This is a genomic window from Paenibacillus sp. JT22N15 (genome assembly GCF_059383755.1).
Map to the genome: position 1 here is coordinate 230,251 of NZ_JBXENV010000008.1, position 115,343 is coordinate 345,593.

Consider the following 115,343-nt stretch of genomic DNA (forward strand, 5'->3'; position numbering starts at 1 on the left):
GCAGCGTGTGCTGGCGGCAATGGGACTTGCCGGAAGCCCGTCTTTGCTTATTGCCGATGAGCCGACGAAAGGGCTTGATGCTTTAATCCGCGTCCAGGTGACGGAAATGCTGGCCAATATGGCGAGGCGCACAGGTGCGGCGCTGCTGCTCATTACGCATGATCTGGATGCAGCGCGGGTGATTTGCGATGAAGTGGGCGTCATGTATGCCGGTCAAATCATTGAGCAGGGACCAGCGAAGGAGCTGTTTGCACAGCCGATGCACCCTTATACGCGCGGATTAATCGCATCTATGCCCAGCAGAGGAATGATACCGATAGCTGGAACAGCGCCAAGTTTGACGGATAAGCCTGTTGGCTGCAAGTTTTATGAGCGCTGCAGTTTTGCGATGCCGCGCTGCAAAGCTGAGCAGCCTGACTTGTACAAGGCAGCTCACACCGTCATAACGAATAAGGCAGTTGACCAAGTAAGCGGCATGGCTGAGGGTCAGCAAGCGGCAGCCCCGCATACAACCGCCCTGCATACAGCCGTCCCGCAAGCAGTCTCCCAGCACAAAGCGAGGTGCTTCCTTTATGCTTGAAATCATTGAACTGCACAAACGGTATCGCAGCAGCTGGCTAACAGGCAAAGGTCATCAGGCGGTGGAGCCAACAACCTTTCATATCGCTGAAGGCGAGTCGCTTGGGCTAGTTGGGGAGAGCGGCAGCGGAAAATCAACGCTTGCGCGGCTGCTGTTAAAGCTGATTTCGGCTGATGGCGGCCGTATTATATATAGAGGAACCGATATAAGCGGGTATTCCATGAAGCAGATGAGGCCGCTGCGCCGTGAGCTGCAAATCATGTTTCAGCATCCGCACTCCGCGCTTAATCCCCGGCGGACGCTGCTGGAAAGCCTGCTTGAGCCAGTACTGCTGCATCGACTTATGAATAAGGCAGCAGCCAGGGAGAAGGCACTTGAACTAATGGAGGTTGTCGGGCTGCGGGCAGAGGTGCTGACGCGGTATCCCCATCAGGTAAGCGGCGGGCAAATTCAGCGAATCGTCATTGCCCGGGCCTTGATGCTGGAGCCGAAGTTTCTCGTGCTGGACGAGCCGACGTCGATGCTTGACGTTTCAGTGCAGGCGCAGGTTACCCAGCTGCTCCAGCGCATTCGCAAGGAATATGGGCTGACTTATTTGTTTATTTCGCATGATTTGGCGCTGGTGCGGCATATGTGCGATCGAATTGCGGTTATGAAAGAGGGATGTATCGTTGAGCTTGATGAGAGCGAGTGTATAATGCAGCGCCCGCAGCATCCTTATACGCAGCAGCTGGTGAATGCTTTTCAAGCTTTCTCGCAGTGACGACCATAGCCCTCATGCTAGTCAATCGTTCAACTTATATAGATTTTGCAAAAGGAAAGGAACGTGTGTGGGATGAAGGAATGGTACAACGAAGCTGGCTTGACGCCCGCAGCCTACTGGACGCTCGCTTGGGAGCAGGCAGCCCAAAGCGATTCCCGCGTCGGCAATGATGCCGAGGAAGAAAGCTACTGGCAGCAGCATGCGCCTGTTTATGATGAACGCAATCCGCTTGCGCCGTATACGGCGGAGCTAATGGGCACCGTTATAGCAAGCTTGCGGAGCGAGGATGAACTCCTTGAAGTAGGCCCAGGAACGGGCGGATTTACGCAGCTGCTTGCTCCATATGTGGGCAAGCTTACTGTCGTGGAGCCTTCGGCGGCGATGTATGAAATACTGGCAAGAAGCTGGGAGCAGTCTGGTTTGGCGCAAGCTGTGCCGGAGGCGATACATGCGAAGTGGGAAGAGTCGTCGGGGCTGGCTTGTGATGTGCTGTTCAGCGCCAATGCCTTTTACCGGATACGCGATATGAAGGAGAGCCTTGCCCAGATGAATCTTACTGCGAGGAGGCGCGTCTATCTCGTGCAGTCGATCGGGCTGCCTTTTGCCCATCCGCTGCGGGCTATGTATGGCGGAAAGCAGCTGGAACGCAGCCGCGCACAGGTGATTTGCGATGTTTTGCAGGAAATGGAAATCGCCCATCAAATGGACACGTTCGCTGTGCAGCGCAAAAGCGGGGCGATTCATGATGTTGCCCTGATTTCCTGGGATACGTAGCGCACCAGACATTGCATACTATACCATAGAGTACAAGTTGAAAAAGCAGCAGCATGTGAGCGAATATCGCTAGCATCTGCTGCTTTTTTTAAAATATAAGAGATTATAAGTTTCACCCTTATAATGGAATGGGCTTATATTTCACAGCGAAACGGTAGCTTTGCCGCCAGAGGACGGCGACAGCCGTTTACGCTTGAAATATAGGAAAGGATATGATTTTCTCATCCTTTCTCTATATTTCTACGCGAAACGTAGCTTTGCCGCCAGAGGACGGCGATAGCCGTTTACGCTTGTACGAAAGCATCTATTCCGTTTTACACCGGGGTACTTGTCGATTTCTTGCAACTCAGAGTATAGTAATAACTTATAATGCATGTGCAGGCTCCTCAAGTGCTGCGCAAGGAGGGAGCCTGCTATTGAAGCTGCAACGGCTGTACGACCAATACGTCAGAAATAATCTGTTTATGAAAATGATTTTGCTGTTTGTTTTGATTACGACGGGGACGATTGTCACCTTCGCTTATTTTATGTATGATTTTATGTCGCAATCGATCGTCCGCAATGAGCTGGAAAACCAGAAAAAAGCGATGGACAGCGTAAACAGCTATATGACCCGCAAATATGATTCTGTCCAGTCCATGATGGTGGATGTATACCGCAATGAGCCGCTGTCGCTGAATTTATCTTATTTTTTGCAAAATCCCTTCGATGACTATATGAAATTCAGGCTCGACCAAAATATCGATGAGACAAGTACGAGTTTGCCGAAAGGGCTCGACTATTTTGATAATAAGCTGGAGGACGACCCGGATATTGAAAATTTGCTGCTGTACAGCTCCAATCGGCAGTTTTTATATGTGTATAAGAAAAATCATGTCACGAGGCTGATTTCGTCCAACGCCTCGCGCTCCTATATTCCCGATGCGATGGCACAGGAAGACACCCGTGTGTCCGTTCCAAATATTTGGGTGCGGCGCGCCATTGAGCAAAGTGATCCCGAGCTGTATGCCTTTCGGCTCCCGATTAATGACAAGCAGACGCTGAAGGGGCTAGGCCAATTGCTCGTCTACTATAAATCGGATCAAATTAGGCAGGCGCTGAAAAATTATGAGGGCCAGCTTAAAGGCTACATTGTTGTGCTGAACCCGGCTGGGGAAGTGCTGTTTGATTCCTCGGATACCTACTATGGAAAAATATATCCCTATATGGATAAGCTGGACACGCTCTATGGAACGGCGATGCTGGAGCAGGAGTCTTATGTCACGACGCTGACGCAAAATCAGGCGGGCTTTATCGTCGTCGGTGTAGCGCCGAAGGCAGAGGTCGCTGCAGCGGCCCACGGGCTGAAGCAGATGATTATGCTGATCAGCGCGCTTTGCATTGCCGTCGTACTGCTGGTGCCGACGCTAGCCGTCGTCAATTTTGCCAAACGGACGAATAAAATTATTCGCTTCATGCGCAAGGTGGAAAGCGGCGAGCTGACCGCGCGCATCCAGGATGACCGGGGCGATGAGCTGGGGCAAATTTCGCGCAGCTTCAATGATATGCTCGATGAGCTGAGCCGCCATATCGACACGGTGTACAAGGCGGAAATCAAGCAAAAGCATACGGAGCTTGCGGCTTTGCAGGCGCGGGTCAATCCGCATTTTCTATATAATACGCTGGAGGTTATTCGCATGCGGGCCGTCTCGCAAGGGGCGAAGGATGTAGGAGAGATGATTTACAGCTTGTCGGTGCTGTTCAAGAGCTTTGTGCAGCCGAAGGGGAGCAACACCTTAAAGGATGAGCTGGAAACGGCGCGCCTTTATTTGGAGCTGTTTCGCATTCGCTATAAGGACAGGCTTTCCTTTGCCATCAGCTGCGAGGAGGGGCTCGGCGACAGACAGGTGATGCGGATGGCGCTCCAGCCGCTTATTGAAAATTATGTCGTACATGGCCTGCGGCCGCGCAGCATGGACAATGAAGTTCAATTGGATGTGCGGCGCAAGGAGGAGCGGATTTGGGTGACGATTGCCGATAACGGCAGCGGCATCAGCAGCAAGCGCCTGGAGGAAATCAGGCAAAGGCTGGCGCTGCCAGAGGAAGCCGGAGGCGGCTCTTTCGGGCTTAGAAGCGTGCATGAGCGGCTGCAATTGCTCTACGGAAGCGAATACGGGCTCGATATCGACAGCAAAGAAGGAGAGGGGACGACGGTCACGCTGTCCTTTCCCTATGACAAGGAGGCAGAGCATGTATAGAGTATTCATTGTGGATGATGAACCGTTCATTATTGATGGACTATATGACATCATTGACTGGTCGGCCTTTGGCCTGGAAATCGTCGGCAGCGCGGAAAATGGCCAGGAGGCACTGGCGGCTTTAATGGATCTGCCCGCAGACATCTTGCTGACAGATATTTCGATGCCGACGATGGATGGCCTCGCTCTCATTCGGGAAGCGCGTAAATTTCGCCCGGATCTTAAAGTTATTATATTAAGCGGTTATAACGAATTCGATTATATAAAAGAGGGTCTCAAGCTTGGCGTTGAGAACTATTTGCTCAAGCCAATTAATCTCGACGAGCTGCAGGAAACGCTCGCGGGCACGATTGACAAGCTGAATGCAAGCAAGGCGGATCGGTTGTTCAGCGAATACGATATTCGTATATTGCGCGATAATATATTGTACCGCTGGTTGACGGGACGCATTGCGCCCAGTGAGCTGCAGGAGAGAATGGAGTTATTGCAGCTCAGTCTCGACCGGCCCTATGTGGTAACCGCTGTAGTACGGACGGAGGAGACAGGCTCGCCAGCCTATGAAGCGGCTGAGCGATTGGCTGTGCAAGACCCATCGATGCTGCCGTTTGTCGATATCGATGGCGATCTGGTCATCGTATTTATGCTCGATGAGCCAGAGGCGGGCAAGCGCGAGGCGATAGAGAAGCTGCGCGGCATGCAGCCGAAGCTGGCGCAAAGCGCCATGCGCCTCTCCATCGGCAGCGCTGAACCGATGGGGGAAGAAGCACCGCGCAGCTATGCGAATGCGAAGAAAGCGCAGGAATATTTTCTGCTATATGATGACCCTGAAATATTGGATTACGATTTGCTTGTGCAGGCAGGACCGCCAGGGACGGTGAATGAGGCCGCTGCACCGCTCGATTGGCCAACCTTTGCGAAGCTGATTAAGGCAAGGGATGTAGAGAAGCTGCATGAAGCCATTGAGGCCGAATTCGAACGCTGCCACGTTAGGGAGGGCATTACCCCTGCTTTTATGCAAAGCATGGCAATTGAGCTGATGATCCGCTTCAAGATGGAGCTCAAGGAAATCAAGCAAGCCGATCAGCCGGAGCTTTATGAGGCGGGCTTCACGAAAATTATGCAGCTTCCTTCGATTGACGGACTGATGGCGGTTGTGAAGGAAGCGGCGACTTTGACGGTGGAATCGCTGCTGAAGGATGTGAAAAGCCCGGTCATTCAACTGGTGCTGAGCGAGGTGCATGAGCATTACGCCCAGCCGTTGTCGCTTAAGCTGCTGAGCCAGCAATATAATATTCATCCGGTTTACCTCGGACATCTGTTCCAGAAGGAGACGAATGAAACGTTCACCGAATATATTAATAAATACCGTATTGGCAAAGCCCAGCAGCTGCTGAAGGAGACGCAGCTCAAGGTGCAGGAAATTGCAGCAACCGTCGGTTATTGGGAGACAGGCTATTTCTACAAACAATTTAAGAAATACGTCGGAATTTCCCCGACGGAATACAAAGGACTACTCTAATCGCTGGATGGAGTAGTTTTTTTCTTTAATTTGTACATCATACCTTTAGTTTGTGGTCTATATGAAAATAGCCGCATCCGTTAATTTAAAACATAGAGTACAGAACATAGATTGGGGAGGAAACAAAATGAGTAACAAGAGAAAAAGATTTATGCCGCTGCTTGCCTTGCTGATGGTTGCATCGCTTGTGCTTGGCGCTTGCGGAAGTAAAAATGAAAGCAGCGGTGAAGAGGGAACAGCTGAAAAACCGGTTGAACTTATCTGGTACACCATTGGTACGCCGCAAAAAGATGTAGATAAAGTTATGGCCGAGGTGAGCAAATACACGGCTGAGAAAATTGGCGTTACAATTAAAATGAACATGGTGGACTGGGGCGATTACGCTCAGAAGCTGCAAGTCATGACAGCGTCCGGCGATCCGGTTGACATTATGTTCACAGCGTCATGGGCATTCGATTATGTGCAAAATGCGAGAAAAGGCGCATTCCTGCAAATCGACGATTTGCTGAAGGAAAAAGGCCAAGGCATCGTTAGCGCATTGGACCCAGCTTTCCTAGAAGGCTCGAAGGTGGATGGCCACAATTATGGCATCCCTGCCAATAAAGAATTGCCAGCACAGGAAGTATGGCGCTTCAATAAACAGCTGCTCGACAAGTACAAGCTGGACATGTCTGGCGTGTATACGCTGGAAAGCCTGGAGCCGCTGCTGAAAACGATTAAAGAAAATGAACCAGACGTATACGCGCTTGCGGTAGATAAGAACCAAATGCCGTATGTGAAATACGACTACATTATTGAGAAGCTGCCAATGGCGGTTGCCCTGGACACGACAGATTACAAAATCGTAAACGTGCTCGACACGCCAGAGATGAAGCAAATTCTCGGCACGATGCACAAATATTACAAAGCAGGCTACATCCCGACGGAAGCTGCAACGATGGATTCCATGACGGATGCGCAAACGACGGGCAAATGGTTTGCAGACCGTGCCACTTCGCAGCCGTTCGCGGACAATCTGTGGTCGGCGAGCTACGGCTACCCGGTAGTATCGACACCAGCGAGCGATGCGCTCATTTACAACTGGTCGGTTATGGGCTCGATGCAAGCTATTTCGGCTAACTCGGCTTACCCAGAAAAAGCGATGGAGTTTCTAAACCTGCTTAATACGGACCCTGTCCTGCGCAATATGATCGATTCCGGTATTGAAGGCGTGCATTACAAAAAAGTGAGCGACACCGTCATGGACAATCTGGACGAGTCGAAAAACTACGATATGCCAACCTTCTCGCTCGGCAATCTGATGATTACGTATTTGAATACGACAGATCCGACGAACAAATGGGAAGAGTTCAAGAAATTTAATGATGCGGGTACAGTAGCCCCGCTGCTTGGCTTCAACTTTGATACATCAAAGGTGACAACCGAAATTGCTTCCGTACAAAACGTAAAAGAAGAGTACTGGGCAGCTCTAATGACTGGTACGGTTGACCCTGAAGTATATTTGCCGCGTGCCAATGAGAAGTTTAAAGCGGCAGGCCTGGATAAAATTATTGAGGAAGCGCAGCGCCAGCTTGATGAGTGGAGAGCCGCGAACGGCAAGTAAAGCGGAAGGCGTGGGGCGAATGGATCGTATTCGCTTCATGCCTTCTCTCATTAATCCGACTGCGAAGAGGTGAAGAAAGTGGGAGCTATAGGACGTTTTTTCAAGGATATGAACAAAAATACCGCTATGCTGCTAATGGTGCTTCCAGCTACAGCCTGGTTTATTCTATTTTCCTACCTGCCGATGGCGGGCATGATTATTGCCTTCAAGGAATACCGCTACAGCCGTAACGGCTTTCTGTCCAGCATTATCGAGAGCAAATGGGTAGGCTTTCAAAACTTCAAGTTTTTGTTTAGTACGAATGACGCCTATATCATTACCCGCAATACGGTGCTGTACAATGTCGTGTTTATTGTACTGGGCCTTGTCATTGCGGTAGCGATGGCGATTATGCTTGCCGAAATTACGAACAAGCGGCTCGCCAAGCTTTATCAAACGGGCATGTTTTTGCCTTATTTTCTATCGTGGGTAATCGTGGGCTACTTCGTCTACAGCTTTCTGAGCTTGGACAGAGGGGTGTTCAACCAAATCGCCGAGATGCTGGGCATGGACCCGGTAAACTGGTATTCGAGCCCGGGTTATTGGCCGGTTATGATTGTCGTCGTCTTCCTATGGAAATCGGTCGGCTATAACAGCGTCATCTATTTGGCAGCCATTATGGGAATCGACAAATCGCTTTATGAAGCGGCGATGATTGACGGCGCCAACAAATGGCAGCAAATTCGCAATGTGACGCTTCCGATGCTGATGCCGCTTATGACCATTCTGACGCTGCTGGCGATCGGGAAAATTTTCTATGCCGATTTTGGCCTCTTTTTCCAAGTGCCGCGCGATTCGGGTACGCTCTACAGCGTGACGAACGTTATCGACACTTATGTTTACCGCGGGCTTAAGTCGACGGGAGAAATTGGCATGACGACGGCTGCAGGCTTGTACCAGTCGATTATCGGCTTCATTCTTGTTATTACATCCAATGGCATTGTACGCAAGTTTAATAAAGACAACGCATTGTTTTAGGATGGACGTCAGCAACCTTGCTTAACCAATTTTCTAGGAACAGAAGTCCAAAACAAAAGGGGGAAACGGCTGTGTCTGTTGGAACGATTAAGAGCCGTGATTTTCATAAGCTCTCGCCAGCGTGGAATTTTATTTTTCATGCCGTGGCTGGCATTTTTGCCTTGTTATGCGTATTTCCTTTCCTGTTCGTGACGATTATTTCCTTCACGGATGAGGCGACGCTGGCAAGCAATGGCTATCAGATTATTCCGGAGAAATGGAGTGTGGAAGCTTACCGCTATTTATTCAAGGCAGGCGACCAACTTCTCCGCTCCTATGGCGTGACGATTACGATTACAATTGTAGGCACGATTATCGGTGTCGTATGCTCGGCATTGTTTGCCTATGCGATATCACGGCGCAACTTTAAGTATCGCAACTTTTTCGCCTTCTTTGCCTTCTTCACAATGCTGTTTAATGGCGGCCTTGTACCTACTTATATCGTCATGACGCAGCTGCTGGGGCTGAAGGATTCCTTGTGGGCACTCATTTTGCCGCTTGCGGTCAATGCCTTTTATATTATGATTTTGCGGACATTTTTCTCGACGATGGTGCCGGATGCGATTATTGAATCAGGCAAAATCGACGGCGCTGGCGAGTTCGGCATCTTCTTCCGCCTTGTTCTGCCATTATCGCTGCCAGGTCTTGCGACCATTGGCCTGTTCTGTACACTAGGCTATTGGAATGACTGGTTTAATGCGCTCCTGTACATTGATTCGCCAAATTTGGTGCCGCTGCAATCGATGCTGATGCGGATTGAGAACAGCATGCAGTTTATTATGAAAAACTCACAAAACGCATCGCTAAGCGTAGGCGTTCTGCAATCGATGCCGCAGGATACGTCGCGGATGGCGATGGTTGTGCTAGCAACCGGACCGATCGTATTCGCTTATCCGTTTTTTCAACGTTATTTCATTCAAGGTTTGACGGTAGGCGCTGTTAAGGAATAAATAATAGTCAAAGGAGCTACACCCACCATGGAACAATTCAGATTGCCAAAAATCCCGCTGCCAGAGCTTGATCTGCCGCAAGCGGTTCAGCAGGTATTGGAAGAAGCAGAGCAGAAGCTGGCGCACCGCCCGAAGCTGCTTCAGCTGTTCAAAAACTGCTTTCCTAACACACTGGAAACGACGACGAAAAAAATGGATGATGGCACAACCTTCATCATTACGGGAGATATTCCCGCGATGTGGCTGCGCGACTCGGTCGAGCAGGTCATTCATTATGTGCCGCTGGCGAAAAATGATGTTGAACTGCAGCGTATCATTAGCGGCTTGATCAAGCGCCATATGGCCAATATTCAGATTGATCCCTATGCGAATGCCTTTAATGAGTCGGCCAATGACTGGCATTGGAATACGACGGATGAGACGGACATGTCGCCTTGGGTATGGGAGCGCAAGTTCGAGCTGGATTCGATCTGCTTCTCGATGCGCCTAGCTTATGCGTACTGGAAAGAGACAGAGCAGACCGATATTTTTGACTCCGGCTTTAAGGCAGCGATGCGCCGTATTGTGGAGCTTTGGAAAACCGAGCAGCGCCACTTCGAGCTTTCCCCTTACCGTTTTGTAAGGGACAATGGCATTCCTACCGATTCGCTGCGCAATAGCGGAATGGGCATGCCGGTCAATTATACCGGAATGATCTGGTCGGGCTTCCGCCCAAGCGACGACGCTTGCGACTTCCACTACAACATTCCGGCGAACATGTTCGCGGTTGTGACGCTGCGGCAGATGAGAGAGATGGCCGAGTGGGTATTCCGCGATATGGCTTTTGTGAAGGAGCTCAAGCAGCTTGAAGATGATGTCGAGCATGGCATTCAGCTGTATGGCATTTACCGTCACCCGGAGTTTGGCCCTATTTATGCTTATGAAACGGACGGCTTCGGCAACTATTGCTTGATGGATGACGCTGGAACGCCGGGCTTGCTCTCGATTACTTATTTGGGCTACACGACCGCTGATGATCCGATTTACCAAAACACGCGCAAATTCGCGCTGAGCAAAGAAAATCCTTTTTATTATGAAGGAAAAATCGCCAAAGGCATCGGAAGCCCGCATACGCCGCCAGGCTATATTTGGCATATGGCGCTTTCGATGCAGGGCATTACTGCTGATAACGACGAGGAAAAGCTGGCCATGATCGCCATGCTGGAAGCGACTGATGCCGATACCGGCTTTATGCATGAAGGCTTCCATTCGGACGATCCAGCCATCTTCACGCGGAAATGGTTCGCTTGGTCTAACAGCTTGTTCTCGCAGCTCGTTTATCGGGCGATGAAGGATGGACTGCTATGAGCAAGCACCATGCCATCATTTTTTATGATCCGTCCTTTCCGATAGCCTCGGAACCTTCTGCCCAATTAGATGGTCTGCTCGCAGGAGCAGGCCGCGTTGTCCGGGCAGACGAGCTTGCGGATGCGCTTGGTACTGCGAAAGAAGGCTGCTTCATTAATATGCATGCCCCTTATTTTCCAAAACAAGCATGGAGCGCGATTATCGGCTATTTGCGGCGCGGCGGCAGCTTGATCAGCTTGGGCGGCGCGCCGTTCAAGCGCCCCGTTCGCCGCAGCGAGGCAGGCGAGTGGCAGGTAGAGTCGGAGCAGACAGCCTATCACCGCGAGCTTCATATTCATGAAATGCTGCCAGTGGCCGCTGCTCCGATAGCTGCGCTTGCAGCAGCGGAGGATCTTCCGCTGCTCGCAGGCAAGGAAGCGCTGTTTAGCGTGACGCCAACTTGGAATCTGGTGCCGCATGTAACGAAAAGCAGCGATTTGCCGCATCAAATGGGCTCTGCCGGGCCAATGGACGCGCATATTTATCCGCTGCTGAAAGGCATTTCCGCCACAGGGCGCGAGGTAGCAGCGCCTGTCGTGCTGTGGGAGAACACGAAGGGAGCTTTCGCAGGCGCACGCTGGCTGTTCATTAACCAGCCGCTGACGAATGCGTTCTGGCTGGAAGGCGGAGCAGTCGAGCTTGGACGCTGGGCCGCTTTTTGCGCCGCTGGCGTAACGGAGCTGTGGCTGAAGCCGAACTATGCTTCTTTCGAGCCGGGCGAACGAGCGATGCTGACGCTGCAGGTGCAGCAGCTTCGCCGCGAGCTTGAGTGTGGTGAGGTTTCGGCATATGAGGAGACAAAGCTCCAGTCAGCTGAAAATGAGGCTGCTCTAGGGCGGCGAACGGCTAGAGTTGGCCAGAATGACTTGTACCCAGCCGCGGAGTGGGATTTTGCTATAACGGTCGAGCATGAAAACTCGCAGCAGAAATGGGCATACCGCTTGCAGCAGAAGGCGGGCAAGCAGCAGCAGATTTTAAGGCTGCCCGTGCCGCTTGAGCTGCAAAGCGGCTACTATAGGGTTGTATGCCGAGCAGAATCGACTTTGGGCGAGGTGCGGATTTTGCGCCAAGGCTTCTGGGGCTTTGACCAGAAGCTGCTCGCTCAGGGAAGCCCGGTGACGAGCGGACGGGATTATTTTCAGAAGGATGGGCGTCCGCTGCCTGTAGTCGGCATGACGTATATGACGTCGGACGTGGCGCGGAAATTTCTGTTTCTGCCGAATGCTTCGGTATGGGACCGCGACATGGCGCAAATGCGCAAAGCGGGCATCAACTGGATTCGCACGGGCATTTGGACCGCGTACCGCAATGTGATGCAGGTGGATGGCCATGCGTCAGAAGAGGCACTGCGTTCAATTGATGCTTTTCTGCTGACGGCAAAACGTCATGACTTGCAGGTAACCTTTACCTTCTTCTCCTTTACGCCGGAAACGTGGGAAGGGTTAAACCCTTATCTCGATCCGCGCAGCGTCGAGGCGCAGAAGCGCTTCGTGCGCGCTATCGTTTCCCGCCACAAGCAGACGATGAATGTCGACTGGGATTTGATCAATGAGCCATCGATGTTTGATCCGCCGCGCATTTTCTCGAATGGACCTCGTTCAGCGCGCGACCCTTTTGAACAGAAGGCTTATACCGCTTGGCTGAAAAAGCGTCATGGATCGCTTGCACGGCTCCAAGAGCAGTGGAATATGTCCCCGGAGCAGCTGCCTAGCTATGAAGCGGCTGTGCCGCCGGAGCCGGAAGAAATCAACTTCGATGTGCAGGACATGCACCAAGGGAAAAATGGCACGCGCTGGCTCGATTATGTGCTGTTCTCGATGGACATGCACAATCGCTGGGCGAAGCAATTGTATGAGGCGATCAAAGACGAATGTCCGAACCATATGGTAACGGTCGGCCAGGATGAGGCGCTTGGCGCACAGCGTCCTTCGCCCTTTTTCTACGAGGAAGCCGCTGATTATACGACAGTTCACTCCTGGTGGCTCAACGACAATCTCGTGTGGGACAGCTTGTTTGCAAAAACAGCGAACAAACCGAATGTGGTGCAGGAAACCGGCATTATGTATGTGGAGACGCCAGATGGCAGAGCGAAGCGTTCGGAAGCTGAGCTTCACAGCCTGCTGGAGCGCAAATATGCGTATGCTTTTGCGACAGGCGGCGCTGGGGCCGTACAGTGGATTTGGAATACGAACTTCTATATGGACAATGCCAATGAATCGCATATCGGCGCGCTGCGGGCGGATGGAACGGAAAAGCCGGAAGCGGATGTATCGTATGATTTTGGCAGCTTTATGGAGCAAATTCGAGATTTATTCGTGGATCGCCAGCTGGAGGATACGGCGGTATTGTTCCCGTATTCCAACGACTTCTCCAATCGGAAGCTGGCGTTTGATGCGACAACGCGCGCGACGCGGGTCCTTGCTTATGAGCTGAATACGCCATTCCGCGGCGCTTCGGAATATCATCTGCAGGAGCTGGAGGCGAATCCGCCGAAGCTGCTCATTGTGCCGAGTGCGCATAACTTGGAGAATGCCGCATTTGGTCGCCTTATTGCACTTGTAGAGCGAGCGGGCGTTACGTTATTATGGATGGGACCAATAAGCTTGGACGCTTACTGGAAAGCGAGCGATCGCTGCTCTGGGCTGCTTGGCAGGGCGGAGCTGCGCAATGTGCAGCGCGAGGAACAGCTGCGTATTGGCGAAGCCACTTTTCCTGTTTCATATGGCAATCGCCGGATAGCCGAAGTATGGAAAGAGGTTCCGATTAGCAGTGCTGCTTCGAGTGAAGCGGCTGCCGGTGATGCTTCCACTGTTCATCGAGCAGCAAATGATGGCGACCAACTGGTTGAGCTGGCCGTAGGCAAGGGACGCTTGTTATGGAGTCCGCTGCCGCTGGAGCTGAACGAGCGAACGGAGCCGATTAAGGAGCTGTATCGTTATGCGCTTGACTCGGCAGGCTGCGAGCAGGAGCTGAATTGGCTGCAAGGCGGCCAGCTGCCTGGCGTTTATGGGCGCAAGCTTACATTTAAGAGCGGCGCGCTATTCGTATTCGTATCCGAATCCGGATTCGATGCGAGGATTGAAGTGCAAGACCCGGCGACGGAGGGGCGGTACGCTTTTTCACTGGAAAAGGAACGCTCTGTGCTGTTCGCAACGGATGCAAGCGGTAAGCTGCTCGCCGTCTATCGCCCGCATCAAGTAGAGGTAGCGGTTTCGCTGCCCGATCAACATGAAGAAAGAAGAGGTGCGCAGTAATGGCTTCTAAAAGAAAGGCCCACATTATTTCCCACACACATTGGGATCGCGAATGGTATTTGCCGTATGAGAAGCATCATGTGCTCCTCGTTAAACTGATGGATACGCTGCTTCATACGCTGGATACGGACCCCGATTTCAAAAGCTTTTATTTGGACGGCCAGACGATCATTCTCGAAGATTATTTGCAGGTACGCCCGGAAAATCGGGAGCGCCTTGAAAAATATATTAAAGAAGGACGTATTCCAATCGGCCCTTGGTACATTTTGCAGGATGCCTTCCTGACGAGCAGCGAAGCGAATTTGCGCAATTTGCAGCTCGGCCATCAGGATGCGAGCCGTTACGGCATCATTGCGAAGGTCGGCTATTTCCCGGATACCTTCGGCAACATCGGCCAGGCTCCGCAAATTTTGCGTCAAGCAGGCATTGATAATGCGGTATTTGGCAGAGGCGTGAAGCCGACAGGCTTTAACAATACAGTAGCGGATACGGGCTATGAGTCCTCGTTCTCCGAGCTGCAATGGGAAGGTCCTGACGGCTCGCGCGTGTTGGGCATTCTTTTTGCCAACTGGTATTGCAACGGCATGGAGGTTCCGGTAGACGAGAAAGAGGCGAAAATCTATTGGGACAAAAAGCTGGAGGAAGCCGAGAAGTATGCGGCTACTGGCGAGCTGCTGTTCATGAACGGCTGTGATCATCAGCCTATTCAGCAGGATCTGTCTGCGGCGCTGGCGACAGCAAGAAAGCTGTACCCGGATACGGATTTTATCCACTCCAACTTTGAAGATTATTTAGCAGCGGTAAACAGCGGACTTGACCGCGAGCTTTCGGTCGTGAAGGGCGAGCTGCGCAGCCAACGTACAGATGGCTGGTCTACGCTTGTGAACACGGCTTCGGCTCGCGTTTATTTGAAGCAAATGAATCAGCTTGGCCAAGCGATGCTCGAAAAGGTAGCGGAGCCGCTTGCGACCATTGCGCACAAGCTTGGACAGGAATACCCGCATCATCTGTTTACGTATGCGTGGAAAACGCTAATGCAAAACCATCCGCATGACAGCATTTGCGGCTGCAGTGTGGATGAGGTTCACCGCGAGATGGTTACTCGTTTTGACAAGAGCCGCCATGTTGCTGAGACGATTGTTGAAGGTAGCACGCGGGCAATTGCCGAAGCGGTGGATACATCGGTATTCGCTTCTTATGGCGAAGCTGCGCTGCCGTTCGTTGTTTATAATACGACAGGCTGGGATCGCAGCGGTGTTGTTGAAATTGAGCTTGATGTTGAACGTCTGTATTTCCGTGAAGGCTTGCCGCTTCCAGAGGTTAACCGCCGGATGAATGCCGTAGATATTTCAGGCAGAGTTCTTGTAGACCATAACGGCGCAGCAGTTGCTTGCTTTGTGCAGGATTTGGGGCTGCAATTTGGCTACGATTTGCCGGATGACAAATTCCGCCAGCCTTATATGTGCCGCCGAGTTAAGCTGACGTTTGATGCGGAGAACGTGCCGGCGCTTGGACTGTCGTCTTACGCATGGGTTCGCAATGGCGCTGGAGCTGATGCAGCGCCAGCGAGCGAAGCGACTGCGGTTGCAGCGGCTCAGAGTGCGGATTCGGCCGTGCTGGAAAATGAATGGCTGCATGTCGCCATCGGTGAAGATGGTTCGTTCGATTTGACGGACAAGCAGAGCGGTCAAGTGTATCGCGGTCTTGGCGTCTATGAGAACACAGGCGATATCGGCAATGAATATATGTACAAGCAGCCGGATGGCGAGCAGGCGATTACGACGCAAGGCGTGAAAGCAGCGATTCGTCTGGTGGAGCAAAGTGCTTACCGTACAGCTTATGAAATTGTACATGAATGGGCGGTTCCGGCTTCTGCCGATGAAACGTTTGAAATTGAGAAGCAGGAAGCTGTTTATTACCCTGAGCGCAAAGCACAGCGTGTTGCGGACATGGTACCGTTGACGATTAAGACGGTTATTGCGCTTTCCAGCAGCTCCAGAAGCCTAGACTTACAAGCTTCGTTCAATAATCAGGCGAAGGATCATCGCGTGCGCGTATTGTTCCCGACGGATGTAGAGACAGCGGTTCATCATGTGGACTCGATTTTTGAAGTAGCTGTGCGTGACAATGAGCCTTCGGCAGAATGGGAAAATCCGAGCAATACGCAGCATCAGCAAGCTTTTGTTGATGTGAGCGGCGAGCAGGGCGGACTTGTTGTAGCGAACCTTGGCTTGAACGAATACGAAGTGCTGCGCGATGGCCGCAATACGATTGCAGTTACGCTGCTTCGTTCGGTATCCGAGCTTGGCGACTGGGGCGTATTCCCTACACCAGAAGCACAGTGCCTAGGCGAGCAAAGCTTCCGTTTGTCGATCATTCCGCATAACGGCGATGGCGCTTCATCAGGTGCTTATGCGCAGGCGTACCAGTTCCAAGTGCCTTGGACGGTAAGCCAGACAGCGGTTCATGCAGGCGTACTTGCACCAGTTGGCGGATTGCTTGCTTGGGAAGGCGAAGGCGTGGCATTCTCCTCGCTGAAAGTAAGCCAGCAGTCCGGCGATGCTGTGCTGCGCTGGTTTAATATGAAGCAGCAGGCGGCAGAGCTGAGCTTGTCGGATACGGGCTTTGGCGGCGGCAATGCTGATGCGTTCAAGCAGCTTTATAAGAGCGATGTGCTGGAGCGCGTAGGGGAAGCGATTGAAGTGAGCGCAGAGCAGGGGGCAGCCTTGGCGGTTGGTCCTTGTGAGATTGTGACGGTTGGGTTTAAGCTGTAACAAATCAGACATTAGGATTCAAAAAGATTAGAAGGAAGGCCCTTATTGCCTGTAGTGTTGAGGCATAAGGGCCTTTTTGTGCTGTTTTGAGAAAACTATTAGTTTGGATGAGTTTTTTCGTGAAAAATGAGATTGGTGAAAAGGAGTGAGCGAGAACTAAGCGTGTTATTAAGCAATATTTTTTGTAATACGACATAAAACGACAAACAATTGAAGAATTGTGACTTATAATCTAGGTATAAAGAGTAAATTTTGTCGTTAGTTGTAACATATGGGGTGTAGTTAGGCCGAATTCACTACTATTAACTTTAACAGGTTGAGAAGGAGGAGGCAGTCGGGCTGATTACCTCCTAATAACTATAAATTATTTGGAGGTTTAATATGGTGGCAACTTACTTGGCAAATCAAGAACTAATAAAAGAAAGTATGATAAGAGATATTACTAATGGCACAAAATTAATCGCATTAAAAGGTGAATCGGGCACTGGTAAAACTTTTTTAATGAATGATATATCTCAAAATTGGATAAATTCAGATTCGAATGATTATTTGTGGCTTAGAGGTGATTTAACATTCCAGCAAACCAGAGAATATTTTCCATTCTATGACTGCTTTAGGGAAAATAAAAAGATAATAAACAATTACCGCGGTAGTGTGAAAAGTACAATTTCGAAAGCAGCAAAGGCATCTCCTTTTGGTACTGGAGATTTAGCAGAGCATCTCTTCGATTCATTTTTTAATCAGAATGAAAATCAACTAAGGGCAATGAATTATGATTTGGATGAGGTAGAACTAGGTATATTGAATAAACTACAATATATTATTGGTGATAAAAGCCAATTAATATTTATAGATAATATTAATTGGTGGGATAATCAATCTTTAAGGTTATTGGAGCTTATTATAAAGAAACGAGATTTAAGCATAAGCTTTTTGTCTAATGTTGTTTTTATAGTAAGTATAAGTGAGGAGAAGAGCGATCAGGAAAATAGAATTATGAGTTTATTAAGAGAAATGGAAGCATCTATTTATTTGATAAATAGAATTAATAGAGATGACTTTGTTCTGGCTTTAAAATGTATGGGATTAACGAAGCAATTAGAGCCTGAGGTATTGGACTTATTGTTCAACGTCACTTTTGGTGATCTAAATCTTATTAAACAAAATACAATTTATATCAATGAAAATAATATTCCTAATATTAGCGAACATCAATCATGGCTACACCATGGTCATTTAGAATTTCTTATTGAAGAGAGAATGAAGAATTATGGGGATAACGGTCAGTTAATAACTGAAATTTTAAAGTATGCTTCAATTATCGGGCTATCTTTCTCTTTTCTCGAATTGGAAAATGCAACTACAAAGAAAAAATTTGAAATTGTAAGCCTAATTAAACAAGCAAATAGTTTGTCTCTTGTAGAACTTGAAAAAACAAAGGTTAGATTTATTCATGAGATTATAAGGTTATTATTTAAGAGTAAGACAGAAACGAGTAAAACAGAATACTACAGTGCTTGTGCTGAAGGCTTAAAGGTATTGAGGCCTGGTGACTATATGACCCGGTATAATCTCTATCTCCAAGCAGCTTTGACAGAGGATGCAGCTCCTTTATTTATTCTGGACTATTTTAGAAAATTACGTAGAAAAGAGAGTATTGATCAAGATACAAAAAGACAAGCCGATTTGTTCGCAGATTTAATTAATTCTAGAGAATATTTTGATGCAATGATTAAAGCTTATGACCTGTATCATGCTCAATCGTACAGAGATTGTATTAAAATACTTTCGACACTGTTTCCTCTGAAAAATAAATTATTTCAAGCAGAAAAAGACTATTTATTGGCATTATGCTTAAATAAAAATATTCATACTGATGATAAATATAAAGCTATTTCTTGTTTAGAAGAATATATAGATATGGACTACTTAGGGAATGAAGGGGAAGTTTGGTCTAGGCTCATGTCCATTTTAATGGTTGCATACATTCATATTAATAATATTGTAGGAGCTAGTAAACTTGAAAAGCAACTCATCTTTGAATTGGACAAAAGAGCTGAATATGATACAGATGCTCAGGATAAAATATATATATTATACAGGAAGTCAGGAGTCTGTCATGAAACGGACGTAGCAATGACTCTTACAGAGAAAAGTGTAAGTTATTTTGGGCCGGCGGACTCATCCGGAATACCACTAAATCCGCTTGAATATTATTATTCATTGAGCAACCATATTGGTAATTGTATATTGGCAGGGCACTTTGAGTCTGGATTCGAATATGCAGTCGAATTGTCGGATTTTATGAGAAAATTTAAAGAAGTTATGACTTTTCCTAGACCAGAAGTGGCTTTAAATAACTATATCATAAGTGGATATTTAGTGGGGAAAATCCCTATTTCTATTGCTTTAAATACAATGAAAAAGCTAGTGGCATCTGACAATCCAAGTTATACAGATAATATTTTGATTAGTATGAATTATGCTATTCTGACTGCAATAGACCATAAAATTGATGAGGCTAATCAATTATTGGAAAGTCTTTTAAAGAGACTTAATACGCATTCTAATATAGAGAATTATCACTATTATTGTATTAACTCTAATCTAATGGTTACTCAATATCTACTAGGAAACAAACAAAGTGCAATGAACATTTTGGATGAGAATCATAAGGAACTTCCGGTTATTGGAGACCGGAAGTTATACAGTAGAAGGGATTCTATGTTGAGAAATATTTTTGAAAAGGAAATAAGAACTAACTACGCTGATTGGTTAAATGTTTTGAATAATGAGGTTCAAGAACTCGCAGTTGAAGATAAAAGGTGGAACTTTTATGGTAAAGGATATCTGTTTTCCGATGTTCAATTTTGGTCTGAATCTTAATTGTTTTACAACAATTTATTTTTATATAAGTTTACGCCGATAAGACATGCCATCATTTCTTCATAAGAGTATCCTAAATATTTGAAAATATAATAATAAGAGCTGTGGTCGACAATATGAGGGCTAGTAGCAATATCAGTTACCCAATATTTGTCTTGAGAGTCAATTCTATAATCAATTCTTCCAAATCCTTCGATTCCAAGAAGAGTTGCAACTTTTTCTGTAGTCCTTTGTAAGTCCAACGAAAGAAACTTACTATGAGTTGATAAATCATAAAAATTATATTTTTCTTGTCCTCTAATTTCATACGATAGTATTTCGTCGCCTAAGTTTTTGTTGTTGTTAATTTCAATACCTATTGGTTGTAAGGAAGTCGGGTTTCCTACATTGAAAAAAGGAACTTCTGCCTCATAACCTGATATAAATTGTTGAACAATAATGTCTTGATTAAAAGCAAGACTCATTTCGTGGATAGTGGATTCACTAGATTGGCTATAAGTTATAATATTATTTTTATCAAGTCCGATACTTGCAGATTCATTATTTAATTTAATAATTACTTTGCTATATTCATTAGGTTGTTGATCTCCTAACCACCCGCTTCTTGCATCATATAACCAGCTTTGTGGCGTCGAGATCTTATGATGAGCAAGTAAACAACCTGAATGGTATTTATTCCTGCATAGGCTAACTACATATGGGTTTGAATTCATGTACAATAATCCGTATAAATTACAGAAGGCCGGAACTAACGATTTTCTTCCTATTTTATTACCTTTTTGTGCTGTACTCATGACTAGGCTATATTTTCTAGTAGTTGAATATTTTTTATTGGATATATCCCGCATAAAATCTTCTTCATCATGATAGATTGTTGAACTAAACCCTATATTAAGGAGTGCCTTATTAATCTCTTCAAGTTCTAGAATACTTAAATACTCGGTCATTACTGGAAAAGCAGTATAATCATCATAGTTTTGAGTACTCCCTTTTATATTTGCAACTATTATAATATTCATCTTTTTTGCGTACGTCCTTGCAATTTCGATATAATTTCTGATCTTTTCCACAACAAAACCTCCAAATAATTTATAGTTATTAGGAGGTTTTTTCTCAGATTTCAAGGCTGTTTCTTGGGTTATATTTAGTTAGCACTTGTTTTTTTCGTTCGATGGAAACTTCGGTGTAGATTTCGGTGGTGCTGACGCTGGAATGGCCGAGTATTTCTTGGACGGAACGCAAATCGGCGCCGTTATTGAGCAAGTGAGTAGCAAACGTATGACGCAAGTAATGCGGTGTTGCTTTTTCATTGATTTTCGCTATATCCCTGTACTTATAAAAAATATCCTCAATCGCATAGATGGATAAAGCATTGCCGTATTTGTTAATGAAAAAAGCTTTTGCTTTAGGTTCCAGCTGTGACCGAAGCGATAGCCAGCGCTCCAGCTTATGAATCACCTCATGGCTTGCTATGTAGAGCAGGCGTTCTTTTCGGCCTTTGCCGTAAATCAGCAGCGTTTGCTCTTGAAGATTAAGATCCTCAAGCTGAATGCCAACTAGCTCCCCAATGCGTATTCCTGTGGCAAATAGGAGCTCTATAATGGCGGAATTGCGGCTGCTCATAATTTTGCGATAATTAGTGCGTGGATTTAGCATTTCTTTCTCTGTCGTTTGTAGTAAGGTAGTCACATCTGCTATCGTTAAAGTTTTGGGAATCCGCTTTGAAAGCTTGAAGCTGGATCTGCCAATGGCACTAGGTAATTCAAAGACAACACCTTGTGTAGTCAAATATTTGATAAAAGCTTTTATGGTAAAATGCTTACGTTTAATGCTCGTTTCTTTCATTTGCTTAGCCTGCAACGATTGGAAATACGAATTGACATGCTGGGGCTCGATATCGCCTTGAGCGGAATCGCTAATCCATTTAATGAGGTCGCTTAGATCATAATAATAGGCCTTTATCGTTTTGTCGGTTAAATTGCGTTCCATCTTAATTTGCTGCAAATAAGATTGTGCATAGGCAGATAGATCGGTGACGTTCAAAGTTGCATTCCTCCGCTAGTTGTCGATTTTGCTATTGTAACACCCCGCATAGCCTTCTGTCGTTTAGCCATAGGAATGTATCGCTCAAATCGGAAATTTAGCAGAGCAAGTAAAATAAATTCCTCCTGAAAAAAAGGTATCTCCCCAGAAGCTTTCTCTAGGGAAATGCCTTTTTGTATATTCGTTTAATGCTTGTATAGCTTGACGATCCAAGGTGAACGAAAAAGAGAATATCTCTGGCTAGGGGGCAGCATGGGTAGGAGGCGCTATTGTTTTTGGCGGACGCTAGTGGACTCTCATTAATATCATTGCACATAAGAATCGTTATCAGTAGTATATAGGGAGAAGTCGAAAAATCATCGACGTAACAGCAACGGGTGGTGACGGAGTGAAATTAAACGAACATATGTTAATTTGGACGTCTGCTTCAGTTAAGCTGATGGATGTCAGACATATAAATATAACCAGTGACGGTGAGCTTAGGTCATATCTGCTGCCTGCCAACGGGTTTCTTTTTGCTATTCGCGGTTCAGCACAAATTACGCTTGATGATGTGGATTATGCCGTGAGCGGCATGTTTGTGCTGCATGGCGGCAAAGGAATGTGCCTGAACATACAGCCAAAGGAAGGGCGGTTCGAATATTATCTTATATTGTACAAAGCCTGGTTTCCGCCACAGGCAAACCCTGAAATTCGCAGTATCATGACCGCAGGAAATCCTTTGCAGATTCAATATGGTTATGCTCCTTTGTATCCATTGTCGTTGTATGAGAAGCTGGAGCGAACGGCCCAAGAGTGGCTGACGCCCGGTGATCTTGAGCTGCTGCATGCAAGGACATTGTTTTATCAATTCGTATATGAGCTTGTAAGCCAACTGCGCGAACAGGATGTTCGAATCATTCGGGCAGACCCGGCTGAGCAATTGCTAAAATATTTGCATGACCATTATACTGAGCCGTTGACGATGGAATTGCTGGCATCGATGCTGGATTGCAGTCCCAGCCATTTATCGCGAATGTTCAAGCAGCGCACGGCATGCAGCCCCATTGAATATATGATTCGCTTGCGGATTACCAGAGCCAAAAGCCTGCTTAAAAGTACAGAAGCAACGCTGCAAGAAATAGCCTTAAACATCGGCTATACGGATGTGTATTATTTTAGCCGCATCTTCAAAAAACAAACCGGACAATCTCCTGTTCACTATCGTCAAACCTATCTTGATTTGAATACTAAGCAGCATAATCCATCCCTCATGCTTAAATCATCCATTGTTCCTCATAAGCTTAAACGGTATATTAATAAGCGCAGTGATAACCATTATCAATATACAAACAAGGGAGCTTTTGAATTGATCAGAAACAGAAAACAATCAACCGCCTTAACTTTGCTGCTTAGTTTTACTCTACTTCTAAGCGCATGCTCAGGGTCAGTGAACAGTACCAACTCTGTTGCAAATTCTGGTTCAGCCTCGAGCGCAGCAGTTAGTGGTAACAATGGACAGGTGGACACAAATCAGAACTCGACAGCTTCAGCAACGGTAACGTACACAGGTGCAGATGGCGAGGTCAAGATCCCCCGAAACCCGCAAAGAATAGTTGTTTTGACCCATGCCTACGTTGGATATTTCATGGCGCTTGGCATTAATCCGGTTGGAGCACCAACAATGACGATGGGAAATCCTTATTATAAAGGACAGATCGACGATGTAGAGGATATTGGATCTCCGGCTGCTTTTGATGTTGAGAAGATTATCACCTTAAATCCAGATCTTATCATTGCCATTAAAGGTACAGATAAACTGGAAGACATGAGTAAAATCGCGCCAGTCGTAACGATAGAATACGGTAAGAAAAACTATAAAGAGCAATTGCTTGAATTCGGTAAATTAACGAATCGTATCGATAAAGCCCAACAATGGGTCGATGCTTGGGAACAAAAAATTGCCGAATATAAACCACAGGTTATAAAGGCAGTCGGTGACCAAACCGTATCTGTCCTCAGCCAGTATGATAAAAGTGTGTATGTCTATGGTGAAGGCTATGGCAGGGGAACAGAAATTTTATATGATGAATTCGGGCTGCAGGCCCCTCCAGCATTCGATCTAAAGCTTGGTTGGGCGGAAATATCGCTTGAGAAGCTGTCTGAGTTTGCTGGCGACTATATCTTTACATCACCGGATGCGACCGGAACCGCTGATACAAGCCCTATGTATGATAGTGATTTGTGGAAGGGGCTTCCTGCAATTAAAAATAATCGGGTGTTTTATCTCGACAAAGATTCTGCAGCCTTTAACGATCCTATCACACTGGAAGCCATGCTGCCGATTATTGTCGATAGCCTGACTGCTGCTGCTGGGGAAAACAACTGAACACAAGTGAACGGAGCAGCTCAAAAGTAATTAAGCGTTTCAGCTTAATCGATTGCCAATGGATGGCGGTAAAAATAATTAACAGATGATGACCCTTTCATTTCGAAAAAAAGAAGGTATCTTCCCCAAAGCTTGCGCTAGGGGGAGATACCTTCTTTCCCATTTTACAGCGGTCATTTTAAAATGGCTACCCAGCTGTTGTCCTGCCCCCAGAGCGGCTATCCGCCCGCTCTTTAATAAGGTCAGCTGTAAGCTGGCCCGACAACGTAACCATCGGCACACCGCCGCCGGGATGAGTGGAGCCGCCGACGAAATACAAATTGTCCAGCAGCTCGCTTTTGCTCGGAATTTTGAAGCCGCCGTTCAGCTTACGGTCGGTGACAACGCCGTAGATTGAACCACCGTTGGCGCCATAAAGCTGCTCCAAATCATTAGGCGTAAAGTTGTATTCGAACGTAATGTGCGAGCGCAGGTCATCCAGTCCCATTCGCTCCAGCTTATCCAGCACAAGCTCGCGGTACGTCTCTTTGTAAATCTCCCAATCCTCGCCTGGCTTAAGCGGGGGAACATGGGTGAGCACGAATAAATTTTGCTGTCCCTCAGGCGCCTGTGTCGAGTCGGAAATGCTGGACACCCCAATATAGACGGTCGGATCAGGCGAAGGGATGCCGGAGACGAACACATCCTGGAACTCCCGCTCTGGATTGCGCGAGAACAGGAAGTTGTGATGGCGCAGCTGGTCATAGGTTTTATCGATGCCAAGCAGCAGCACGAGGCCGGATACGGTTGGAGCATATTTTCTCATGCCGCCTGTCGCTGCGGCAGCTCCCGGATGGTGGCCGAGCAGCTTGCGATGGGTCGGAATCGCCTCCAAATTGGAGACGACGAGATCGGCGGCAAGCACCGTGCCATCTGCAAGTGTAACGCCCGTTGCTGCCTTGCCCAGCGTATTGATTGCTGCGACAGGCGCATTCGTCCGCACCTCCACGCTAAGCTCGCCCAGCAGCTTCAGCATGCCCAGCGCAATATTATACATGCCGCCCTTGACGTAATAAATGCCGAGTCCAAGCTGCACATGGATGAGCTGAGAAAGCACGGCTGGGGCTGCATAAGGCGATGAACCAATATACATAATGAAAAAATCAAACAGCTGGCGCAAGCGCTTGTCTTTGAAAAAGCGGCTCGTGCTCTGATGCATCGTGCGAAGCGGGTCCATCGCCAGCAGTTCCTTCATGCTATGCTGCCCCCGCAAGTCCTGCAGGCCGCTGAGGCTTTTTCCATAGACGCTCTTCATGCTGAGCTCATACATTTGCTGGCAGTATTGCAAATAGGCCAGAAAGCCCTTGGCATCCTCTCGCGCTACGCTGCTAAGCTGCTCCAGCATCATTGGCAGATCGCCAGTCACGTCAAGCTGCGATCCATCCTCGAAAAAAGTCCGCCACTGCGGCTCCACCCGTTCCAGCGTCATATAGTCCTCCAGACGTCTGCCCGCACTAGCAAACAGCTGCTCCAGCACCCAGGGCATCGTCAAAATCGACGGGTCCGTATCAAAGGAAAAACCTTTGCCCGAGCGGATATTCAGCTTGCCGCCTGCACGTTCCTGCTGTTCCAGGACGGTGACATGATTGCCGTCAACCGTTAGCCTGATGGCAGCGGATAGGCCGCCCAAGCCTCCGCCAATTACTACGATTTTTTTACTCATCGCTCGTTTCCGCCTCCCTGTTTACTAAAGCCAAATGGATATTTTTAAAAACTTGGTTATATAAACGAAAAAGATGTTTTATAATATACCTTAGGGTTAATTAATAGTTAGCTAGCTTCAAATCTAGCAGTTACATTCCTGTAGGTCCTGTATTTAAGGTGTTGCCCATTATTGGCGAATTAAAACCTGCTAGGATCATTTTGCCAATCGTATAAAGGCGGCCCTTGCTGGGGGGATTAAATGATGCAAGAAATGTTTGCTGCCCGCGCAGCAGCTCCGAGCTGGAGGGCGCTTCCTGTGCGGGATAGAATTCAGCATATCCGCTCGGTGCGGCAGCTGCTCGTTCGCGATTTGGACGAGTGGATTGCGCTGCTTGGCCAAGAGGCAGGCAAGACCCCGATGGATGCGCTGACGACGGATTTGCTGACGGTCATTCAAGCTATTTCTTATTATGAAAAAAATACGGCCAAGCTGCTGCGTTCCCGCCGCGTTCGCACCCCGCTGTGGCTCGCAGGCTCCTCCTCGCACATTACATATGAGCCTTGCGGCGTGGCGGCTATCATTGCCCCGTGGAATTTCCCGCTTCAATTGACGCTCATTCCGGCACTCGCGGCAGCTGCTGTAGGGAATACGGTGCTGCTCAAGCCATCGGAGAAGCTGCCGCTGCTAAGCAAGCGCATTGCTGCGCTAATCGAGGAAGCTGCATTTCCGCCAGGTGTCCTTCAATTGGTTGAAGGCGGGAAGGCGGAAGCGGAGCGCTTAATTGATGCACGGCCTGACAAGCTATGGTTTACCGGAAGCGAAGCGGCTGGGCGCAGTGTGCTGGCGCGAGCAGGGGCGCAGCTCATTCCTTGCGTGCTGGAGCTTGGTGGCAAGGACCCGATGATCGTATGTGCCGATGCCCACATAGAGAGAGCCGCTCGCGCAGCGGTATGGGGTGCTTTTTTGCACAGCGGGCAGGTATGTATTAGCGTGGAACGGGTTTACGTTCATGAAAGCATTTATGCAGCCTTTCTGGCCGCGGTCGTCGCTTATACGCGGGAGCTGAGGCAGGCCGAAGGCGGTTCTTGGTCCGAGATTGGAGCATTAGCCACGGAAGAAGGCTGGCATAAAGTGAAACGGCTGCTGGACGATGCTGTAGCCAAAGGCGCCAGCATTGCGGCAGGAGGGCTGCCGCCCGGAGCGGAGCCGCCGCTGTTTCCGCCGACCGTACTCACCGGAGTGACGGAGGAGATGCAGCTTATGCAGGAGGAAATTTTCGGCCCGCTGCTGCCGATTATGGCCTTTCAGTCAGAGGAGGAAGTAATCCGGCTGGCAAATGCTTCGCCTTATGGGCTTAGCGCAAGCATTTTTACGGCTAATCGAAAAAAAGGGCTAGCGTTCGCAGCCCGGCTGGAGACGGGAAGCTGCTCGATTAATGACGTTGTAAGGCATATTGGCAACATGCATTTGCCCTTTGGCGGGGTGAAGGCGAGCGGCTTCGGCCGTACGCATGGCGAAGAAGGGCTGCTTGCCTTTTGCCGCTCAAAGTCGGTCATGGTCAATGCTGGGCGCAGAAGCTCGCAAATCAATTGGTTTCCTTACCGGGAGCAGGCATTTAGCGGCCTAAAGCAGGCAATTGGCTATATGTACGGGAGAAGGAGGGGGAAGCGATGAGTTTCTCGATCATTTGGGCTGTTTTCGGCTGGCTGTGCGGCCTGCTGCTGCAAAATCGGGTAAGCCGGCTGCCGGATTGGGACATTCATGAGGGGGATGAATGGAATGGGGCAGATGATGCGAACGGAGCAGGCATGAAAAATAGCGCTGTTCCGATCTCCATTTCTGTCATCATTCCGGCACGCAATGAAGCGGCTAATATCGGCAAGCTGCTGCACGCCTTGCAGCGGCAGAAGCTAAGTCATGTAGAAGTAATCGTTGTCGATGACGGCTCGGAGGATGCAACGGCAAGCCTTGCCGCCGCGAATGGCGCCCTTGTCATTCGGGCGGAGGAGATGCCAGACGGCTGGATCGGCAAAAGCTGGGCTTGCTGGACGGGAGCCAAAACAGCGCAAGGCGAGCTGCTTGTTTTTCTGGATGCGGATGTGGAACTGGAAATGGATGCTTTACAACTGCTGGCCGCCAGCCAGAAGGAGGCTGGCGGACTCGTATCGGTGCAGCCTTACCACCGAATGGAGCGTGCTTATGAGCAGCTGTCTGCTTTCTTCAATCTGATTGTCATCGCTTCGGTTGGCGACGGAGACAGCCGGGCGGGAGCGTTTGGGCCTTGCCTCATATGCCGCCGGGATGACTATTTCCGCATCGGCGGGCATGAGGCAGTACGGGGCAAAGTATTGGAGCATTTCGAGCTGGGGCGAGCCTTTAGCTCTGATCAAATGCCGGTGTCCAATTTTATGGGCTGCGAAAAAATTTCCTTTAGAATGTACCCGGACGGCCTGAACAGCATGTTCCGCGGCTGGAGCAAAAGCTTCGCAGCAGGCGCTGCATCGACCGCGCCCTTCGTAGCCTGCGCTGTATCGCTGTGGCTGGCCGGAGCCGTATCGGCTGTGACCCTTATGCTTGCTTCAATTGGGGGGCAGGTCGAGGCGGATTATTGGCTGCTGGGAACAGGCGTCGCCTGCTATGCGGCATACAGCTTGCAGCTCGGGCTATGGCTGCGCAAAACCGGGAGTTTTAAGGGCTGGACAGCACTGCTGTACCCATTGCCGCTCAGTTTGTTTCTGTTATTTTTCGCTTATTCGCTGTTCTCGACCTTCATTAGGAGGAAGGTTTCTTGGAAAGGGCGAGTCGTTTCAATGGGCAGCCGGGAACGAGGCAAGCTATGAGCGCGCAGGCATTGCCGTCGCTGGCTGTGCTCGCTCTGAATATTGGCGGATGGCTGCTCGTCCATCTCGGCGTCTCCTATTTTCATACGAGCTTGCCAGAGCGCTGGTTTGCAAGACCAGAAGCAGGAGCAGGAGCAGGCGGGACAGTGCGCAAAGCGGAGCGCAGCAAGGAGAAGCGGCACTTCGGCAGAGGAGCGTTTCTACGAGCAGGTGCTGTTCATCCGCTCCTGGAAGGACAGCGTGCCGGATGGCAGCTTTTTGTTCCGCAGGGGATTCCAGAAGAAAAGGCTTGCTAAGCGCGGCCAAGCCTATTACCAGGAGTACATGGGGGAAACGCTCAGAGGCGAATGGACGCACTGGCTGTCCATCGTGCCCGCGCCGTTATTTTTCATCTGGAACGAGCCTTTGTATGGCTATTTAATGGTAGGCTACGCGCTGGCGGCCAATTTGCCGTTTATAGCGATTTTGCGATATAACCGGCTGCGGCTCAGGCGAATTTGCGGCTCGAGCCGTCTATGACGGGCATTTATAGAAAGCTGATTCTAGCATGGGAAGGAAGAGACTATAAATGAAGACCAGGCATGTTGCTGTTGTAGGCGCCGGACCGGGAGGACTTGCTGCCGCTATGCTGCTGCGCCGCTATTTTCGCCATCCCAACACACTGGCCTTGTTTGGACGTTATGCGACCTATGTCGGATCTGCTCCTGATCGGGCGCCAGCAATCTTCGCGATGCTGCCGCATGTCGAGACAGAGCTTGGCGTTTTTGGTGTTCGAGGCGGCACCTACAGCATCGTTGAAGGTCTGCGCCAGCTTGCGGAGGAAATGGGGGCGGAAATACGCACCTCGGTGCGTGTGCAGTGCATTGCTGCAAAAGGCGGCGGCGTAAGCGGAGTAGAGACGGAATGCGGTTTTGTGCCAGCCGATCTGGTGCTCGCGAACGGAGATGTGCTGTCCGTATGCCGCGATTTGCTCGGCGAGCAGCTGCGGCCTGCCATGACGAATCGCCATATTTCAACTTACGAGCCTTCTCTGTCCGGCTTTGTCACTCTTGCAGGCATACGCAGACGTTACGATAAGCTGCTGCATCATACTGTATTTTATCCGGAAAGGTATGGGGAGGAATTTTCGGCGATTTTCGCGCGCCGCGAGGCTCCTGCCGATCCTGCGATTTATGTATGCTGTTCCGCCTATATGGAACAGGAACTGGCGCCGGAAGGAGGCAGCAACCTGTTTATTTTGGCGAATGCCCCGTATACGTCGGACGCTTGGAGCTGGGAGCGGGAGGCGGAGCGCTATCAGGGCCGTCTGTTGAAGCAGCTGGCTGCCTATGGCTTGGAGGGACTGGATCGGGAAGCAGAGCAGCTTGCTTTGTATACACCGGAGGATTTGGAGCGGGATACGTCGGCATTTCGCGGCGCCATCTATGGCATTTCCTCGAATTCAGCAAAGCAGACGTTTTTGCGGCCGTCCAATCGTGCGGATTTGCGCGGACTATGGTTTGCGGGCGGAACGACCCATCCCGGCGGGGGAACGCCGATGGTTGCCATGTCAGGGCTGCTCACCGCAGAGGCGATGATTCGGCAGCATCATTAATGAATCTATTGGGGCAAAAGAAAAGCCGCGCTTAGCGGGGGCAGCAAAACTTCCAGCTAAGCGCGGTTTATTTTTAATGAAAAAAATAAAAAACCCTTCTAAGTTAGAGGGCCTGCTTGAAACAACTTATAAAATATCGGGACGACACGATTTGAACATGCGACCCCCTGGTCCCAAACCAGGTGCTCTACCAAGCTGAGCTACGTCCCGGGAAAAAAATGGTGCCGTCGAGAGGACTTGAACCCCCAACCTACTGATTACAAGTCAGTTGCTCTACCAATTGAGCTACAACGGCGCGGTTATGTATCGGACACAAGATGTATTATGCCACAGAACTTTAGGAGGATGCAATACCTTTTTTAAATTTTTTTGAAAAAAATTCGGGCAGCGTTCAAATGCCCGAATTGGCCTATTTTTTAACTTTAAAATGAACGACTGCGCTGTACAGCATTTTCCCGCGATCGGGATGAAACACCGCATGATGACTAATCGCATGAACTTGTAATAGCAGTGCTTTATTCGCTTCAATTTGCTGGTCAATGTGCTTTTCGAGCGTACGTAAGTCAAAAGCCTCAAAAAATTCGATTTTATCCTCAATTAAATCTAGTCGAAAATCCATCTTGTCCCCCCTAAAATCTCATTAATAGCTAGCATTCGCTAATATTATAACGTTGTTAGGCACTAGTTTCAAAGTATCATGTCAGATAATCTCGCTTTTTATAATTTACAAAAAGGTTTTCCTAAATTATACTTTAAAAGTGTCGAAATAAATAGAAAATTACATACTGAAAAAGGCAAACTTATTGAAAGATAGGGGCGCAAAGTTATGGGCCTAAGGTATTGAACTATGGCAGCCAAACCACCGGTACAGGACTATAGGCTGATTCAGCTGTTCAATTCGTCGCGGTGATTGGATAGCTTTTGTTTTTTCAGTGTAATAGGAGAGATGGAGAGAAAATGATGATTAACCGATTGAGAGAGGCAAAATGGTTAAAATGGACATCAAGGATTTCTGATTTCTTGAAGAAACAAAAGGTTACAACGAAGCTGTTGTTTATCACTTCATTAATCACCTTGTTCAACGTCGTCGCTGGCGGGTGGATTTTTATGCAAAATGCTTCGGTTAGAAGTGCAGTGAAAGCTTCAAATGAGCTTCAGGAGGCCAAAAAAGAATATCAAGGGATATCGGATTCGATGCTGCGCACGCTGCTTTCGATGATTGATGCCGTAGAAAACGGCAGCACCGGCGACGATGGAATCAACTTGGCACTTAAGTCGATGCCCGAGCGGGTAGAAAAATTGAAGGTTACACTAGCGTACCTGGATGAAAAATATCCTCACGGGGATAACGGCACCGCCTATTCGAACCAAGGCAATGTGTTTGGCCTTGCACTGGAGCAGCTTAATAAAGAAAACGGCAATCACAGCCTGCTAACCATTGAAGACCGCTCCGCCAAGGTCAAACAGCTTGTCAGTACATATACGATTGTTCTCAGCTTTGCGAATGAAACGGTAGAAAATTGGCTCGAAGTGGATACGGTCGCTACACAGGAGACATTAAATAAAAGTATTGCAGCTGCCAATACGATTATTATCATCAATATTGTTTTGCTGGCAGTACTGCCGTTCCTCATGTCGTATTCGTTAAGCCGGAATGTAAAAAAAGGCATCGTTGGTTTAATGAAGCGTATTACCGCTTATCAAAATAACGATTTCACCTATGATGAGAAGCTGGATCGCCAAGATGAATTTGGTCAAATTGACCGCTCGCTGGCGCAAATGGGAAGTGAGCTTCGTGACACCCTTCGTTCGACTATGGATGTAAGCACGGTTGTTCTGCAAGCCTCGCGCAATATGGGCGATATGATTGTTCGCAATCAGAACGCTTCCGAGCAGGTGAAGGAAGAGATTGGCAACGGCAAAACGATTTTGATGACCCAGTATGATGATGCAACTTCGATCTCGGCCGTAACGGAGCAAATATCGGCAAGCTCGCAGCAAATTGCGGCTTCAACCGAATATATTAATCGCGACATGAAAGAAATGAGAGAGTCATCGCGTATAGGCTCCACCGATATGAAGGGCGTTGTGCAGATGGTGAATCAGACGGTGCAGCAATTTGCCCGAGTTACCGAGTCCTTCGACCGAATCAATGAGCGCTACAATAATGTAACGAAGTTTTTGGGCGGCATTCAGGATTTGAACACACAGACGAATTTATTGTCGCTGAATGCTTCGATTGAATCGGCGCGTGCAGGCGAGCATGGCAGAGGCTTTGCTGTAGTAGCGGAGGAAATTCGCAAGCTGTCGAGCCAGACCGATATCATTTCCAAAGATATTACGAAGGAGCTTAAGCTTATTCAGAACGATTTTGCCGACAGCAGCCAAAGCTTGAGCAGCTTCTCGGAAGTGATAGAAACGACGAAGCAGGCATCGGTGACGGCTAGCGAAATGTTTAATGGTCTGGAAAATCAAAGCAGCGTATTGTCCGAGCAAATGGGCGAAATTTCTGTCGGCATTGATGAAATTACAAAAGGCATTACCGATATTGTTGGCTCAGTAGACAAGCTGCTGCAAACCTCCTCCGAGGTAAATGGCAAAATGGAGCAGATGAGCGGTATGTCCGAAGATCAATTCGAGGTATCGATTCAGCTTCAAGAGCTGGCTGAGAAACTGCAGGGCTCTTCCACTAATTTGCGCGAAAAAGCGGCTGTATTCAAGGTGTAAGCTAGCCTTTAGAGCGGATTGGAAAATGGAATAGCATCAATGAAATAGCTGCTTTCAGCGCCCGTGGGCGATTGGAGGCAGCCTTTTTTTTATCCAACTCTTTACAACAACAGAATATTAGTGTACTATTTAGATATAACACTAATACATTAACACGGAGGTGACTTATGCCGATTGAATTTGACAACAACCAGCCGATCTACATCCAGATCATGAACTACATTAAACAGCAAATTATTAGCGGGAAGCTTAATCCCGGCGATAAAATCGATTCGGTGCGCGAGCTTGCAGTGGAGCTGCAAATCAATCCGAATACGATCCAGCGTACTTTTCAGGAGCTGGAGCGTGAAGGCATCGTCGAAACAAGACGGGGACTTGGAAGATATGTAACGAGCGAGGAGGCGGCGATTGTGAGCATTAAGAAAGAAATGGCGGCTGATTTGCTCGGACGTTTCATTCAGGGGATGCGCGATTTGGGCTTTAAGAAGGATGACATTGTAGCGATTGTTACGGAAGCGGTTAGCAAGGAAGATCAGAAATAGGCGGGGGGAGAATAAACGAATGAAGAAGATAGTTGAACTGCAAGCCGTAACGAAAACTTACGGATCGAGAAAAGCGCTGCATAATATTAATTTAAACCTGGAAGCTGGCAAAATTATTGGTCTGCTTGGCAGCAATGGCAGCGGCAAGAGTACACTCATGAAGCTGGCGGCAGGACTCATTCAGCCAACCTCAGGAAGCGTTCGAATTTGCGGGGAGCCGATTGGCATCGGGACGAAGGCGGTTACGTCCTTTATGCCGGATCAGCCGGTAACCGAGTCGTGGATGCGGGTGAAGGATGCCCTTCGTTTTTTCAGTGACTTTTATAAGGACTTCGATCAGGAGAAAGCGGGAAGCATGCTCGATTTTTTGAAGCTGGATCGCAATGATCGCATTAGCTCCTTATCCAAAGGGATGAATGAGCGGCTGCAGCTCACGCTGGCGATGTCGCGTCAGGCTAAGCTTTATTTGCTCGATGAGCCGATAGGCGGTGTTGATCCCGTCGCGCGGGGCAAAATTTTGGACGCCATCGTTAAATTTTATAATGAAGACAGCTGTGTGCTTATCTCGACGCATTTAATTACCGACATTGAACGGGTTTTCGATGAAGTCATTTTTATTCAAAACGGTGAAGTTTCACTGCGTCAGGATGTGGAGAGCATACGCTCCAAGCATGGTAAAAGTGTAGATGAACTATTCAGGGAGGTATTTTCAGAATGATAAACTTATTGAAATATGACTGGAAACGCAATGCGAATTTAATTATGGGCTCGGCTGCTGCGCTTATTATTTTGCAGGGAGCACTTTCCTTTTTTAGTGCAACTCGTAATTGGCAGCCTGCATTGTCGCTTACATTAATGTTCATGGGCTATTTATTCGTTGCCTTCATGTTGATCATATTTTCCTCAAAGACGTACTCCCATAACCTTAAATCGTACGGTCGCCGCTTATTGCCGCTGGCCACGTGGAAAACAATCGCTTCGCCGCTTCTGCTGCAATTCGTATTATCGGCTGCGCTGAGTGGGATCGTGCTGCTTCATGTCTGGCTGTTTAAATGGCTGTCCCCAAGCGCCTTGCTGGATGTATTGGGTCCGCCTAATTTCGAGACGGGAGTCCTGTTTTTTATTTTAATATTTTGGACGCTCCTATTTTTGATGCTGACAGTCTATTTTTCGATTACAGTAGGGCATCTCTTTAATAAAAAGCTTTTTCCATGGGTAGCAATAGCAGTCTTCGTCCTGCTGCAATTTGTCATTAGCTATGTGGAGGAATTGTTGTTTAACGATAATTTATTCGGCACGATGGTCTCAGAGCCTACCGCTGAAGGCTTGTCTATCTTAGTGTCTCCAACAGGCGATATTTCGATTGGAAACTGGGGCGTTATGTCGCTTGAAATCGTGATCGGTGCTATCCTTGTGAGCATCATGCTGTACTTGCTGAACAAAAAGCTGGATGCTTAGAGGAAGGCGCGGCGAAGCCTGCAAGCCAAAGGTTGACAAACCTGCCATTAGCGCGTGACAATGTTCGTATACAACTTTGAAGATAGAAGGGACAACGAACTCATGACGCTAATGGAAAAATTCAAGCTGGCTGCCGCAGGCTATGACGCCTCCTCCGTCCAGTCCATCGTAATTGAACCGCTGCTTATTGAACGTGGAGCCACTCAGCAGGTCGCACCTTATTTGGTAAAGAAGGGCTATCGCAAAGTTTTAATCGTGTCCGACAACATCACATATGAAATAGCTGGAAAACAATTGGAAGCGGCAATTGCTGCGAAAGATATTGCGGTTAAGGCAACGCTGATTAAGCCTAACCAACAGGGAGATGTCATTGCGGACGAAGTATCCATTGTGCAGCTGCTGCTTGATATTCAGCATTACGCTGCGGAAGTGGTCATTGCGGCTGGTTCCGGCACGCTTCATGATATTACGCGTTATGCTGCTTTTACGGCGGGCATACCGTTTGTATCCGTGCCGACCGCTCCGTCCGTAGACGGCTTCAATTCCAAGGGAGCACCGATTATTATTCGGGGTGAAAAGATTACGATCGCCGCGATTGGCCCGGACGCGATTTTTGCCGATCTCGATGTGCTGACACAGGCTCCTGTCGCTATGGTAGCCGCTGGCTTTGGCGATATGCTTGGCAAATATACGTCCCTGTTCGATTGGTCCTACGGCTCGCTTGCGGGCGAGGAAGCTTATTCGGATATCGTAGCGACGATTACGCGTGATGCTTTAATGCAGTGTGTGGAAAATGTAGAGCTGATTGCCTCACGCAGCGAAGAGGGCATTCGCGCGCTGATCAGCGCTTTGATCGAATCGGGCCTTGCGATGCTGCTGTTCGGGCAATCCCATTCGGCCTCGGGCGCAGAGCATCATTTGTCCCACTACTGGGAGATGGAATATATTCGCCTTGGCAACCGCCAGCTGCTGCATGGAGCGAAGGTTGGCGTCGCATGTGCGGAAATTTCGGGGCTGTATCATCGCTTGGCGGATGAGCAGGCGCCAGCGATTAGCGGGACGGAGCATGCGGAACGCATCAGCCAGCTGATCGCGGAAATTCCGAATGAGGAGACCATTCGCGGCTGGCTGAAGCAAGTGGGTGGGCCATCCACAACGGCTGAGCTAGGTGTGAGCGACGAACTGCTTGCCCGCAGCTTGAGTGAGGCGCATTTGGTGCGGCCTAATCGTTATACGCTGCTGAGAGCGTATAACGAAGGGGCGGGGAAGTAATATTCTTGTAGATAGAGAATAGAGTTGGGTCGTGGTGCGAATGTGAAGCTCCCATAAGAAGCCTAGGGGAGATTCGCACCTCGAAATTTGTTGAATCATACATAAAATGAGTAAATTCTTTAAAAATCAAGAATTGTCTGCGAACGTTATAGTATTATTTTCGTTTGATTTAGATAAATGAATGCCATTGTGGCACCCATTTATCTATTTTTCGCTGTCGCACTCTATGTGAGTGTGTAGATTGAAACGTCATCATGTATCCTCCGATAGCTGCACATTTAGTCGTACTCTGTATGAGTGTATAGAAGCTAGCTGGAGGGTTTACTTTTGGGCGATAAGCCACACTGGTTTTGAATGATGGCACTTTGTTGGGTCGGTGGAGCTAATACACGGTTTGTTATACTAGGGAGAGTATGCAAACGATAATGGAGTGTCAGAAACTTGGCGGACACAGAATCCGCTATTTAACCGGATGACGGTCAATCGAGAATTAGGCGGACACAGGAGCCGCTAATGCTGTGCCAATTGCCATTTTGACGCGATTATGAGGGCAATAGCGGATCTCCTGTCCGCTTACGGGCTGAAATCGTATAAAAGGCTACAATAGCGGAACCTCAGTCCTTAGGAAATGGAAACAGTTACCATTTGCGCCGTCTGAGACATAATCGTCTCCTTCTGTCCCAGCCTAACAAAATTAGAATAGGTATGCCTCGATTAACAGCTTAATGCCATGAGGAACAGAGCGATTGGGGCCTGATCACAAATCCTTAGTCCATATTCCTGTTATAGTAGTGATTAACGAACATCAATTGAACAAAAAAACAGACCGCCAAAAGTAATAGGGGGTCAGGTCTTTCTTAAACGATTCGCAGGGTCTCCCCTAAGCGGAATATAATAACTTCAACCCTCGCTGAACACCTTCATATCTTGCATATTCTGCATATCGTACATATCCAAGATTTCCGGATCCGGACATAGCCGGACGTATTCGACACTCACTTCATAACCATCAACAACAAATGAATCGCCGCGATCATCCCCATTGGATAAATCAAGGCTCGCGAGAACGTATTTTTGAAGCCATTGCGGGGATGCTTTTCAAAAAAGAGATGTAGAATGGCATGGATGATAAAAAATATATCCAGCACCCAAAACGTAACCGTCTGATAATCGCTGAAAAGCAGAGCGAGTATAATCGTGTATATCGGAAGATGAATAAAGGTGAACACCTTATAGGCTTTCGAATCCTCCATATCCTTAAGAAAGATAAACAATCTCCATTCAGAATGGCGTATCGCATCCATTTCGTGCAACAGAAATAAAGATAAATTGAACAAAAATAGCACAAGCAAAAAATCCGGCATAGGCAGCTCCCTATCTTTTTATAACAGCATGGTACTTTATGTATTACAGCTTTATATTAGAAAAAAATAAATAAGCCGCCTTCCATATACGTATAAATGAGGACAACGTTGCAAAATAACCATTTTGAGGTATGTACAATCATTAGCTGAACTCCTAATCTCATGAATAGGCGGGAAGTCCTATGCCATTCGCCGCACATATTCTCTCAGAGGGTTGACGCTTTCCGCGCTCCGCTATATGGTTAGAGCAGAGCATAAAAGAGAGTATATAGAGAGAAGAGGGCTGCGGCGTGCTATTTGTCCTAATTGCCTTATGGGGAATTGCTTCTATTTTGATGCTGTCCGACCCACGCTCGGTTGTGAGCAGGCGGCTCAGCGGGGTACCTTTTACGGGCGGAGCCGGGGCGATGTCGGTCGTGCTGGATGAGCGGATTATTCCTTATGTGAGCCAACATTATATGAACGAAACGGCAGATCAGCTGCTGTATATGCTGCAAGCATTTTGCTCGCTGCTGTCCTACTACGGTTTGCCATACACCTTCCTATTGTTTGCGCTGGCTTATCGCCCTATCGACCGATTGCAGCCTTATGAGCGAGTGTTGCCGCTGCTGCTGTTTATTCCGATTGCGGCCTGCCTGCTGTTTACACCGGGCTACACGGAAACGTATCCGATTACATTTACAGTTGTTGTCTGGTGGGCTGTGCCTTATATAGCCGTCGGAGCGGTGAATGTATTACTGAAAAATCCGGGTTATTTGGCTCAAGCGAGACGCCACTGGATCGTATGCACGTCGGTGCTGACTCCGGTACTGTTTAGCGCAACGATGAATTATGTGCTGCCAAGCCTTGGTTTCCTGCGGATGTGGGTGTACAATACCTGGTTTGTGGGCATTGGGGCGCTGGTATTTGTTATAGGTCTGTTTACCTACGGATTTCTGGGGGTACGTGTTTTTATCGACCGTCGCCGTCTGGATTCGACGCTGCGAGCAGTTACATCAGGTACGGCTATACTCAATCATGCGATCAAAAATGACGTCGGCAAAATGCGGCTCTTCGGCGAGAAGATGCGCGCATACGCGGCATCCACGAACCAGGAGGAGCTGCTTGCCGATGCAGAGACCGTGCTGCGGACGACGCGGCACATCCAGGAAATGATTGGCCGTGTCCATCACGGCACCGAGGATTTGGCGCTAAAGCCTACGCGGGAAGACCTTGGCGAGCTGCTGCTCATGACGCTTGAGCCGTATAAGCTGATCGCTGAAGGCGTTCGTTTCTCAAGCAGCCTGCCGGAGGGCTGGAGCTGTATGATTGACCGTGCGCAAGTTACCGAGGCACTTGGCAACTTGATCTCGAACGCCATTGAAGCAATGGACGGCAAAGGCACGCTGAGCTTTATAATGAAAGAGACGAAACGGGATATAATGATCGAGGTGCGCGATACGGGGCCGGGTATGGATCGTACGCAGACAGCCAAAGCGTTCGAGCCCTTTTATACGACCAAACGCGGGGGCAGTACAAACTTCGGGCTTGGCCTGCCGTATGCGTATCATGTGATGCGCAAGCATGGCGGCTCTTTGCATATTCAGAGCAAGCTGGGAGCAGGCACGCTCGTATCGATGATATTCAAGAAAAAGGCGATTCAGGCGCAGTATACTGCGGGAGCAAGCCCGAATTACGAGCACAAAGCGGCAGAGAGATAAAGAGAAATAAAAAGAAATAGATACAGAAATAGAAAGAGACAGAGAAATAGACAGAGATATAAATAGAGATAAGGCTGAGAGAAGGGGAACATGCCGATGGATAACATACAAGTGTGGATCGTGGAGGACGACAAGGATTGGCTGCGCGGGCTGAAGGCTTTTTTGGCAGCCCAGCCGAACATTGAAGTCGTATTCACCTCGGATAATCCGCAGGAAGTGCGGGAAGCGCTTGCTGGAGGGCGCCAGGCGCCAGATGTCGTACTCATGGATATTATGCTCGGTGACGAGCCGGCGGGCATTGAGCTGGCGGAGGCAACGGCGATGTCGACGGGAGCGAGGGTCATTATGCTGACGTCGATGGAGGAGAAAGAGCTGATTTTGCAAGCTTTTCAGGTGGGAGCGATCGATTACCAGATCAAATCCGACTTTGAAGCGCTGCCTGCGGCGATTGCGGCGGCGGCGAAGCGCCAGTCCCCGATCAGCGCGGCGGCGGCGGAGCAGATGCGCGAGGAATTCCGCAGGCTGAAGCAGCTGGAGCGGGATTTTGAAGTGAAGAAGGTGCGCGATCTGATTACGCCTGCGGAGCTGCAATTGCTGGAGCTGGTCGATCAGGGCTATTCGCAGTCGCAGATGGCGGATAAGCTGTTCGTCTCCATTCGAACGGTTAAAAACCATATTAACCATATACTCAAGAAGCTGCAGCTGGGCGGCTCGAAAGAGGCTGCGCAGCAGGTGAAAGCACTTGGTCTATTAGAAAAAGAAAATAAGGATGGAAATGGTACCACGTAAAGTTGGTACTATTTTTTTTGCCCTATTTTTCTAAAATAGAACTAAGACCAAGTCATAAAAATGCAGCTAAACGGAGGTACAACCAATGAATGTATGGATTCGCAAACAATGGACTTTGCTGCTCGGCGTGTTATTCGTCCTATCAGCGTTCATCACTTTGTTCAAATATACGGTGGAGCAGGGCTGGGTAACGAATGCGATGAAAATCGGGCTGGGACTGCTGAGCGGTGCAGGTTTTGCCGCAGCAGGGTTTTCGCTGATTAAGCGGGAAAAATGGCCGCTCGTCGGCGAGCTGTTAATCGGATTAGGCGCCTGCCTGCTGTATACGACGGCCGCTTTTGCCGGTGTCTATTATGAAATGTGGGACTCCATGACGGTGCTGCTGGGCATGACGGCTGTTACTGCGGCGCTTACGGTTTATGCTTACCGCTTTGAATCGCGTCTGCTCATAAACATTGCTCTGACGGGCGGCCTGCTGTCGCCGCTGCTGATGCGTCCGGAAACGGATCAAGTATTTACTTTATTTTTGTATATGCTCGTGCTCAATTCCGCTTTTTTCTGGCTCAGCACGGTGAAGAGCTGGAATGAGCTCAGACTGACATCGTTTATCGGAAGCTGGATCATGTATATCGTCTACTTTTTTACCTTCGATCCCGTGGTGGAAGGGGTATGGAATTTGCCGCTGCGCTACGCGCTTGCTGCATTCCTGTTTTATCAGATCGGCTTTCTGCTTGCTTCGCGGACCAATAAACAAAGCTTTGACGGGATGAACATGTATGCGGGGCTGTCCAATGGCGTTATTTTTGGCTTCTGGTCGCTGCTGCTCATTCATGGTGAAGTGCATTATGCTTATCCGCTGGCGTTTATCGGCTTTGTGCTGCTGCTTGCCAGCTGGTTTATCCACTATCATGTGAAGCGCATGGAGCCGGCTTCGGCTACGTATGGTTCTGCTGGTGTGCTGCTGATGCTGCTTGCGCTTAATCAGGTCGGCAGCGGTCTAGCGGTCAAACCGATCTTCAATGTATTTCTATGGTCGGCGGTGGCCGCGCTGCTTGTCTGGGTGGGCAAAAGGTTCCGCTGGCAAGCTTTGAATCTGGCATCGCTCATTATATGGTTTACAACGGTATGCTATTGGTACGTCATCACATGGTTTACACCGCGCGGCGAATGGTTCGGCGTCTTCATTCCGTTTCTGAACTCTGGCGCGATGGCATGGCTTGCGCTTGCGGCATTGGGCTTCTATTATTCGACGAGGCAGAAATTTGCGTCACTTGGCGATTCGGGCAATCGCGTGATGGGGAATATGTATGCGTTGTGCTCGCATCTAATCATCGGCGGATTGTTGACCGTCCAAATGATTCGGTTGTTTCAGGAGCATCTTTACGATCTTCCAAGCTTCTATGTGCAGCTCAGTCTGTCGGCTTCATGGGGCGTATATGCGCTGCTGCTCGTATTGTGGGGCGTTAATCGCGGGCAATCGGTGTTCCGCTGGTTCGGATTTTCGGTTCTAGGACTGACGGCGATTAAAGCAATTTTCTTCGACCTGAACGGCCAGGAAAGCTTGTACAAGGTGCTAGTGCTGCTATTGCTCGGAGGAATCTCCTTCCTCATCGCTTGGATCAATGGCAAATGGAATAAAGTGAGAGAGCTTGGCGAGCAGTCTTGGGAGCAGCATGGTGCAGAAACGGATATGAAGAAAGATAAGGTGTAAATTTCGGCTAATGAAAGAGGAACAATTGGGGAATGAATAAAGCGGTGCGAAAGGCATATTTTGATAAAAAGCCAGCGGAAAAGCTTGACAAAATGAGGGGTAATATATTATTGTTACTTACGTAAAGTAATTAATATTACTTTGGTGTGCATCTAATCAAGCATTGAACTAAACCATTTAACTGGAGGTATTTGATTATGTCACAAAGCTTTTTGGAATCTGTGCAAGCCAGACGTACTTACTACGGAATTAGCAAAGAATCCGTTGTTTCTGATGAGAAAATCGTAGAATTGGTTAACGAAGCCGTTAAGCATTCACCTTCATCCTTTAACTCTCAAAGTGCTAGAGCAGTTGTCCTGCTTGGCGAAAATCATGATAAATTGTGGAGCATTGTGCTGGAAGCACTTCGCGCAATCGTTCCTGCTGATCAATTCGCTTCGACAGAAGGCAGAATTGCTTCTTTTAATAATGGCTACGGCACGATTTTGTTCTTCGAGGATCACAATGTGGTTGCAGGCTTGCAGCAGCAATTCCCTTCGTATGCCGACAACTTCCCGCTTTGGTCGCACCAATCCTCGGGCATGCTGCAATTTGTAGTATGGAATCTGCTGGAAGAGGTAGGCTTCGGCGCTTCCCTGCAGCATTACAACCCGCTTATCGACGAAAAAGTAAAAGCGACATTTGGCCTGCCAGAATCATGGGGCCTGATTGCGCAAATGCCTTTCGGCAAGCCGACAGCAGAGCCAGGCGAAAAAACATTCCAGCCGCTTGAAGATCGCGTTAAAGTATTCAAATAAGCTTTAATATAGTACGGATAAGCTTTAAATCGTTTAAATAGAACCGAACAACCTCCGAAACTTGCTTCGGAGGTTGTTTTTGCATGTTGCTTTTTACTCCTCGAACCGAATAAACTTGTGTATTTTACGATTTGCTGGCGAATAGGGGTAAAAACATGTACAATAAAAACCGATACATCATTATAGAGCTTTTTTAGACCAGCAGAGCCAAGCGATTTGGTTCAAGGAGGAAATTATGAGTATCGATCCGCGCATTATGAAGCAAATGATCAAGACGCAGCTTGCTCCTAATCTTGACTTTAAGACAGTAGCGAACCCGCTAGGCACGAATAAGGACAAAAGTGTGACTTCGTTGTTCGACATGCTGCTGTCCCAATATATGCATGAAGCTTCGAACGGCTCAAGTGAAGGCACGGATGTATCTGCTCAAGCGTCCGAAGCGCTGGCGCAGCTTGCCAGCTTGAATAACGCTTATCAGGCTGAGGGCGAGACGTTTGCAGCTGGCTCCACCGACTATGATGCGATGATTGCCCAGGCTGCAGCCCAATATGGCGTAGATCCCGCCTTGATTCGCGGCGTCATTCGCACAGAGTCCGGTTTCCAGCCAGATGTCGTATCCGGCGCAGGAGCCAAAGGGCTCATGCAGCTGATGGACGGCACGGCACGCGGCCTTGGCGTGACAGATTCGTTAAATCCGCAGCAAAATATCGATGGCGGCACCCGTTATTTATCCTTTCTGCTTCGCAAGTACAATGGCAATGAGCAAGTAGCTCTAGCCGCGTACAATGCCGGTCCGGGCCGTATCGACCGCCTCGGTATTACGACAGACAGCGAGCTGATGGCGAATTTGGACAAGCTTCCTGAGGAAACGCAGCGCTATATTGTGAAAGTACAGGCAGCGCGTTATTAAGGAGCTGCGAGGAAATAAGAACCGCTTTTGTCAATAAATTAGCGGTACTTTATTTCGTCGCAGTCTCTAGGCTGTAAAAGCACTTCTTTTAGATCACGAATGGCAGCTAGCTTGCCGTCGCTGATCTTTTTATTTTTTCTAGTAGGAAAGGAACGTTTGGCTCATGTTATATTTCGATCATTGCGCATCTTCGCCGCCTTACGAGGAGGTTATTGATACGCTGGCTGAGGTGATGAAGGCGCATTATGCGAATCCATCATCGATTCACCATGCCGGTGCAGATGCAGATAAGCTCATTTCCCGCTCGCGTTCGCTGCTTGGCGAGCTGTTCGCCGTGAAGGCTGAGGAATGGCTGTTCACTTCTGGCGGCACGGAGAGCAACAATCTCGCGATTAAAGGAGCGGCAAAGCAGTACCAGAGCCGGGGAAAGCATCTAATTACGACCCAAATGGAGCATGCCTCCGTCTACGATACATTTAAGCAGCTCGAGCAGGAAGGCTACGAGGTTACTTATTTGCCCGTTGACGAGAAGGGGCAGGTAGTGCTGGAAGCGCTGCGATTGGCTTTGCGGGACGACACCATTCTCGTCAGCATTATGCATGTGAATAATGAAGTTGGCAGCGTGCAGCCGCTCGCAGATATTGGCAAGCTGCTGCAAGGGTACCCGCGCACGCTGCTGCATGTGGACGCCGTACAAAGCATCGGCAAGCTGCCGATTGATGTGCAAGGCTGGGGTATTGATCTGCTCAGCGGCTCTGCACATAAGCTGCGCGGTCCCAAAGGGATCGGCTATTTGTACGTCCGCGAGGGCGTAACCCTAACGCCGCTGCTTTCAGGCGGCTCGCAGGAGCAGGGCATGCGCGCCGGGACGCAAAATGTGCCCGGCATCGTGGCATCGGCCAAGGCGCTGCGCATGGCGATGCAGTCGGCGCAGGAGCGGCGCGAGCGGATGTACCGTCTGCGCCAGCAATTGACGGAGTTCGTTGAGGCTGCGCCGGAGCTGGTATTGAATGGCGGGGCGCCGGAGAGCATGGCGCCGCATATTGTCCATTTTTCCTATCCGGGCATGAAGCCGGAGGTTGTCGTTCATATGCTGGAGCAGCATGGCATTATCGCTTCTACGAAGTCGGCTTGCTCCTCGCGCGACAATAAGCCGAGCCGGGTGCTGCTTGCAATGGGACTGGGGCAGGAACGGGCAGCCAGCGGCGTGAGAATTAGTCTGGGCGACGAGCATACAGAGCAGCATATTTTGCAGCTGTGCGAAATGCTGCGCCTTACAATAAGCAAGCTTAAGCCGCTTGAAAGGAGCGCAAGGTAAAGTGATGTATGATAAAATAATCATTCGCTACGGCGATCTGGCAATGAAGGGACGCAACCGCGGAATGTTTGAGAAGCGGATGCTCCAGCAGCTTCAGTTGCGATTGAAGGATTTTGCCGCGCTGACGTATTCAAAAATGTTCGGGCGGCTTTATATTAATTTAAACGGGGAAAATTACTCGCTTATCGCTGAGAAGGTCAAGGACGTTTTCGGTATTTCGACCTTTAGTCCAGTCGTAAGCGTTCAACCGGAGCTGGAGGAAATTCGGGCAGCAGCGCTTGCGCTGATGAAGGCTATCCCACAGGAGCCCGCTACCTTTAAAGTGAGTGCAAAGCGCGCATGGAAGAAGTTCCCGCATACGTCGCAGGAGATGAATCATTTGGTTGGGGCCCACGTACTGCGTGCGATGGACAACTTAAAGGTTGATGTGCGGAGGCCCGAGGTGGAGCTGAAGGTCGATATTCAGGAGGAAGCGGCTTATATTTTCAACGAGGTCGTTGATGGCCCAGGCGGCTTCCCGTTCGGTACGAACGGCAAGGCGATGCTGCTATTATCTGGCGGCATTGACAGTCCAGTAGCGGGATGGATGGCGATGCGCAAAGGGCTGGAGCTGGAAGCGGTCCATTTCCACAGCTACCCGTTTACGAGCGAGAAGGCGAAGGAGAAAGTGATCGAGCTTGCGAGAAGGTTATCCTATTACAGCGGCGCTCCGCTGAGGCTGCATCTGGTGCCTTTTACGGAAGTTCAGACGACGCTTGCCCAGTCGGGACAGGACCCGCTTATTATTACGCTAATGCGCCGGGCGATGCTTCGCATTACGGAGAGCCTTGCCGAGAAGAACGGAGCTCATGGAATCGTGACGGGCGAAAGCTTGGGCCAGGTAGCGAGCCAAACGCTCGTCAGCATGGATGTCATTGGGCGTGCGACTGTGCTGCCGCTGCTGAAGCCGCTTGTTATGATGGATAAACAGGAAATTATTAATGAGGCGGAGCGTTTGGGCACGTTTGCGACGTCGATTTTGCCATATGAGGATTGCTGTACGCTATTTTTGCCGAAATCCCCAAGCATTAAGCCGAATTTGCGGTTTGTAGAAAAGGTGGAAGGCTACCTGAATCAGCAAAAAAATCTGGAGCAGCTGCTGGATGAGGCTGTGCAGCAAACAGAAGTGCTGCTGCTGACGCCGGAAGATCCTGAGCCGGAAGCAAGTGCCGGTGAAGACCGCTGGTTCTAAAAATCAACGATTAACGGCTTGCTGTAAGCCGCTTTAAGACATAGGCCGACTTGCCATGTGAAATGGTGGGCGGCCTTTTTTTTCGTAAGAGAGAAGAAAGGGCAGTACCCCGCATTAGGCTTTCCGGCATATTCGCTCCAGCTTGGACATACAGGTGGTAGTATAGGGGGCGAGTACTATGGACAGCTTTTTCATATTTATACAAATCATTCTGATTAATCTTCTGCTAAGCGGCGATAATGCTATTGTAATCGCAATGGCGAGCAAGCATCTGCCGGAGCATCAGCGCAAGCGGGCGATCTGGTGGGGGACAACGGCTGCTGTTGTCCTGCGCTGCGTGCTGACGCTGGCGGCGATTTCCTTGCTTCAGACGCCGTTCTTGCAGGCCATTGGCGCCGTGCTGCTGTTTTATATTGCAGTCAAATTGCTGGCCGATGCGGGGGAGTCCGGCGGAGGAGGCGTGGCCTCTCATAAGGTGAAGCGGGCAACATCGCTGCCTGCTGCGATATGGACGATTGTGACGGCTGATTTTGTAATGAGCCTGGATAATGTGCTGGCGATCGCGGCTGTGGCGAAAGGGCAGACGCTGCTGCTGCTGCTCGGCATTGCACTGAGCATTCCAATGATTATTTGGGGCAGCCAATTGCTGACGAAGCTGCTGCAGAAATTTCCTTCACTTATATATATTGGAGCGGGCTTGCTCGGCTTTGCGGCGGGCGGCATGCTTGTCCATGACCCGGGCATGCATCGCCTGCTGTTCAGCAGTTCAGCAACGGCAATTGAAGCGATTCCGCTGCTCAGCATCCCGTTCGTCATTATTATCGGCATCCTGATGCGCCGATCGGCGCTGGCCTAAGCTTTCATCCCTGTCGATATGCAGCAAGGAAGCGTGCTAGAATCAGGCATCGTGCGGCTATAAGAAGCGGTTTGCTAATTTTTTTTTCATGTTGCCCTTGTTGCACTGGTATTTTTACTTCACTTCCTTTAAACTAGTAAAGATAAAAACTGTCGTCTTTCGTCAGGATATGCGTAAGGCGTTGTAAGGAGCGGAAGCGCGGATGCCTAACAACAAATATTCCGCTGGAATTATTGTGCTGCTGGCTGGTATCGTAATATTGCTTGGCAAACTGGGTGTGTTCAGCTTTTTGGGATCCAATTTTTGGCCGCTTCTCGTTCTTATTCCGGGAATTCTGCTGCATGTGCTGTATTTCGGCAGGTTGTTTCCGGCAGTTGTGCTTATTCCAGGAGGCATGCTGATCGTTTATTCGATTTTGTTCATGCTTTGTATCATGTTCGGATGGGATACGCTCAAATATGTTTGGCCGCTGTTTATAACGGGTGTAGCGGTTGGGCTGTACGAGTACCACTTGTTCGGCGCATCCCGCGAACGCGTTTTTTTTAACGCCTCCGCCATTCTCGCTGTTACATCGGCTGTACTGCTGATTTTGGCGCTCGTTTGGAGCTGGGGGATATATGCGATTGCTATTATCCTGATTGCGGCCGGAGCATGGATGATGATGGGGAAACGATCCCGCTGGTAGACGGCAAGCAATCGGTTAGGATTATACAAAATTAGACAAATGGAGTGGATTATTAGTTATGCAAGCAAGAGAGAACATTCGGAACATCGCGATTATCGCGCACGTTGACCACGGCAAAACAACGTTGGTTGACAAACTGCTTCAGCAATCAGGAACTTTCCGTGAGAACGAAGCGGTTCAGGAGCGTGCGATGGATTCCAACGATCTAGAGCGTGAGCGCGGCATTACCATTTTGGCGAAAAATACTGCGATTACGTACAAAGATTATTTGATCAACATCGTTGATACACCAGGACATGCTGACTTTGGCGGCGAAGTTGAACGTATTATGAAAATGGTTGACGGCGTATTGCTCGTCGTTGATGCTTTCGAAGGGTGCATGCCGCAAACGAAATTCGTATTGCGCAAAGCATTGGAATCGAACCTGAAGCCTATCGTAGTATTGAACAAAATTGACCGTCCTAATGCTCGTCCATCAGAAGTTGTGGATGAGGTGCTTGACCTGTTCATCGAGCTAGGTGCAAGTGATGAGCAACTGGAGTTTAATGTCGTTTATGCTTCCGCATTGATGGGCACTTCGAGTCTTGACCCTGACAAACAAGATGAGAACATGGAAGCGATGTATGAAACGATCATCAACCATATTCCTTCGCCAACAGAGAATGTAGAGGAGCCGCTGCAATATTTGGTGACGCTGCTTGACTATAATGAATACTTGGGTCGTATTGCGGTTGGCCGTGTAAACCGTGGTATCGTTCGTCAAGGTCAGACCGTTGCCGTTATGACGCGTGATGGCGGCAAGAAGCAGGCTAGAATCGAGAAGCTGTTCGGCTTCCAAGGTCTGAAACGGATTGAAATCGAAGAAGCAGGCGCTGGTGATATCGTAGCCATTGCAGGTATTAAAGATATTAACATCGGTGAAACGATTGCTGATCCAGCGAATCCGGAAGCTTTGCCGGTTCTGAAAATTGACGAGCCGACGCTGCAAATGACGTTTCTTGTCAACAACAGTCCTTTTGCTGGTCGCGAAGGCAAATGGGTTACTTCCCGTAAACTGCGTGAGCGTCTGTTCAAAGAGCTTGAGACGGATGTTGCTTTGCGCGTAGATGAAACAGATAGCCCGGATGCTTTTATCGTATCGGGACGCGGCGAGCTTCACTTGACGATTCTGATTGAGAACATGCGTCGTGAAGGCTTTGAGCTGCAAGTATCGAAACCGGAAGTAATCGTTAAGGAAATTGACGGCGTGAAGCAAGAGCCTTACGAGGGTCTGATCATTGACGTGCCGGAAGAAAGCATGGGCGCTGTTATGGAGAGCCTTGGCTCCCGTAAAGCTGAAATGGTCAACATGGTGAACAACGGCACAGGCCAAGTTCGCTTGGAGTTCATTATCCCAGCTCGCGGCTTGATCGGCTACCGTACCTCTTTCCTTACGCTTACACGCGGCTACGGCATTATGAACCATGCATTTGACAGCTACGGTCCGCTTGCTGGTTCTGGCGTTGGTGGACGTCACCAAGGCGTTCTTGTCGCTACTGAGAACGGCGTAACGACTTTCTACGGCATGATGGGCGTAGAGGATCGTGGTATTCAGTTCCTGGAGCCAGGTACAGAAATTTACGAAGGCATGATCGTTGGCGAGCACACGCGTGACAATGATATCGTCGTTAACATTTGTAAAGAAAAGCAATTGACGAATATTCGTTCCGCTGGTAAAGACGATACCGTTAAACTCAAAACGCCTCGTCTGTTCTCCCTGGAGAGCGCGCTTGAGTATTTGAACGATGACGAATATTGCGAAATTACGCCGAAGTCGATTCGTCTTCGCAAAAAAATCTTGAACAAAAGCGAGCGCGAGCGTGCAGAAAAACAACGCAAAACATCACAAGCTGGCGTTTAAGGCGCTAGCCGCCTGATTGGAGGTTTAACGGCATGCAGCAATGGTTTAGTGATCATTGGGTCGTTTCTTATTTGCTTATATTAGGATTCACGATCTATATTTTCAATACCGTGTTTCGGGCGAATAATGCGAAGCTGCCAATTCTAAAGGAAGTACTGGTTTACATTTTGATCGTATTCGGTTCTTTCGTACTTTGGATTTTACAGGTGGATTCGCTGCCGATTATTCAATGTATGGGAATTGCTGTATTAATGATGCTTATGCTTCGCGGTCGCCAGCTGTATGACAAGCTGCAAAGTAAACGGGCAGGCAAGCACGCTGTAAAGGAATCAGACTCCGGAAGTAACGGCATATGAGACGTTAGCGTGTTCTTAAGATCGGATCTGCCTTCTGCAGCAGCGATATCCGCGAGAATTCGTGGGTATCGCTGCTTCTTTGCGTAAATGAGGACAGAAACGAAATCCAAAGGATTTGAAGGTGGTTGCTATGAGCGAAGGCTCTAAAGGATTACCCCCTAGAACGGCTGCAAGCAGGCCGGGCGGGGCCAAGAAAACAGCTCCGAAGCCAAAGAAGAAAAAGAAAAAAGGCAGCGTTTGGATTAAAATTATGTTTGCTGTGCTTTCCGTTCTTATTTTAATTATGTTATATGTCGGTTATCTTGCTTACGTGGCTACCAATGCGGTTGATACGATTGGAACGGCGAACAATATTGTCGTGCCGGAAGAAGAGTCTGTTAAGAAAAAGCCTACAGGCATGGTGCTGCTCGGTATTGACTCACGTGAAAAAGGCGGCGGTTTAAATACCGACGTGATGCTGGTCGCTATTTTTAATCCAAATTCAAAATCAGCGTCCGTCATCTCGATTCCACGGGATTCAGTGCTGCCAGTAGATGGTTATCGCGAGCGGAAGGCGAATGCGAATTACAGCACTTTTTTCAACAATGCCCGTTCTGAGAAAAATATGGACAAAGAAGCGGCAGAGAAGGAAGCAAAAAAGGAAATTCGCGAAATGCTGTCCAAATATTTTGGCGTTGATTTGAAGTATACCGGTATTATTAACTTTAAAGGCTTCACCGATGTTGTTGATGCGCTTGATGGCGTTGAGGTGAATGTGGAGATGGACATGCGTTACCGGGATACAGCCGATGGCACTAACATTAATTTAAGCAAGGGCCAGCAGGTGCTTGATGGGAAAAATGCCCTCGATTATGTGCGCTATCGCAAATCGAATCAGGGAACAGCCGAATCGAGCGACTTCGACCGCAATCGTCGGGAAATGGAAGTCATTGGAGCGATTTTTGATAAAATGAAATCGTTTGAGGGCGTTACGAAATACGATAAGGTCATCGGCGCAGTCGGCAGTAATTTGACGCTCGATATGCCTCCGTCTGAAATTAAAAATATGCTCAGTACATATTTGGGTATGGGCAGCTCCGATATTACGTTCCAAGCGTTAAACGGAACGTGGAAGAGCCCATATGTATATGTCGATTCCACATCGCTTGAGGAGGCGCGCGCGGTACTTCAGGCAAAAATGGCTGAATAACCATAGACGCTGGATTCAATAATGGCTATAATAGGAGCTAAGGATACCGAATGCTATTCCTGTTAGAAGGAGGTCATGCTGATGACCGTATTCTTAGCCGCCAATTTCGAGCAACTCATCGAAGCTGATTGCATGCCTCGTTTTAAACGTGGTTTTGCTGGTGTGGCTATGACGGCAGAAGCTTGTCCAATCGTCATTTCGGTTATCTGTACTTCTCGTGAACAAGTATGTACGCCTATAAGAAAGCCTGACGATCATAGGGTCGTCAGGCTTTCTGTGCGTTTGCGCTAGCGGTTAATGCTTGTCCACATGCGTTGCGTGCTTTTGGATTTGCTTCTCATGGAGCTGATGCTCCTGCTCCTGCATGCGAGACTGGGTGTGCGATTGCGTCTGCGTCTGTGGCTGCTCCGGCTGATGAGGCGTCACATTGCGTGGGATTTGCGGCACGATGCGGCTGATAATATCGGCCATTTCTTCAGCGAAGCCCTTAATCGGCTTTCCGCGCCGAATATCGGCTCCCATTTCCTTCAGCCGCTGTGAGACGTCCATATCGGCTGTTACGACAGCATCCATACCATAAGGATCTTTATGGAAAGCTTCGGCAACGGAATATTTAATCGTACCAATTCGAGCACGATCCAGCTTACTGTCGACATCGATGCCGACAACGGCTGTTTTACCAAGCACGACGCAATGCGCGTTGCTTACGCCGCGAACGCCTTTTGCAAGCTTTTCAAGATGATCAGCGACTTCCTTATTCGTTTTCAATGGTTTAACGGAATCTTCCGCAAGCTGCTGCGCCCTTACAGCGCCATTCGCATGATTTTCCTGTGGAGAGGGTGATGCCATTTCGTTTCGCTTGACGGTGCTGCAACCAGCCGCAATAACAGCGATTGCGATCAAAACCAATAACCGTTTATACACGTGAGCCACCTCGTCTTTCTTGTTGCAGATCGTTATTCAGAACCTAGTGTACCCGCAGTATAGTATGGCTATGTATAGGCCTTTCAATTGAATGTCCACGCCGGGAGGGTTTTTCATGAAAAAAATATTCGTGCTCGATACAAATGTGCTGCTTCATGATCCGCAAGCGATCTTCGCCTTTGGCGATAATGAAGTAATCATTCCCGCGGTGGTATTGGAAGAGATTGACTCCAAGAAAAGATTGGCAGACGAGCTTGGCCGCAACGCCCGCTCTATCTCACGTACGCTCGATAAAATGCGTGAGCAAGGACGGCTTCACGAAGGTATTCCGCTGCCTGGCGGCGGCGTTCTCAAGGTAGAATTAAATCACCGCAGCTTCGTGCGGGTTCAGGAAATGTTTGGCGAGATGTCTAATGACAACCGAATATTGGCGGTTGCTCTGAACTATCACTTAGAGCAATTGGATCGTCAGGAAATAAGCTCTGTCGTGCTGGTGAGCAAGGACGTGCTTGTCCGCATTAAAGCGGATGTGCTCGGCCTGATGGCAGAAGATTACATGTCTGACCGCATTGTAGCCCCTTCTGACGTATACGCCGGATATGTGACGTTGTTCGTTCATCCTTCGATTATCGACGAGTTTTATTCGTACCGGTTTTTGACGGTGAAAAATTTGCAGCTTGGCAGCAGGCTGAATCCGAATGAATTTGTCATTTTGCGAGATGAAATGGGCACCTCCAAGTCCGCGCTGCTCAAAGTGTCGCAGGATGGGATTAAGCTGGAGCCGCTGTTCCTCAGCAATGATCCGGTGTGGGGCATTACGGCCCGCAACGCGCAGCAGCGCATGGCGCTGGAGTTGCTGCTTAACGATGAAATTCCGCTTGTCACCTTAACGGGTAAAGCTGGCACAGGCAAAACACTGCTTGCTCTGGCTTCGGGCCTGCTCAAGGTAGAAGATGAGCATAAATACAAAAAACTGTTAATTGCCCGTCCGGTCGTTCCAATGGGCAAAGATATCGGGTATTTGCCAGGGGAGAAGGAGGAGAAGCTGCGGCCTTGGATGCAGCCGATCTACGACAATCTGGAATATTTATTCGATACGAAAAAATCCGGGGATATTGAGAAAATATTGATGGGTCTTGGCAGCATTCAAGTAGAAGCGCTGACCTACATTCGTGGGCGCTCCATTCCGGGCCAATTCATTATCATTGATGAGGCTCAGAACTTGACCAAGCATGAGGTGAAGACAATTGTATCGCGTGTAGGCGAAGGCAGCAAAATCGTCCTTATGGGCGACCCAGAGCAAATTGACCATCCGTATTTGGATGCGACCAGCAATGGCTTAACGCATATTGTAGAGCATTTCAAAAACGAAGGCATTAGCGGCCATATGACGCTGGAGAAGGGCGAACGCTCCAAGCTGGCTCAGTTGGCAGCGGATTTGCTTTAAGCGCTGGCTCTTGTTCTTAGCTATCAGCTTTCTAAGCTGAGGTATGCTCTAATTTCTTTCATTGAGCCGCTGCAAATAAGGCGAAAATGAAATCATTGGTTTATATAAGTGGACTGCGACGAAATGAGCGCAGTCCTTTTCTCTGCGCTTTCCCATTTGGTGAAAATGGCAAAGCGGAATGAAAGGTTTGAGCTGTAGAAGCGGAGCGTTCGCATTTGCCGATGGATTTCTATGCTTTAGCGTAAATTCCATGGAATCCATCGGCAATAGCGATCGAAAGCCAAACCTTTCATGCAGCGCAGCTCCTTTTTCACCAATACTCCGCTCTCTACTAATTTGGACAATACTTGCATTAATTGCTATGATATAAAATGTGCCCAGATGAAAGTAGAGGGGAAGGGTTGCTGTGTCGATCAGGAAATATGCTACAATGACAGCGGTTTTGGCTTTATTCATTATTATTTTTCTTCTATTAAACTTTAGCGACAGGACCCTTAACCGGGCTGAAAATTTAAATAGAGATACGAATGCCGAGCCAGCGGGCGGAGAAGAGCAGGCAGATCAATCGCAGATACTAAATGTAACCGTTTCCATGGATGAGAATGAATTTTCTAAGCTTAAGGAAGCGACAAATAGCTATCAAATGAAGCATGCGAATACAATGGTCAAGCTGACGAATATAGTGGATGAAGGCGACGGCTATGCCCAGTGGAAAAAAGCGCTGGAGCTTGGAGCAGCACCGGATGTTATGCTCATGGACAGCGAATGGGTGCGCGAGTTTGCGGTGCGCGGCTTGCTCAATCCCGTCGATGTGCCCAGCACCTCTGATACAATGGCTGAGCGTCCTGCAAGGCTGCTTGACCCGCTGAGGTGGAACAGCTATTTGTGGGGCATCCCTGTTGATGCAGACCCTTACGTGACGGTATGGAACAAGGCTTTGCTCGCTGAAGCGGGCTTGTCGAAGCCACCAGCGGATTGGGATGCTTTTGGCAATCTGCTTCATAAGCTGGAAAGTGGCGGCCAAGAGTGGCAGGCGCTTTATGTAGAGCCTCATAATGTCGCATCCTTGCTTGTGTGGATGGATGAATGGACAGCAGAGGGAGAAGAAGCTGGAGCGGCATATTTGCATTTTGACAGCAAGGCTGTGCAGGAACAGCTAAAACGTCTGGAGTCGATATCGGGGCGAATTACAGCAACAGCTCTGGCAGACTATAGCTTGTCTACAGGCACACAAATGGTGGAGCAGCATATTGCCGCTGCCAGCATTCCATGGTCCGTTTACAGCAAGCTATCTGCGAAGGAGCAAAGCAAGCTGCTGCTGGATAAAGGCGCGATTCATGACGTATGGCTTGGAAGCAGGAGCTATGTCGTGGCCGGAACGAGTAAAGTGAAGGAAGAAGCTTTTACGTGGATTAAAGAAATGGTGGAAATTGCCGGGCAGCAGCAAAGCTATGCGACAACGGGGAAGCTGCCAGCCAAAAATTCCTTGTATACAGGGTCCGATAATATTCAGGAGAGCGGTACAGCGGGGGCCGGCAGTCCGCCGCAGTGGTGGCTTAAGGTGCTGAACGGCGAGCCTTCCGCTCAGCCGACTGATCCCGATTGGCACGAGCGCTGGATGCATGCGCAGCAGCTATGGCGGCAATATGCAGAAGGCGAAATCACAGTGAAAGCATTCGTACAAGCTATAGGGACATCCCTATAGCTTGACTTGTAACGTGACGATAAGCTCACCGTCTTTAATTTCCACTTCAGTTGCTTGCAGGAAGGAAATAATCAAGGAGGGATAGAAGCCAAGGTCAAACTGCTTCTCCAGCTCCTGCTTAGTCGTGTCAGGCAACGATAGACCATTGAATAGAAGCTCGTCTACATGAAAAATAATGCCATTGCGCGGCTCTTGTTCAACCGTATAATGGCCGATCACGCTTAACTCCAGCGCATCCCGCTTGCCATAGGCGGTCAAGGACCCATCTTCAAAGGAGAAGGAAAATTGCTTAAAGCGCTCATCTTGTTCCCGCAGAAAGGCATTCAGGGCATCCTCGGGAATGCGAATCGTATACGTTAGGCCACTCGTTTCCAAATATTGCTTATTGTTTTGCAGCCACTCCGGCAGCTTCTGCATCGCTTTCGCTAAGGCGCTAAAGTGCTGCTTGACTTCATAAAGGCCAACCGACTCCCAGTACTTGGTCAATTCCTCCATCATAAGCCGCAGCTTGTCGGCATCCGAACGCCCGGCAAGTCCGCCTTCTATTTGCTCCTGCAGCGTTAGCACTCGGGCACGCTGTTCTTTCAGCCGCTGCTCGATTGAGGCGAGCTCTTGCTGCTTCTTGCCAAGCTGCTCGATTCCTTTCGCGAGCTGGGCATATTCCTCCTTGTACAGCTTCATCACATCGCGGTCATGTGCGAAAATCAAATCGGCATATTCCATAACCATCAAAAAATCCGACAATGATCGTGACGATAACAGCGCAGTCAGCCATATATCCCGATCCCCCATATAATAAGCACGCAGTACTTTACCGGCTTGCTCGCGCTTGTGAGCGATTTGTTGCTCCTGTTCTTCCAGCGCTTGCTTGGCGCTTGCTGTCTCTATGGTCAAGTCGACCTGCTGCACTTGAACGCGCTTGATTTCATTATCAATTTCGACGACGGACAGGCTTTTTTCCAGCAGCAGCCGAGTTTCCTCGCTATTAGAGGTCGCGGGCTCGGCAAATGCAGGCATTACGCACCACAGGGACAGCATGCTGGCCATCAGCGCAAGCAGCGCGAACCGTGTAGGAAAGCTTTGAAATGCCACTCTCGGCCTCCTCTCTTCTTGGTCATTATATGCGGCGAATTATTCTATTATATCTTACATTTGGAAAAGCATGAACAGGACTATAGGGCAATTATCGCGGCATTTTACGCGTATGCGGGCCATTTTGCACATTAAAAAACGGCGGACCCATGAGGATCACGCCGTTTTTTCCGATATTCAAGCGGACACAAGGTGAAACGGCTGTCGCTGTCCTTTGACAGCGCGGCGCGTTTCATTCCGAGAAATATAAGCCTAATAATAAGTATGAAACTTATAATGCTTATATTTTTAAAAAGGATTGCCCATTTGGAACACGGTCCAATATGTAAAGCCTCCAAATGCGATAATCATGTAGCCCCAGAACATAACGATGTACGTTTTTTCTGTAAAGTTCAAATAGCCTAAAAATACGAAAGCTACTGCTTGGGCGAAAAACAATAATGCAAATTCTGTCATATGTCCAGCAAACGCCATAAGGCCAATGACAAGGGTCCAGAAACCCAAAACCCGATACATACGTGCCATATCTGTATATCCCCCTTTCGCTTTAGACACGATTTTCTACAGATTATTATAACGTTTGTACAAATAGGTGTAAACCTGCTATTTCAAAATATAAGCTAAGGACAACATTTTTTGCGAAGAAAGCCTGCTTTCTGCATAAGTTTGCACCAGAAACAGGCCGAATATGTATGAGCGCTTGAAAAAATGGTTATACAATTTAGTATCCAATAGATTCTATGAACTCTACCAAGGGCATAGATATAAGGTAAGCGTCTTTACGTTAGGAGGTTTTGGTTGCATGACAGCAGTCAGACAAGATGCGTGGAGTCCAGACGATGATTTAATTCTCGCCGAAGTGACCCTGCGCCATATTAGAGAAGGCAGTACCCAGCTTGGAGCTTTCGAAGAGGTGGGGGAGCGGATTGGCCGCACGTCCGCAGCATGTGGATTCCGCTGGAACAGCTGCGTCCGCAAGCGTTATGAAGAGGCAATCCAAATTGCCAAGCAACAGCGGCAGAAACGCAATTATTTGAAAAAACAAGCGATAGCGGCAACCCCGCAAGTATCTTCGCTGTCTGCTTATGAGGCGACAGACGAGAGAGGTTTCAAGGCGGAAGCGCAATCAACGGAGGAATTGCTTTCCATTGATTCGGTCATTCGCTTCCTGCGTCAAATCAAGACAACGTACCACGATGTAGGACGTCAGCTCAAGTCGTTCGAGAAAGAGCTGAGAGAGAAGGAAGAGGAGCTTGGCCGTTTGCGTAGCGAAAATGAAAGATTGTCTCGTGAGGTGAACAACGCTCAAAGCGATTACCACACCGTTAATGATGATTACAAAACGTTGATTCAAATTATGGACCGCGCCAGACGGCTTGCCGTGCTGACGAATGATGAGGAAGCGAAGCCGCGCTTCAAGATGGATGCCAATGGCAACCTGGAACGAATTGAATAGAATCGATAACAGCCCGCCGGATGATTCGGCGGGCTGTTGGCGTCTTTATAGGATAGGCGTATAATGGAAGAAAGCGTATGAAAGCAGGAGGTAGAGGGAATGCATATCGCCATAGTAGGCGGAGGAGCGCTGGGACTGCTTCATGCAGCGAAGCTGGCCTCTACGCAAGCCAAGGTTACCGTATGGACGCGCACAGAGCAGCAGTCCGTTCTACTGGCGGAAGAAGGCATTCGCTTGCTGGAGCTTGACGCAGCGGGCGCAGCTGGGGAAGCATCACGGCAGCCTGCAAAGATAGCAAGGGTGCATAGCAGAAGCTTAAGTGCGGCAGCAAAAGAAGCAGAGACTGGCTGCGCGGGGCAGCAGCAAGCGCCAGATTGGATTCTCGTCACCGTCAAGCAGGCGGATTTGACGAGGGAGCTGCTTCGCGCCATAAGGAAGCTCGCGGCCCCAGCTACTGCTATTCTTTTTTTGCAAAATGGCATCGGACATCTGGAGCTGGCGGCGCAGGAGCTTCCGGGGTTTCCTTTATTTATTGGAGTTACGACCGAAGGAGCGCTGCGCCAAGATGAAAGAACGGTCCGGCATACCGGTCGCGGGCAGCTATCGCTCGGCCCAGTGTCTTTAACTAGACAAGCAGCGGGCAAAAAGGATGAAAATCAACAATTAATGTTGCAAAATACCTTGCAATTGGCAGGATTTACGGTGTTGCTGTCGAAGACAATGAACAATCGAGTTTATGAGAAGCTCCTCATTAATGCAATCATTAATCCGCTTACAGCTATATTTGATGTGACGAACGGTGAGCTGCCACAGCATTCGGCAAGGCTGCGGCTCATGCGCGCTTTATATGAGGAAACAAATAAGATATTACGAGTGGCAGGCGGTGCGGAGCTTGAAGAGGGCGCTTGGGAGAGAGTGCTTGCTGTCTGCGCGGCTACTTCAGCCAATGTTTCATCGATGCTTAGCGATGTACGGGCGGGCCGTCCAACTGAAGTGCAATGGATTAATGGCGGCGTTTCCAGCCTTGCGAGACGTGTTGGCATGGAATCGCCGCTGAACGATGCCATGAGCGAAATGGTACGGCATTTGCAGGATGATCGGCGATAGGGAGGCGATACAGATGGGAATAATATGGGAGAGCATCAAGCATTTTTATGCCTATATGGCGGTTATTCCGGTAATACCTTTTCTCCTGATTTATTTAGGCTACGGCGCAATTATACAAGACCGCAAAAAAGCTTTTCGTCTGGCAATGGATGTGACGACTGCGCTGCTGATCGGATGCGTGGCTGTACTGCTTGATTCCTTGTTTAATAATTCTTTTGGTTTATATGGCATTTTATTGTTTATGCTGATTGGCGGCGGCTTGCTGGGCAACGCCCAGTTCCGCAAACGCGGCAGCGTCAATGTGAAAAGAATATTCCGCGCCGTATGGCGGCTTGGATTTTTCACGATGAGCATGCTTTATCTGCTGCTTATGTTTATTGCCATCGGGCAATCTATATTTTCGATATAATGGCGGATTGTAACAGACTGCAAACTGCTGCAAAGCAGGCCTTTTTGCAAAGGGTCTGTTTTTCTTTTTGACGCGCGCCCTACATCTTGTGTACAATCAATTTGTCTGTTAAGGCAGAATCATAAGCATTTAAGCTTAAATATATGGTTTCAATTAGGAGGTAGGGGTGGCTTATGTCTACCGAAACTTATTCATTACCAAGCACCCAGCCGCTCACGGATGCCTATGTGAACCTGACGGACTCAAGGGTTGAGTCCTTGTTTGGCTATCATCCGGGTCGCAAGGGCGATTGGGAGCTGCGTGCCAAGCGGCTTGCAGAATCGGCGGGCGCAAGGGCGGAAGCGGCGTCAGTCGCTGCTGTGCTGCGTGATTACAATAGCAAATGGAACGCTGCGCCCGAGGCGCTAGCTGCCATTGATGCGATTGCGGAAGGTGCGCCGGTTATCGTTGGCGGCCAGCAGGCTGGACTATGGTCTGGACCTCTTCTCGTTATACATAAAGCCGTATCGATTATCGGCGCAGCCCGCCATGCCGAGCAGCTGCTTGGGAGAAAGGTCGCTGCCGTATTTTGGATTGCTGGAGAGGATCATGACTGGGACGAAGCGAACCATGCCTATGTGCTGACCGCTGACCAAGGGCTGCGCAAGCTGGCGGCTGCCCGTCCAGAAGGGGCAAGAACATCAGTTAGCCGGACGACTATTGATGCTAATACGTGGGCTGAGCTGCTTGCTGAGCTAGAACAGGCGCTGCCTCATTCTGATTTTAAGCCGGAAATTCTTCAGCAGCTGGGGCAAATTACGGAGCAGGCGCAATCGTTATCGGAAATGTTTGCCGGTGTAATCAGCTGCTTGCTGAGCAAGCAAGGCCTAGTTATTATGGACGCCGATGATCCGCAGCTGCGCAAGCTAGAGGCGCCGATGTTCGAGAAGCTGATTACGCACAACGATGAGCTGGAGCAGGCGTATACAGCTGTGGCCAACCAGGTGAAGGAGCTTGGCTATCCGCTGCAGGTTGATGTAACACCTGGCAGTGCCAATCTGTTTGTTTTCCAAACAGATAAAGGGCAGGAGCGGACGCTGCTTTATAAGCAGGCAGGAAGCTTCCAAAGCCGCAAGGGCGATTATTCGCAAACGAAGGAACAATTGCTGGACATGGCGCGGCAGCAGCCGGAGCAGCTCAGCAACAATGTGCTGACACGCCCGCTGATGCAGGATTATTTGTTCCCGGTGCTTGGAACGGTGCTGGGCGGTGCGGAAATTGCTTATTGGGCGATTACTGGAGAAGCTTTCCGCAAGCTGGATATGGAAATGCCACTTGTATTGCCGCGTATATCCTATACGCTTGTTGAAGGTACAGTGGCCAAGCATATGAGCAAATATGAACTGACGCTGGAGGATGTGGCGGTGCGCTTCGAGGAGCGCAAGCAGCAGTGGCTGGCGGAGCAGGACCAGCTGTCCATTGACGAGAAGTTTGCCGCAGCGAAGCAGGCGTTTGAGGATTTGTATGCGCCGCTGCTTGACCTGGCTGCTTCGGTACAACCGGGCCTTGCCAAGCTTGGCGATACGAATCGTCAGAAAATTATCGAGCAAATTACGTTTCTTGAGACGCGCACAAAGGATGCCCATGAGAAGCAATACGAAGCGGCTATTCGCCAGTTGGACCGCATTGCGCTGTCCTTGTGGCCAAGCGGCAAACCGCAGGAGCGGGTGCTGAATATGATCGCTTATTGGAACCGTTATGGAACCTCGTGGCTCGACAAGCTGCTGGAAGCTCCTTTTTCCCCGCTGGGCGGTCATCAAATCATTTATTTATAAACTTAAATTTGGAGGATGAATATACCTATGAGCACAATTGACAAAAGCATTATTCGCGACATTAAGCTTGCTCCGGAAGGACATTTGAAAATTGATTGGGTTAGCGCCCATATGCCTGTGCTTTCCAGCATTCGCGAGCAATTTGAGAAGGAACAGCCTTTTAAAGGCTTGAAAGTATCGATTGCGCTGCATTTGGAAGCGAAAACGGCTTATTTGGCTAAAGTGGTAAAGGCTGGCGGAGCGGAAGTTACAATTGCGGGCAGCAACCCGCTGTCCACGCAGGATGACATTTGTGCGGCGCTCGTAGAAGACGGCATTACCGTGTTTGCAAAGCATAATCCTAGCCCTGAAGAGTACAATGAGCTCATTATTAAAGCGATCGAATCGAAGCCGGACCTTATTATTGACGACGGCGGCGAGCTGATTACGCTGCTGCATAAAGACCGCCCGGATTTGCGTGAAAATCTTCGTGGCGGCGCGGAAGAAACGACGACGGGCATCATTCGTCTGAAAGCGATGGAGAAGGATGGCACGCTGCAGCTTCCGATGGTTGCGGTTAATGATGCCTACTGCAAATATTTGTTCGACAACCGTTATGGTACAGGCCAATCTGTATTTGATTCGCTGAACAAAACGACGAACCTCGTTATTGCCGGCAAAACCGTCGTAGTCGTAGGCTACGGCTGGTGCGGCAAAGGCGTAGCGATGCGCGCCAAAGGCCTTGGCGCCAAAGTAGTCGTCACTGAAGTGGACGCGATTCGTGCCGTGGAAGCGCATATGGACGGCTTCACCGTGCTGCCGATGATGGAAGCGGTCAAGCTGGGCGATGTATTCATTACGGTAACAGGCAACCGCGACAACATTCGCGGCGAGCATTATAAGGTGATGAAAGGCGGCGCGATTTTGGCGAACGCTGGACACTTCGATGTGGAGTTCAACATTCCTGAGCTTAAGGCGCTTTCTACCAATGTGCGCACCGTTCGCAACAATATTGAGGAATACCAGTTGGAAGATGGCAGAAGCATCTATGTCATTGCCAAAGGACGCCTTGTCAACTTGGCAGCAGGCGATGGCCACCCGGCAGAAATTATGGATACGACGTTTGCGCTTCAAGCACTGTCGCTCCGCTATGTAAATGAGCAGTATAAAGCACTGGGCAAAAAAGTGGTTAATTTGCCGTATGAGCTGGACGAAAGCGTAGCGCGCATCAAGCTGGAATCGCTGGGCATCAGCATCGATACGCTGACTGCAGAGCAAATTGCTTATCAGGACAGCTGGAACGTTTAATCCTACCCCCTTTGTTGTATAGCAATAGATAAACAGAGAAACAGCCGCTTCTACCGCTTAAATGCGGTGGGAGCGGCTGTTTTTGTTTCCAAAAAGAGCAACCTTTTGTCAAAATTTACGTCTAGGACGGTAACTAGGGCAAAGGGGGCCATTTTTATGACAAAAATAGAGAAAACAAAAATGAAAGTGAAAGAAACAGCCAAAGAAACAGCCAAAGAAAGAAGCTTAAATAAAAAGCTCATTTTGCTGCCGACATCGTTCTTGTTGGCTTTTATGCTGCTGCTTTCGGCCTGCTCGTCTGCAAACAGCGATCATGCAACTGAGGGGGAAACGAGTGCAGCACAGACTTCTTTCGATAAGCTTGAACAATATAGTACCAGTTCAGACAAGAGTGATGGTGCAGCTGGTTCTAAAGAAGAGAGCGGTGCTTTAGACAATAAAGCGTTGACGAGCGCACCCGCAGACAGCCCCATCGACAGCATGGCGATAGGAGGAGAAGCGTTTAACCAAAAGCTGATCTATACGGCGACAATGACGATGGAGGTTGCCGACTATGAGGCGGCGGCCCAGCAGCTGCGTAATGCCATCCATCAGGCTGGCGGGTACATCCTTGCTTTTCAGGATGGGCAGTATGGCAATGAGAAGGGTGCGAACTATACGATCAAGGTGCCGGCTCAAGGATTTATGCCATTTGTGGAGCGGCTGGAGGGAATCGAGAACAAGCATCTGGAGCGCGAGCTGAAAGGAACCGATGTGACGGAGGAATACGTCGATCTGGAAGCGAGGCTTAAGGCGAAGCAGGTGGTGGAGCAAAGGCTGCTTGCTTTCATGGATAAGGCGGAAAAAGCGGATGATTTGGTCAAATTTTCGCAGCAGCTTGCAAAGGTTCAGGAGGAAATTGAACAGATCAAAGGACGCACGCGCTATTTGGACAAAAATGTAGCTTTCTCAACGATTGAGCTGAGGCTGTATCAGCCGATTGATGTGTCAGTGAAGACGGACAAGGAAGAGAAATCGCTAGGCGGCAAAATGCTGTCGTCCTTCAAAGCAAGCTACGAAGGAACATGGAACGTTCTTCAAGGGCTGCTCGTCTTCCTCGCAGGAGCGCTTCCCGCACTCGTTATTCCTGTAATCATCGGGCTTATCATATGGTGGTTTGGACGTCGCTCCCGCGCCAAAACACCGCCTGCAAAGCCAGAGCCTGAGCAGCAATAGCGCACATTTAGCTCGCTTTCCGTGCTAGAAGCGAAAGGTAAGATGAAAATTTATTCATAAGGCCAAACATTTTAACAAAATCCTGCTCCTATGAGCAGGATTTTATTGTTGTATGGCGAATTACACTATGTTATGTGGGGGAAAGTGGAGCAAAGTGGGGAATAAGGGAGAGAGGGTGGAGGCGATCTTATGTTCATGGGCGAATATCAACACAGCGTTGATGACAAAGGTCGGCTTATCGTACCAGCCAAATTCCGTGATTCACTAGGCGCTTCCTTTATTGCCACCCGCGGTCTCGACAACTGCTTGTTTGTTTATCCCATGAGCGAATGGACAGTGCTTGAGCAGAAGCTCAAATCGCTTCCGCTCATGAAGGCAGATGCAAGGGCGTTCACCCGGTTCTTTTTTTCCGGGGCAACCGAATGCGAGCTGGATAAACAGGGAAGGGTAAACTTGCCGGGACATCTTAGAGAATATGCGAAAATTGACAAGGATTGTATGGTTCTGGGGGTTTCAAGCAGGGTAGAAATATGGAGCAAGGCAGTTTGGGACGGCTATTATGCAGAGTCCGAGCAAACCTTCAATGAAATTGCCGAGAAGCTGGTCGACTTTGACTTCAACTTTTAAACGGGCGATTTCGAAAACTTGCTAATGATGGAACAATACGACCAAGACTAGACAACAAGAACGGGAGGGCAATTGCGTGTTTCAGCATGTAACAGTACTTATGGAGGAAGCGGTTGACGGCCTGGCCATTAAGCCGGACGGCATTTACGTCGATTGCACGCTCGGCGGGGCGGGACACAGTGAACGCATTGCGTCGAGTTTGGGCGAGGGAGGACGGTTAATCGCTTTTGATCAGGATGATATTGCGCTGAACCACGCAAAGATCAGGCTTGCACCGTATTTGGATAAAGTAACACTTGTAAAAAGTAATTTCCGTTATTTGGAACAAATGCTACTCACTTGCGATGTGCCAGTTGTGGACGGCGTACCTCAGGTAGATGGCATCCTGTTTGACCTTGGTGTATCAAGCCCTCAGCTTGATGAGGCAGAGCGCGGCTTTAGCTATAATCATGACGCGCCGCTTGATATGCGGATGGATCAAGGCGGGGCAATGACCGCTCATGAAATTGTCAACACATGGGATGAACGTGAAATCTCGCGGATTCTGTCCCATTATGGCGAGGAGAAGTTTGCCAGATCCATCGCCAGGACGATTATCAAGACAAGGGAAAGCAAGACGATTGAAACGACAGGAGAGCTTGTCGAGCTAATTAAGCTGTCCATTCCTGCTGCGGCAAGACGCACTGGCGGACATCCTGCAAAGCGTACGTTTCAGGCGCTGCGGATTGCCGTTAATGATGAGCTGCGCGCGGAGGAAGAAGCTTTGGAGCAGGCGATTCGCTGCCTGAATCCGGGCGGCCGGGCGGCTGTCATTACGTTTCATTCCCTGGAGGATCGAATCTGCAAGCAACTATTTGCGAGCCTTTTAGAAAAGTGCACTTGTCCGCCGGATTTCCCTAAATGTGTGTGCGGCGGCACAGGAAAGCTTCGGTTAGTGAACCGCAAGCCCATTGTTCCGAGTGAGCAGGAGCTGGAGACTAATCCACGCGCTCGTTCGGCCAAGCTGCGAATCGCAGAAAAATTGTGAGACCTGAGGAGGTTCTGGAGTGGCCTATACGAATGGGAATTTGGCTCTGCAGCCTAAGAAAAAACCGGAGCAGAAGCCAGCAATTAAGCAAAACAAACGGGTGGTCGTAAAAAGAAAAACGATAACGATGCAGGAAAAGCTATTGTATTTGTTTACAGTAATCGCATGCGTGCTTGTTGCAGGCGTTATTATTTTCAGGTATGCCGAAATTTATAAAATGAGCGTAGAAATAAAACACGTCACTAGTGAATATGAAGCGGTGAACGTGGAGCTGAAAGAGCTGAAGAAGCAGGTTGAAATGCTGAGCGACCCGGAGTTTATTCGGAAAATGGCGGAAAGCCAGGGGATGGTCAACAATTATCAGCCAGGCATAACCGTAAATACAGGCAAAGAGGAATCGGCTACTGCAATGGGTGAGTAGGGAGGACGTATGGTAAAACGAATCAGAATGCGCACATTGTTTTTTGGAGGGGTAATTACCCTCCTTTTTCTTATTCTAATTGGTAGAATTTTCTGGGTGCAGGTAGTTGATAGAGACACTTGGTACAACATGGCAAAACAACGCTGGGCGGATACCGAAACTTTAGTCGCGAACAGGGGGACCATTACGGATCGCAATGGCAATGTGCTGGCGATGGATGCACTTGCCTATAATGTGGCAGTCAATCCGAAGCAGATTGATAGTTTGGGCATTACCGATAAGGTCGTAGAAGGGCTGAATGCGATTTTGAACAAGCCGCAGGATGAGCTGCGCAAAATCATAACCGCTCAAAACGATAAAGGCGAATATTACGCGCAGCGCGAAATTCGCGACGGCGGCTGGAATATCGACAAATCGGTGGCTGATAAAATCAAGGAGCTGCGGGATGAGCTAAAGAAAGAAAACAAAGTAAATGACGTTGGCATTTATTTATATGATGATCAAAAACGCTATTATCCTCGCAATGCTATGGCATCCCAACTGCTAGGCTACGTGGACAAGGATGGCAATGCTCTTGCGGGCATCGAATCCTTTTTCAATGATAAGCTCGAGGGCACGAATGGTGAAATCAAGTATGAGAAGGACGGCAAACGCGTGCAGCTCGCGGAAGGCGACGTTGTTTACGAGCCAGTCGTTGATGGGCAGGATATTACACTGACGCTGGATAGCGAGATTCAGCATTATGTAGAGGACGCCATCAAGGAAGTGGCGAATACATATCAGCCCAAAAGCATAACGGCTATTGCGGCTGACCCCAATACGATGGAAATTCTCGCCATGGCGAATTATCCGACCTTTAATCCGAATACGTATTGGGATACGAACTTTGAAAATGCATACAACCACGCCATCAAGTCCTTGTACGAGCCGGGCTCAACGTTCAAAATTGTAACGTTGGCGGCTGCGGTCGAAGAAGGGCTGTTCGAACCGAATGCGACCTTTCAATCCGGCAGCATTAATGTGCCAGGTAGTCCCGTGCGGGATTCCAACCGGATAGGCTGGGGGAAAATCTCTTATTTGGATGGCCTGAAGCATTCCAGTAACGTCGCATTCGTTAAATTAGGCTGGCAAATGCTCGGCGGCGAGAAGCTGGTTGATTACATTAATCGCTTCGGCTTTGGGCAGCCGACAGGCATTCAGCTGGGCAATGAATCAAAGGGTGTTCTCAATATTAATTTGAGCATTCCCAGTGATATTGCGCGGGCATCGTTTGGACAAGGTCCCGTATCCGTGACGCCGATTCAACAAATCGCTGCAGTCGCTGCAGTAGCAAACGGCGGCAATTTGATGCAGCCGCAAATTATTAAGCAAATTTACAATCCGAACACAAATACGACCGAGAAGTTTGAGCCGAAGGTTGTGCGCAAGGTAATTTCCGAGGATACGTCGAAAAAGGTCGGCGAATATTTGGAGCAGGTTGTATCCGACCAAGTAAACGGAACTGGACGCAACGCCTACATTGAGGGGTACCGTGTAGCAGGCAAGACCGGTACGGCACAAAAAATTATTAATGGGAAATATTCCAAAAATAAATATGTCGTTTCGTTTATCGGCTACGCGCCAGTTGAAAATCCGAAGGTCGTCGTCTATATTGTCGTCGATGAACCTAATGATCCGCTCGCGGGCGGGGGCAAGGTTGCAGCACCAGCCTTCAAGGAGATCGTCTACAAAACATTGCGCCATATGGGCGTCATGCCCGATAACGCGACAGTGGAATCGACGACCGATAAAAAGACGCCAACCGTTCAACTGCCGGATGTTACCGAAATGAACTTGTCTCAAGCGCAAGAGGAGCTTAAAGCGCGCAATGTGATGTTTGAGGTTGTGGGCACCGGGACGACAGTAGTCAAGCAGGTTCCAGCGGCAGGGGAAAATATCGCTCAAACCCAGCGTGTTTATCTCGTTACCGAACAGCAGGACAAGCTGACCATTCCCGACATGACAGGGCTGTCGCTGCGTGATGCGCTGGAGGTTGCTTCACTGATGAATGTGCAGCTGCTGGCAGAGGGGGAAGGCTTTATCATTTCCCAGAAGGAAGAGAAGCAGGGGGACAAGCGGATTTTGCGCGTACAGCTTTCGCCGCCAACAGGCGCAGAGGGGGCTGTCACGGCAGAGGAAGCATTGGCAAATGCACAGAACGAGGCTGGAGCGGAAGCAGAGGCTGGCACGGAAGAAGAGGCCGCCTCAGGCAGCTCTATGCAGGATGATGTAGAGGATACAGAAGAAATTCAGGAGCAATAGCATAACTAGCAAGGTTTTGTATGGACTAGCAAGGGTAGTATAAAGGACACGCCAGGGGCTTGTTCTATCTCCTCCGCCCCATGAATAGGCTGGGAATGAGCGTCAGTGTACGCTCTGCCTTAAGCAAAGGGCGGAGGAGGAGCAAGCGATGAAAGTATCAAATGTGACGGTGCGCCGTCGATTGTTTATGGTGCTTATTTTTGGGGTAATTGCATTTGCCGCTTTAGGTGCGCGGCTAGGGTATGTTCAGCTTTGGAAGGGCAGCGAGCTGGCGGCCAAGGCGGAAAATTCATGGCGCAGGGATATTCCCTATATGGCGAAGCGGGGAGAAATTTGGGACCGCAATGGCGTCAAGCTGGCTTACAACGTAACCTCGCCTACCATTTGGGCGATTCCTGCGCAAATTAAAGACAAGCGGGCGACGGCTGATGCGCTCGCGCCGCTGCTGGATATGACGGCAGATGAGCTGTATGGCAAAATCAATACGAAAAAATCAATGCTCGTCCAGCTTCGTCCCGGCGGCCGCAAAATGACGCCGGAGAAGGCGCAGCAGGTGCGGGAGCTCTCGCTTACTGGCATTGTAGCTGCCGAAGACAATAAACGCTTTTATCCCTTTGGCAGCTTGGCGGCACATGTGCTAGGCTTTACAGGCATAGACAACCAAGGGCTGACGGGTGTGGAAGCGAGGTATAATGACGAGCTTAGCGGCATTCAAGGGAATGTCTCTTTTCTGTCGGATGCGCGCGGCAGGCAGATGCCGAATTCCTCGGATACGTATGTGGAGCCGAAGGAAGGGCTAACGATGCAGCTGACGATCGACAAGCAGATTCAAGCGATTATGGAGCGAGAGCTGGACCAAGCGATGGCACAGCACCAGCCCGACCAGATTATGGCGATTGCAATGAATCCAAAAAATGGCGAAATATTAGGGATGGCGAGCCGCCCGACCTATGAGCCGGATAAGTACAAGGAAGTCGCGTCCGAGGTGTATAATCGGAATTTGCCGATTTGGATGACCTATGAGCCGGGTTCGACGTTTAAAATTATTACGCTCGCCGCAGCTATTGAAGAAAAGAAGGTCAACCTGAACAATGAGCGTTTCTATGATCCGGGTGCAATTGAAGTTGGAGGCGCAAGGCTTCGCTGCTGGAAGAAGGGCGGCCATGGCAGCCAAACTTTTCTGGAAGTTGTTGAGAACTCCTGCAACCCGGGTTTTGTGACGCTTGGGCAGCGGCTGGGCAAAGATAAGCTCTTCGAATATATTAAAAATTTTGGCTTTGGCACAAAAACAGGCATTGATATCGGCGGCGAGGAAAACGGCATTATGTTTAAGCTGAGCCGTGTCGGGCCGGTGGAGCTGGCGACGACCGCTTTCGGCCAGGGGGTTTCGGTTACGCCCATTCAGCAAATTACCGCTGTCTCAGCTGCTATTAATGGCGGTACGCTGTACAAGCCGCATGTGGTGAAGGGCTGGATAAATCCGGACACCGGGGAGACGGTGGAAACCGTAGAGCCGGAGGCGGTGCGAACGGTTATTTCTGAGGAGACGTCGAAGGCGGTCCGGGAGGCGCTGGAAAGTGTCGTAGCGAAAGGAACTGGGCGAAATGCGTTTATTGATGGCTACCGCGTAGGCGGCAAGACCGGTACGGCGCAAAAGGTCGTGGGTGGCAAATATTCGCCAAACGAGCATATCGTTTCCTTTATCGGCTTTGCCCCAGCGGATGATCCGGAAATCGTCATTTACGTAGCGGTCGACAACCCGCAAGGGATACAGTTCGGGGGCCTCGTTGCGGCGCCGATCGTGCGCAATATGATGGAGGACGCCTTGACGGTGCTGCAGGTGCCGCAAAGGGAGAAGCAGATTGGCAAAGTGTATAAATACGGCGAGACGCCAATTGTTGCTGTCCCTAATCTGATCGGCAAGTCGGTGTCCGATATTTATGAGGATTTGAACATGAACTTCAACCTCAGCTCGGCAGGGACGGGGCAGACGGTTATTCGCCAGGCGCCTGCTGCCGGTACGCGGGTGGATCGCGGTTCTACGATACGTATCTATTTAGGCGACGAGGATGATATATCTCATACGCATTGACTATACTGGTAGACATAATAAATAATAATGAAGGACATCATGCTCGGTTTGGCAGCAAGGCTTCATGTTTGCCGAGTAATGGAAGGAGAAGATAAGCATATGAAATTAAGCGAATTGGCAAGCCGATTAATCACTTCCAAGCTAATTGGCAGCGGTGATATAGAGATTACAGCTATTGAGACGGATTCCCGCGCAGCACAGGCGGGCAGCTTGTTTATTTGTTTGCCTGGCCATACGGTGGATGGGCATGATTTTGCTCCGCAAGCGGCGGAGCGCGGGGCGTCTGCCTTTGTAGTCGAGCGCGAGCTGCCGCATATTGCGGCGCCGCAGCTCGTAGTAGGCAGCAGCCGCCATGCGATGGCGGTGCTTGCGGACTATTTTTACAAGCAGCCGAGCAGCTCCTTGCATTTGATTGGGGTTACCGGCACGAATGGAAAGACGACGACGACATATTTAATTGAGCAAATTTTGAATGATCAGCATAAGCCGGCAGGCGTTATCGGTACAGTGGAGCGGCGTTATGCGGGAATAACCGAGCCGATGTCGGGCACGACGCCAGAAGCGCTGCAGCTTCAGCGTTATTTGGCGGAAATGCGTGATGCTGGCACGCAATATTGCGCGCTGGAAGTTTCCTCCCATGCGCTGGAGCAGGGCCGGGTGAAGGGCTGCCGCTTCCGCACGGCGATTTTCACGAACCTGACGCAGGATCATCTGGATTATCATGGCACGATGGAGCGTTATGCTGAAGCGAAGGGGCTGTTCTTCTCTCGGCTTGGCAATGTATATGCAAGTGATGAGGCGGAGCGCTCCTATGCGGTGCTCAATGCGGATGATCCAGCTTCGGAGATGTTTGCAAAAATGACAGCTGCGGATACGATTTTGTATGGAATTGATCATGCCGCGGATGTCCGCGCCTCTAATATTCAAATTACGGCGCAAGGCACGTCTTTCCATGTCGACACCTTCGCGGGCAGCGCAAATATTACGCTCAAGATGGTCGGCAAGTTTAATGTGTATAATGCGCTTGCGGCCATGAGTGCGGCTTTAATTGAAGGAATAGCGCTTGAGCAAATCAAGGCAAGCCTGGAAAAAATGGCCGGTGTGCCGGGGCGCGTGGAATCGGTTAGCGTTGGGCAAAACTTTGCCGTTATCGTTGACTATGCCCATACGCCGGATGGGCTTGACAACGTGCTGAGCGCGGTTAAGGAGCTTGCGCCGCCTCGCATCATTTGCGTATTTGGCTGCGGCGGCGACCGCGACCGGACGAAGCGTCCGATTATGGGAGCCATTGCTGCCAAATACAGCGATTATACAATTATTACCTCGGATAATCCTCGTACGGAGGACCCTGAGCTCATTTTGCGGGATGTAGAGGCGGGGCTTTTGAAGGATGGTGTGGACAAGAGCCGCTATGAGCTGCTCGTTGATCGTCATGCCGCTATTGAAAAAGCGGTTGAAATGGCAAGCCCTGGCGATGTAGTATTGATTGCGGGGAAAGGTCATGAAACCTATCAAATTATCGGAGGCGTTACGCATCCGTTTGATGACCGACTAGTTGCGAAAGAAGCGATAAGGGGATTATTACATTGATTAGACGTACGCTGGAACAAATAGGCGGCATGTGCAAGGCGGAGTGGAATCCGGCTGCATCCGCTGTTGCCATCACTGGTGCAGGAACCGATTCTCGTAAAATTACAGCGGGGCAGCTGTTCGTGCCGCTGGTGGGAGATAAATTCGACGGGCATGACTACGTGGCCCAAGCGCTTAAGGATGGAGCTGCGGCTGCATTGTGGCAGCGCGGCCATGCTGTTCCGCCGGAGCTTGCAGACGCTCCTCTGCTTCAGGTCGATGATACGCTTGCAGCGCTTCAAGCGCTTGCGAGTGCTTATCGCACCGAGCTTTCAGGGCTGCGCGTTGTGGGCATTACGGGCAGCAACGGTAAAACGACAACGAAGGATATGGTTGCCTCAGTACTCGGCACCTCGCTTCGCGTGCACAAAACGGCAGGCAACCTGAACAATCATATCGGGCTGCCGCTGATGGTGCTGGAGCTGGATGAGCAGACGGAGGTAGCGGTACTGGAGATGGGTATGAGCGGCTTTGGCGAAATTGAGCTGCTGACGCAAATTGCTAAGCCGGATGTTGCCATCATTACGAATATTGGCGATGCGCATATGCTGCAATTAGGCTCGCGCGAAGGCATCGCGAAAGCAAAGCTGGAAATCGTGTCCGGCTTGCAGCCCGGCGGGCTGCTGCTGTATAACGGAGATGAGCCGCTGCTCGCCTCCGGTCTTGGCCATACGGCTCTTCCTGCTGGTGCTAGATTGGAAGCTTTTGGCCTGATGGACGGAAATCGGTGGACGGCTGCGAATATGGATATAGACGCGGTATCAGCAGCCTTCGAACTGAAAGACGGAAGCGCTGGCGCACAAGCTAATGCAGCAGTGCCCGAAGCGGAAATCTATTCCATTCCCGTGCCGGGCAAGCATAATGTCAGCAATTCGCTGGCAGCTATTGCAATTGGCTATCATTTTGGCATCACTGGGGAGCGGATTCGCCAGGGATTGTCCAGCCTGCAGCTGACAGGCATGCGGATTCAGCCGGTAAAAGCTTTTAATGGCGCCATGATTTTGAATGATGCGTACAACGCGAATCCGACTGCGGTAAGGGCGGCCATCGATTTGCTGGAGAGCGTAAGCGGCTTCCGCAAAAAATGGATCGTGCTTGGCGACATGCTTGAGCTAGGACCCGATGAGGAGCAGCTTCACTATGATACAGGCGCTTTCATTACGCCGGCGAAAGCGGGTGCCGTGCTAACTTGCGGACAGCTGTCGCGTCACACGTCGCTTGGCGTGAAGAGCAGCTTCGGCGCTGCGGCTGATGCTGCGGACATTATTCATTTTGAAGAGAAGGAAAAGCTGGCGGAGTGGCTCAAACAGCAGCTGCAGCCTGCGGATATTGTGCTGGTCAAAGGCTCGCGCGGTATGCGTATGGAACAGATTGTCCAAGCTTTAGAGGTGGGGTGAGAGCATGGACATGATGATTATTTTATTCACACTAGGCGTTTCTTTTTTGCTCGCGGCTCTGCTTGGGCCGATTTGTATTCCCTTGCTGAAACGGATGAAGTTTGGCCAGCAAATACGGACGGACGGACCGCAAAGCCATTTGAAAAAAAGCGGCACGCCAACGATGGGCGGCATCATTATTATGCTGGCGCTGCTCATAGCCTTTTTGAATTTTGCCGATAAGACGGCGGATTTCTGGGTGCTGCTTACCGCCTCGCTAGGCTTCGGCCTCGTAGGGTTTCTCGACGATTACATCAAAATCGTCTTCAAGCGCTCGCTCGGACTGACCGCGCGCCAGAAGCTGTTCGGACAGCTGCTGTTCTCGGTTATCGTCTGCGCTTTGCTGTACCAGATGCACCATAGCACAGAAATCATCGTTCCCGGCACGTCCTGGAGCTTCGATATGGGATGGTTTTATTACCCTTTTGTCGTCATTATTTTGTTCGCTGCCAGCAATTCGGTTAATTTCACCGATGGGCTGGACGGACTGCTCGCTGGTACAAGCGCGATTGCCTTTGGCGCCTTTACCATTGTAGCGCTGCAAGTATCGGCTTATGGCTCTGCTATTTTCTCGGCCGCGATGATTGGAGCCGTACTCGGCTTCCTGATCTACAACGCCTATCCAGCCAAAGTATTTATGGGGGATACCGGCTCGCTTGGCATCGGCGGGGGTATTGCGGCCGTAGCGATTTTGACGAAAATGGAGCTGCTGCTCATTTTGATTGGCGGTATTTTCGTACTCGAAATGCTGTCGGTCATTTTGCAGGTCGGTTCCTTCAAGCTGCGCGGCAAGCGGATTTTCAAAATGAGTCCGATTCATCATCATTTTGAATTGTCCGGCTGGTCCGAGTGGCGCGTCGTATCCACGTTTTGGGCGGTTGGCCTCGTGTTTGCGCTGCTGTCGCTGCTGCTGATACGCGTATTTTAAAATTGCTGCACACAAGCAAAAACGACTTCGTCGTCCTTCTAGGACGAGCGAAGAGCTTTGCCTTAGAATTCTAAGCGGATATAAGGATGAAACTTATAAATTCTTAGAATTCAAGGTGAAACGGCTTTCGCCGTCCTTTGGCGGCAAAGCAACCGTTTCGCGTAGAAATATAGAGAAAGGATGGAAAAATCATATCCTTTCCTATATTTTTCAAAATTATCAGGATAGCAGCTGGCGCTTCAAGCAACGCCCCGATCCAATGCGGATCGTGGCATTGCGAGGCTCATGCTGCTGGCCTTTACAAGGAGCTGTCATTTATGGATCATCCGGCATCATACCGGGGCCGCCGCGTTGTGGTGCTTGGCCTGGCAAGAAGCGGGGTTAGCGTCGCAAAGGTGTTTCATTCCTATGGGGCGGAGGTAATAGTAAACGATAAAAAAGAGCAAGACCAATGTCCCGAAGCGGATGAGCTAATCGCTTTGGGCATTTCTGTGCTTTGCGGTTCACATCCAGACGACCTCATTTCGGCTGATACAGCGCTGCTCGTGAAAAATCCGGGCATCCCTTATTCTACTCCGCCCATTGTGCAAGCCGAAGCAGCAGGCGTTGAAATTGTGACCGAGGTGGAAGTGGCCTATTGGCTTTCGCCGGCACCGATTATCGGCATTACAGGCTCGAATGGCAAAACGACAACGACAACCTGGATCGGCGAGCTGCTGGAGGCGGCAGGTAAAAATCCCATCGTGGCTGGCAATATTGGCCGCCCGTTATGCGAAGCAGCGGTAGAAGCGACAGAAGACAACTGGCTTGTTGCCGAGCTGAGCAGCTTTCAGCTTAAAGGGACAAACGGTTTCCGTCCCCGCGTCGCCCTGCTGCTCAATCTAGTAGAGACGCATCTGGATTATCATGGCGGCATGGAAGATTACATACTTTCGAAGGCAAAGCTGTTTGCCAATCAGACGGCGGACGATACGGCTGTGCTGAATTGGGATGATCCGGTTTGCCGGCAGCTCGCTGATCAGGTGAATGCGACCATCTTGCCCTTCTCGCTTTATGAGAAGCTAAGCTATGGGATAGCGATTGAGCCTCCATATGTTAAGAGCGCTGCAAACGCTTCTCCCGCTAAAAATGAAGCTGCTGACGTACGCCATATCGTATGGCGCACGCAGGATGGGACGGAAACGAAGCTGCTTGAAGTGGGCGAGCTGGGCCTCCCAGGGCGCCACAATGCGGCAAACGCGCTTGCGGCCATTGCAGCATGCCTAGCGGCCGGAGCATTGCCGGAGCAGCTTACCGAGACGCTGCGGAGCTTTAAAGGTGTAGAGCACAGGCTGGAGTATGCAGGCGAAGTGAAAGGGGTCAAATACTACAACGATTCCAAGGCAACAAATCCGACGGCGACTACGATGTCCGTGGGATCGTTGACTGCGCCAATCGTACTTATTGCAGGGGGCCTTGATCGCGGCTCGGATTACATGGAGCTGCTGCCGCTGTTCCGCGATCGGCTCAAAGGGCTTGTGGCGCTAGGCGAGACGCGCGGCAAGCTTGGGCATGTTGCGGAGCTGGCAGGTTTAGCAGGCGTTCGTTTGGTCGAACCTGAAGACAGCGCCGAAGCGACTTTGCGCGAAGCCGTGCGGCAGGCAGCCGCGCTGGCAGCGCCGGGCGACATCGTATTGCTGTCGCCTGCCTGCGCCAGCTGGGATATGTTTACATCCTATGAGCAGCGCGGGCGCATTTTTAAAGATTCGGCGCATACCTTGTAAGTAGGGGGCTTGTCCCTACTTTTACATGCAAAGAGGTGTACGCTATGGCCAAAGCCAGGTCTGCCCCGGACGTATGGATGATCGTCTCTATTGCGCTCATTCTGGCTATCGGAATCATTATGGTATACAGCGCGAGCGCAGTGCTCGCTTTTCATGAATTCGGAGACCGCTATTATTACGTCAAGCGCCAGCTGCTGTTTGCCGGTCTCGGCGTCTGTGCGCTCATCTTCACGATGAATATGAATTATCTCGTATGGCGCAAATGGGCAAAAATCGCCTTGATCATCTGCTTTGTTCTGCTTATCATCGTACTGATCCCAGGCGTGGGCGTCGTGCGCGGCGGTGCGCGAAGCTGGATCGGCATTAGCTCGTTCGGCATTCAGCCTTCCGAATTCATGAAGCTGGCCATGATTTTATTTTTGGCAAAATGGCTTTCCGAGAAGCAGCAGACGATTACTCTGTTCGTCAAGGGGCTGCTGCCTCCGCTCGGGATGGCGCTGCTCGCCTTCGGCCTTATTATGCTGCAGCCTGATCTGGGCTCCGGTGCGGTCATGGTCGCGGCATCGCTGCTGTTGATCTTTACCGCGGGCGCCCAGCTCAAGCATTTGAGCTTGCTCGCGCTAGCAGGCATGGCAGGGCTTGTCGGCCTTATACTGGCCGCTCCCTACCGGCTGCAGCGCATCTCGGGCTTCCTTGATCCGTGGGCTGATCCGCTTGGCTCAGGCTATCAAATTATTCAATCGCTATATGCGATTGGACCAGGAGGGCTAGTCGGGCTTGGTCTAGGCATGAGCAGGCAGAAGTTCAGCTATTTGCCGGAGCCGCAAACGGACTTTATTTTCTCCATCGTTGCAGAGGAGCTTGGCTTCATCGGAGGGTCGGCACTTATTGTGCTGTTTATGATTGTGGTTTGGCGCGGCATTCGAACGGCGATTTACGCGCCTGATACGTTCGGCAGCTTGCTCGCAGTTGGCATCACGAGCATTATCGGCGTTCAGGTGCTTATCAACATCGGTGTCGTTATCGGCATGATGCCTGTAACGGGCATTACGCTGCCGCTTGTCAGCTATGGCGGTTCATCGCTTACGCTTCTGCTCACATCGCTGGGCATTTTACTTAATATTTCACGTTATTCAAGGTGAAGGAACAACTAGGCTAGCGAAGCTTGCTTCGCACAATAAGTGGGCTTTGCAGTTGGCGCTATAGGCATTTGTAACACTACCCGGGCATGAGGCATAGGATACTCTTATAAATCGTGACCATCGCCGAGTGAGCCTGTTCTTCACCTTGAAGCAGAAGGAGGTTAGACAGCATGGAACATGTAGCTGAGCTGTTGGAGAATGCAAAAATTGGTAAAGTATTCATTAATGAACGGCTGGAAAATCATACTACTTGGAAAATAGGCGGTCCTGCCGATATTCTTATTATACCGGATGGACAGGAGCAAATAATGTCAGCTGTCCGGCTGCTTCATGAAAACGGCATACCTTGGACCCATTTGGGACGCGGCTCCAATATGCTGGTGAGTGACAAAGGCATTCGCGGCGTTGTCATTAAGCCTCGAGGTGGACTGGATTATGTGCGCTTCGACGGGAACACCGTTCATGCCGGAGCGGCTTATTCCTTCATTAAACTGTCTGTGATGTCCAGCAAGGAAGGACTGACGGGCTTGGAATTTGCCGGGGGCATTCCGGGAACGGTAGGCGGGGCCGTCTATATGAATGCCGGTGCGCATGGATCGGATGTGTCGCGTATTTTCAAATCAGCTGAAATTGTGCTGGAAAATGGTGAATTGGTAACCTATGGACCCGAGGATATGCAATTTTCTTACCGACACTCCGTGCTCCATGAGCGCAAAGGGCTCGTGCTTTCAGCGACCTTCGAGCTTACGCCTGGAGATCGTCAGGAAATTGCTGCAACGCTGGCCTCTTACAAGGAAAGGCGGCTGCGCACGCAACCGCTGCAGCTGGCATGTGCGGGCAGCGTCTTCCGCAATCCGCCAGGCGATTATGCTGCCAGATTGATCGAGGAGGCGGGGCTTAAAGGCTTCCGTGTAGGTGCGGCTGAAGTATCCGTGCTGCATGCCAATTTTATCGTCAACACCGGGCAAGCGACAGCTGAAGATGTGCTTACCCTCATGGCTCATATTCAAGGCGTCATTGTAGATCGATTTGGGATCAGCTTGGTGCCGGAAGTGCTGGTGGTGGGTGAGCGGTAATTCGGAGGTGAGACATTGGACAAATTGGTGATTGAAGGCGGGAAACCACTCTCAGGAACCATTGTTATCCAAGGAGCGAAAAATGCCGCTTTGCCAATATTGGCAGCCAGCTTGTTGACCGAAGGCGAAACGACGCTGGAACATGTGCCGAAGCTGCTGGATATCGACGTCATGCTCAGCATACTGCGGGAACTCGGATGCCATGCGGAGCATGAGGGCGATACGGTACAGCTGAATACGGAAAGCATGCACCTAGCCCATGTGCCGGAAAAGTTAATGGGGCAGATGCGCTCGTCCATCTTTCTAATGGGGCCGCTTCTTGCGAGATTTGGTGAAGTGCAGGTGTATCAGCCTGGCGGCTGCGCTATTGGGCAGCGCAAAATTGATTTGCATCTGGAGGGACTTCGGGTGCTCGGGGCCGAAATTGAAGAAGTGGGCAATCGCATTATTTGCCGGGCAGATCGTCTCAAAGGAGCAGATATCCATCTAAGCTTCCCTAGTGTCGGAGCGACGGAAAATATTATGATGGCTGCTGTGCTTGCTGAAGGGCGAACGATGATTACGAATGCTGCTCGCGAGCCGGAAATTCAAGATTTGCAGCGGTTTCTCAATGCGATGGGCGCCGAGATGATCGGGGCGGGTACGGATACGATTACGATCAATGGCGTGAAGTCGCTTTCTCCTTGTACGTACAAGGTCATTCCTGATCGAATTGTAACCGGCACCTTAATGGTTGCCGCGGCTGCGACGCGCGGTCAAATTACTCTTCTGAATACATGCCCCTCCCACTTGTCTTCCTTAATACACGTGCTTCGCAGGTCAGGTATTCAAATCACTATCCACGATGATATAATAAAAGTCAGCTGTGCATCCCGCCCCAAAGCCATTGAACGAATTGTTACTTCTCCATACCCTGCTTTTCCAACCGACCTGCAATCTCAAGTGATGGTGCTGCTGGCGCTTGCAGACGGAACGAGCATTATGAAGGAGACGATTTTCGAAGGCAGGCTGAGGCATGTTGACGAACTATCGCGAATGGGTGCGGATATACGGGTTGATATGAATGCGGCTTTTATCCGGGGCGTTCCGCGTCTTTATGGAGCGACGGTGGAAGCAACGGATTTGCGGGCAGGAGCAGCGCTTGTAATCGCTGGCCTCGCTGCGCAAGGAAAGACGGTAGTGGAGCAAATTCATCATATTGATCGGGGCTATGATCGCATTGAAACGATGTTAAGCAAACTGGGAGCAAGGATTTCTCGCAATTCTCCTGTTCCTCATGTTCCTAATAACTAGTGTATGCGAACAAGCGCCTGAATAGAAACTCCCGGCTCCTGCTATTTGGGAACCGGATGTTTTTGGGGAAAGAAGGGACAAGTTATGAGCGCGCCGATGCCAGTGCTAAAAAAACCGGTTGGCAAACGAAAAGGCAATCGCAAGCTGCTTAGCGTGCTTGTGCTGCTGTTTGTCATTGTGCTGTCCGTGCTATTTTTTAATTCTTCTATTAGCAAAATTTCGGAGATTCATATTGAGGGCACAGCCTATACGACGACTGCAGAAATTGGACAGGCTGCTGCCATATCGGTGGGTGACGCTTTTTTCGGCACAACGTCAGCAACGATTGAGCAAGCGGTTAAAGCGATTCCGACTATTAACAACGTTACCGTGGACAAAGCTTTCCCTGGGAAGGTAACGATTACGGTAGAGGAATATCCGGTAGTCGCCTTTGAGCTGTTAAGTGATGGCAATTTGACAGCATTGCTTGCGAACGGATCAGAGCTTCCAGCTGCTAATGAGGAGCTATTGGTCAATAAGCCTGTATTGTCTGGCTGGAAGCAGGGGGATGATTATCGCGTAGAGCTAGCGGAGCAGCTTGGCAAAATTCCGGCGAAGCAGCTGTCTGATTTATCCGAAATTATGCCATATCCATCGAAGGCGTATCCTGACCGCATCAAAATTTACACGCGCACGAAATTCGAGGTAGTAACGGCTATTTCATTGCTGAGCGAGAAAATCGAAACGATGAATGCGGTCATTGAAACGCAGGAGCCTGGAAAAATAACCCTGCTGCTTGCCGATACGTATGATTCCTTTATTAAGACAGATCCAGAAAATGAAGAGGGCAGTTGAAAAACAGACTACTCAATTTAAGAAAACAGTGATAAAATTTTATAGGTGGACTTTTAAAAAAGAAAGCAAAACGACGTGCATGGCGCTTAAACACCATATGAGTATTTTTTAAAATATAGGAAAGGATATGATCTTCCCATCCTTTCTCTATATTTCCCGGAATGAAACGCGCCGCGCCGCCAAAGGATGGCGACAGCCGTTTCACCTTGAAATATAGGAAAGTATGTGATTTCGTCATCCTTTCTCTATATTTCTCGGAATGAAAACGCGCCGCGCCGCCAAAGGATGGCGACAGCCGTTTCACCTTGATGAAATTAAAATTCATATAGAGTTAGAAAAATAGTGCCCTTAAAAAGAGGGATACTATTAACTGCGTTGAATATGTAAAAAGGCGTTTTGTGATTAAACTGATACAAGCTGTATAATTTATAAGTTGAAACGGAGGTGCCGCGGGTTGAGCAGCAACGACATCATCGTCAGTTTAGACATCGGTACATCCAAAGTTCGTGCTATTATTGGCGAAGTGAATAACGGAGCCATTAATATTATTGGAGTTGGATCTGCCGACTCAGAGGGTATTCGCAAAGGAGCTATTGTAGATATCGACCAGACCGTTCAGTCGATTCGTAATGCAATTGAGCATGCGGAACGAATGGTAGGTATTCAAATATCAGACGTCTATGTAGGGATTCAAGGCAACCATATTGCTTTGCAAACCAATCATGGCGTCGTTGCCGTATCCAATGAGGACCGTGAAATTGGCGAGGAAGATATTGAAAGAGTTGTGCAAGCTGCGAAAGTAGTAGCTTTGCCGCCTGAACGCGAGATTATTAATTTAGTGCCGAAGCAATATTTGGTAGATGGACTGGAAGGCATATCCGATCCTCGGGGGATGATCGGCGTGCGTCTGGAAGTGGAAGCCACCATTGTAACAGGTGCTAAGACAGCGATACATAATTTGATGCGCTGTGTGGAGAAAGCAGGACTCCGCATTTCCGGCGTCATCTTGATGTCATTGGCATCCGGCGTCATATCGCTGACGAAAGACGAGAAAACGATGGGTACTGTACTAGCGGATATCGGAGCAGGCTCCTGCACGATTACGATTTTCGAGCAGGGCGGACTTGCGGCGACTTCTACGCTTCCTATCGGCGGAGAGTACGTAACGAACGATATCGCTTACGGCTTGCGTACCCAAAGTGATCAAGCGGAGAAAATCAAGCTGAAATACGGCTGTTCCTACATTGGCGATGCTGCGGAAGATGTGAAGTTCAAAGTTCTCCGTATGGGAAGCAATGTTGAGAAGGAATTTTCTCAAGTCGATTTGGCGAGTATTATCGAGCCTCGGATGCAGGAGATTTTCAGCCTGATCAAGCAAGAGGTTCGTCGTCTTGGTTATCATGACAAGGTCAGCAGCTATGTGCTGACTGGAGGAGCAGTGACAATGCCGGGCACATTGGCGCTTGCTCAAGCAGAGCTTGAATCCACCGTGCGCGTGGCACTTCCGGATTATATCGGCGTGCGCGACCCCGCTTACAGCAGCGGTGTGGGAATGATTCAATACGTATCGAAATATATGGGAGTGCGCGGAACAACCAGCACAGTGAAAAAAGCCGCAAGCAGCCGCAAAACGGGTTCCACCGCTTCATCCAAACCCGGTATGTTCGAACGGATAAAAAATATGTTTAACGAATTTATTTGATCGGGGGAAATTGATGATGTTGGAATTCGACATGGAATTGGAGCAGCTCGCTCAAATAAAAGTAATCGGCGTCGGCGGCGGCGGCAGCAATGCGGTTAACCGAATGATTGAAAATGGGGTAAAAGGTGTTGACTTTATTACAGTCAATACGGATGCTCAGGCGCTGCATTTGGCGAAATCCGAGCACAAGCTGCAAATCGGCGATAAGCTGACACGCGGACTTGGCGCGGGCGCTAACCCGGAAGTGGGGAAGAAAGCGGCTGAGGAATCCCGTGATCTCGCACTCAACCAGTTGAAAGGCTCGGACATGGTATTCGTTACCGCTGGTATGGGCGGCGGCACAGGAACAGGCGCTGCGCCTGTTATTGCCGAAATTGCAAGAGAATGCGGAGCGCTGACAGTAGGCGTTGTAACCCGTCCATTCACCTTCGAAGGCCGCAAGCGTGCCGCACAAGCGGAAATGGGCATAGAAGCGCTTAAAGAGAAAGTAGATACGCTGATCGTTATCCCAAATGACCGTCTACTCGAGATTGTCGACAAGAAGACGCCTATGCTGGAAGCGTTCCGTGAAGCGGATAACGTGCTTCGTCAAGCGGTGCAAGGTATTTCCGATTTGATCCAAGTACCTGGTCTTATCAACCTTGACTTCGCAGACGTTAAGACGATTATGACAGAGCGCGGCTCTGCACTGATGGGAATCGGCGAAGCCAGCGGTGAGAACCGTGCAGCAGAAGCAGCGAAAAAAGCGATTATGAGCCCGCTGCTGGAAACGTCCATTGATGGCGCGCGCGGCGTTATTATGAACATTACAGGCGGCAGCAACTTGAGCTTGTATGAAGTTAATGAAGCAGCTGAAATTGTTATTTCCGCCTCCGATCCGGAAGTGAATATGATATTTGGTGCCATCATTGACGATAATTTGAAGGATGAAATCAAAGTTACCGTCATTGCGACTGGATTTGAGCACAAGGGTGCTCCGGCTGCTAGACGCTCGCCGCAGCAGCAAGGAGAATCAGAGACTCGCCAGCCGGCAAGTCCGACCTCCACGCCTGCTTCGACATCGTCTGTCAAGCCTTTTGGCGCAAGCACCTCGAGCGATCAGCTTGAGATTCCAGCCTTTTTGCGCAACCGTCCACGCAGCGATCGCTAGCAGGCGGTTTATCGCCTACAAGAAAGTCCGCTTTTCCCCATATTTTTTTGGGGGAGAGCGGGCTTTTTTTGCGTTTCCTAAAATATAGGAAAGGATATGATTTTCCAGCCTTTCCTATATTTCTCGGACTGAAACGCGCCGTGCCGCCAGAGGACGGCGACAGCCGTTTCACCTTATGCCCTAGCAGGAGCTAGGCAAAAACACTTTTGCCGCTGTCAAACGACCGCTTGTCCTGCCGTTTTTTATTTGCTCGCTCGACAAAAAAAGATGGCTCACCCCGTCATGATTAGACAGACTTTGAAATAGGATTTTAATATACTAGTCTCAATCGTTCTCACCGGCGCTATGAAGCAAGCTTGGCGGACGGAATTCGCGGGAAGGTGACGATTGTGGCTGTATATGTCGATGTCATGTTTGTGCGGGAGCTGCTGGTCGACGGTGGGCTGCTGCTGACGACAGCATGGGCGAGGAACATTCGTGCCAAGCCATGGCGGGTGCTCGCCGCTGCAAGTGTAGGAGCCAGCTACGTCGTGCTTATGCTGTTTCCGATGCTATCCGTCCTGTTTACCTTAGTAGTCAAGCTGGGCATCTCGATGCTGATGCTGTGGATTGCTTTTGGTTATGGGTCGATTCAGCATTTTCTTCGCACGACGGCAGCCTTTTATGCCGTTAATTTTGTGGCGGCAGGAGCGATCATCGGCATTTATTATTTGCTGATGCAGGGCTCGGGAGAAGTATGGAGAACGATTGCCTTTGTCGATGGAAGCATGCATGTTGAACTGAAAATGAGCCTTATTTATTTATTTGCAGCGTTTTGTATCGGGCTGTATATATACCGCACCGTGTTGACGCAGCGTCGTGAAAGGGAGTTGGTGCAAACTCATCTTGCCGATGTAATTATTCATATTGAAAATCAGGAATTTCGCTGCATCGGATTGATTGATACGGGCAATCAGCTCTATGATCCGTTGTCACGAACTCCGGTAATGGTCGTTGAAGCCGCTCTTTGGCAAAATGAATTGCCACCTTCATGGCTGCAAAGCATTCGCGAGGCCGAGGTGGATCGTCTGGTAGCAGGCATGGGCGAAGAAGTGTTTATTTGGCAGCATCGATTGCGCCTCATTCCTTACCGCGGCGTCAACCGCGGCTCGCAATTTATGCTGGCGCTAAAGCCGGATTTTGTCCGAATTGAGCGGGATGGCTGCAGCTATGTAGCGAAAAAAGTGTTGATTGGGCTCGATGGCGGCAAGCTGACAGCAGACAGCTCGTATCAGGCGATCATTCATCCGGCACTTGTGCAGACCCCGCAAGCGGATGTGAAACAGGAGACTGAAAAAACTACGATTATCGGGGAGGGATAGGCCGGATGCTCGTCAAGTGGAAATTGGTTCTGCAGTTATATTATTATCGGACTTTATTTTTATTCGGACTAAAAAGCGAAGAGATTTATTATATTGGTGGAAGCGAGGCGCTGCCGCCTCCCTTGACTCGGGAAGAAGAAGAATATTTGCTGGGCAAGCTGCCTTCTGGCGATACGGCTATCCGGGCGATGCTCATAGAGCGCAACCTGCGGCTTGTCGTATACATTGCCCGCAAATTCGAAAATACAGGCATTCACATTGAGGATTTGGTGTCGATTGGCGCCATTGGCTTAATTAAAGCGGTCAACACCTTTGATCCTGAGAAAAAAATCAAGCTGGCCACCTATGCGTCGCGCTGCATTGAAAATGAAATTCTCATGTATTTGCGCCGCAACAATAAAACGCGTACCGAGGTCTCTTTTGACGAGCCGCTGAATATTGATTGGGATGGCAATGAGCTGCTGCTGTCGGATGTGCTCGGAACGGAAAACGATACGATTTACCGCAACATTGAGGAGCAGGTTGATCGCAAGCTGCTGCATAAGGCGCTCGACAAGCTGACGGAGCGTGAACGCATCATTATGGAGCTGCGATTCGGGCTGGCGGACGGGGAAGAGAAAACACAGAAGGACGTTGCCGATCTGCTCGGTATCTCTCAATCTTACATTTCGCGTTTGGAAAAACGCATAATTAAGCGGCTGCGCAAGGAGTTCAACAAAATGGTATAAAAGGGCAATCCATAGACTTGCAAAGCGGAGGGTGAAGCAGGAATATTTCGGGCGTCCGAGGAGATAATGAACATTAATGTTTCTCCTTGGGAGGTAATCACGTTGGCACGAAATAAAGTCGAGATCTGTGGAGTGGATACCGCAAAACTGCCTGTCCTGACAAATGTTGAAATGCGGGAGCTGTTCACCGCTTTGCAAACCCGCAATGAGTGGGCAGCCAGAGAGAAATTGGTTAATGGCAACTTGAGGCTTGTGCTCAGTGTCATTCAACGGTTTAACAATAGGGGAGAGTTTGTAGACGACTTATTCCAGGTCGGCTGCATTGGACTTATGAAGGCGATAGATAATTTTGATCTTGGCCAGAACGTCAAATTTTCCACCTATGCTGTCCCGATGATTATCGGGGAAATCCGCCGTTATTTGCGCGACAATAACCCGATCAGAGTATCTCGTAGCTTGCGGGATATCGCTTATAAAGCGCTGCAAGCCAGAGACAGCTTGACGAATCAAAATTCGCGCGAGCCGACGATTTTTGAAATTTCCGAAATGCTGAATGTTCCAAAGGAAGATGTTGTGTTCGCGCTTGATGCGATTCAGGACCCGGTATCGTTGTTTGAGCCGATTTACCATGATGGCGGCGATCCGATTTATGTCATGGATCAAATTAGCGATGACAAAAACAAAGATGTGTCGTGGATCGAGGAAATCGCGCTCCGCGAAGCGATGCATAAACTGAATAATCGGGAAAAAATGATTTTGTCGATGCGGTTTTTCGAAGGCAAGACGCAAATGGAGGTCGCCGATGAAATCGGCATCTCGCAGGCTCAAGTATCACGCCTAGAAAAGTCGGCGATCCAGCAAATGCAGAAGTATGTCAAGACGTAGACGCTCGAGACAAAGATGACGAGCTGCGTGGAAGGTTTGGCTTTCACTCAGCTCGCCTTATGGGAAGCAGGCCGGACATTGATGTCCGGTCTTTTTAATGTCTTTATGCCCGCCGGATGCTGCTAAAAGTAGTTATTTTGCGAAAGAGGACATTTTGGGCGCGTCTTACATATACTGATATAAAAGAGTGCACAGCTAGGCGGAGCAGGGCAGTACAGCATGCCCGGTCATAAAAATGGTTATTCATCCCGCTGGAAAAGTGGTGAGCAGACGATGAAGATATCTGATTTTCAGACGAAGGATGTCATTAATATTGTGGATGGCAAGAAGCTTGGGCATATTACCGATTTGGAGCTGGATTTGAGGCAGGGACGCATCGATTCCATCGTGATTCCGCAGTATAGCCGCTTTATGGGGCTGTTTGGCGGGCCAGGCGGCGAGGTCGTCATTCCTTGGCGCAACATTGTGAAAATTGGGGCGGATGTAGTGCTCGTACGTATGGATGAAACGAAGCAGCGCCTGGAGGAAGAGGATTTGCACGCAAGAGGATAACAGGGTAAACTGCATAAAGAGGTGATGACCCGAATGGAAGCTTTTAAGTGGAATCATTCAGCGAAGAATCCTTCGCTTTTTTTGTTGTCTAATTGGATGGATGAAAATAATCAGCTGACAGCCGGGTTTACCGGCCGCGATGGCGGTGTAAGCGCCGCGCCTTGGGCGACGCTGAATATGGGGCTCCATGTCGGCGATGCAGATCGCGACGTTATTCACAACCGCCAGCAGGTTGCTGATGCGGTCGGCTTTCCCTTCGAGGCGTGGACCTGCGCGGAGCAGGTGCATGGCGCTGATGTATATAAAGTAACCGAGCAGGACGCTGGGCGGGGCAGGGAGTCCCGCAGCGATGCGATTGCGGATACCGATGCCCTGATGACGGATGTGCCGGGCATTTTGCTCGCTTCCTTTTATGCCGATTGCGTGCCGCTTTATTTTTATGATCCGGAGCATCAGGCGGTAGCGCTTGCCCATGCGGGCTGGAAAGGGACCGTTGCGCATATTGCCAAAGTGACGCTTGAGGCGATGGCCGCGCAATATGGCACTAGAGCGGACAATGTGCGTGCCGCTATCGGCCCGTCGATTGGCGGCTGCTGTTATGAGGTCGACCAAACGGTCATTAGCAAGGTGCTTCCTTTGCTCGAATCCTTCGAGCTGAGCGGCGAAGAAGCGCGTAATTCGCTGATAAAGCTGCTGCCAAATGGCAAGGCGATGGTCGACTTGAAAGAAATTAACCGTCAGATTATGATAAAAGCAGGAATTATGCCGATCCATATCGAATTAACACAGTGGTGTACTGGCTGTCGTCAGGATCTGTTTTTCTCCCACCGGATGGAGGGCGGCAAAACAGGACGAATGGCCAGCTGGATTGGGATTGCAAAGAGGTGACGAAATTGGAGAGCTCATTAACAGAGCGGATAGCAAATGTACAGCGCCGGATCGATGCAGCATGCGAGAGAAGCGGTCGTAAGCCGGAGGATGTGAACGTTATTGCGGTGACTAAATATGTATCGCTCGCTACAGCTGTTCAGGCGTTTGACGAGGGACTTCGCCATTTAGGCGAAAACCGCTTTCAGGACGCGCTGCCCAAGTGGGAAGCGATTAGCGGCGAAACAGCCGAAGGAGGCGATGGACAAGCCATCTGGCATTTCATCGGTTCGCTGCAGACGAATAAGGTTAAAGATGTCATAGGGAAGTTTACATACATTCACTCGCTGGACCGCTTGTCGCTTGCACAGGCAATCGAGAAGCGAGCAGCGCAGCTTGGCGTGCAGGTGCCCTGTATGATTCAGGTTAATGTATCGGGCGAAGACTCCAAGCATGGCCTTGAACCGGAGCAGCTCCCGGAGCTTCTGGAAGCGATTAAAGGCTTTCAGTATGTACAGCCGGTAGGCTTAATGACGATGGCGCCTTATGAGGCTGAAGCTGAGCAGACCCGGCCTGTGTTCCGCGCTTTGCGGGAGCTGAGGGATAAGATGAATAGGGCAGTGGCTTTGAACGCTCCGCTGACGGAACTTTCCATGGGCATGTCGAATGACTTTGAGGTCGCGATTGAAGAAGGCGCAACGTGGATTAGATTAGGAACGATACTAGTTGGAAAAGAGGGATGACGAATGGGCGTTATGAATAAGTTTATGAATTTTCTTGGTTTGCAGGAGGAAGAAGAGATCATTGAACGGGAAAGAAGCGCGCAGCCGGAGGAGCCAGACCATGAAATTGAAACCTCTCCGTTCGAAGCACGTAAAAATACAAAGGGCAACAACATCGTAAGCATACATTCGCAGAAAAATGTACGAGTTATCTTAAGCGAGCCGCGCTCCTATGATGAGGCGCAGGATATTGCCGATCATCTGCGTTCGCGCCGTGCCGTCATTGTGAACCTGCAGCGTGTGCGTACCGATTTGGCGCTTCGCATTGTTGATTTCCTCAGCGGTACAGTGTACGCTTTGGGTGGCAATATTTCGAAGCTCGGCCCGAACATTTTCCTATGTACGCCGGATTCGGTTGAAATTCAAGGGTCGATTACGGAAATGATGGCAGAGGACAATGAATACTCCAAAATGAGGTGACCACCGATTGTTTAGTAGTGTATCAGGGCTCATTATGAACCTTCAAAGTATTTACAGCTTTATGATTATTGGTTATGTGTTAATGTCGTGGTTGCCCAATGCGCGCGAAAGCTTTATTGGCGTATTTTTAGGCAAGCTGGTTGAGCCGTACTTAGGCATTTTCCGCCGTTTCATTCCACCGATTGGCGGCATGATTGATATTTCCCCAATCGTAGCGATTTTTGCGCTTCGTTTTGTGGCAATGGGGCTCATTGCGGTAGTAGGCTTTATACTGCCGGGCTAGATTTCAAAAGTTAGGAAGGGAATTTCAATGAAATTACCTATATATGACCATTTCCACCCGGACGAGAAGCCATTCGTTGACCGGGCGTGGGAATGGGTGGAGCGGTCCGCACAGCAGCATGAGCTGAAGCGGACCGATTTTTTGGACCCGAGACAGGCTCAGATCGTTCAAAGCCTCGTCAATCGCCATCCGGATGTGGAGCTGCGGCTTGATGGCGGCTACCCTGAGGCAGAGCGCTGCCGGGCGATTATTGGGCCGGATTACCGCGATCTGGATCAGGAGCTTGCCGCAATTGCTGTGCTGGAGGTACAGGTCAGCGGTCCGGGCGGGACAAGCCAGCAGCTCGATCATGGCGATTACCTTGGCGCCCTGCTGGGCCTTGGCATCAAGCGTGACCGGGTAGGGGACATTCATGTCCATGAAACTTTCGCTCACATTATGATGACGGAAGATATTGCGGATTATTTGAACGTTCACTTAAGGCAGGTGCACCGTGCGAGCGTATTGACCGAAATCATTCCACTGTCTTCCTTGTCGCCAGTCGTGCCAGAGCTGCAGGAAATGAGCTTTACAGTGGCTTCGATGCGGGTAGACGGTATTGCAAGCGATGTGCACCGGATCAGCCGTACAAAAATTGTAGATCCCATTCGCGCCGGCAGATGCCGGGTGAACTGGAAAACGGTGGAAGACCCGTCCGAGCAGCTGCGCGAAGGCGATGTCGTATCTATAAAAGGGTTGGGCCGATTTAAAGTTATGGAGGCGGATGGCGTGACGAAGAAAGGCAGAATTCGGCTGAAGGTGGGCAAATTTATTTAGCCCAATTGCAGGATTTTGCTGGCGGTTGTCGAATCCTTTCCACAGCAAATGTTTTCCGGTATGGAAATAAGTCGAGGAGGTGCGCCGATGCCGTTAACGCCATTGGACATACATAATAAGGAATTTGGTCGCCGGTTGCGCGGCTATGACGAGGATGAGGTCAATGAATTTCTTGACCAGGTCATTAAAGATTATGAAACGATAATCCGCGAAAATAAGGAGCTGCAGAACCAGATCCTTAATATGCAGGAGAAGCTGAACCACTTCTCGAACATCGAAGAGACGCTGAGCAAGACGATTATCGTCGCACAAGAGGCGGCTGACGAGGTTCGAAACAATGCGAAGAAGGAAGCGCAGCTGATCATCAAGGAAGCGGAGAAAAATGCGGATCGCATTATTAATGACTCGCTGAGCAAGTCGCGCAAAGTATCGGTTGAGGTTGAGGAGCTGAAGAAGCAGGCATCGATCTTCCGTGCACGGTTCCGTACGCTTGTGGAAGCGCAGCTGGAACTGCTGAGCCAGGACGATTGGAGAACGCTTGATCCAGGCCAGCATCCTGAGCTGGAGCAGCTTTCCCGAGGTTAATCCGCACAACACGAATTGACAACGGGGCGACGATACGCTATAAATAGGATTAATGATTGTTCAGATGTGAAACTTCGTTGACGAGAACGAGTATGTATCGTGGCTTGATCCCCAGAGAGTCGTTGCTTTGCTGCAAGACGACGTTCAAGCAGTTACAGAATATCATCTCCGAGAAGCGGCGCCGAAACTTTTCCTAACCAGCTATTGTAGCTGTATGGCAGAAGGAGTAAGGGCCGACGGTCCGTCCTCCGTTACAAGGACCGTGGATGCTAAGGCATTCACGCCAAAGGTGCCGTCTTTTAGGCTGCTTATGCAGCGACATTGACGGAACAAGGGTGGTAACGCGAGCAAGCCTCGTCCCTTCTACAGGGGCGGGGCTTTATTTTTTTGAAAATATAAGCCTGTATAAGTTTCATTCTTATAAAGGGCTTCTAATTGTCGGGAGGAATTTGAAGATGCAACGTGTAGATGTGAAGGAAAAAGCAAGAACGCGCGAGCTTCGCGTATTAAAGCAGTGGGCGGATAACGATACGTTCAAAAAGTCGATTGAAAACCGTGAAGGCAAACCGAATTTCGTGTTTTATGAAGGTCCTCCGACCGCTAACGGCGCGCCGCATATCGGCCACGTGCTGGGCCGCGTCATTAAAGATTTTATTTGCCGCTACAAAACGATGTCCGGCTACCGCGTCGTTCGCAAAGCGGGCTGGGATACGCATGGCCTTCCTGTAGAGCTTGGTGTTGAGAAGCAGCTCGGCATTTCCGGCAAGCAGGAGATCGAAAATTACGGCGTAGAAGCTTTTATCAAAAAATGCAAGGACAGCGTCTTTGAATATGAGAAGCAGTGGCGCGAGCTGACCGAGGGCATCGCTTATTGGACAGATCTTGACAACCCGTACATTACGCTTAAAAACGAATATATCGAAAGTGTATGGCATATTCTCTCGACGATTCATAGCAAGGGCTTGCTGTATCGTGGTCACCGCGTAAGCCCATATTGCCCGTGCTGCCAAACGACACTGAGCTCCCATGAGGTTGCTCAAGGGTATGAGGACGTTAAAGATTTGAGCGCAACGGTCAAGTTTAAGCTTGCGGACACTGGCGAATCCGTGCTGGCGTGGACGACTACGCCTTGGACGCTGCCGGCAAACGTAGCGCTTGCTGTTCATCCGGAGCTCGAATACGTTCGTGTAGCAAGCAATGGCGAAGTATTTATCGTCGCTAAAAACCTGGTAGAGAGCGTATTTAAAGAGGAGCACGAAGTGCTGTCCTCGCTTAAGGGCTCCGAACTGGTTGGCCAAAGCTACGAGCCGCCATTCCGTTACGTTGCCGTTTCCAATGCGCATAAAGTCATCGCTGGCGATTTCGTAAGCGATACGAGCGGTACAGGTATTGTACACATTGCGCCGGCGCATGGTGAGGATGACTATAGAGTGGCACGCCAAAACGGCATCAGCATGCTGAACGTCGTGAACAATGCAGGCCGTTATGTCGATGAAGTGACAGACCTTGCTGGACGCTTCGTCAAAGATTGCGATGTCGACATTGTGAAAATGCTTAGCGAGCGCGGCCTGCTGTTCTCGAAGGAGCGTTACGAGCATAGCTATCCGTTCTGCTGGCGTTGTAAATCGCCGCTCTTGTATTATGCGACAGAAAGCTGGTTCATTGAGACGACGGCCGTTAAAGATCAGCTGATCGCTAACAACAATGGAGTAGACTGGTACCCAGGCCATATCCGCGAGGGACGCTTCGGCAAATTCCTTGAGGATTTGGTGGACTGGAACATCAGCCGCAACCGCTATTGGGGAACGCCGCTGAACGTATGGATTTGCGAAGCGACGGGCAAGCAATATTCGCCTGGCAGCATTGCCGATCTGCGCGAGCGTGCGGTTGGCGACGTGCCGGAGGACATTGAGCTGCATAAGCCTTACGTCGATGAAATCAAGCTGAAATCGCCGTTTGCCGAAGGCGCAATTATGACGCGTACGCCAGAAGTGATCGATGTATGGTTCGACAGCGGCTCCATGCCGTTTGCGCAGCATCATGTTCCTTTTGAAAATGCGGAGCGTTTCGCGGAGCAGTATCCGGCGGATATGATTTGCGAAGGCATCGATCAGACGCGCGGCTGGTTCTACAGCCTGCTTGCGGTATCGACGTTATACAACGGCAAGGCGCCGTATAAAGCGGTTATTTCGACCGGCCATATTTTGGATGAAAATGGTCAGAAAATGTCCAAATCCAAAGGCAATGTTATTGATCCTTGGGAAATCATCAACGAGTACGGCACGGATGCTTTCCGTTGGGCGCTGCTTGCGGATAGCGCACCTTGGAACAGCAAACGTTTCTCGCGTTCGATCGTGGGCGAAGCAAAATCGAAGGTCATTGACACGATTGTCAATACGCATGCCTTCTATGCGCTGTATGCAACCATCGATGGCTTCGATCACAAAACACACGAAGAGCGTCATTCCGCGAATAAGCTGGATCGCTGGATCGTATCGCGTCTGAACAGCCTGATCAAGACGACTGTGAAAGGCCTTGACGGAAATGACTTCCTGAATCCGGCGAAGGCGATTGAAATTTTCGTTGACGAGCTGAGCAACTGGTACATCCGTCGTTCCCGTGACCGTTTCTGGGGCAGCGGCCTGACCGAGGACAAAATCAATGCCTATCAAACGCTGCGTCATGTGCTGCTGACACTGGCACGCGTCATTGCGCCATATGCCCCGCTTCTTGCGGAAGACCTCTATGGCAACCTTGGCGGCGGAGAAAGCGTCCATCTCGCAAACTATCCTACAGCAGACGAGTCCGCTATTGACCTAACGCTAGAGCAGGATATGGAGAGCGCGAAGCAAATCGTCGAGCTTGCCCGCAACGTTCGCAACGAGACGGGCATCAAGACGCGTCAGCCGCTGTCTGAGCTGATCGTGTCCCTTGACCGTGAGTTTGACGTGGCAGGCTATGAGGAAATCGTGAAGGATGAAATCAATGTCAAATCAATCGTCGTGCAAAACAGCGATAGTGGATTTGTGGATTTCACGCTTAAGCTGAACCTCAAAGTGGCTGGTAAAAAATACGGCAAAAACGTTGGTCCGATTCAGGCTCACCTGAAATCGCTAACGGCCGACGAAACGCGTGCCGTTATAGCGCATGGCGCGCTCGCTATGGCTGTGGATGCGGAAGAGCTGTTCATTCCTGTCGAGGAGCTGCTCGTTGAGAAGCAAGCGAAATCCGGTTTTGCGTCCGCTTCTGGCGGCGGTATTACCGTAGCCTTGAATACGGACATTACGCCTGAGCTGGAGCAAGAGGGCTGGGTGCGCGAAGTGATCCGTGCGGTTCAAGATACGCGCAAAAAGCTGGATCTGCCAATCGAGAAGCGCATTGACCTTGTGCTGAGCGTCGATGAAGGATTGCGCACAGCGCTTGAAGCGTTCAGCCATGTGCTGGAGGAAAATGTACTGCTGAGCAGCGTTTCCTATGAAGAGCTTGAAGGCAGCGAACGGGTCCAATTGGGCGAGAAGGAAATTGGCATTTTGATCAAAGGCTAAAGCCAGGGCGCGAAGAAAATTGTGCCAAGCTTGTTTTATTCAGCATAAGAAAAAGGCGTTTAAGGATATAGTATAAGGAGCAAATAAAAAACGAGCATAGCTTATGCTCGTTTTTTCCTTATTTTTATGCCTGGGAGGGATGCTGAGATGAAAGAGCTGGAGCGTAAGCCGATTCGTTCCGTGAAGGAAGAGCAGTCGCTCGAACATACGCTGAGCAAGCTGGATAGCAGGCTGAGCAAGATAGCGGCGGAAATGGAACGTACGCAAATAGCCGAATATGTGGATTTGCTTAATCGGCCAATCAGCCTCATATGGCGCAATGTGCTTGCTGGCTTGGCGAGAGGCGTCGGTATCGCGATTGGCTTTACTTTTTTTGCAGCGACGATTTTGTATGTATTGCAAATTTTAGGGGCGCTCAATTTGCCGATTATCGGCGACTATATTGCGGATATCGTGCGCATCGTTCAGATTCAGCTGGAAGGGAAAAACTATTAGGCAGTAGGTTACATACATTGACAAAGACAAACGCTCCGTTATTTATTCATAATGCTGGCCTTATAAGAGCAGGGGCCTTTTTATGAACAAATAACGGAAGCTGCTGTCTATGAGCGAAACGTATTTAACGGTCCTGCTCCAAATGGTGGTCGCCTTCATTGCTTTCCATATAACGCTTATATTGTGAATTATGAATAATGGACACATGGCGCCCGGTAATATCGGTGGCAACGAAGCTTTCAAGCTGCTCTACAAAACCTTCATTTTCCTCGGAGGCCGAGCCAATATGCTCATAATCGGTTGCTTCGCGGTTGTCAGACATGGCCGGGGAGTCGGAGTTGCCCCATTGCTCGACAATTTGCCACGCATCTTCGCCGTCGAAGCCGGCCCAGCCCGTGTAGGCTTTTTCACTGGAATAGCCGTAAGGCATTTGAATCGTCTCTTCCTCAATTGGACGCTGCGCGTCCAGATCTTGCCGCGGAGCATGGTCCAGGCAATATAAGCAATCTGGAATGGCTTCCAGCCGTTCATAAGGAATAGGCTCCTTGCACACAATGCAGGAACCGTAGGTCCCGTTTTGAAAAGCTTCCAGCGCCGCATCAATTCTGTACAAATGCAGCTCCTCCTGCTCCAGCAGGGCAATGTCTTTGCTGCGCTCGAACATATCAGTTCCGGAATCCGCTGGGTGATTGTCGATTGTTGAAAGATCGCTGTTATTCGATTTCCATCCCGTAGCAAGGCCATAGTGGCCGTTATGCTCAAGTCGTTGTTCAATGTCTTGCTTGTCCGATATTAACCGAGCATGCAGCTCGCTTAGCTGTTCCATTGTAGGCAGCCTCATGTCAGGCACCGTCCTTTGCGCATTTAGTCCTCCGCACTGCAGAGGCTGGCTCATTCCATATTGACTATGCTACAATAGCTTGGGACATATGACGGAATGTTATGCAGACGGAAAGGCCTTGCATGCACAACGAAAGGAGAAAGTAGATGCGTTATTACTACTACTGGATCGCTTTATTCGTATTTGTTGTAGATTTTATAACGAAGAAAATAATTGCGACACAGCTGAACCTGGGTGATTTGATTAGTGTAATTGGCAATTTCTTTTACATTACATCGCACCGCAACAAAGGGGCTGCCTTTGGTATTTTGCAGGAGCAGCGTTTATTTTTTATCGTCATTACGATTGTTATTTTAGCCGCGATTATCTGGTACATACAAACGACTCGGAAGCTCGGCAAAGTATGGTTGTTAACAGGTCTTGGACTTGTGCTTGGCGGAGCGTTCGGCAATTTTCTGGACCGGGCGATGTACGGCGAAGTTGTCGATTTCCTGCTGTTTAATTTCGGCAGCTATTCGTTCCCGATTTTTAACGTCGCTGATTCGGCGATTTGCGTAGGTGTCGCATTGATATTAATTGATGCCTTGCTGACCTCGAAGCAGGAGAAGCAGGATCAAATGAGAAGTGAAGAGGATAAGGAGTCTAACCCGAATGAGCAGCAAACCGTTTGATGAGCAAGAAATAGAGCAAGAGTTTGAACTGGAAGAGCAGGAGCAAGTTGGTTTTGTCATTGACGAGGATCAAGCTGGCGAACGTCTGGACAAAGTCGTAACCGAAGCGATGGATGATCCGTCTATATCGCGCACGCAAGTGCAGGAATGGCTTAAGGTCCAAGCTGTAACGGTAAACGGCCAAACAGGCAAAAGAAATTATAAAGTTGCCGCGGGCGACGTTATCGTCGTTACGATTCCCGAGCCGGAAGAGGCTGTCATTGATCCTGAAAATATACCGCTTGATATCGTCTATGAGGATAGCGATGTCATCGTCATTAACAAACCGCGCGGACTAGTCGTTCACCCCGCACCGGGCCATTCATCGGGCACCGTTGTCAACGCGCTCATGTATCATTGTAAAGACCTGTCGGGCATTAACGGCGTACTTCGTCCCGGCATCGTCCATCGCATTGACAAGGACACCTCAGGACTGCTGATGATCGCGAAAAATGATTTGGCTCACGCTTCGCTCGCTGCGCAGCTGAAGGACCATTCGATAACGCGCAAATATATCGGTTTGGTGCATGGCAATTTGCCGCATGACCATGGCACGATTGATGCGCCAATCGGCAGAGATACGAATGACCGTAAAATGTTTACAGTCACGGAGCGCAACAGCAAGCATGCGGTTACGCATTTCATGGTTATCGAGCGTATTGGGGAAGACTATTCGCTATTGGAGCTGCAGCTTGAGACAGGGCGCACGCATCAAATTCGCGTCCACTTAAAGTATATTGGCTATCCGCTGGCAGGCGATCCGATGTATGGTCGCAACAAGACAGTAGCGCTTAAAGGACAAGCGCTGCATGCGGCAGTGCTTGGCTTCAAGCATCCGCGCACAGGCGAGCTCATGCATTTCGAAGCGCCGATTCCCGGCGATATGAACCATGTATTGAGCGTACTGCGCGGCCGATAAGCCGGGCTGGAGTGTCCTTGCACTTGGCGGAGCAGTATCGCGAAAATACAAACTTTTGGGCAAATCCTTTATTAAGTCTCGGGGAAAAGTAAGCTATTCTAGTAGTTAAAGGATTGGTGATAAATAATGACGAACATTAATCATAATTACCAGGAGCTGCAAGGCAGCTATTTATTTTCCGAGATTGCAAAGCGTCGCACCCAGTTTATTAAAGAAAACCCGAATGCCGAAATTATTAGCTTAGGGATTGGCGACGTTACGCGGGGGTTGCCGGAAGCGGTTGTTAAAGCGATGCACGAAGCTGTGGACGAGCTGGCTGTACCAGGCTCATTCCGCGGATACGGCCCGGAGCAAGGGTATGACTTCTTGATTAACGCCATTATCGAGAATGATTACAAAGCACGCGGCGTCGATATTCAAACGAACGAAGTGTTTTTGAGCGATGGCTCAAAATGCGACGTCGGCAACATTCAGGAGATTTTTAGCCAAAACAGCATCGTAGCGGTTCAAGATCCGGTGTACCCGGTTTATGTGGACACGAATGTTATGGCTGGACGCTCTGGCAAATACAATACAGATTCGAAGCGTTATGAAAATATCGTTTACCTAGAGTGCACAGCGGAAAACAACTTTACGCCAAGCCTGCCAGACCGCAAGGTGGATCTGATTTACCTATGCTACCCGAACAATCCGACGGGCATGACGCTTTCCCGTGAGGAATTGCAAAAATGGGTTGACTACGCAAAAAGCAACAATTGCATCATTTTGTACGATTCGGCTTATGAAGCTTTTATTCAAGAATCGGATGTGCCGCATAGCATTTATGAAATCGAAGGCGCGAAGGAAGTTGCAATCGAATTCCGCAGCTTCTCCAAAACAGCAGGCTTCACAGGCGTTCGTTGTGCTTACACCGTCGTTCCACGCGAGCTGAAAGGCTTCGATGACAACGGCAAGGAAGTATTGATCAATGATCTGTGGAACCGTCGTCACACGACGAAATTCAACGGTGTGTCTTACGTCACTCAGCGCGGCGCAGCAGCAATCTACTCGCCAGAAGGCAAAGAGCAGATTAAAGCACTGGTGGACTACTACATGACGAATGCGAAAATCATTCGTGACGGTCTTGCTTCGATTGGTCTTGAAGTATTTGGCGGCGTTAACGCGCCGTACATTTGGCTGAAAACACCAAACGGCCTCGATTCATGGGCCTTCTTCGACAAGTTGCTTTCGGAAGCGAACATTGTGGGTACGCCGGGCGTCGGCTTCGGACAAAGCGGCCAAGGCTACTTCCGCCTGACTGCATTTGGCAGCCGTGAAAATACGGAAAAAGCGGTTGAACGTATTCGCAAAATGTCGCTGTAAGCCACACGGATAAATGGCTTGCATAACATATGCCATAAGACAAAAAAGCTTCGCAACCTCAGGTTGCGGAGCTTTTTTTCTTGAATTTTTTCTTCATATAATAGATGGAAACGAGCAGTGCCGGAAGTATAAAGCCATGGGTGAAATCCCAGTCGATCCAGTAGGGAACAATCGTTTTGACATAATACAAAAGATTGGGTGCAATCATCATGGCCAGACCAAACATGAGGAAGGAGGTTGGAACGATGAGCGGTTTGAAGGTAGAGAGCCTCAGCAGCTGCGCCGTTCCGATCGAGAAGGCGTAAAAATAAAGCACGGTTTTGAAGAAGGTTGAAATGACCCAGGCAGTAGCTATTAAAGCTTCAATACGCTGAAGAAAAGCCCCGATATTGATTTTTTGCGTCAGCACATAAGTCGAATAAATATTATGCTCGGTAAAATAAGCGCCGAGAACCGTCAAGGAAATAAACACGAGCAGGAAAAGCAGCAGTGAAGCGCATAAGGCCGAGATAAGCACATCCTTGTTTCGATGAGCTGGTTTGGAGGCATAGGGGAAAATCATGAGAAAGGAGCATAATTCCCCGAACGGATAAACGCTGAACATCATCGTAGCATGAGCGAATGACGGCCCTTCCGAGCCAAAATAGGGCTTTAACCGTTCTAAATCCATTTGCGGGATCAGACAGACAATTAAAGCTAAACAAATAAAAATAAACAGTGGCAGCAAGATTTCGGCGCTTCGGGCAATCGACTCAATGCCATTCCATACGCCCCACATGAGGATCAGCACGAACAAGAGATGGATGTAGCGAATAGGTGTACTCAGGAACAGCTGAGTTGTCAAAAAGTCTCCAACCTCACGGATGAAGGTTGAGCCAGCCAGCAGGAAAAAGAGCAAATAGGCGCAGCTGAGCAGCGCCCCCAGCCATTTTCCGAGAATACGGTCATTGATTTGAACTAGATTGAGCTTTGGGTAAAAGCTGCTCAAATGGAGAATCAGCCAAAGAATAAGCAACCCGATAGGTATGCCGAACAGGGCGGCGATCCACCCATCCTGCTGCGCGTAGCCCGCAATAATAGCAGGTATGATCAAGATCATATCGCCAACAGCGGCTAAAAAAACAAGCACGGCCAGCTGTCTTGCGCTAATTCTTCCTTTTTCCAGCATGGCATAGTGGCTCCCTTCATAGTTTAAGGTCGGAACATTCGATCGAAAAATTGATTTACGGGCTCATAAATCGTAATTAACGCATTAAGCGGGCTTGGCACAGGCTGCACATTTGCTGCGTAAATGCTGAAGGTGGTTCCGGCACTGAGCAGCAGAAAATAAGCAAAAGCCTCTCGTTTCAGCTTTTTTTTGATTAAAGCGGGCATTTGAATCATCCCGAAGGAAATAGCGACACATAATACAATGAGCGTTGGCAGTGACATTGGTTTACTCCTTTATATCCTGTAAAATAGAATCGTCGAGCATGCCGACCCCTCGCAGTTGAACATGAACTTCGTATTCTATCTTCAGTCTTGGGAACTCCTCATCCCAATGATCGCGTAATTGCGCCCACTGCTTGGGATTATTTCGGCTAATATTCAGACCAAATCCAAAAATGTCGGATTTAAAACGCTTTTGAACAGTTTTTACAGATTCTTTCATAAACATTTCGATTTTTTCGCTGCCCTCCTTCTCAATGATTTTGAGGTCATCCTGACTAGAGATTGGCACGGTACAAGCATCTCCCATGATGCTGGACATATTGTTGACTTTAATGTGGATAACCGGCTTTCCGTCTACAATTTTGGAGGTAACATCGGTCTGGCTGCGCAGTACCTTGATGTTTAGCTTGTCTTTATGGTCCGGGCAAGGTAAGTTTCCCGTCGTACTTTTTATATTGTTTGTAATATAGTTATAGCCTTTGCTTTCCTGCTCGTTCATCCAGCCAAGCAGCCTGTCCTTCTTGAGCACTGCCATGCCAGTATACGTCAAATTCGCTGCGGGCTTAATTGTCGTCAAATTATCCTTATTTCCACCGTGCTGCTTATCACCTATAATTTGGACGCCAGTCAGTACAGGCTCCACTCCGTCGCTAATCATTTTCTCCAATAAATCGTCAGAGGCGGTAGTAATAGTAGGTGCCCATGTTTTTGCGGAATTTTGCAGGGAAAGGAACAGGTTATTGGCTGGAATGGTTTCCAGCGGGGTTAAAATATTCAAAATTTCCGAAGCTTTCGAATGGCGTGCAATCATCACATAATAGTCTGGCCGGATTTCCGGATGCCGCAAAAAAGTTTCCAACTCATCGGCAATGCCCATTCTAGCGACCGCTTCGCTGAAAATAAGTACGCGAATATGGGACATATAGCTAATCCGTGGGTTAATCAGGCTCATTTTATTAATCGCTTCGAGGACGGTGGGCGCGCTCGCTTGGTACAGCGTTACGGGCGTTGTCGTGCTTTTTCCGGAATTGGATGCTACTTCCGATGGGACGACGATCTGGCAGGATACTTCCAGCATATTGTTCTTTCCCTTATCGATCGCCATAGCAAGAACGATGCCAAGTTCGTTCATTTCCTGACGGTCCCAGCAGCCGGTTATCAACAGCAAAATTAAAGCGGCAGCCAACAAGGAAATACCTGTTCTTTTCATGCGGCGTCCCCTTCCTTATAAGCGTTTCGTACGTTTCTTTTGCCTTTTTTTCTGTCCATTGCCATTGGAGTATGGTCGATTCATCATATGCGTCCATGGCATACGAAACAGTGAATCTTTTATATCTGAAGCTACGAATGGGCCGAATGGGCTCATGTATGCTGCACCAAACGAACGCAAATTCGTCAAATGAAGCAAAATGGCCAGCATTCCGAGCAAAATGCCGAAAAATCCGAACGTTGCCGCTAGAATCATGAGCAAAAAACGCAAAATCCGTACGGCGATCGACATGCCGTTTTCGGGAATGACGTAGCTCGATATGGCGGTAATCGAGACGATAATGACCATCGCTGCCGATACGACGCCAGCGTCTACAGCTGCCTGTCCGATAACGAGCGTGCCAACGATGGATACTGCCTGGCCTACCGTCTTAGGTATGCGTACGCCCGCTTCGCGCAGAATTTCATAGGTAAGCTCCATAAGGACGGCTTCGATGAACGCAGGGAACGGTACGCCCTCGCGCTGTGCTGCGAGATTAATGAGCAGGCTGGTCGGCAGCATTTCCTGATGAAAAGTCGTAATGGCGATATAGAAGGAGGGCGCAAGCATGGCGATAAAAAACGATAAATAGCGAATGAGCCGCAACAGGGAGCTGATATCTGCGCGCTGGTAATAGTCCTCGGGCGATTGGAAGAAATGGACGAACAGTGAAGGGACAAGCATGACGAACGGAGTGCCATCGACGATAATGGCAACCCGACCTTCCAGCAGTCCGGCAGCGACCGTATCAGGGCGCTCGCTGTTGTAGATCGTGGGAAAAGGTGTCAGTGTAACGTCCTGAATCAGTTCCTCAATATAGCCGCTTTCCAAAATGCTGTCGATATCAATATCATCCAGCCGGCGCCGCACCTCTTCGATTACACCTTTATCAACCAGATGTTTCATGTACATAAGAGCAACGGATGTTTTTGTTAGTTTTCCGATTTGCCGCGTTTCCAACCAGAGCTGAGAATCTTTAATTCTTCTGCGGATTAAAGTGGTGTTCGTACGCAGATTTTCTGTAAAAGCTTCCATAGGCCCGCGAACGACTGATTGCGATTGTGGTTCGGTTATACTGCGGTCTTCCCAACCAGCCGCGCTAATGCTAATGGCTTGCATGCTGTTATCCAGGAGCAATACAATGGCGCCGGACAGCAGGCGATGGAACAGAAGCTCCATCTCATCGATATAATCGGTGTTTCCGGCGATTAATACATCCTCTTTCACATGAGTTAAGCGATCATTCGGATCGTCAAACTTTGGCGTGTGCTCATTCGCATAGCCCATAAGTGAGCCCAATACCGACTGATGAAGCATTTGAATATCAATCATGCCTTCAATATAAACGAGAGCGCCAGGCCACAGATGCAGGCAGGAGAACCGTTTGACGACGAGATCCGAGCTGCCGCCGATTTCAGTTTGAATATGCTGGATGCACGCATCGAGTGAAGCGGGCAGGCTGACTTTTTCATGTGGCCGTGATACGTGCGACTGCATCTTGTTCCCTCCTGCTTGCAAAATGTCCGTAGTTGCTGGTTAGTATGCCAACAGATTGCCATAAATATGATAAACATCCAGCACAAGGTGGGCAGATCGTGTTTAAGGCTGCTGCCACTTGACATCTTATGTCGAACGTGGGATAATTCCTTTGGTATAAAGTTGTACCTTTAACTCAGTCCTGTGAGGCTGGCAAGGTAGCGTGAATAGTTGATTAATTAAGCTGGGGACAAGAAACTCCTCATCTTCCGCAACTCATAAGGTTGGCGGGGATGGATGGAATCCTTAGCGGTTAATCATGGGCTCCTTGCGAATACGCAAGGAGTCTTTTTTCAAATATAAGCATTTATAAGTTACACACTTATAATGGGCTTATATTTCATCGCGAAACGGTAGCTTTGCCGCCAGAAGACGGCTTAAGCCTAAGCCGTTTACGCTTGTGAAGCGCCTTGATGAGAGTTGGCAGTTCAACCTGCGCTAGGATGGGAGGTAACGTAACGGTGGAAGAAGAGCACTTGGTCATTATGGATGATGCAGCCATTCGCCGGGCACTGACCCGCATCGCCCACGAGATCGTGGAGAAGAACAAAGGAATTGACAACTGTACACTGGTCGGCATTCGGACAAGAGGCGTTTATTTAGCTCGAAGAATTGCAGAGCGCATACAGGAAATTGAAGGCAAGCCTGTTTTAGTGAAGGAACTGGATATTACCCGCTATCGCGATGACGGCAAGGCGCCAGGCAGCCGCACCGAGATGGAAGCAGGCATAATCGGCGAAATTGATGTCGAACTGTCGGTCGTACAGGACCGCAACATTATTTTGTTCGACGATGTGCTGTATACCGGCCGGACGATTCGCGCTGCGATGGATGCGGTAATGGATTGCGGCAGGCCGCAAAGCATTCAGCTTGCTGTGCTGGTTGACCGTGGTCATCGGGAATTGCCGATTAGACCGGATTTTGTAGGCAAAAATGTGCCATCCTCCAAACAAGAGCAAATCTCCGTTACGTTAACCGAGATTGATTCCTTAGACCAGGTGAAAATTATTCATCAGAGGGGGCAAGCCTAAATGACACTTTTACAGCTCAAACAGCGCAGTTTGCTTGGTTTGAAGGAGCTTGACGCAGAGGAAATTATCGCCATACTGGATCGTGCCGCTCATTGGGAGCAGCAGGAGACGAAAGTGCAGAATGTGCTGCAGGGCAAGTTCGCAGCGAATATGTTTTTCGAGAACAGCACGCGCACACGCTTCTCCTTCGAGGTAGCGGAGAAGCGGCTTGGAGCGGAAGTGCTGAACTTCTCAGCAGCCGTATCGAGTGTGCAGAAGGGCGAGTCGGTATATGATACCGTTCGCACCTTGGAGTCGATGGGCATAGACGTCGGCATTATCCGGCTCAAGCCGATTGGCTTGCTAGCCGAACTGGCTACGAAAATTAAAGTGCCGCTGATTAACGCGGGCGATGGCAACAACGAGCATCCGACGCAGGCGCTGCTTGATTTATATACGATGCGCAAGCAATTTGGCGCAATTAAAGGATTGACCGTCTCGATTATCGGAGACATCTTGCACAGCCGCGTAGCGCGTTCGAACTTATACGCTCTGCAAAAGCTGGGGGCTACAGTGAAGTTTTGCGCTCCTGCGAACTTGCAGGCCGCTGAGCTTGATGCCCGTTATGTAACGATGGAGGAAGCGCTGAAATCCGATGTCGTGATGATGCTGCGGGTACAGCTGGAGCGTCACGAAAGCGGCATGCTGAGCTCGGCTGAAAGCTACCGCGAGCAGTTTGGATTGACGGTGGAGCGCAGCGAGGCAATGGCGGATCACGCGATTATTATGCACCCGGCGCCGATCAACCGCAATGTTGAAATTGACGATGAGCTTGTCGAGCATGCCAAGTCCCGGATTTTTAAGCAGATGGAGCACGGGGTTCCGGTCAGAATGGCCGTCATAGAACGGGCTTTGAACTAACTTTTAGATGAAATCGGGAGGGTGAACGGATAATGTCATTATGGATTATTAACGGCAGCGTATGGGATACAGCTGCAAGCGGCCTAGTGAAGCAGCATATTCGAATTGAGGATGGCAAAATCGCCGAGCTTGCAAGCGGCGAAACAGTGCCAGACACAGGATCAGCAGAAGTAATTGACGCAGAGGGCAAGCTCGTATCAGCCGGCTTCATCGATATGCACGTGCATTTGCGCGATCCTGGCTTCGAATATAAAGAAGATATCGCAACAGGGACGCGTTCAGCAGCGAAAGGCGGTTTTACAACAATCGCCTGCATGCCGAACACTCGTCCAGTGACAGATACACCTGAAACGATCAACTATATTTTGGACAAAAATGCGAAGGAAGGCGTCGTTCGCGTCCTCCCTTACGCCGCAATTTCTAAAAATCAGCTCGGCCGCGAGCTGACGGATTTCGCAGCGCTGAAAGCGGCTGGCACAATTGGCTTTACCGACGATGGTGTCGGCGTACAAAGCGCGCAAATGATGAAGGATGCGATGGCGCTGGCAAAGTCGCTAGACATGCCGGTCATTGCACACTGTGAGGACAATACGCTGGTTGAGGGACTGTTCGTCTCGGAAGGCAAGTTCTCCCGCGAGAACGGACTGAAAGGCATTCCGAATGAATCGGAAGCGATTCATGTCGGCCGCGACATTTTGCTCGCTGAAGCGACAGGCGTTCATTATCATGTCTGCCACGTCAGCACGGAGCAATCGGTAAGGCTGATCCGCCTTGGCAAGCAAATCGGCGTCAACGTAACCGCTGAGGTTTGCCCGCATCATCTGGTACTGTCGGACGAGGATATTCCAGGCTTTGACGCCAATTGGAAAATGAATCCTCCGCTGCGCACGCCGCGCGATGTGGCTGCGGTTATCGAAGCGCTGGAAGACGGCACGATCGACATGATCGTAACGGATCATGCGCCGCATAGCGCGGAAGAGAAAGCGCGCGGCATGCAGCTTGCGCCGTTCGGAATCGTCGGCTTTGAGACAGCTTTCCCGCTGCTGTACACGCAGTTTGTTAAAACCGGCAAATGGACGCTTGGCTTCCTGCTGGACCGTATGACGGCTGACCCGGCACGGGTGTTCAAGCTGGAGACAGGCCGCCTGGCAGCAGGTGCGCCAGCTGATCTGACGATTGTGGATCTTGACAGCGAACGTGCAGTTGATCCGGCAACCTTTGCCTCGCGCAGCAACAACACGCCTTTCGGCGGCTGGAAGCTGCAAGGCTGGCCGGTAGCGACGATTGTAAATGGTGCGGTTGTGTGGTCGGAGCAAGCATAAGAACGTTAACTTGGATATGCTAATTGACATATAGGAATACGTAGACCTGAGGAGTGAGACGGATGCAAGCGAGATTATTATTGGAAGATGGAACATTGTTTACAGGACTATCCTTCGGCGCAGAAGTGCAAACGATGGGTGAGGTTGTTTTTAATACAGGTATTACTGGCTATCAGGAAGTATTGTCGGATCCATCCTATTGTGGACAAATCGTGACGATGACTTATCCACTTATCGGCAACTATGGCATTTCTCGCGATGACTTTGAGTCGATTCGCCCGTATATCCACGGTTTTGTCGTGCGCCGCAATGAGCCGGTGCCGAGCAACTGGCGCGCCCAATATTCGCTTGAGCAACTGCTTAAGGAATATGGCATTCCGGGCATCAGCGAAATCGACACGCGCATGCTGACGCGGATTTTGCGTCACCACGGCACGATGAGAGGCCTGCTTACAACTGGCAACGAGCGCATTGAGGAGCTGCAAGAGCGCCTTGGCTTGTCCACACTAATGACGGATCAAGTAGCTCGTACATCGACGAAGCATGTATTTTCCAGCCCAGGCAATGGCGAGCGTATTGTGCTCGTAGACTTTGGTGCAAAAAGCGGCATTTTGCGCGAGCTGACTAAACGCGGCTGCGACGTCGTCGTTGTGCCTCATGACACGACTGCAGAAGAAATTCGCCGCCTGGCACCGGATGGCATTCAGCTGTCCAATGGCCCTGGGGACCCGAAAGACGTTCCACATGCGGTTAAAATGATTTCCGAGCTGCTCGGCGAGTTCCCGATCTTCGGTATTTGCCTTGGACACCAGTTGTTTGCACTTGCTTGCGGCGCTGATACAACGAAGCTTAAATTCGGCCACCGCGGCGGAAACCACCCGGTGAAGGAACTAGCGACGAACCGCTGCTATATTACTTCCCAGAACCATGGCTACACTGTAATGGAAGATTCGATTGCGAACTCCGGTCTGATTGTAACGCATATTAACAACAATGACCGCACAATTGAAGGGCTGAAGCATAATACGCATCCTGCATTTTCGGTGCAATACCACCCGGAAGCTGCTCCAGGACCGTATGATTCCAGCTATCTGTTTGACGAATTCCTGAGTATGATTCGCACACATAAATTAAATAACCCGCAAAAGCGTCGCCAAGTCGTACTCGCGGAAACGTTGAAAGTGAAAGGGGAGCTTCAGTATGCCCAAAAATAATAAACTCAAAAAAATTCTCGTCATCGGCTCCGGCCCGATTGTAATCGGCCAAGCCGCTGAATTCGACTATGCCGGCACGCAAGCTTGCCAGGCGCTTATGGAAGAAGGCTATGAGGTTGTATTGATTAACAGCAACCCGGCTACCATTATGACAGACACAAACATGGCTGATAAAGTATATATCGAGCCGATTACGCTTGAATTTGTATCGCAAATCATTCGTCAGGAGCGTCCAGATGGTTTGCTGCCGACGCTTGGCGGCCAAACAGGCCTCAACATGGCGGTTGAACTGGCGCGTGCTGGCGTATTGGAAGCAGAAAATGTACAGCTTCTTGGCACACAGCTGACAGCTATCGAGAAAGCCGAAGACCGCGATTTGTTCCGCGAGCTGATGCGCGAGCTGGAGCAGCCGGTACCAGAGAGCGACATCGTAACGACAGTTGAAGCAGCAGTTGCTTTTGCCAATGAAATCGGCTACCCGATTATCGTTCGTCCTGCCTACACGCTTGGCGGTACAGGCGGCGGTATTTGCGCAAACGAAGAAGAATTGCTAGAAACGGTTGCCTCGGGTATCCGTTACAGCCCAATCGGCCAATGCTTGATCGAAAAATCGATTGCCGGCTTGAAGGAAGTTGAATACGAAGTTATGCGTGATGCGAATGACAACTGTATCGTTGTCTGCAACATGGAAAACTTTGACCCGGTTGGCGTACATACTGGCGACAGTATCGTAGTAGCGCCTAGCCAAACGCTGTCGGACCGCGAGTATCAAATGCTTCGTTCCGCTTCGCTTAAAATCATTCGCGCTTTGAACATCGAAGGCGGCTGTAACGTACAGTTTGCGCTTGATCCACAAAGCTTCCAATATTATGTAATCGAAGTTAACCCGCGCGTCAGCCGCTCTTCGGCGCTGGCTTCCAAAGCGACAGGCTACCCGATTGCTAAAATGGCTGCTAAAATCGCAATTGGCTACACGCTTGATGAAATCGTGAACCCAGTAACCGGCCAAACGTATGCTTGCTTTGAGCCTACGCTGGATTACATCGTATCGAAAATTCCGCGCTGGCCGTTTGACAAGTTCGTGAATGCGAACCGCAAGCTCGGCACGCAAATGAAAGCGACAGGCGAAGTTATGGCGATTGGCCGTACTTTCGAGGAGTCGATTCATAAAGCGGTTCGTTCGCTTGAAATCGGCACGCATCGCATCCACTTGAAGGAAGCAGTAGACCTCAGCGATGATGTGCTGCGCGCACGCCTTCAAAAACCGGATGATGAGCGCATGTTCCTTGTAGGCGAAGCGTTCCGTCGTGGTTATGCTTTGCAGGAAATTCAAGATCTGACGAACATTGACTGGTGGTTCCTGGACAAAATCGAAGGCATCGTAGCATTCGAGGATAAAATCCGCCAGGAAGCGACGCTTTCCCGTGAAACGCTGTACCAGGCGAAGCGCAAAGGCTTCTCCGACCGTTCGATCGCTGAGCTTCGCAAAGAAGGCAATCCGAATGGCAGTCACACGAATGAGCATGATATTCGTACTTATCGTAAAGAGCTTGATATCGTACCTGTATACAAAATGGTTGATACTTGCGCCGCTGAGTTTGAAGCGAGCACGCCTTACTACTATTCAACTTACGAGGTAGAGAACGAAGTAGCGCCTTCGACGAAAGAGAAAGTGCTTGTACTCGGCTCTGGCCCAATTCGGATCGGACAAGGCATTGAGTTTGACTATTCGACGGTTCATGCGGTGTGGGCGATTCAGAAGGCTGGCTATGAAGCGGTTATCATCAACAACAACCCAGAGACGGTATCGACCGATTTCAGCACATCGGACCGCCTGTACTTTGAGCCTTTATTCCTTGAAGATGTCATGAACGTTATTGAGCAAGAGAAGCCAATCGGCGTAATCGTGCAGTTCGGTGGCCAAACGGCGATTAACCTCGCAGCTCCGCTGTCCAAAGCTGGCGTGAAAATTCTCGGCTCCAGCCTGGAAAGCATCGATATGGCAGAGGATCGCAAAAAGTTCGAAGCTTTGCTTCGCGGCTTGAACGTGGCTCAGCCAGAAGGCAGCACTGTAACCTCGGTTGGCGAAGCAGTAGCAACGGCACAAAAGCTCGGATACCCTGTACTCGTTCGTCCATCGTACGTTTTGGGCGGCCGCGCAATGGAAATCGTATATTCGGATGAAGATTTGCTGAGCTACATGGAAGTAGCGGTAAAAATCAATCCAGAGCATCCTGTCCTCATCGACCGTTATATGCTTGGCATGGAAGCGGAAGTGGACGCGATCTGTGATGGCGACACCGTATTGATCCCGGGCATCATGGAGCATATTGAGCGCGCAGGCGTTCACTCCGGCGACTCGATTGCTGTGTATCCGCCGCAATCGTTGTCTGACAGCGTGAAGGAGCAAATCGTCGACATTACGATCAAAGTATCCAAGGCGCTGAACGTAATCGGCTTGGTTAACATCCAGTTCGTAATTCATAACGAGATCGTGTATGTCATTGAAGTAAATCCGCGTTCGTCGCGTACGGTTCCATTCCTGAGCAAAGTAACAAACTTGCAAATGGCGAACCTTGCGACACAAGCGATTCTTGGCACGAAGCTGGCTGACCTGGGCCATAAAGACGGACTGTGGCCTGAAGACGAGTATGTATCGGTTAAAGTTCCGGTCTTCTCGTTCGCGAAGCTGCGCCGTGTTGACCCTACCTTGACACCGGAGATGAAATCGACGGGTGAGGTTATGGGACGCGATGTGCAATATGCGAAAGCCTTGTACAAAGGATTGCTAGGCGCAGGCATGAAAATCCCGACAACGGGCTCGATCATTGCGACCGTTGCGGATAAAGATAAAGAAGAAGCGCTCGAATTGCTTCGTGGCTTCTACAGCATTGGCTACAAAATCATTGCAACTGGCGGTACGGCAGCTATGCTTGAAGAAGCGGGCATGACGGTAACGACAGTGAACAAGCTTAGCGAAGGATCGCCGAACATTCTTGATCTGATCCGTGAAGGCAAAGCACAGTTCGTCTTCAATACGCTGACAAAAGGCAAAACGCCTGAGCGCGACGGCTTCCGTATTCGTCGTGAAGCGGTTGAGAACGGCGTTGTATGTATGACGTCGCTTGATACGGTTCGCGCCTTGCTGCGGATGATGGAGACCATCAACTTCTCCTCGCGTTCGATGCCAACACTGCTGCACAAATAAGTTTTAGCAAGCACGGCCAGCGCCGATTGCCTGCGGCCCGCAAATGGCTTTGCTTTTGCGGGTGCGCGTGGCCCGGCGGATGGCCTTTTTAATGCGCATATTTCGCAAAAACACGGCAAAGGGGACGGTTAACGATGGGTTTGACACGGGAACGGGAACAGGCAGCCGGAAAAATTATGGTTGCGCTCGATTATGCGGACGCGGCTTCTGCCGAGCGCTTATTGAATGAACTGGAAGGTATCCCCTGTTATATGAAGGTGGGCATGCAGCTGTTTTATGCTGCGGGTCCTGCGTTCATAACGGGACTTAAGGAGCGGGGCTACCTTGTATTCCTTGATGTGAAGATGCATGATATTCCGAACACGGTCAAAGGCGGCTCAGGCAGTGTGACCCGGCTCGGCGTCGACATGTTCAATGTCCATGCTGCTGGCGGAAGCGCAATGCTTGCGGCAGCGGTCGAAGGCATGGAAGCAGCGCTTGCTGTTGGACAAAATAAGCCAAGCATCATTGCAGTGACCCAGCTGACCAGCACCAACCAAGCGATGCTCAACGAGCAAATTGGCATTGCTGGAACGGTGGAGCAGGCTGTTCTTAGGTATGCAGAGCTTGCCCGCGCTGCGGGTCTGAATGGCGTAGTGGCATCCCCTGCTGAAGTGCAGGCCATCAAGCAGGCATGCGGCGCTTCCTTCCAGACGGTAACGCCGGGCATTCGCCCGAAAGGTGCCGATGTGGGCGACCAATCGCGCATTATGACACCAGCAGAAGCGTTAAAGCAAGGTACAGATTATATGGTTATTGGTCGGCCGATCACGGCTGCCGCAAATTCAAGAGCAGTATTAGAAGCGATTATTGAGGAGCTGATTTAAGATGAGCCAAGTTAAACTTTCAGAATTGCCTAAAACGATTGCTGCCAGCCTGCTCGAAATCGGAGCAGTAGCCCTTAGCCCAAATGAGCCATTTACGTGGACTTCAGGTCTTAAGTCGCCGATTTATTGCGACAATCGTCTAACGATGTCTTACCCGGCTATTCGCGAGCTTGTTGCTGATGGCTTTGCTGCTGTCATTCGCGAGCGTTATCCAGATGTGGAAGTCATTGCGGGCACCTCGACTGCGGGTATTCCCCATGCGGCTTGGGTCGCGCATAAGCTTGGACTGCCGATGGCTTATATTCGCGATAAAGCGAAGGGCCATGGCAAGCAGAACCAAATTGAAGGCCGCATTGAGCCAGGGCAAAAGGTTGTCGTCATTGAAGATTTGATTTCAACTGGAGGCAGCTCGCTGAAAGCGGGACTTGCTGTTCGCGAGGCAGGGGCCGAGGTACTGGCGGTACTGGCGATTTTCACCTACCAATTCGAGCAGGCAGCTTCGGCATTCGCCGAGGCGAACATGCCGCTTGAAACGCTGTCGAACTATTCCGAGCTTATCGAAGCAGCTGTAGAGCTTGGCAAGGTGCAGAGCGATGATATGCTGAAATTGAAAGCATGGCGCGAAAATCCGCAAGCGTTTGGCAATTAGCATAAGCAGCGCTCCAGTCTTTCCGATCCGGAAGGCTGGAGTTTTTTTATGTTTATTTTGAGCTTCAGTAAAAATTTTGAATTCGTCGGATTTTGTTGTAACTTTTTGCTGTAATCGTTCGTCTAACACGTTAAGATGAGAATTATGAAGGTTTTTTAATTGAGCAGCCTGATTGTCATCCTAGGGCGCTCTGCTTAAGAGGAGGTATAGAAATCAGCTATGATATTTAGCAAGAAAAAAAAGGATGAGCAACCGGTGCAAGAGTCCGATCTAGTGAAGGAAGAAAAGCAGGATCCAAAGCTAGAGAAAGAAGTACATAATGAAAAACTGCTTTCCGTTGTGAATGTTGAACGGGTATTTCAGGCTGGCGGCGCGCCGCTGCGCGTGCTCAAAGGCATTAATATGGACCTTCGGCAAAATCAGCTCGTTATGCTTCGCGGCCGTTCCGGCTCGGGGAAGACGACGCTGCTGAACTGCCTGGGCGGACTGGATACACCAACTGAAGGCGAAATTTGGTTTAACGGCAGGCCCTTTCATAAGCTGAGCGACGATAAGCGTACACTTGTCAGGCGCAAGGAAATGGGTTTTATTTTTCAGGCGTTCGCTTTGATGCCGCTGCTGTCTGCGAAGGAAAATGTCGAGCTGTCGCTAAGGATGGCTGGCGTTCCGCGTGGGACGTGGAAGGAACGGGTGGACCATTGCCTGGAGCTGGTTGGCCTGGAGAAAAGGATGAACCATCGGCCCTTCGAGCTGTCCGGCGGCGAGCAGCAGCGCGTAGCTATTGCGAAGGCGATTGCGCACAAGCCGATATTGCTGCTGGCGGATGAGCCGACCGCAGAGCTGGATTCAAACATGGCAGCTCAAATTATGAGTGTTTTTAAAACGATTATTCGCACGGAACAAGTTACGATTTGTATGACGACACATGATCCTACTATTATGGAGGTTGCCGACCATGTCTATGAAATGGTTGACGGGAAATTTATTTAAACGTCCCGCAATAATAAGTCTTGCTGCAATCATGTTAATAACTAGCGGCTGCTCCTTGCTGCCTGCTGAAGAAGAAGAGGAAGTACTGCCTTCCATTGCACCGCCCCAAATTTCCAAGAAGCCAGAGTATGAGGTAACAACAGATACGCTGGAGACGAAGGTTAACGTAATCGGCAAATTGATATCATCCCGCGAGGAGCCTGTCTTTTTCACGCTGGATGGCAAAAACCTGAAAGAGCTGAACATCAAGGTTGGCGATAAAGTGTCCGCAGGCGAGGTCATTGGCCAGCTTGATGTAGATGACCTCACGAAGGCGCTGCGCATGGATAAGCTGGCTTTCCGCAAGGAAGAGACGGCGATGAAGGAAGCGCTGAGAACGCGCGATGAGATGGACCCGGTAGAATTTGAAGAAAGATCGATTTTGTTTGAAGAGAAGAAGCAGGCGCTGGTCGATCAGGAGGCTGACATTGCGAAGGCTACGCTGACAGCGCCGATTAGCGGCACGGTTGTTTCACTCAATGTCGAGAAGGGTGCAGCGATTAAAGCATACAGCACAATTGCGGTCATAGCCGATACGACGACGCTTATTCCGGCAGCGAAGCTGACCAAGGATGAAATAGCCAAAATCGTCGTCGGCATGCCGATTGTAGCGGAAATCAGCAATAGCGGCAAATTCAAAGGCACGGTGAAGATGATGCCGATGACCAATACGGATTCCTCTAATGGCGGCAATAACGGAGGCAACGGCGGCACAGGAAATAATACGGATAAAGAGCGGCCGGAAGATTTTATGCAGGTGGAAATTAAAAATTTGCCTAAAAACTTGACTCGCGGTACCCCGCTTTCGATCAGCATTATTACGAAGCGCAAGGAAAATGTCATCGTAATCCCGCCATCTACACTGCGTTCTATTGGATCGCGTACCTACGTGCAAGTCATTGATGCAGACGGCAAACGTGAAGTGGACGTTGAGGTTGGACAGCAAACGGCGACACAAATCGAGATTTTGAAAGGCTTGGAGCCGGGACAGAAAGTTGTAGGTCGATAGCCGATGGGAATACCTCTACTGCGATTTTTGTTCCGCAAAATGTGGAACACCCGTTGGCTGACGTTTAGCGCCTTGGCGGGTCTGACGATTGCGGTTGCTTTTGCAACCAGCATCCCGATGTATGCGGATGGGGCACTCAAGCGCGTAGTCGCGGCTTCGCTCAAAGAGAAGAGCACCGGCTTGCCGGCAGGCTCGCTGCTGATGCGGTATCAGTCGCCAGGCGGCCAGACAACCGATCTTTCAGCTTTGACTGAAGTTGACCGATATATTAAAGAGGATGTACCGAATGAAATCGGGTTTGCTTATCAGAACTTTGTTCGCAGCTTGTCGCTCCGCGGCGCCGATGTCGTGCCAGAAGACCCGACTAAGGTAGATGCGAGCCGTACCCGTCAGATGACACTGATGTCCATGACGGAGCTGGAAGGCAAAACCGAAATTATGCAAGGACGCTGGTTTACCGACAAGGTCGATAAGGACGGCATGATGGAAGCGGTCATGCTTGAAGAAGCGATGTACCGCAATGATGTTCATATTGGGGATGTATTCGAATACCCGATCTACAGCGGGCTGAATTTGACGCTGCGCATCAAAATCGTCGGAGCTGTCAAGCCGCTGAATGACACCGATCCTTATTGGTATCAAGGGCTTGAAGGACTGATGAATACGCTCCAGATTCACGAGAACGTATTTTTGAAGACGCTGCTGGAGCAGCAAAAAATTCCGCTTAACAATGCTAGCTGGTATTATGCTTTCGATTTGTCGCAAGTGCAGACGAGTCAGCTTTCGCCGCTGGGAAGAACGCTGGATCGCTTGAATATTGAGCTGTATCAGCGCTTGACCGACACGAAGGTGGAAATTTCATTTGCTGATACGCTCATTGAGTTCAAGCGGCAGAGCTTGCAGCTTCAGACGCTGCTGTTCACGCTGGCAGCTCCGATGCTGGCGATGGTATTTTATTTTATCGCGATGAATGCCCGGCAGTCTCTCGATAAGCAGCGCAGCGACATCGCGGTACTTCGCAGCCGCGGCGCAGGCACAAGGCAAATTATATGGATTTATTTGCTCGAGGGCTTGCTGCTTGGGGCAATTGCTCTAGTAATAGGCCCGTTCCTCGGCTGGTTTATGGCGAAAAGCATCGGCTCGGCCAATGGCTTCCTGTCCTTCGTCAACCGGACGTCGATTCCGGTCGGCTTCTCGACTGAGGCGATAATTGCAGGCGTAGCAGCCGTCGTGCTGGCACTGCTCTCGACGATTATTCCGGCGATTATTTATGCCAGATCATCGATTGTAAGCTACAAGAGGGATTTGGCGCGTTCGGACCGCAGTCCGTTTTGGCAGCGCTGGTTCATTGATGTTTTGCTGCTTGGCGCAGCCGGATATGGCTGGTATATGTTCAATCAGCGCCAAATGCTGACCTTCCAGACGGGACTTACGACGGATCAGCTTAATGTGCAGCCATTTCTATTTTTCGTACCGGCTTTATCGATTTTTGCAATGGGATTGTTTTTCCTGCGGTTGTTCCCGTGGCTGCTGAAGGTGTTTAACTGGCTGGGCCGGAAGTTTTTGCCCGTTCCGCTTTATTTAACTCTTACGCAGCTGTCGCGTTCTTCCAAAGGTTATTACCCTTTGATGATTTTGCTAGTCTTGACACTCGGGCTCGGTGTATATAATGCATCTGCTGCCCGTACGATTGATTTGAACTCGACGGAACGCACGCTGTATAAATTTGGCACGGATGTCGTCATTAAAACGAAT

General features: G+C 49.7%; 97 protein-coding genes, 2 tRNA genes, 1 riboswitch and 1 other annotated feature (2 of these 101 only partly in view). Of the genes, 83 read left to right on the top strand and 16 right to left on the bottom strand.

Annotated elements, in window-relative coordinates; translation table 11 throughout:
* The 12 genes from AC50X8_RS17645 to AC50X8_RS17700 all read left to right on the top strand — a co-directional run.
* On the top strand, nucleotides 1–580 hold the 3' portion of the coding sequence (locus tag AC50X8_RS17645; RefSeq protein WP_494880666.1) for an ABC transporter ATP-binding protein. The gene continues 488 nt to the left of window position 1, outside the view; only the last 580 of its 1,068 coding nucleotides appear in the window; its start codon lies beyond the left edge, outside the window; it ends in the stop codon at nucleotides 578–580.
* Nucleotides 573–1,343 (top strand): ATP-binding cassette domain-containing protein, encoded by a 771-nt coding sequence (locus tag AC50X8_RS17650; RefSeq protein WP_494880668.1) that lies wholly within the window; start codon nucleotides 573–575, stop codon nucleotides 1,341–1,343. Before AC50X8_RS17645 ends, AC50X8_RS17650 begins: the two co-directional genes overlap by 8 nt.
* Nucleotides 1,344–1,415: 72 nt before the next feature.
* Entirely contained in the window at nucleotides 1,416–2,117 is a 702-nt protein-coding gene (locus tag AC50X8_RS17655) for a class I SAM-dependent methyltransferase (RefSeq protein WP_056041735.1), read from the top strand.
* 416 nt (nucleotides 2,118–2,533) lie between these two features.
* Nucleotides 2,534–4,354, top strand: a complete 1,821-nt coding sequence (locus AC50X8_RS17660; RefSeq protein WP_056041734.1) for a sensor histidine kinase — start codon at nucleotides 2,534–2,536, stop codon at nucleotides 4,352–4,354.
* Entirely contained in the window at nucleotides 4,347–5,873 is a 1,527-nt protein-coding gene (locus AC50X8_RS17665) for a response regulator (protein WP_494880670.1), read from the top strand. The genes AC50X8_RS17660 and AC50X8_RS17665 overlap by 8 nt, the downstream gene beginning before the upstream one ends.
* Nucleotides 5,874–6,000: 127 nt before the next feature.
* Nucleotides 6,001–7,476, top strand: a complete 1,476-nt coding sequence (locus AC50X8_RS17670) for an ABC transporter substrate-binding protein (RefSeq protein WP_056041730.1) — start codon at nucleotides 6,001–6,003, stop codon at nucleotides 7,474–7,476.
* A 108-nt stretch (nucleotides 7,477–7,584) separates the two neighbouring features.
* Nucleotides 7,585–8,493, top strand: a complete 909-nt coding sequence (locus tag AC50X8_RS17675) for an ABC transporter permease (RefSeq protein ID WP_056042068.1) — start codon at nucleotides 7,585–7,587, stop codon at nucleotides 8,491–8,493.
* Between the two features lie 71 nt (nucleotides 8,494–8,564).
* The gene (locus AC50X8_RS17680; protein WP_056041728.1) at nucleotides 8,565–9,482 is read left to right on the top strand and encodes a carbohydrate ABC transporter permease; all 918 of its coding nucleotides are present in this window, start codon (nucleotides 8,565–8,567) and stop codon (nucleotides 9,480–9,482) included.
* Nucleotides 9,483–9,509: 27 nt separating this feature from the next.
* Nucleotides 9,510–10,829 (top strand): glycoside hydrolase family 125 protein, encoded by a 1,320-nt coding sequence (locus AC50X8_RS17685; RefSeq protein ID WP_494880672.1) that lies wholly within the window; start codon nucleotides 9,510–9,512, stop codon nucleotides 10,827–10,829.
* Complete coding sequence (locus tag AC50X8_RS17690) at nucleotides 10,826–14,122, top strand: beta-galactosidase (protein ID WP_494880674.1); 3,297 nt, start codon at nucleotides 10,826–10,828, stop codon at nucleotides 14,120–14,122. The genes AC50X8_RS17685 and AC50X8_RS17690 overlap by 4 nt, the downstream gene beginning before the upstream one ends.
* Nucleotides 14,122–16,896, top strand: a complete 2,775-nt coding sequence (locus AC50X8_RS17695) for an alpha-mannosidase (RefSeq protein WP_494880676.1) — start codon at nucleotides 14,122–14,124, stop codon at nucleotides 16,894–16,896. The genes AC50X8_RS17690 and AC50X8_RS17695 overlap by 1 nt, the downstream gene beginning before the upstream one ends.
* 381 nt (nucleotides 16,897–17,277) lie before the next feature.
* Nucleotides 17,278–19,782, top strand: coding sequence for a hypothetical protein (locus tag AC50X8_RS17700; protein ID WP_494880678.1), 2,505 nt, complete (start codon nucleotides 17,278–17,280; stop codon nucleotides 19,780–19,782).
* 5 nt (nucleotides 19,783–19,787) lie between these two features.
* Here AC50X8_RS17700 and AC50X8_RS17705 read toward each other — a convergent pair whose 3' ends face one another.
* On the bottom strand, nucleotides 19,788–20,852 hold the full coding sequence (locus tag AC50X8_RS17705; protein WP_494880680.1) for a D-alanine--D-alanine ligase family protein: 1,065 nt from the start codon (nucleotides 20,850–20,852) through the stop codon (nucleotides 19,788–19,790).
* A gap of 43 nt (nucleotides 20,853–20,895) precedes the next feature.
* Complete coding sequence (locus tag AC50X8_RS17710) at nucleotides 20,896–21,825, bottom strand: tyrosine-type recombinase/integrase (RefSeq protein ID WP_327204954.1); 930 nt, start codon at nucleotides 21,823–21,825, stop codon at nucleotides 20,896–20,898.
* 388 nt (nucleotides 21,826–22,213) lie between these two features.
* Here AC50X8_RS17710 and AC50X8_RS17715 point away from each other — a divergent pair, with 388 nt between their 5' ends.
* Entirely contained in the window at nucleotides 22,214–24,193 is a 1,980-nt protein-coding gene (locus AC50X8_RS17715) for an ABC transporter substrate-binding protein (protein WP_494880682.1), read from the top strand.
* Between the two features lie 187 nt (nucleotides 24,194–24,380).
* Here AC50X8_RS17715 and AC50X8_RS17720 read toward each other — a convergent pair whose 3' ends face one another.
* Nucleotides 24,381–25,895, bottom strand: a complete 1,515-nt coding sequence (locus AC50X8_RS17720; RefSeq protein ID WP_494880685.1) for a phytoene desaturase family protein — start codon at nucleotides 25,893–25,895, stop codon at nucleotides 24,381–24,383.
* 243 nt (nucleotides 25,896–26,138) lie between these two features.
* On the opposite strand from AC50X8_RS17720, the gene AC50X8_RS17725 reads away from it, so the two are divergent.
* The 4 genes from AC50X8_RS17725 (at nucleotide 26,139) to AC50X8_RS17740 (ending at nucleotide 30,311) form a co-directional block, all read left to right on the top strand.
* Complete coding sequence (locus AC50X8_RS17725) at nucleotides 26,139–27,551, top strand: aldehyde dehydrogenase family protein (protein ID WP_494880688.1); 1,413 nt, start codon at nucleotides 26,139–26,141, stop codon at nucleotides 27,549–27,551.
* A complete protein-coding gene (locus tag AC50X8_RS17730; RefSeq protein WP_494880691.1) occupies nucleotides 27,548–28,717 on the top strand; it encodes a glycosyltransferase family 2 protein in 1,170 nt (389 codons plus the stop codon). The genes AC50X8_RS17725 and AC50X8_RS17730 overlap by 4 nt, the downstream gene beginning before the upstream one ends.
* Nucleotides 28,718–28,825: 108 nt before the next feature.
* On the top strand, nucleotides 28,826–29,236 hold the full coding sequence (locus AC50X8_RS17735; RefSeq protein ID WP_494880693.1) for a glycosyl-4,4'-diaponeurosporenoate acyltransferase CrtO family protein: 411 nt from the start codon (nucleotides 28,826–28,828) through the stop codon (nucleotides 29,234–29,236).
* Between the two features lie 49 nt (nucleotides 29,237–29,285).
* A complete protein-coding gene (locus tag AC50X8_RS17740; RefSeq protein WP_494880695.1) occupies nucleotides 29,286–30,311 on the top strand; it encodes a phytoene desaturase family protein in 1,026 nt (341 codons plus the stop codon).
* A gap of 136 nt (nucleotides 30,312–30,447) precedes the next feature.
* Here AC50X8_RS17740 and AC50X8_RS17745 read toward each other — a convergent pair.
* The 3 genes from AC50X8_RS17745 to AC50X8_RS17755 form a co-directional block, all read right to left on the bottom strand.
* Nucleotides 30,448–30,521: transfer RNA gene (locus tag AC50X8_RS17745), tRNA-Pro, on the bottom strand.
* Between the two features lie 9 nt (nucleotides 30,522–30,530).
* Nucleotides 30,531–30,606 (bottom strand) — tRNA-Thr (locus tag AC50X8_RS17750).
* A gap of 114 nt (nucleotides 30,607–30,720) precedes the next feature.
* Nucleotides 30,721–30,930, bottom strand: a complete 210-nt coding sequence (locus AC50X8_RS17755; RefSeq protein ID WP_056041703.1) for a YrzA family protein — start codon at nucleotides 30,928–30,930, stop codon at nucleotides 30,721–30,723.
* A 164-nt stretch (nucleotides 30,931–31,094) separates the two neighbouring features.
* Nucleotides 31,095–31,178: riboswitch (cyclic di-GMP riboswitch) on the top strand.
* 153 nt (nucleotides 31,179–31,331) lie between these two features.
* Here AC50X8_RS17755 and AC50X8_RS17760 point away from each other — a divergent pair.
* From AC50X8_RS17760 to AC50X8_RS17780, 5 genes are all read left to right on the top strand, one after another.
* The gene (locus AC50X8_RS17760; protein ID WP_494861810.1) at nucleotides 31,332–33,038 is read left to right on the top strand and encodes a methyl-accepting chemotaxis protein; all 1,707 of its coding nucleotides are present in this window, start codon (nucleotides 31,332–31,334) and stop codon (nucleotides 33,036–33,038) included.
* Between the two features lie 167 nt (nucleotides 33,039–33,205).
* Nucleotides 33,206–33,580, top strand: coding sequence for a GntR family transcriptional regulator (locus AC50X8_RS17765; protein WP_056041699.1), 375 nt, complete (start codon nucleotides 33,206–33,208; stop codon nucleotides 33,578–33,580).
* Nucleotides 33,581–33,599: 19 nt separating this feature from the next.
* Entirely contained in the window at nucleotides 33,600–34,298 is a 699-nt protein-coding gene (locus AC50X8_RS17770) for an ABC transporter ATP-binding protein (protein WP_056041697.1), read from the top strand.
* Entirely contained in the window at nucleotides 34,295–35,038 is a 744-nt protein-coding gene (locus AC50X8_RS17775) for a hypothetical protein (protein ID WP_056041694.1), read from the top strand. The genes AC50X8_RS17770 and AC50X8_RS17775 overlap by 4 nt, the downstream gene beginning before the upstream one ends.
* 60 nt (nucleotides 35,039–35,098) lie before the next feature.
* Nucleotides 35,099–36,310, top strand: coding sequence for a sn-glycerol-1-phosphate dehydrogenase (locus AC50X8_RS17780; protein ID WP_494880780.1), 1,212 nt, complete (start codon nucleotides 35,099–35,101; stop codon nucleotides 36,308–36,310).
* 995 nt (nucleotides 36,311–37,305) lie between these two features.
* Here the strand turns inward: AC50X8_RS17780 and AC50X8_RS17785 are convergent.
* Nucleotides 37,306–37,656 carry a DUF6713 family protein gene (locus AC50X8_RS17785; RefSeq protein ID WP_494880782.1) on the bottom strand — a complete coding sequence of 117 codons (351 nt, stop codon included), beginning with the start codon at nucleotides 37,654–37,656 and terminating at the stop codon, nucleotides 37,306–37,308.
* A 308-nt stretch (nucleotides 37,657–37,964) separates the two neighbouring features.
* On the opposite strand from AC50X8_RS17785, the gene AC50X8_RS17790 reads away from it, so the two are divergent.
* The 13 genes from AC50X8_RS17790 (at nucleotide 37,965) to AC50X8_RS17850 (ending at nucleotide 51,407) form a co-directional block, all read left to right on the top strand.
* Entirely contained in the window at nucleotides 37,965–39,374 is a 1,410-nt protein-coding gene (locus tag AC50X8_RS17790; RefSeq protein ID WP_494861800.1) for a sensor histidine kinase, read from the top strand.
* 96 nt (nucleotides 39,375–39,470) lie between these two features.
* Nucleotides 39,471–40,163, top strand: coding sequence for a response regulator transcription factor (locus AC50X8_RS17795; RefSeq protein WP_056041688.1), 693 nt, complete (start codon nucleotides 39,471–39,473; stop codon nucleotides 40,161–40,163).
* 85 nt (nucleotides 40,164–40,248) lie between these two features.
* Nucleotides 40,249–41,874 (top strand): DUF2339 domain-containing protein, encoded by a 1,626-nt coding sequence (locus AC50X8_RS17800; RefSeq protein ID WP_494861798.1) that lies wholly within the window; start codon nucleotides 40,249–40,251, stop codon nucleotides 41,872–41,874.
* 197 nt (nucleotides 41,875–42,071) lie between these two features.
* Nucleotides 42,072–42,671: a nitroreductase family protein gene (locus AC50X8_RS17805; RefSeq protein WP_046230385.1), complete on the top strand. Its 600-nt coding sequence runs from the start codon at nucleotides 42,072–42,074 to the stop codon at nucleotides 42,669–42,671.
* Nucleotides 42,672–42,906: 235 nt separating this feature from the next.
* On the top strand, nucleotides 42,907–43,581 hold the full coding sequence (locus AC50X8_RS17810; protein WP_056041684.1) for a lytic transglycosylase domain-containing protein: 675 nt from the start codon (nucleotides 42,907–42,909) through the stop codon (nucleotides 43,579–43,581).
* A 163-nt stretch (nucleotides 43,582–43,744) separates the two neighbouring features.
* Nucleotides 43,745–44,899 (top strand): cysteine desulfurase family protein, encoded by a 1,155-nt coding sequence (locus AC50X8_RS17815; protein ID WP_494880698.1) that lies wholly within the window; start codon nucleotides 43,745–43,747, stop codon nucleotides 44,897–44,899.
* A 1-nt stretch (nucleotide 44,900) separates the two neighbouring features.
* On the top strand, nucleotides 44,901–46,130 hold the full coding sequence (gene thiI, locus AC50X8_RS17820) for a tRNA uracil 4-sulfurtransferase ThiI (protein WP_056041680.1): 1,230 nt from the start codon (nucleotides 44,901–44,903) through the stop codon (nucleotides 46,128–46,130).
* A gap of 178 nt (nucleotides 46,131–46,308) precedes the next feature.
* Complete coding sequence (locus AC50X8_RS17825; protein WP_056041678.1) at nucleotides 46,309–46,986, top strand: TerC family protein; 678 nt, start codon at nucleotides 46,309–46,311, stop codon at nucleotides 46,984–46,986.
* Nucleotides 46,987–47,188: 202 nt separating this feature from the next.
* Nucleotides 47,189–47,671 (top strand): hypothetical protein, encoded by a 483-nt coding sequence (locus AC50X8_RS17830; RefSeq protein WP_046230390.1) that lies wholly within the window; start codon nucleotides 47,189–47,191, stop codon nucleotides 47,669–47,671.
* A gap of 58 nt (nucleotides 47,672–47,729) precedes the next feature.
* A complete protein-coding gene (typA, locus tag AC50X8_RS17835) occupies nucleotides 47,730–49,571 on the top strand; it encodes a translational GTPase TypA (protein ID WP_056041676.1) in 1,842 nt (613 codons plus the stop codon).
* 32 nt (nucleotides 49,572–49,603) lie between these two features.
* Nucleotides 49,604–49,927, top strand: a complete 324-nt coding sequence (locus tag AC50X8_RS17840) for a YlaH-like family protein (protein WP_056041674.1) — start codon at nucleotides 49,604–49,606, stop codon at nucleotides 49,925–49,927.
* Between the two features lie 130 nt (nucleotides 49,928–50,057).
* On the top strand, nucleotides 50,058–51,116 hold the full coding sequence (locus AC50X8_RS17845; protein ID WP_494880700.1) for an LCP family protein: 1,059 nt from the start codon (nucleotides 50,058–50,060) through the stop codon (nucleotides 51,114–51,116).
* 81 nt (nucleotides 51,117–51,197) lie between these two features.
* Nucleotides 51,198–51,407, top strand: a complete 210-nt coding sequence (locus AC50X8_RS17850) for a hypothetical protein (RefSeq protein ID WP_494880702.1) — start codon at nucleotides 51,198–51,200, stop codon at nucleotides 51,405–51,407.
* Between the two features lie 3 nt (nucleotides 51,408–51,410).
* Here AC50X8_RS17850 and AC50X8_RS17855 read toward each other — a convergent pair whose 3' ends face one another.
* Nucleotides 51,411–52,040, bottom strand: coding sequence for a YhcN/YlaJ family sporulation lipoprotein (locus AC50X8_RS17855; RefSeq protein ID WP_494880704.1), 630 nt, complete (start codon nucleotides 52,038–52,040; stop codon nucleotides 51,411–51,413).
* A gap of 115 nt (nucleotides 52,041–52,155) precedes the next feature.
* On the opposite strand from AC50X8_RS17855, the gene AC50X8_RS17860 reads away from it, so the two are divergent.
* A complete protein-coding gene (locus AC50X8_RS17860) occupies nucleotides 52,156–53,487 on the top strand; it encodes a PhoH family protein (RefSeq protein ID WP_056041668.1) in 1,332 nt (443 codons plus the stop codon).
* 48 nt (nucleotides 53,488–53,535) lie between these two features.
* Here AC50X8_RS17860 and AC50X8_RS17865 read toward each other — a convergent pair whose 3' ends face one another.
* Nucleotides 53,536–53,943, bottom strand: a complete 408-nt coding sequence (locus AC50X8_RS17865; RefSeq protein WP_056041666.1) for a hypothetical protein — start codon at nucleotides 53,941–53,943, stop codon at nucleotides 53,536–53,538.
* On the opposite strand from AC50X8_RS17865, the gene AC50X8_RS17870 reads away from it, so the two are divergent.
* Nucleotides 53,918–55,192: an extracellular solute-binding protein gene (locus AC50X8_RS17870; protein ID WP_494880706.1), complete on the top strand. Its 1,275-nt coding sequence runs from the start codon at nucleotides 53,918–53,920 to the stop codon at nucleotides 55,190–55,192. The two genes, AC50X8_RS17865 and AC50X8_RS17870, sit on opposite strands and share 26 nt — an antisense overlap.
* Here AC50X8_RS17870 and AC50X8_RS17875 read toward each other — a convergent pair.
* The gene (locus tag AC50X8_RS17875) at nucleotides 55,187–56,284 is read right to left on the bottom strand and encodes a hypothetical protein (protein ID WP_494880708.1); all 1,098 of its coding nucleotides are present in this window, start codon (nucleotides 56,282–56,284) and stop codon (nucleotides 55,187–55,189) included. The two genes, AC50X8_RS17870 and AC50X8_RS17875, sit on opposite strands and share 6 nt — an antisense overlap.
* A gap of 288 nt (nucleotides 56,285–56,572) precedes the next feature.
* Nucleotides 56,573–56,809, bottom strand: coding sequence for a DUF2626 domain-containing protein (locus AC50X8_RS17880; RefSeq protein ID WP_056041661.1), 237 nt, complete (start codon nucleotides 56,807–56,809; stop codon nucleotides 56,573–56,575).
* Nucleotides 56,810–57,086: 277 nt separating this feature from the next.
* Here AC50X8_RS17880 and AC50X8_RS17885 point away from each other — a divergent pair, with 277 nt between their 5' ends.
* The 33 genes from AC50X8_RS17885 to AC50X8_RS18045 all read left to right on the top strand — a co-directional run bounded on the left by AC50X8_RS17885 (nucleotide 57,087) and on the right by AC50X8_RS18045 (nucleotide 94,312).
* Nucleotides 57,087–57,740, top strand: a complete 654-nt coding sequence (locus AC50X8_RS17885) for an RsfA family transcriptional regulator (protein ID WP_056041660.1) — start codon at nucleotides 57,087–57,089, stop codon at nucleotides 57,738–57,740.
* Nucleotides 57,741–57,839: 99 nt separating this feature from the next.
* Nucleotides 57,840–58,847, top strand: a complete 1,008-nt coding sequence (locus AC50X8_RS17890) for a ketopantoate reductase family protein (RefSeq protein WP_056041657.1) — start codon at nucleotides 57,840–57,842, stop codon at nucleotides 58,845–58,847.
* A 13-nt stretch (nucleotides 58,848–58,860) separates the two neighbouring features.
* Complete coding sequence (locus AC50X8_RS17895) at nucleotides 58,861–59,256, top strand: DUF3397 domain-containing protein (RefSeq protein ID WP_056041655.1); 396 nt, start codon at nucleotides 58,861–58,863, stop codon at nucleotides 59,254–59,256.
* Nucleotides 59,257–59,429: 173 nt separating this feature from the next.
* On the top strand, nucleotides 59,430–61,070 hold the full coding sequence (gene bshC / locus AC50X8_RS17900) for a bacillithiol biosynthesis cysteine-adding enzyme BshC (RefSeq protein WP_494880710.1): 1,641 nt from the start codon (nucleotides 59,430–59,432) through the stop codon (nucleotides 61,068–61,070).
* Between the two features lie 27 nt (nucleotides 61,071–61,097).
* The gene (locus AC50X8_RS17905; RefSeq protein ID WP_046230404.1) at nucleotides 61,098–62,357 is read left to right on the top strand and encodes an adenosylhomocysteinase; all 1,260 of its coding nucleotides are present in this window, start codon (nucleotides 61,098–61,100) and stop codon (nucleotides 62,355–62,357) included.
* 156 nt (nucleotides 62,358–62,513) lie between these two features.
* Nucleotides 62,514–63,572, top strand: a complete 1,059-nt coding sequence (locus AC50X8_RS17910; protein WP_494880712.1) for a DUF4349 domain-containing protein — start codon at nucleotides 62,514–62,516, stop codon at nucleotides 63,570–63,572.
* A gap of 189 nt (nucleotides 63,573–63,761) precedes the next feature.
* On the top strand, nucleotides 63,762–64,199 hold the full coding sequence (gene mraZ / locus AC50X8_RS17915) for a division/cell wall cluster transcriptional repressor MraZ (protein ID WP_046230405.1): 438 nt from the start codon (nucleotides 63,762–63,764) through the stop codon (nucleotides 64,197–64,199).
* A gap of 76 nt (nucleotides 64,200–64,275) precedes the next feature.
* Nucleotides 64,276–65,226 carry a 16S rRNA (cytosine(1402)-N(4))-methyltransferase RsmH gene (gene rsmH / locus AC50X8_RS17920; RefSeq protein WP_056041648.1) on the top strand — a complete coding sequence of 317 codons (951 nt, stop codon included), beginning with the start codon at nucleotides 64,276–64,278 and terminating at the stop codon, nucleotides 65,224–65,226.
* A 19-nt stretch (nucleotides 65,227–65,245) separates the two neighbouring features.
* A complete protein-coding gene (ftsL2, locus tag AC50X8_RS17925; RefSeq protein ID WP_056041647.1) occupies nucleotides 65,246–65,647 on the top strand; it encodes a cell division protein FtsL in 402 nt (133 codons plus the stop codon).
* A gap of 129 nt (nucleotides 65,648–65,776) precedes the next feature.
* Nucleotides 65,777–67,948 carry a penicillin-binding transpeptidase domain-containing protein gene (locus tag AC50X8_RS17930; RefSeq protein WP_494880714.1) on the top strand — a complete coding sequence of 724 codons (2,172 nt, stop codon included), beginning with the start codon at nucleotides 65,777–65,779 and terminating at the stop codon, nucleotides 67,946–67,948.
* 148 nt (nucleotides 67,949–68,096) lie between these two features.
* Nucleotides 68,097–70,040 (top strand): stage V sporulation protein D, encoded by a 1,944-nt coding sequence (locus tag AC50X8_RS17935; protein WP_494880716.1) that lies wholly within the window; start codon nucleotides 68,097–68,099, stop codon nucleotides 70,038–70,040.
* Between the two features lie 99 nt (nucleotides 70,041–70,139).
* Nucleotides 70,140–71,630, top strand: coding sequence for a UDP-N-acetylmuramoyl-L-alanyl-D-glutamate--2,6-diaminopimelate ligase (locus AC50X8_RS17940; protein WP_494861769.1), 1,491 nt, complete (start codon nucleotides 70,140–70,142; stop codon nucleotides 71,628–71,630).
* Complete coding sequence (locus AC50X8_RS17945; RefSeq protein ID WP_056041638.1) at nucleotides 71,627–73,066, top strand: UDP-N-acetylmuramoyl-tripeptide--D-alanyl-D-alanine ligase; 1,440 nt, start codon at nucleotides 71,627–71,629, stop codon at nucleotides 73,064–73,066. The genes AC50X8_RS17940 and AC50X8_RS17945 overlap by 4 nt, the downstream gene beginning before the upstream one ends.
* Before the next feature lie 4 nt (nucleotides 73,067–73,070).
* Nucleotides 73,071–74,033 (top strand): phospho-N-acetylmuramoyl-pentapeptide-transferase, encoded by a 963-nt coding sequence (gene mraY, locus AC50X8_RS17950; RefSeq protein WP_056041635.1) that lies wholly within the window; start codon nucleotides 73,071–73,073, stop codon nucleotides 74,031–74,033.
* Between the two features lie 317 nt (nucleotides 74,034–74,350).
* Nucleotides 74,351–75,796, top strand: a complete 1,446-nt coding sequence (gene murD / locus AC50X8_RS17955) for a UDP-N-acetylmuramoyl-L-alanine--D-glutamate ligase (protein WP_056041633.1) — start codon at nucleotides 74,351–74,353, stop codon at nucleotides 75,794–75,796.
* A gap of 44 nt (nucleotides 75,797–75,840) precedes the next feature.
* Nucleotides 75,841–76,938 carry a stage V sporulation protein E gene (gene spoVE, locus AC50X8_RS17960; RefSeq protein ID WP_056041632.1) on the top strand — a complete coding sequence of 366 codons (1,098 nt, stop codon included), beginning with the start codon at nucleotides 75,841–75,843 and terminating at the stop codon, nucleotides 76,936–76,938.
* A gap of 170 nt (nucleotides 76,939–77,108) precedes the next feature.
* On the top strand, nucleotides 77,109–78,014 hold the full coding sequence (murB, locus tag AC50X8_RS17965) for a UDP-N-acetylmuramate dehydrogenase (RefSeq protein ID WP_056041630.1): 906 nt from the start codon (nucleotides 77,109–77,111) through the stop codon (nucleotides 78,012–78,014).
* A 15-nt stretch (nucleotides 78,015–78,029) separates the two neighbouring features.
* The gene (gene murA / locus AC50X8_RS17970) at nucleotides 78,030–79,307 is read left to right on the top strand and encodes a UDP-N-acetylglucosamine 1-carboxyvinyltransferase (RefSeq protein WP_056041628.1); all 1,278 of its coding nucleotides are present in this window, start codon (nucleotides 78,030–78,032) and stop codon (nucleotides 79,305–79,307) included.
* Nucleotides 79,308–79,391: 84 nt separating this feature from the next.
* Nucleotides 79,392–80,141 (top strand): cell division protein FtsQ/DivIB, encoded by a 750-nt coding sequence (locus tag AC50X8_RS17975; protein ID WP_494880718.1) that lies wholly within the window; start codon nucleotides 79,392–79,394, stop codon nucleotides 80,139–80,141.
* A 454-nt stretch (nucleotides 80,142–80,595) separates the two neighbouring features.
* Nucleotides 80,596–81,843, top strand: coding sequence for a cell division protein FtsA (gene ftsA / locus AC50X8_RS17980; RefSeq protein WP_056041624.1), 1,248 nt, complete (start codon nucleotides 80,596–80,598; stop codon nucleotides 81,841–81,843).
* A 16-nt stretch (nucleotides 81,844–81,859) separates the two neighbouring features.
* Nucleotides 81,860–82,993, top strand: a complete 1,134-nt coding sequence (ftsZ, locus tag AC50X8_RS17985) for a cell division protein FtsZ (protein WP_056041621.1) — start codon at nucleotides 81,860–81,862, stop codon at nucleotides 82,991–82,993.
* 356 nt (nucleotides 82,994–83,349) lie between these two features.
* Nucleotides 83,350–84,354 carry a sigma-E processing peptidase SpoIIGA gene (spoIIGA, locus tag AC50X8_RS17990; protein WP_235533304.1) on the top strand — a complete coding sequence of 335 codons (1,005 nt, stop codon included), beginning with the start codon at nucleotides 83,350–83,352 and terminating at the stop codon, nucleotides 84,352–84,354.
* Between the two features lie 5 nt (nucleotides 84,355–84,359).
* Nucleotides 84,360–85,082: an RNA polymerase sporulation sigma factor SigE gene (sigE, locus tag AC50X8_RS17995; protein ID WP_046230421.1), complete on the top strand. Its 723-nt coding sequence runs from the start codon at nucleotides 84,360–84,362 to the stop codon at nucleotides 85,080–85,082.
* A gap of 102 nt (nucleotides 85,083–85,184) precedes the next feature.
* Nucleotides 85,185–85,967: an RNA polymerase sporulation sigma factor SigG gene (sigG, locus tag AC50X8_RS18000; protein WP_056041617.1), complete on the top strand. Its 783-nt coding sequence runs from the start codon at nucleotides 85,185–85,187 to the stop codon at nucleotides 85,965–85,967.
* A 273-nt stretch (nucleotides 85,968–86,240) separates the two neighbouring features.
* The gene (locus AC50X8_RS18005; protein WP_046230423.1) at nucleotides 86,241–86,519 is read left to right on the top strand and encodes a YlmC/YmxH family sporulation protein; all 279 of its coding nucleotides are present in this window, start codon (nucleotides 86,241–86,243) and stop codon (nucleotides 86,517–86,519) included.
* An 84-nt stretch (nucleotides 86,520–86,603) separates the two neighbouring features.
* Complete coding sequence (gene pgeF / locus AC50X8_RS18010) at nucleotides 86,604–87,407, top strand: peptidoglycan editing factor PgeF (protein WP_494880720.1); 804 nt, start codon at nucleotides 86,604–86,606, stop codon at nucleotides 87,405–87,407.
* 5 nt (nucleotides 87,408–87,412) lie between these two features.
* Nucleotides 87,413–88,129: a YggS family pyridoxal phosphate-dependent enzyme gene (locus AC50X8_RS18015; protein ID WP_056041613.1), complete on the top strand. Its 717-nt coding sequence runs from the start codon at nucleotides 87,413–87,415 to the stop codon at nucleotides 88,127–88,129.
* A gap of 3 nt (nucleotides 88,130–88,132) precedes the next feature.
* Nucleotides 88,133–88,588 (top strand): cell division protein SepF, encoded by a 456-nt coding sequence (locus tag AC50X8_RS18020; protein WP_046230426.1) that lies wholly within the window; start codon nucleotides 88,133–88,135, stop codon nucleotides 88,586–88,588.
* A gap of 7 nt (nucleotides 88,589–88,595) precedes the next feature.
* Nucleotides 88,596–88,871, top strand: coding sequence for a YggT family protein (locus AC50X8_RS18025; protein WP_494861762.1), 276 nt, complete (start codon nucleotides 88,596–88,598; stop codon nucleotides 88,869–88,871).
* A gap of 27 nt (nucleotides 88,872–88,898) precedes the next feature.
* The gene (locus AC50X8_RS18030; RefSeq protein WP_056041611.1) at nucleotides 88,899–89,687 is read left to right on the top strand and encodes a YlmH family RNA-binding protein; all 789 of its coding nucleotides are present in this window, start codon (nucleotides 88,899–88,901) and stop codon (nucleotides 89,685–89,687) included.
* 87 nt (nucleotides 89,688–89,774) lie between these two features.
* On the top strand, nucleotides 89,775–90,272 hold the full coding sequence (locus tag AC50X8_RS18035; RefSeq protein WP_046230429.1) for a DivIVA domain-containing protein: 498 nt from the start codon (nucleotides 89,775–89,777) through the stop codon (nucleotides 90,270–90,272).
* A 68-nt stretch (nucleotides 90,273–90,340) separates the two neighbouring features.
* Nucleotides 90,341–90,637: a binding site (T-box leader), on the top strand.
* A 90-nt stretch (nucleotides 90,638–90,727) separates the two neighbouring features.
* Entirely contained in the window at nucleotides 90,728–93,817 is a 3,090-nt protein-coding gene (gene ileS / locus AC50X8_RS18040) for an isoleucine--tRNA ligase (RefSeq protein WP_494861755.1), read from the top strand.
* A 147-nt stretch (nucleotides 93,818–93,964) separates the two neighbouring features.
* Complete coding sequence (locus tag AC50X8_RS18045) at nucleotides 93,965–94,312, top strand: DUF5665 domain-containing protein (protein WP_099520895.1); 348 nt, start codon at nucleotides 93,965–93,967, stop codon at nucleotides 94,310–94,312.
* A gap of 124 nt (nucleotides 94,313–94,436) precedes the next feature.
* Here the strand turns inward: AC50X8_RS18045 and AC50X8_RS18050 are convergent, their stop codons facing one another.
* On the bottom strand, nucleotides 94,437–95,138 hold the full coding sequence (locus tag AC50X8_RS18050) for a TraR/DksA C4-type zinc finger protein (RefSeq protein WP_494861753.1): 702 nt from the start codon (nucleotides 95,136–95,138) through the stop codon (nucleotides 94,437–94,439).
* Nucleotides 95,139–95,299: 161 nt separating this feature from the next.
* Between AC50X8_RS18050 and lspA the strand changes: the two genes are divergently transcribed.
* From lspA to AC50X8_RS18065, 3 genes are all read left to right on the top strand, one after another.
* Nucleotides 95,300–95,824: a signal peptidase II gene (gene lspA / locus AC50X8_RS18055; protein WP_056041605.1), complete on the top strand. Its 525-nt coding sequence runs from the start codon at nucleotides 95,300–95,302 to the stop codon at nucleotides 95,822–95,824.
* Nucleotides 95,805–96,782, top strand: coding sequence for an RluA family pseudouridine synthase (locus AC50X8_RS18060; protein WP_494861750.1), 978 nt, complete (start codon nucleotides 95,805–95,807; stop codon nucleotides 96,780–96,782). The genes lspA and AC50X8_RS18060 overlap by 20 nt, the downstream gene beginning before the upstream one ends.
* Nucleotides 96,783–96,908: 126 nt before the next feature.
* Nucleotides 96,909–98,144: an LL-diaminopimelate aminotransferase gene (locus tag AC50X8_RS18065; protein ID WP_056041601.1), complete on the top strand. Its 1,236-nt coding sequence runs from the start codon at nucleotides 96,909–96,911 to the stop codon at nucleotides 98,142–98,144.
* 58 nt (nucleotides 98,145–98,202) lie between these two features.
* Here the strand turns inward: AC50X8_RS18065 and AC50X8_RS18070 are convergent, their stop codons facing one another.
* Genes AC50X8_RS18070 through AC50X8_RS18085 form a run of 4 tightly spaced genes read right to left on the bottom strand, consistent with a single transcriptional unit; the run spans nucleotide 98,203 to nucleotide 102,321 of the window.
* Complete coding sequence (locus AC50X8_RS18070; RefSeq protein WP_056041599.1) at nucleotides 98,203–99,312, bottom strand: GerAB/ArcD/ProY family transporter; 1,110 nt, start codon at nucleotides 99,310–99,312, stop codon at nucleotides 98,203–98,205.
* 23 nt (nucleotides 99,313–99,335) lie between these two features.
* The gene (locus AC50X8_RS18075) at nucleotides 99,336–99,575 is read right to left on the bottom strand and encodes a hypothetical protein (RefSeq protein ID WP_056041597.1); all 240 of its coding nucleotides are present in this window, start codon (nucleotides 99,573–99,575) and stop codon (nucleotides 99,336–99,338) included.
* Nucleotides 99,576–99,579: 4 nt separating this feature from the next.
* Nucleotides 99,580–100,785 carry a Ger(x)C family spore germination protein gene (locus tag AC50X8_RS18080; protein WP_056041594.1) on the bottom strand — a complete coding sequence of 402 codons (1,206 nt, stop codon included), beginning with the start codon at nucleotides 100,783–100,785 and terminating at the stop codon, nucleotides 99,580–99,582.
* 15 nt (nucleotides 100,786–100,800) lie between these two features.
* Nucleotides 100,801–102,321 carry a spore germination protein gene (locus tag AC50X8_RS18085; protein ID WP_056041592.1) on the bottom strand — a complete coding sequence of 507 codons (1,521 nt, stop codon included), beginning with the start codon at nucleotides 102,319–102,321 and terminating at the stop codon, nucleotides 100,801–100,803.
* A gap of 524 nt (nucleotides 102,322–102,845) precedes the next feature.
* On the opposite strand from AC50X8_RS18085, the gene pyrR reads away from it, so the two are divergent.
* The 10 genes from pyrR to AC50X8_RS18135 form a co-directional block, all read left to right on the top strand.
* A complete protein-coding gene (gene pyrR, locus AC50X8_RS18090; protein WP_442952562.1) occupies nucleotides 102,846–103,391 on the top strand; it encodes a bifunctional pyr operon transcriptional regulator/uracil phosphoribosyltransferase PyrR in 546 nt (181 codons plus the stop codon).
* The gene (locus AC50X8_RS18095; protein ID WP_056041586.1) at nucleotides 103,392–104,291 is read left to right on the top strand and encodes an aspartate carbamoyltransferase catalytic subunit; all 900 of its coding nucleotides are present in this window, start codon (nucleotides 103,392–103,394) and stop codon (nucleotides 104,289–104,291) included.
* Nucleotides 104,292–104,323: 32 nt separating this feature from the next.
* Nucleotides 104,324–105,613 (top strand): dihydroorotase, encoded by a 1,290-nt coding sequence (gene pyrC / locus AC50X8_RS18100; RefSeq protein WP_494861741.1) that lies wholly within the window; start codon nucleotides 104,324–104,326, stop codon nucleotides 105,611–105,613.
* 62 nt (nucleotides 105,614–105,675) lie between these two features.
* Nucleotides 105,676–106,827 carry a carbamoyl phosphate synthase small subunit gene (locus AC50X8_RS18105; RefSeq protein ID WP_494880723.1) on the top strand — a complete coding sequence of 384 codons (1,152 nt, stop codon included), beginning with the start codon at nucleotides 105,676–105,678 and terminating at the stop codon, nucleotides 106,825–106,827.
* The gene (carB, locus tag AC50X8_RS18110) at nucleotides 106,814–110,035 is read left to right on the top strand and encodes a carbamoyl-phosphate synthase large subunit (protein WP_056041580.1); all 3,222 of its coding nucleotides are present in this window, start codon (nucleotides 106,814–106,816) and stop codon (nucleotides 110,033–110,035) included. The genes AC50X8_RS18105 and carB overlap by 14 nt, the downstream gene beginning before the upstream one ends.
* Nucleotides 110,036–110,169: 134 nt before the next feature.
* Nucleotides 110,170–110,901: an orotidine-5'-phosphate decarboxylase gene (gene pyrF, locus AC50X8_RS18115; protein WP_056041578.1), complete on the top strand. Its 732-nt coding sequence runs from the start codon at nucleotides 110,170–110,172 to the stop codon at nucleotides 110,899–110,901.
* A gap of 1 nt (nucleotide 110,902) precedes the next feature.
* Nucleotides 110,903–111,550 carry an orotate phosphoribosyltransferase gene (pyrE, locus tag AC50X8_RS18120; RefSeq protein WP_056041577.1) on the top strand — a complete coding sequence of 216 codons (648 nt, stop codon included), beginning with the start codon at nucleotides 110,903–110,905 and terminating at the stop codon, nucleotides 111,548–111,550.
* A gap of 219 nt (nucleotides 111,551–111,769) precedes the next feature.
* Nucleotides 111,770–112,540, top strand: a complete 771-nt coding sequence (locus AC50X8_RS18125) for an ABC transporter ATP-binding protein (protein WP_494880725.1) — start codon at nucleotides 111,770–111,772, stop codon at nucleotides 112,538–112,540.
* The gene (locus AC50X8_RS18130) at nucleotides 112,506–113,588 is read left to right on the top strand and encodes an efflux RND transporter periplasmic adaptor subunit (RefSeq protein WP_494861736.1); all 1,083 of its coding nucleotides are present in this window, start codon (nucleotides 112,506–112,508) and stop codon (nucleotides 113,586–113,588) included. The genes AC50X8_RS18125 and AC50X8_RS18130 overlap by 35 nt, the downstream gene beginning before the upstream one ends.
* A 3-nt stretch (nucleotides 113,589–113,591) precedes the next feature.
* Nucleotides 113,592–115,343, top strand: partial view of an ABC transporter permease gene (locus tag AC50X8_RS18135; RefSeq protein ID WP_056041573.1) — the 5' portion only. The gene runs 1,182 nt beyond the window's last position; only the first 1,752 of its 2,934 coding nucleotides appear in the window; the start codon lies at nucleotides 113,592–113,594; its stop codon lies off the right edge, out of view.

What these genes read in the sequence shown, in the direction of transcription:
- AC50X8_RS18085 (WP_056041592.1), bottom strand. Translation starts at nt 102,321, where the DNA reads ATGCAGTCGCACGTATCACGGCCACATGAAAAAGTCAGCCTGCCCGCT.
- AC50X8_RS17815 (WP_494880698.1), top strand. Translation starts at nt 43,745, where the DNA reads ATGTTATATTTCGATCATTGCGCATCTTCGCCGCCTTACGAGGAGGTT.
- AC50X8_RS17975 (WP_494880718.1), top strand. Translation starts at nt 79,392, where the DNA reads ATGAGCGCGCCGATGCCAGTGCTAAAAAAACCGGTTGGCAAACGAAAA.
- AC50X8_RS17655 (WP_056041735.1), top strand. Translation starts at nt 1,416, where the DNA reads ATGAAGGAATGGTACAACGAAGCTGGCTTGACGCCCGCAGCCTACTGG.
- AC50X8_RS17775 (WP_056041694.1), top strand. Translation starts at nt 34,295, where the DNA reads ATGATAAACTTATTGAAATATGACTGGAAACGCAATGCGAATTTAATT.
- mraZ (WP_046230405.1), top strand. Translation starts at nt 63,762, where the DNA reads ATGTTCATGGGCGAATATCAACACAGCGTTGATGACAAAGGTCGGCTT.
- AC50X8_RS17780 (WP_494880780.1), top strand. Translation starts at nt 35,099, where the DNA reads ATGTTCGTATACAACTTTGAAGATAGAAGGGACAACGAACTCATGACG.
- bshC (WP_494880710.1), top strand. Translation starts at nt 59,430, where the DNA reads ATGTCTACCGAAACTTATTCATTACCAAGCACCCAGCCGCTCACGGAT.
- AC50X8_RS17690 (WP_494880674.1), top strand. Translation starts at nt 10,826, where the DNA reads ATGAGCAAGCACCATGCCATCATTTTTTATGATCCGTCCTTTCCGATA.
- AC50X8_RS18080 (WP_056041594.1), bottom strand. Translation starts at nt 100,785, where the DNA reads ATGAAAAGAACAGGTATTTCCTTGTTGGCTGCCGCTTTAATTTTGCTG.
- AC50X8_RS17795 (WP_056041688.1), top strand. Translation starts at nt 39,471, where the DNA reads ATGGATAACATACAAGTGTGGATCGTGGAGGACGACAAGGATTGGCTG.
- AC50X8_RS18005 (WP_046230423.1), top strand. Translation starts at nt 86,241, where the DNA reads ATGAAGATATCTGATTTTCAGACGAAGGATGTCATTAATATTGTGGAT.
- AC50X8_RS17895 (WP_056041655.1), top strand. Translation starts at nt 58,861, where the DNA reads ATGGGAATAATATGGGAGAGCATCAAGCATTTTTATGCCTATATGGCG.
- mraY (WP_056041635.1), top strand. Translation starts at nt 73,071, where the DNA reads ATGGACATGATGATTATTTTATTCACACTAGGCGTTTCTTTTTTGCTC.
- carB (WP_056041580.1), top strand. Translation starts at nt 106,814, where the DNA reads ATGCCCAAAAATAATAAACTCAAAAAAATTCTCGTCATCGGCTCCGGC.
- AC50X8_RS18065 (WP_056041601.1), top strand. Translation starts at nt 96,909, where the DNA reads ATGACGAACATTAATCATAATTACCAGGAGCTGCAAGGCAGCTATTTA.
- AC50X8_RS17810 (WP_056041684.1), top strand. Translation starts at nt 42,907, where the DNA reads ATGAGTATCGATCCGCGCATTATGAAGCAAATGATCAAGACGCAGCTT.
- ileS (WP_494861755.1), top strand. Translation starts at nt 90,728, where the DNA reads ATGCAACGTGTAGATGTGAAGGAAAAAGCAAGAACGCGCGAGCTTCGC.
- murB (WP_056041630.1), top strand. Translation starts at nt 77,109, where the DNA reads ATGGAACATGTAGCTGAGCTGTTGGAGAATGCAAAAATTGGTAAAGTA.
- pyrE (WP_056041577.1), top strand. Translation starts at nt 110,903, where the DNA reads ATGAGCCAAGTTAAACTTTCAGAATTGCCTAAAACGATTGCTGCCAGC.
- AC50X8_RS17845 (WP_494880700.1), top strand. Translation starts at nt 50,058, where the DNA reads ATGAGCGAAGGCTCTAAAGGATTACCCCCTAGAACGGCTGCAAGCAGG.
- AC50X8_RS18125 (WP_494880725.1), top strand. Translation starts at nt 111,770, where the DNA reads ATGATATTTAGCAAGAAAAAAAAGGATGAGCAACCGGTGCAAGAGTCC.
- AC50X8_RS17930 (WP_494880714.1), top strand. Translation starts at nt 65,777, where the DNA reads ATGGCAAAACAACGCTGGGCGGATACCGAAACTTTAGTCGCGAACAGG.
- AC50X8_RS18030 (WP_056041611.1), top strand. Translation starts at nt 88,899, where the DNA reads ATGAAATTACCTATATATGACCATTTCCACCCGGACGAGAAGCCATTC.
- AC50X8_RS17890 (WP_056041657.1), top strand. Translation starts at nt 57,840, where the DNA reads ATGCATATCGCCATAGTAGGCGGAGGAGCGCTGGGACTGCTTCATGCA.
- AC50X8_RS17720 (WP_494880685.1), bottom strand. Translation starts at nt 25,895, where the DNA reads ATGAGTAAAAAAATCGTAGTAATTGGCGGAGGCTTGGGCGGCCTATCC.
- AC50X8_RS18020 (WP_046230426.1), top strand. Translation starts at nt 88,133, where the DNA reads ATGGGCGTTATGAATAAGTTTATGAATTTTCTTGGTTTGCAGGAGGAA.
- AC50X8_RS18070 (WP_056041599.1), bottom strand. Translation starts at nt 99,312, where the DNA reads ATGCTGGAAAAAGGAAGAATTAGCGCAAGACAGCTGGCCGTGCTTGTT.
- AC50X8_RS17800 (WP_494861798.1), top strand. Translation starts at nt 40,249, where the DNA reads ATGAATGTATGGATTCGCAAACAATGGACTTTGCTGCTCGGCGTGTTA.
- AC50X8_RS17730 (WP_494880691.1), top strand. Translation starts at nt 27,548, where the DNA reads ATGAGTTTCTCGATCATTTGGGCTGTTTTCGGCTGGCTGTGCGGCCTG.
- AC50X8_RS18105 (WP_494880723.1), top strand. Translation starts at nt 105,676, where the DNA reads ATGCAAGCGAGATTATTATTGGAAGATGGAACATTGTTTACAGGACTA.
- AC50X8_RS17670 (WP_056041730.1), top strand. Translation starts at nt 6,001, where the DNA reads ATGAGTAACAAGAGAAAAAGATTTATGCCGCTGCTTGCCTTGCTGATG.
- AC50X8_RS17755 (WP_056041703.1), bottom strand. Translation starts at nt 30,930, where the DNA reads ATGGATTTTCGACTAGATTTAATTGAGGATAAAATCGAATTTTTTGAG.
- AC50X8_RS17880 (WP_056041661.1), bottom strand. Translation starts at nt 56,809, where the DNA reads ATGGCACGTATGTATCGGGTTTTGGGTTTCTGGACCCTTGTCATTGGC.
- ftsZ (WP_056041621.1), top strand. Translation starts at nt 81,860, where the DNA reads ATGTTGGAATTCGACATGGAATTGGAGCAGCTCGCTCAAATAAAAGTA.
- AC50X8_RS17905 (WP_046230404.1), top strand. Translation starts at nt 61,098, where the DNA reads ATGAGCACAATTGACAAAAGCATTATTCGCGACATTAAGCTTGCTCCG.
- pyrR (WP_442952562.1), top strand. Translation starts at nt 102,846, where the DNA reads ATGGATGATGCAGCCATTCGCCGGGCACTGACCCGCATCGCCCACGAG.
- AC50X8_RS17840 (WP_056041674.1), top strand. Translation starts at nt 49,604, where the DNA reads ATGCAGCAATGGTTTAGTGATCATTGGGTCGTTTCTTATTTGCTTATA.
- AC50X8_RS17665 (WP_494880670.1), top strand. Translation starts at nt 4,347, where the DNA reads ATGTATAGAGTATTCATTGTGGATGATGAACCGTTCATTATTGATGGA.
- AC50X8_RS17685 (WP_494880672.1), top strand. Translation starts at nt 9,510, where the DNA reads ATGGAACAATTCAGATTGCCAAAAATCCCGCTGCCAGAGCTTGATCTG.
- AC50X8_RS17860 (WP_056041668.1), top strand. Translation starts at nt 52,156, where the DNA reads ATGAAAAAAATATTCGTGCTCGATACAAATGTGCTGCTTCATGATCCG.
- AC50X8_RS18035 (WP_046230429.1), top strand. Translation starts at nt 89,775, where the DNA reads ATGCCGTTAACGCCATTGGACATACATAATAAGGAATTTGGTCGCCGG.
- AC50X8_RS17740 (WP_494880695.1), top strand. Translation starts at nt 29,286, where the DNA reads ATGAAGACCAGGCATGTTGCTGTTGTAGGCGCCGGACCGGGAGGACTT.
- pyrC (WP_494861741.1), top strand. Translation starts at nt 104,324, where the DNA reads ATGTCATTATGGATTATTAACGGCAGCGTATGGGATACAGCTGCAAGC.
- AC50X8_RS17825 (WP_056041678.1), top strand. Translation starts at nt 46,309, where the DNA reads ATGGACAGCTTTTTCATATTTATACAAATCATTCTGATTAATCTTCTG.
- AC50X8_RS17700 (WP_494880678.1), top strand. Translation starts at nt 17,278, where the DNA reads ATGGTGGCAACTTACTTGGCAAATCAAGAACTAATAAAAGAAAGTATG.
- AC50X8_RS17725 (WP_494880688.1), top strand. Translation starts at nt 26,139, where the DNA reads ATGCAAGAAATGTTTGCTGCCCGCGCAGCAGCTCCGAGCTGGAGGGCG.
- AC50X8_RS18130 (WP_494861736.1), top strand. Translation starts at nt 112,506, where the DNA reads ATGTCTATGAAATGGTTGACGGGAAATTTATTTAAACGTCCCGCAATA.
- spoVE (WP_056041632.1), top strand. Translation starts at nt 75,841, where the DNA reads ATGGCCAAAGCCAGGTCTGCCCCGGACGTATGGATGATCGTCTCTATT.
- lspA (WP_056041605.1), top strand. Translation starts at nt 95,300, where the DNA reads ATGCGTTATTACTACTACTGGATCGCTTTATTCGTATTTGTTGTAGAT.
- AC50X8_RS17695 (WP_494880676.1), top strand. Translation starts at nt 14,122, where the DNA reads ATGGCTTCTAAAAGAAAGGCCCACATTATTTCCCACACACATTGGGAT.
- AC50X8_RS17765 (WP_056041699.1), top strand. Translation starts at nt 33,206, where the DNA reads ATGCCGATTGAATTTGACAACAACCAGCCGATCTACATCCAGATCATG.
- AC50X8_RS17870 (WP_494880706.1), top strand. Translation starts at nt 53,918, where the DNA reads ATGACAGCGGTTTTGGCTTTATTCATTATTATTTTTCTTCTATTAAAC.
- AC50X8_RS17675 (WP_056042068.1), top strand. Translation starts at nt 7,585, where the DNA reads ATGAACAAAAATACCGCTATGCTGCTAATGGTGCTTCCAGCTACAGCC.
- AC50X8_RS18075 (WP_056041597.1), bottom strand. Translation starts at nt 99,575, where the DNA reads ATGTCACTGCCAACGCTCATTGTATTATGTGTCGCTATTTCCTTCGGG.
- AC50X8_RS17885 (WP_056041660.1), top strand. Translation starts at nt 57,087, where the DNA reads ATGACAGCAGTCAGACAAGATGCGTGGAGTCCAGACGATGATTTAATT.
- AC50X8_RS17940 (WP_494861769.1), top strand. Translation starts at nt 70,140, where the DNA reads ATGAAATTAAGCGAATTGGCAAGCCGATTAATCACTTCCAAGCTAATT.
- murD (WP_056041633.1), top strand. Translation starts at nt 74,351, where the DNA reads ATGGATCATCCGGCATCATACCGGGGCCGCCGCGTTGTGGTGCTTGGC.
- AC50X8_RS18095 (WP_056041586.1), top strand. Translation starts at nt 103,392, where the DNA reads ATGACACTTTTACAGCTCAAACAGCGCAGTTTGCTTGGTTTGAAGGAG.
- AC50X8_RS17935 (WP_494880716.1), top strand. Translation starts at nt 68,097, where the DNA reads ATGAAAGTATCAAATGTGACGGTGCGCCGTCGATTGTTTATGGTGCTT.
- AC50X8_RS17770 (WP_056041697.1), top strand. Translation starts at nt 33,600, where the DNA reads ATGAAGAAGATAGTTGAACTGCAAGCCGTAACGAAAACTTACGGATCG.
- typA (WP_056041676.1), top strand. Translation starts at nt 47,730, where the DNA reads ATGCAAGCAAGAGAGAACATTCGGAACATCGCGATTATCGCGCACGTT.
- AC50X8_RS17850 (WP_494880702.1), top strand. Translation starts at nt 51,198, where the DNA reads ATGACCGTATTCTTAGCCGCCAATTTCGAGCAACTCATCGAAGCTGAT.
- pyrF (WP_056041578.1), top strand. Translation starts at nt 110,170, where the DNA reads ATGGGTTTGACACGGGAACGGGAACAGGCAGCCGGAAAAATTATGGTT.
- AC50X8_RS18045 (WP_099520895.1), top strand. Translation starts at nt 93,965, where the DNA reads ATGAAAGAGCTGGAGCGTAAGCCGATTCGTTCCGTGAAGGAAGAGCAG.
- AC50X8_RS17650 (WP_494880668.1), top strand. Translation starts at nt 573, where the DNA reads ATGCTTGAAATCATTGAACTGCACAAACGGTATCGCAGCAGCTGGCTA.
- AC50X8_RS17805 (WP_046230385.1), top strand. Translation starts at nt 42,072, where the DNA reads ATGTCACAAAGCTTTTTGGAATCTGTGCAAGCCAGACGTACTTACTAC.
- AC50X8_RS18050 (WP_494861753.1), bottom strand. Translation starts at nt 95,138, where the DNA reads ATGGAACAGCTAAGCGAGCTGCATGCTCGGTTAATATCGGACAAGCAA.
- sigE (WP_046230421.1), top strand. Translation starts at nt 84,360, where the DNA reads ATGCTCGTCAAGTGGAAATTGGTTCTGCAGTTATATTATTATCGGACT.
- AC50X8_RS17910 (WP_494880712.1), top strand. Translation starts at nt 62,514, where the DNA reads ATGACAAAAATAGAGAAAACAAAAATGAAAGTGAAAGAAACAGCCAAA.
- AC50X8_RS17865 (WP_056041666.1), bottom strand. Translation starts at nt 53,943, where the DNA reads ATGAATAAAGCCAAAACCGCTGTCATTGTAGCATATTTCCTGATCGAC.
- AC50X8_RS18060 (WP_494861750.1), top strand. Translation starts at nt 95,805, where the DNA reads ATGAGCAGCAAACCGTTTGATGAGCAAGAAATAGAGCAAGAGTTTGAA.
- AC50X8_RS17830 (WP_046230390.1), top strand. Translation starts at nt 47,189, where the DNA reads ATGCCTAACAACAAATATTCCGCTGGAATTATTGTGCTGCTGGCTGGT.